Source organism: Tolypothrix tenuis PCC 7101, from assembly GCF_963874875.1.
Lineage (GTDB): Bacteria > Cyanobacteriota > Cyanobacteriia > Cyanobacteriales > Nostocaceae > Aulosira > Aulosira tenue.
Window position 1 is genome coordinate 2,514,006 of sequence record NZ_CAWNJS010000001.1, and the last position, 115,343, is coordinate 2,629,348.

General features: G+C 40.2%; 94 protein-coding genes and 1 pseudogene (1 of these 95 only partly in view). 54 read left to right on the forward strand and 41 right to left on the reverse strand.

All coding sequences use genetic code 11. The features are described from left to right. Together AACU25_RS10370 and AACU25_RS10375 are read left to right on the forward strand one after the other, a co-directional pair. Positions 1 to 112, forward strand: partial view of a type II toxin-antitoxin system HicB family antitoxin gene (locus AACU25_RS10370; protein WP_096575287.1) — the 3' end only. 119 nt of this gene lie to the left of the window's left edge; the window shows 112 of its 231 coding nt (coding positions 120-231); its start codon lies off the left edge, out of view; its stop codon occupies positions 110 to 112. A gap of 192 nt (positions 113 to 304) precedes the next feature. Further along, positions 305 to 1,486, forward strand: coding sequence for a glycosyltransferase (locus tag AACU25_RS10375; protein WP_096575289.1), 1,182 nt, complete (start codon positions 305 to 307; stop codon positions 1,484 to 1,486). Here AACU25_RS10375 and AACU25_RS10380 read toward each other — a convergent pair. Beyond that, a complete protein-coding gene (locus AACU25_RS10380; protein ID WP_096575291.1) occupies positions 1,447 to 2,637 on the reverse strand; it encodes a glycosyltransferase family 4 protein in 1,191 nt (396 codons plus the stop codon). The two genes, AACU25_RS10375 and AACU25_RS10380, sit on opposite strands and share 40 nt — an antisense overlap. 168 nt (positions 2,638 to 2,805) lie before the next feature. On the opposite strand from AACU25_RS10380, the gene AACU25_RS10385 reads away from it, so the two are divergent. From AACU25_RS10385 to AACU25_RS10410, 6 genes are all read left to right on the forward strand, one after another. Continuing rightward, positions 2,806 to 3,708, forward strand: coding sequence for a hypothetical protein (locus tag AACU25_RS10385; protein WP_096575293.1), 903 nt, complete (start codon positions 2,806 to 2,808; stop codon positions 3,706 to 3,708). Between the two features lie 8 nt (positions 3,709 to 3,716). Further along, complete coding sequence (locus AACU25_RS10390; RefSeq protein WP_096575295.1) at positions 3,717 to 4,388, forward strand: hypothetical protein; 672 nt, start codon at positions 3,717 to 3,719, stop codon at positions 4,386 to 4,388. Between the two features lie 3 nt (positions 4,389 to 4,391). After that, positions 4,392 to 5,000 (forward strand): FHA domain-containing protein, encoded by a 609-nt coding sequence (locus AACU25_RS10395; RefSeq protein ID WP_096575297.1) that lies wholly within the window; start codon positions 4,392 to 4,394, stop codon positions 4,998 to 5,000. A gap of 946 nt (positions 5,001 to 5,946) precedes the next feature. Next, entirely contained in the window at positions 5,947 to 6,963 is a 1,017-nt protein-coding gene (locus AACU25_RS10400; RefSeq protein ID WP_096575299.1) for a glycosyltransferase, read from the forward strand. 310 nt (positions 6,964 to 7,273) lie between these two features. Next, on the forward strand, positions 7,274 to 8,476 hold the full coding sequence (locus AACU25_RS10405) for an FtsW/RodA/SpoVE family cell cycle protein (RefSeq protein WP_096575301.1): 1,203 nt from the start codon (positions 7,274 to 7,276) through the stop codon (positions 8,474 to 8,476). A 1,230-nt stretch (positions 8,477 to 9,706) separates the two neighbouring features. Further along, the gene (locus tag AACU25_RS10410) at positions 9,707 to 9,898 is read left to right on the forward strand and encodes a hypothetical protein (protein WP_096575305.1); all 192 of its coding nucleotides are present in this window, start codon (positions 9,707 to 9,709) and stop codon (positions 9,896 to 9,898) included. A gap of 381 nt (positions 9,899 to 10,279) precedes the next feature. On the opposite strand, the gene AACU25_RS10415 is transcribed toward AACU25_RS10410, so the two are convergent. Further along, complete coding sequence (locus AACU25_RS10415; RefSeq protein ID WP_096575307.1) at positions 10,280 to 10,723, reverse strand: GNAT family N-acetyltransferase; 444 nt, start codon at positions 10,721 to 10,723, stop codon at positions 10,280 to 10,282. A gap of 303 nt (positions 10,724 to 11,026) precedes the next feature. Then, on the reverse strand, positions 11,027 to 14,011 hold the full coding sequence (gene pruA / locus AACU25_RS10420) for an L-glutamate gamma-semialdehyde dehydrogenase (protein WP_096575311.1): 2,985 nt from the start codon (positions 14,009 to 14,011) through the stop codon (positions 11,027 to 11,029). Positions 14,012 to 14,491: 480 nt separating this feature from the next. Here pruA and AACU25_RS10425 point away from each other — a divergent pair, with 480 nt between their 5' ends. Both AACU25_RS10425 and fabG read left to right on the forward strand, forming a co-directional pair. Continuing rightward, positions 14,492 to 15,166, forward strand: coding sequence for an HD domain-containing protein (locus AACU25_RS10425; protein ID WP_096575313.1), 675 nt, complete (start codon positions 14,492 to 14,494; stop codon positions 15,164 to 15,166). A 241-nt stretch (positions 15,167 to 15,407) separates the two neighbouring features. Further along, entirely contained in the window at positions 15,408 to 16,175 is a 768-nt protein-coding gene (fabG, locus tag AACU25_RS10430) for a 3-oxoacyl-[acyl-carrier-protein] reductase (RefSeq protein ID WP_096575315.1), read from the forward strand. Positions 16,176 to 16,390: 215 nt separating this feature from the next. On the opposite strand, the gene AACU25_RS10435 is transcribed toward fabG, so the two are convergent. Beyond that, a complete protein-coding gene (locus AACU25_RS10435; protein WP_096575317.1) occupies positions 16,391 to 17,488 on the reverse strand; it encodes a M4 family metallopeptidase in 1,098 nt (365 codons plus the stop codon). Between the two features lie 117 nt (positions 17,489 to 17,605). Then, the gene (locus tag AACU25_RS10440; protein WP_045871447.1) at positions 17,606 to 18,697 is read right to left on the reverse strand and encodes an MraY family glycosyltransferase; all 1,092 of its coding nucleotides are present in this window, start codon (positions 18,695 to 18,697) and stop codon (positions 17,606 to 17,608) included. 327 nt (positions 18,698 to 19,024) lie between these two features. On the opposite strand from AACU25_RS10440, the gene groL reads away from it, so the two are divergent. The 5 genes from groL (at position 19,025) to AACU25_RS10465 (ending at position 23,877) form a co-directional block, all read left to right on the forward strand. Continuing rightward, positions 19,025 to 20,701 (forward strand): chaperonin GroEL, encoded by a 1,677-nt coding sequence (gene groL, locus AACU25_RS10445; protein WP_096575319.1) that lies wholly within the window; start codon positions 19,025 to 19,027, stop codon positions 20,699 to 20,701. 373 nt (positions 20,702 to 21,074) lie between these two features. Further along, on the forward strand, positions 21,075 to 22,166 hold the full coding sequence (aroB, locus tag AACU25_RS10450; RefSeq protein ID WP_096575321.1) for a 3-dehydroquinate synthase: 1,092 nt from the start codon (positions 21,075 to 21,077) through the stop codon (positions 22,164 to 22,166). Between the two features lie 279 nt (positions 22,167 to 22,445). After that, entirely contained in the window at positions 22,446 to 23,021 is a 576-nt protein-coding gene (locus AACU25_RS10455; RefSeq protein WP_096575323.1) for a Uma2 family endonuclease, read from the forward strand. Positions 23,022 to 23,211: 190 nt separating this feature from the next. Then, the gene (locus AACU25_RS10460; RefSeq protein WP_321206740.1) at positions 23,212 to 23,343 is read left to right on the forward strand and encodes a hypothetical protein; all 132 of its coding nucleotides are present in this window, start codon (positions 23,212 to 23,214) and stop codon (positions 23,341 to 23,343) included. A gap of 150 nt (positions 23,344 to 23,493) precedes the next feature. After that, on the forward strand, positions 23,494 to 23,877 hold the full coding sequence (locus tag AACU25_RS10465) for a Crp/Fnr family transcriptional regulator (protein ID WP_096575325.1): 384 nt from the start codon (positions 23,494 to 23,496) through the stop codon (positions 23,875 to 23,877). Positions 23,878 to 24,078: 201 nt separating this feature from the next. Here AACU25_RS10465 and AACU25_RS10470 read toward each other — a convergent pair whose 3' ends face one another. Beyond that, the gene (locus tag AACU25_RS10470; RefSeq protein ID WP_096575327.1) at positions 24,079 to 24,981 is read right to left on the reverse strand and encodes a class I SAM-dependent methyltransferase; all 903 of its coding nucleotides are present in this window, start codon (positions 24,979 to 24,981) and stop codon (positions 24,079 to 24,081) included. A 311-nt stretch (positions 24,982 to 25,292) separates the two neighbouring features. On the opposite strand from AACU25_RS10470, the gene AACU25_RS10475 reads away from it, so the two are divergent. Beyond that, on the forward strand, positions 25,293 to 26,804 hold the full coding sequence (locus AACU25_RS10475; RefSeq protein WP_096575329.1) for a hydroxysqualene dehydroxylase: 1,512 nt from the start codon (positions 25,293 to 25,295) through the stop codon (positions 26,802 to 26,804). A gap of 144 nt (positions 26,805 to 26,948) precedes the next feature. Here AACU25_RS10475 and AACU25_RS10480 read toward each other — a convergent pair whose 3' ends face one another. The 3 genes from AACU25_RS10480 to AACU25_RS10490 form a co-directional block, all read right to left on the reverse strand. Continuing rightward, a complete protein-coding gene (locus tag AACU25_RS10480) occupies positions 26,949 to 28,277 on the reverse strand; it encodes a hybrid sensor histidine kinase/response regulator (protein WP_096575331.1) in 1,329 nt (442 codons plus the stop codon). Between the two features lie 62 nt (positions 28,278 to 28,339). Then, positions 28,340 to 30,580 carry a PAS domain-containing hybrid sensor histidine kinase/response regulator gene (locus tag AACU25_RS10485; protein WP_096575333.1) on the reverse strand — a complete coding sequence of 747 codons (2,241 nt, stop codon included), beginning with the start codon at positions 30,578 to 30,580 and terminating at the stop codon, positions 28,340 to 28,342. Positions 30,581 to 31,230: 650 nt separating this feature from the next. After that, the gene (locus AACU25_RS10490) at positions 31,231 to 31,677 is read right to left on the reverse strand and encodes a hypothetical protein (protein WP_096575337.1); all 447 of its coding nucleotides are present in this window, start codon (positions 31,675 to 31,677) and stop codon (positions 31,231 to 31,233) included. Positions 31,678 to 32,590: 913 nt separating this feature from the next. On the opposite strand from AACU25_RS10490, the gene AACU25_RS10495 reads away from it, so the two are divergent. The 4 genes from AACU25_RS10495 (at position 32,591) to AACU25_RS10510 (ending at position 37,628) form a co-directional block, all read left to right on the forward strand. After that, positions 32,591 to 33,976, forward strand: coding sequence for an alkaline phosphatase PhoX (locus AACU25_RS10495; protein ID WP_096575339.1), 1,386 nt, complete (start codon positions 32,591 to 32,593; stop codon positions 33,974 to 33,976). Positions 33,977 to 34,813: 837 nt separating this feature from the next. Continuing rightward, on the forward strand, positions 34,814 to 36,403 hold the full coding sequence (locus tag AACU25_RS10500; protein WP_096575341.1) for a TrbI/VirB10 family protein: 1,590 nt from the start codon (positions 34,814 to 34,816) through the stop codon (positions 36,401 to 36,403). Positions 36,404 to 36,680: 277 nt separating this feature from the next. Then, positions 36,681 to 36,968 (forward strand): hypothetical protein, encoded by a 288-nt coding sequence (locus AACU25_RS10505; RefSeq protein ID WP_096575343.1) that lies wholly within the window; start codon positions 36,681 to 36,683, stop codon positions 36,966 to 36,968. A 240-nt stretch (positions 36,969 to 37,208) separates the two neighbouring features. Then, positions 37,209 to 37,628 (forward strand): helix-turn-helix domain-containing protein, encoded by a 420-nt coding sequence (locus tag AACU25_RS10510; protein WP_045871434.1) that lies wholly within the window; start codon positions 37,209 to 37,211, stop codon positions 37,626 to 37,628. Between the two features lie 261 nt (positions 37,629 to 37,889). On the opposite strand, the gene AACU25_RS10515 is transcribed toward AACU25_RS10510, so the two are convergent. The 4 genes from AACU25_RS10515 to AACU25_RS10530 all read right to left on the reverse strand — a co-directional run bounded on the left by AACU25_RS10515 (position 37,890) and on the right by AACU25_RS10530 (position 41,229). Next, positions 37,890 to 38,645 carry a phycobilisome rod-core linker polypeptide gene (locus tag AACU25_RS10515; RefSeq protein WP_096575345.1) on the reverse strand — a complete coding sequence of 252 codons (756 nt, stop codon included), beginning with the start codon at positions 38,643 to 38,645 and terminating at the stop codon, positions 37,890 to 37,892. A gap of 287 nt (positions 38,646 to 38,932) precedes the next feature. After that, positions 38,933 to 39,214 carry a phycobilisome linker polypeptide gene (locus tag AACU25_RS10520; protein WP_096575347.1) on the reverse strand — a complete coding sequence of 94 codons (282 nt, stop codon included), beginning with the start codon at positions 39,212 to 39,214 and terminating at the stop codon, positions 38,933 to 38,935. Positions 39,215 to 39,551: 337 nt separating this feature from the next. Then, a complete protein-coding gene (locus AACU25_RS10525) occupies positions 39,552 to 40,319 on the reverse strand; it encodes an armadillo-type fold-containing protein (RefSeq protein ID WP_096575349.1) in 768 nt (255 codons plus the stop codon). 328 nt (positions 40,320 to 40,647) lie between these two features. Then, positions 40,648 to 41,229: a hypothetical protein gene (locus tag AACU25_RS10530; RefSeq protein ID WP_096575351.1), complete on the reverse strand. Its 582-nt coding sequence runs from the start codon at positions 41,227 to 41,229 to the stop codon at positions 40,648 to 40,650. Positions 41,230 to 41,801: 572 nt separating this feature from the next. Here AACU25_RS10530 and AACU25_RS10535 point away from each other — a divergent pair. The 3 genes from AACU25_RS10535 to AACU25_RS10545 all read left to right on the forward strand — a co-directional run bounded on the left by AACU25_RS10535 (position 41,802) and on the right by AACU25_RS10545 (position 45,461). Then, entirely contained in the window at positions 41,802 to 42,698 is an 897-nt protein-coding gene (locus AACU25_RS10535) for an alpha/beta fold hydrolase (RefSeq protein ID WP_096575353.1), read from the forward strand. 878 nt (positions 42,699 to 43,576) lie between these two features. Further along, positions 43,577 to 44,551 (forward strand): GTPase Era, encoded by a 975-nt coding sequence (gene era / locus AACU25_RS10540; RefSeq protein ID WP_096575355.1) that lies wholly within the window; start codon positions 43,577 to 43,579, stop codon positions 44,549 to 44,551. Positions 44,552 to 44,783: 232 nt separating this feature from the next. Then, positions 44,784 to 45,461: a response regulator gene (locus tag AACU25_RS10545; protein ID WP_096575357.1), complete on the forward strand. Its 678-nt coding sequence runs from the start codon at positions 44,784 to 44,786 to the stop codon at positions 45,459 to 45,461. Here the strand turns inward: AACU25_RS10545 and AACU25_RS10550 are convergent. Continuing rightward, positions 45,458 to 46,081 carry a hypothetical protein gene (locus AACU25_RS10550; protein ID WP_096575359.1) on the reverse strand — a complete coding sequence of 208 codons (624 nt, stop codon included), beginning with the start codon at positions 46,079 to 46,081 and terminating at the stop codon, positions 45,458 to 45,460. The genes AACU25_RS10545 and AACU25_RS10550 overlap by 4 nt on opposite strands. Positions 46,082 to 46,233: 152 nt before the next feature. Between AACU25_RS10550 and psbP the strand changes: the two genes are divergently transcribed. Together psbP and AACU25_RS10560 are read left to right on the forward strand one after the other, a co-directional pair. Further along, positions 46,234 to 46,779: a photosystem II reaction center PsbP gene (gene psbP, locus AACU25_RS10555; protein ID WP_096575361.1), complete on the forward strand. Its 546-nt coding sequence runs from the start codon at positions 46,234 to 46,236 to the stop codon at positions 46,777 to 46,779. 112 nt (positions 46,780 to 46,891) lie between these two features. Then, entirely contained in the window at positions 46,892 to 47,488 is a 597-nt protein-coding gene (locus AACU25_RS10560) for a Maf family protein (RefSeq protein ID WP_096575363.1), read from the forward strand. A 275-nt stretch (positions 47,489 to 47,763) separates the two neighbouring features. Here AACU25_RS10560 and AACU25_RS10565 read toward each other — a convergent pair whose 3' ends face one another. Next, positions 47,764 to 48,672 (reverse strand): S66 peptidase family protein, encoded by a 909-nt coding sequence (locus AACU25_RS10565; protein WP_096575365.1) that lies wholly within the window; start codon positions 48,670 to 48,672, stop codon positions 47,764 to 47,766. A 63-nt stretch (positions 48,673 to 48,735) separates the two neighbouring features. Between AACU25_RS10565 and AACU25_RS10570 the strand changes: the two genes are divergently transcribed. Continuing rightward, entirely contained in the window at positions 48,736 to 49,227 is a 492-nt protein-coding gene (locus AACU25_RS10570) for a DUF2141 domain-containing protein (RefSeq protein ID WP_479688184.1), read from the forward strand. Between the two features lie 148 nt (positions 49,228 to 49,375). On the opposite strand, the gene AACU25_RS10575 is transcribed toward AACU25_RS10570, so the two are convergent. The 8 genes and pseudogenes from AACU25_RS10575 to AACU25_RS10610 form a co-directional block, all read right to left on the reverse strand. Beyond that, positions 49,376 to 50,404 (reverse strand): peptidoglycan-binding protein, encoded by a 1,029-nt coding sequence (locus AACU25_RS10575; RefSeq protein ID WP_321206738.1) that lies wholly within the window; start codon positions 50,402 to 50,404, stop codon positions 49,376 to 49,378. A gap of 434 nt (positions 50,405 to 50,838) precedes the next feature. Next, positions 50,839 to 52,533 (reverse strand): sensor histidine kinase, encoded by a 1,695-nt coding sequence (locus AACU25_RS10580; protein ID WP_096575373.1) that lies wholly within the window; start codon positions 52,531 to 52,533, stop codon positions 50,839 to 50,841. 231 nt (positions 52,534 to 52,764) lie between these two features. After that, positions 52,765 to 52,935, reverse strand: a pseudogene (locus AACU25_RS10585) (ATPase); the annotation flags it as partial. An 86-nt stretch (positions 52,936 to 53,021) separates the two neighbouring features. After that, a complete protein-coding gene (locus AACU25_RS10590) occupies positions 53,022 to 54,227 on the reverse strand; it encodes an McrC family protein (RefSeq protein ID WP_096575375.1) in 1,206 nt (401 codons plus the stop codon). Next, positions 54,218 to 55,810, reverse strand: coding sequence for an McrB family protein (locus tag AACU25_RS10595; protein WP_096575377.1), 1,593 nt, complete (start codon positions 55,808 to 55,810; stop codon positions 54,218 to 54,220). The genes AACU25_RS10590 and AACU25_RS10595 overlap by 10 nt, the downstream gene beginning before the upstream one ends. 99 nt (positions 55,811 to 55,909) lie before the next feature. Then, on the reverse strand, positions 55,910 to 56,869 hold the full coding sequence (locus AACU25_RS10600; protein WP_096575379.1) for an N-acetylglucosamine kinase: 960 nt from the start codon (positions 56,867 to 56,869) through the stop codon (positions 55,910 to 55,912). Positions 56,870 to 57,045: 176 nt separating this feature from the next. Further along, positions 57,046 to 58,314, reverse strand: a complete 1,269-nt coding sequence (locus AACU25_RS10605) for an MFS transporter (RefSeq protein WP_096575381.1) — start codon at positions 58,312 to 58,314, stop codon at positions 57,046 to 57,048. Positions 58,315 to 58,356: 42 nt separating this feature from the next. Next, on the reverse strand, positions 58,357 to 58,782 hold the full coding sequence (locus AACU25_RS10610) for a GxxExxY protein (RefSeq protein ID WP_096575383.1): 426 nt from the start codon (positions 58,780 to 58,782) through the stop codon (positions 58,357 to 58,359). Between the two features lie 62 nt (positions 58,783 to 58,844). Here AACU25_RS10610 and AACU25_RS10615 point away from each other — a divergent pair, with 62 nt between their 5' ends. Further along, positions 58,845 to 61,853, forward strand: a complete 3,009-nt coding sequence (locus AACU25_RS10615) for a valine--tRNA ligase (protein WP_096575385.1) — start codon at positions 58,845 to 58,847, stop codon at positions 61,851 to 61,853. A 130-nt stretch (positions 61,854 to 61,983) separates the two neighbouring features. Continuing rightward, positions 61,984 to 62,427, forward strand: a complete 444-nt coding sequence (locus tag AACU25_RS10620) for a hypothetical protein (RefSeq protein ID WP_096575387.1) — start codon at positions 61,984 to 61,986, stop codon at positions 62,425 to 62,427. Between the two features lie 318 nt (positions 62,428 to 62,745). Here the strand turns inward: AACU25_RS10620 and AACU25_RS10625 are convergent, their stop codons facing one another. Next, entirely contained in the window at positions 62,746 to 64,644 is a 1,899-nt protein-coding gene (locus AACU25_RS10625) for an iron uptake porin (RefSeq protein ID WP_096575389.1), read from the reverse strand. 548 nt (positions 64,645 to 65,192) lie between these two features. On the opposite strand from AACU25_RS10625, the gene AACU25_RS10630 reads away from it, so the two are divergent. The 5 genes from AACU25_RS10630 to AACU25_RS10650 all read left to right on the forward strand — a co-directional run bounded on the left by AACU25_RS10630 (position 65,193) and on the right by AACU25_RS10650 (position 73,287). After that, a complete protein-coding gene (locus AACU25_RS10630; RefSeq protein ID WP_096575391.1) occupies positions 65,193 to 65,747 on the forward strand; it encodes a 1,2-dihydroxy-3-keto-5-methylthiopentene dioxygenase in 555 nt (184 codons plus the stop codon). A 143-nt stretch (positions 65,748 to 65,890) separates the two neighbouring features. Continuing rightward, a complete protein-coding gene (locus AACU25_RS10635) occupies positions 65,891 to 66,988 on the forward strand; it encodes a nucleotidyltransferase domain-containing protein (RefSeq protein ID WP_096575393.1) in 1,098 nt (365 codons plus the stop codon). Between the two features lie 578 nt (positions 66,989 to 67,566). After that, positions 67,567 to 69,036 carry a pentapeptide repeat-containing protein gene (locus AACU25_RS10640; protein WP_096575395.1) on the forward strand — a complete coding sequence of 490 codons (1,470 nt, stop codon included), beginning with the start codon at positions 67,567 to 67,569 and terminating at the stop codon, positions 69,034 to 69,036. Between the two features lie 336 nt (positions 69,037 to 69,372). Then, positions 69,373 to 70,722 (forward strand): pentapeptide repeat-containing protein, encoded by a 1,350-nt coding sequence (locus AACU25_RS10645; RefSeq protein ID WP_096583652.1) that lies wholly within the window; start codon positions 69,373 to 69,375, stop codon positions 70,720 to 70,722. A gap of 1,026 nt (positions 70,723 to 71,748) precedes the next feature. Next, positions 71,749 to 73,287, forward strand: coding sequence for a GUN4 domain-containing protein (locus AACU25_RS10650; protein WP_096575399.1), 1,539 nt, complete (start codon positions 71,749 to 71,751; stop codon positions 73,285 to 73,287). A gap of 96 nt (positions 73,288 to 73,383) precedes the next feature. Here AACU25_RS10650 and AACU25_RS10655 read toward each other — a convergent pair whose 3' ends face one another. The 5 genes from AACU25_RS10655 to AACU25_RS10675 form a co-directional block, all read right to left on the reverse strand. Then, a complete protein-coding gene (locus AACU25_RS10655; protein ID WP_096575401.1) occupies positions 73,384 to 73,905 on the reverse strand; it encodes a hypothetical protein in 522 nt (173 codons plus the stop codon). A 372-nt stretch (positions 73,906 to 74,277) separates the two neighbouring features. Continuing rightward, positions 74,278 to 75,111 (reverse strand): CheR family methyltransferase, encoded by an 834-nt coding sequence (locus AACU25_RS10660; RefSeq protein WP_190445806.1) that lies wholly within the window; start codon positions 75,109 to 75,111, stop codon positions 74,278 to 74,280. Continuing rightward, positions 75,111 to 76,184, reverse strand: coding sequence for a protein-glutamate methylesterase/protein-glutamine glutaminase (locus AACU25_RS10665; protein ID WP_096575405.1), 1,074 nt, complete (start codon positions 76,182 to 76,184; stop codon positions 75,111 to 75,113). The genes AACU25_RS10660 and AACU25_RS10665 overlap by 1 nt, the downstream gene beginning before the upstream one ends. A 110-nt stretch (positions 76,185 to 76,294) precedes the next feature. Then, entirely contained in the window at positions 76,295 to 77,593 is a 1,299-nt protein-coding gene (locus AACU25_RS10670; RefSeq protein ID WP_096575407.1) for a methyl-accepting chemotaxis protein, read from the reverse strand. 13 nt (positions 77,594 to 77,606) lie between these two features. Continuing rightward, positions 77,607 to 78,050, reverse strand: coding sequence for a chemotaxis protein CheW (locus tag AACU25_RS10675; RefSeq protein ID WP_190445807.1), 444 nt, complete (start codon positions 78,048 to 78,050; stop codon positions 77,607 to 77,609). 207 nt (positions 78,051 to 78,257) lie between these two features. On the opposite strand from AACU25_RS10675, the gene AACU25_RS10680 reads away from it, so the two are divergent. Beyond that, positions 78,258 to 78,506 (forward strand): hypothetical protein, encoded by a 249-nt coding sequence (locus AACU25_RS10680; RefSeq protein ID WP_190445808.1) that lies wholly within the window; start codon positions 78,258 to 78,260, stop codon positions 78,504 to 78,506. Here AACU25_RS10680 and AACU25_RS10685 read toward each other — a convergent pair. Next, entirely contained in the window at positions 78,498 to 80,615 is a 2,118-nt protein-coding gene (locus AACU25_RS10685) for a chemotaxis protein CheA (RefSeq protein WP_096575411.1), read from the reverse strand. The genes AACU25_RS10680 and AACU25_RS10685 overlap by 9 nt on opposite strands. A gap of 575 nt (positions 80,616 to 81,190) precedes the next feature. Between AACU25_RS10685 and AACU25_RS10690 the strand changes: the two genes are divergently transcribed. From AACU25_RS10690 to AACU25_RS10700, 3 genes are read left to right on the forward strand one after another with little or no spacing between them, the layout of a single operon-like run. Continuing rightward, the gene (locus AACU25_RS10690) at positions 81,191 to 81,556 is read left to right on the forward strand and encodes a response regulator (RefSeq protein ID WP_045871672.1); all 366 of its coding nucleotides are present in this window, start codon (positions 81,191 to 81,193) and stop codon (positions 81,554 to 81,556) included. 7 nt (positions 81,557 to 81,563) lie between these two features. Further along, positions 81,564 to 82,169 carry a chemotaxis protein CheC gene (locus AACU25_RS10695; RefSeq protein ID WP_096575415.1) on the forward strand — a complete coding sequence of 202 codons (606 nt, stop codon included), beginning with the start codon at positions 81,564 to 81,566 and terminating at the stop codon, positions 82,167 to 82,169. A 56-nt stretch (positions 82,170 to 82,225) separates the two neighbouring features. Beyond that, positions 82,226 to 83,839 (forward strand): hybrid sensor histidine kinase/response regulator, encoded by a 1,614-nt coding sequence (locus AACU25_RS10700; protein ID WP_096575417.1) that lies wholly within the window; start codon positions 82,226 to 82,228, stop codon positions 83,837 to 83,839. A 234-nt stretch (positions 83,840 to 84,073) separates the two neighbouring features. On the opposite strand, the gene AACU25_RS10705 is transcribed toward AACU25_RS10700, so the two are convergent. Next, complete coding sequence (locus AACU25_RS10705) at positions 84,074 to 84,511, reverse strand: hypothetical protein (protein ID WP_096575419.1); 438 nt, start codon at positions 84,509 to 84,511, stop codon at positions 84,074 to 84,076. Positions 84,512 to 84,712: 201 nt separating this feature from the next. Then, positions 84,713 to 84,841: a hypothetical protein gene (locus tag AACU25_RS10710; protein ID WP_321206739.1), complete on the reverse strand. Its 129-nt coding sequence runs from the start codon at positions 84,839 to 84,841 to the stop codon at positions 84,713 to 84,715. 467 nt (positions 84,842 to 85,308) lie between these two features. On the opposite strand from AACU25_RS10710, the gene AACU25_RS10715 reads away from it, so the two are divergent. Then, positions 85,309 to 86,388, forward strand: a complete 1,080-nt coding sequence (locus AACU25_RS10715; RefSeq protein ID WP_096575421.1) for an ATP-dependent 6-phosphofructokinase — start codon at positions 85,309 to 85,311, stop codon at positions 86,386 to 86,388. A gap of 780 nt (positions 86,389 to 87,168) precedes the next feature. Here AACU25_RS10715 and AACU25_RS10720 read toward each other — a convergent pair. The 4 genes from AACU25_RS10720 to AACU25_RS10735 form a co-directional block, all read right to left on the reverse strand. Next, the gene (locus tag AACU25_RS10720) at positions 87,169 to 88,032 is read right to left on the reverse strand and encodes an SHOCT domain-containing protein (RefSeq protein ID WP_206758940.1); all 864 of its coding nucleotides are present in this window, start codon (positions 88,030 to 88,032) and stop codon (positions 87,169 to 87,171) included. Between the two features lie 313 nt (positions 88,033 to 88,345). Then, a complete protein-coding gene (mutL, locus tag AACU25_RS10725) occupies positions 88,346 to 90,055 on the reverse strand; it encodes a DNA mismatch repair endonuclease MutL (RefSeq protein ID WP_096575425.1) in 1,710 nt (569 codons plus the stop codon). A gap of 177 nt (positions 90,056 to 90,232) precedes the next feature. Beyond that, entirely contained in the window at positions 90,233 to 91,276 is a 1,044-nt protein-coding gene (locus tag AACU25_RS10730) for an adenosine deaminase (RefSeq protein WP_045871664.1), read from the reverse strand. A 264-nt stretch (positions 91,277 to 91,540) separates the two neighbouring features. Then, the gene (locus AACU25_RS10735; protein ID WP_190445705.1) at positions 91,541 to 94,072 is read right to left on the reverse strand and encodes a PAS domain S-box protein; all 2,532 of its coding nucleotides are present in this window, start codon (positions 94,070 to 94,072) and stop codon (positions 91,541 to 91,543) included. A gap of 804 nt (positions 94,073 to 94,876) precedes the next feature. Between AACU25_RS10735 and AACU25_RS10740 the strand changes: the two genes are divergently transcribed. The 7 genes from AACU25_RS10740 to AACU25_RS10770 all read left to right on the forward strand — a co-directional run bounded on the left by AACU25_RS10740 (position 94,877) and on the right by AACU25_RS10770 (position 100,642). Then, on the forward strand, positions 94,877 to 96,220 hold the full coding sequence (locus AACU25_RS10740; RefSeq protein ID WP_096575429.1) for an adenylosuccinate synthase: 1,344 nt from the start codon (positions 94,877 to 94,879) through the stop codon (positions 96,218 to 96,220). A 106-nt stretch (positions 96,221 to 96,326) separates the two neighbouring features. Beyond that, positions 96,327 to 96,626, forward strand: coding sequence for a 50S ribosomal protein L25 (gene rplY, locus AACU25_RS10745; RefSeq protein ID WP_096575431.1), 300 nt, complete (start codon positions 96,327 to 96,329; stop codon positions 96,624 to 96,626). 385 nt (positions 96,627 to 97,011) lie between these two features. Further along, on the forward strand, positions 97,012 to 98,553 hold the full coding sequence (locus AACU25_RS10750) for a bifunctional aminoglycoside phosphotransferase/ATP-binding protein (protein ID WP_096575433.1): 1,542 nt from the start codon (positions 97,012 to 97,014) through the stop codon (positions 98,551 to 98,553). A 16-nt stretch (positions 98,554 to 98,569) separates the two neighbouring features. Beyond that, positions 98,570 to 99,070 carry a hypothetical protein gene (locus tag AACU25_RS10755; RefSeq protein ID WP_096575435.1) on the forward strand — a complete coding sequence of 167 codons (501 nt, stop codon included), beginning with the start codon at positions 98,570 to 98,572 and terminating at the stop codon, positions 99,068 to 99,070. Between the two features lie 3 nt (positions 99,071 to 99,073). Beyond that, a complete protein-coding gene (locus AACU25_RS10760; protein ID WP_190445704.1) occupies positions 99,074 to 99,325 on the forward strand; it encodes a hypothetical protein in 252 nt (83 codons plus the stop codon). Between the two features lie 120 nt (positions 99,326 to 99,445). Further along, the gene (locus AACU25_RS10765; protein ID WP_096575437.1) at positions 99,446 to 100,237 is read left to right on the forward strand and encodes a YdcF family protein; all 792 of its coding nucleotides are present in this window, start codon (positions 99,446 to 99,448) and stop codon (positions 100,235 to 100,237) included. A gap of 183 nt (positions 100,238 to 100,420) precedes the next feature. Then, a complete protein-coding gene (locus AACU25_RS10770) occupies positions 100,421 to 100,642 on the forward strand; it encodes a hypothetical protein (protein WP_096575439.1) in 222 nt (73 codons plus the stop codon). A 5-nt stretch (positions 100,643 to 100,647) separates the two neighbouring features. On the opposite strand, the gene AACU25_RS10775 is transcribed toward AACU25_RS10770, so the two are convergent. Both AACU25_RS10775 and AACU25_RS10780 read right to left on the reverse strand, forming a co-directional pair. Further along, positions 100,648 to 100,920 carry a ferredoxin-thioredoxin reductase variable chain gene (locus AACU25_RS10775; protein WP_096575441.1) on the reverse strand — a complete coding sequence of 91 codons (273 nt, stop codon included), beginning with the start codon at positions 100,918 to 100,920 and terminating at the stop codon, positions 100,648 to 100,650. 670 nt (positions 100,921 to 101,590) lie between these two features. Continuing rightward, positions 101,591 to 103,504: a protein phosphatase 2C domain-containing protein gene (locus tag AACU25_RS10780; RefSeq protein ID WP_096575443.1), complete on the reverse strand. Its 1,914-nt coding sequence runs from the start codon at positions 103,502 to 103,504 to the stop codon at positions 101,591 to 101,593. Positions 103,505 to 103,738: 234 nt separating this feature from the next. Between AACU25_RS10780 and AACU25_RS10785 the strand changes: the two genes are divergently transcribed. Both AACU25_RS10785 and AACU25_RS10790 read left to right on the forward strand, forming a co-directional pair. Then, positions 103,739 to 104,173, forward strand: a complete 435-nt coding sequence (locus AACU25_RS10785; RefSeq protein ID WP_096575445.1) for an NfeD family protein — start codon at positions 103,739 to 103,741, stop codon at positions 104,171 to 104,173. 251 nt (positions 104,174 to 104,424) lie between these two features. Beyond that, positions 104,425 to 105,399 (forward strand): SPFH domain-containing protein, encoded by a 975-nt coding sequence (locus AACU25_RS10790; protein WP_096575447.1) that lies wholly within the window; start codon positions 104,425 to 104,427, stop codon positions 105,397 to 105,399. Between the two features lie 178 nt (positions 105,400 to 105,577). Here the strand turns inward: AACU25_RS10790 and AACU25_RS10795 are convergent, their stop codons facing one another. Continuing rightward, on the reverse strand, positions 105,578 to 107,410 hold the full coding sequence (locus AACU25_RS10795; protein WP_096575449.1) for a DUF5777 family beta-barrel protein: 1,833 nt from the start codon (positions 107,408 to 107,410) through the stop codon (positions 105,578 to 105,580). 362 nt (positions 107,411 to 107,772) lie between these two features. Then, entirely contained in the window at positions 107,773 to 108,177 is a 405-nt protein-coding gene (locus AACU25_RS10800; RefSeq protein WP_096575451.1) for a Fur family transcriptional regulator, read from the reverse strand. Positions 108,178 to 108,322: 145 nt separating this feature from the next. On the opposite strand from AACU25_RS10800, the gene purS reads away from it, so the two are divergent. From purS to AACU25_RS10835, 7 genes are all read left to right on the forward strand, one after another. Continuing rightward, positions 108,323 to 108,601, forward strand: coding sequence for a phosphoribosylformylglycinamidine synthase subunit PurS (purS, locus tag AACU25_RS10805; protein WP_045871650.1), 279 nt, complete (start codon positions 108,323 to 108,325; stop codon positions 108,599 to 108,601). Positions 108,602 to 108,732: 131 nt separating this feature from the next. Then, positions 108,733 to 109,410: a phosphoribosylformylglycinamidine synthase subunit PurQ gene (gene purQ / locus AACU25_RS10810; RefSeq protein WP_096575453.1), complete on the forward strand. Its 678-nt coding sequence runs from the start codon at positions 108,733 to 108,735 to the stop codon at positions 109,408 to 109,410. 324 nt (positions 109,411 to 109,734) lie between these two features. Beyond that, the gene (locus tag AACU25_RS10815; protein ID WP_096575455.1) at positions 109,735 to 110,106 is read left to right on the forward strand and encodes a hypothetical protein; all 372 of its coding nucleotides are present in this window, start codon (positions 109,735 to 109,737) and stop codon (positions 110,104 to 110,106) included. A 65-nt stretch (positions 110,107 to 110,171) separates the two neighbouring features. After that, the gene (locus AACU25_RS10820; RefSeq protein ID WP_096575457.1) at positions 110,172 to 110,426 is read left to right on the forward strand and encodes a TIGR02450 family Trp-rich protein; all 255 of its coding nucleotides are present in this window, start codon (positions 110,172 to 110,174) and stop codon (positions 110,424 to 110,426) included. Positions 110,427 to 111,203: 777 nt separating this feature from the next. Further along, the gene (gene bchL, locus AACU25_RS10825) at positions 111,204 to 112,070 is read left to right on the forward strand and encodes a ferredoxin:protochlorophyllide reductase (ATP-dependent) iron-sulfur ATP-binding protein (RefSeq protein WP_096575461.1); all 867 of its coding nucleotides are present in this window, start codon (positions 111,204 to 111,206) and stop codon (positions 112,068 to 112,070) included. A 31-nt stretch (positions 112,071 to 112,101) separates the two neighbouring features. Further along, on the forward strand, positions 112,102 to 112,800 hold the full coding sequence (locus AACU25_RS10830) for a DUF5331 domain-containing protein (protein ID WP_096575463.1): 699 nt from the start codon (positions 112,102 to 112,104) through the stop codon (positions 112,798 to 112,800). A gap of 155 nt (positions 112,801 to 112,955) precedes the next feature. Next, positions 112,956 to 114,359: a ferredoxin:protochlorophyllide reductase (ATP-dependent) subunit N gene (locus AACU25_RS10835; protein ID WP_045871644.1), complete on the forward strand. Its 1,404-nt coding sequence runs from the start codon at positions 112,956 to 112,958 to the stop codon at positions 114,357 to 114,359. A 186-nt stretch (positions 114,360 to 114,545) separates the two neighbouring features. Here the strand turns inward: AACU25_RS10835 and AACU25_RS10840 are convergent, their stop codons facing one another. Next, positions 114,546 to 114,782, reverse strand: coding sequence for a hypothetical protein (locus tag AACU25_RS10840; RefSeq protein WP_096575465.1), 237 nt, complete (start codon positions 114,780 to 114,782; stop codon positions 114,546 to 114,548). Between the last annotated feature and the right edge of the window lie 561 nt (positions 114,783 to 115,343).

Genomic DNA, 115,343 nt, shown 5'->3' on the forward strand with positions numbered 1-115,343 from the left:
AGCAAAAAATGGTCAGGAAGTAATTGAGACTTTTGTGGAAATGTTGAAAGAAGAAAACAAACCACTACCAGAACCGAGAATGCTTCCTAAAAAACCGTTGCAAGTTGCGTAAGTTAAGTGGGGGCTACGCATTTATTGTAGTTGGGAAAGTGCTTTAGCCCAGCTTAACGTTCGCGTAGCGTCTCGAAGAGAAGTTATCACCTTTCGGTAATTTTGAGGAATGCGATCGCAAAGTTAAACTTTACTCCTTTATTCCCATTGTGCAAGAGATAATTACACGGTGAAAATGAGCTAAAGAACAGTCATGACACGCCTACTTTTCATTACAGAAAGATTTGCGCCAGATTTGGGTGGTTTGGCTAGGAGTGCAACTCGGCTGGTGGGAACACTCTCGCAATTGGGGATGGAAATTGATGTTGTGACTTGGAGTCGTTATTTACAGCCAGGTGAAGTTTTACCACCGGAAACTAAAGAAGCAAATATTCGTGTTTATCGCATAGGATTATATCGTCATTGGGATATGACTATGCCTCATACATTGAATGTTTTGGAATGGTTACATTCTGTTCATAGTTATGATGCTGTATGGGGGCATTATTTGTTTCCTAGTGGTTTTTTGGCTACTTGGTTTGCTGGACTTGTGGGATTAGCCAGTACAGTTAGCGCCCGTGGTAATGATATCGACCGGGAAATGTTTCCGCCGGGAGATTTTGCTCGCTTGCAATGGACGCTACAACACGCCAAGGTGATTACGGCGGTAAGTGCTGATATGTCGCGCAAAATTCAGCTACTTAGTGGGCGGGATGATGTGTTGGTGTTGAAGAATGCGGTTGATACAGAAATATTTGCACCACAGAATAACCCCACCCCGCAAGCGAAGAGGGAAGGAATTACTAGGGAGTTTTTGGGAATTACTCCAGATGAGATGGTGTTGGGGTTTTGTGGGGAATTGCGGGAGAAAAAAGGGCAGCAGTTTTTATTGAATGCTTTAACGACAGTTCGACAAGTGCATCCCGCTTGTTTGTTAATTATTGGTGAGGTAAGGGCTTCTCAAGAATCTGTGTTGCAATTGTACAAAGCGCATCAGCCAGAAAATGCCCAAAGGATAATTGTCACAGGACATTTACCTCAGCCAGAAATTGTAGCCGAATACCTGCGGTTGTGCGATGTTTACCTACAGCCTTCATTGTGGGAAGGTATGCCAAATGCTTTATTAGAGACGATGGCTTGTGGTTGTTGTTGTATCGCTAGTGATGCGGGTGGGATACCGGAGGTAATTACACATAGTAAAAATGGCTTTTTACTGCCGCGATCGCATTTACACAAGCTGGGTGAGGCGGTGTTAGAATTTTTGGCAATGACAACTGAGGAAAAAACTCAAGTTAGCCAAGCTGCACGCGATCGCATTTTAATTGAACATTCCCTCGCTCAGGAAAAGTTGCAACTTCAAACTTTAATGGCGCGGTTGATTCCCAATTCTGTATAAGCATTAATTAAAGCTGCGCCAGCAATTTGCCAAGTATAATACTCTTCAATTCGCTGACGAGCATTTAACGCCAGTTTAGTTGCTAGTTCTGGCTGATTGTGCAAGCTGAACACAGCATCTTTAATCGACTTGGCAGAACCTGGCTTAACTAATAAAAAATGTACTCCGTCTTCGCCTAACTCCCTAACTACTGGTAAATCGCTAGCAATTACAGGTATTCCCGTCGCCATTCCTTCTAAAATCTTCAGGGGACAACAACCTTGGACTAAATTGCGATCGCTTGGCATCAGTGGTGCCAAAATTACATCACAGGTATGAATATGTGCCACTAATTGAGTTTGTGGCATTGGTTCTAAAATAGTGAGTTTATCTGCTATTCCTAACTTTAGCGCTAGCTGTTTTAAGGCTTTGAGTTGATAGTCTCTTGCTTGTCCAATAACTTTTAAATTAGCAGGAAAATCTCGATTGATTAATGCTAATGCTTCAACAGCTTGGTTTACGCCTTGCCAAGGCGAAAGTGTACCAAAATAGATAATTTGCAATTGGTCATTTGTTATTTGTTCTTTGTCGTTTGTAAATACTTTTAAATCTACGCCGTTAGGAATTACACGGATTTTCTCTTGAGAAATGCCACGATTTTGTAAATAGGCGCTGGTGACACTGCTGGGGGTAACAATTAAATCGGCTGCTTCTAGACAAATTTGCTCTTGAGAGTGCAATTTATGTAGCAGTTCTCTATCTTCAGCTACTGCAGGATAGCGATATTTTAACTCGATTGAAGGTAAACCGTTAACTTCAAAAATTAGGCGATCGCAATATTTCTGTTTGTTGCGGGCGATGGGAAAGCCTTCGTAAATTGAACGTATTTGTATGACTTCAAATCGCTTTCCTTGCAACCATGCTTTGAGTAATTGCCGAAAATATAAAACTCTATGAATTAAAGTCTCACCGATTGCTGGTAATGTTGTTTGTCTAACTTGCGGATAAATTTCCTGGGAATCTATACCTGTTGCTGTGGGAGCAACTGTTATTAACTGTACTGCATCAAAAGCTGCTGCTAAAGCAATAGAAAAAGCTTTTATATGAATGGCTGCGCCTTTAGGTGCAGGAACAGTATCAAAGGCAATATAAGCGATTTTTGATTCAGTCATTAATGTATATAAATTTCGTTGACACCTAATTTTGTGTTTGGTATACTGACAGCCACATTGTACATTTTGTTAATGATTTACTGCTGAGTTTCAAGAAAGATTTATTTAGTAAAGTTAATAAAAATTGATAATAATATTTTTAAATTGCATTGATGGAGTTTTAATAAAATGCCGATAGAATTTCTCAATTTTAGAAAAAATTTGATTTATTCTACCACAGCAAATCTTAGTACTATCATTGCTGATTTGCAAGAAATAGAAAGTATAGATCACCTGGCGGAGTTGCAGCAAAGTAAATATGCTAAACGGGCACTCTATTATTTTTACGGGATAATTGGCTGTGTTGTATTAGGGTTTATTCTGTTATTTGTAATTGCTAAAATACCAGTTTTTGTTTTTGCCTTATTTGCCTTATTTTTAGCCATAATTGTATTGACAGTTTTGACTATTTATGAATTAGTCAAAAGATTTAAACTAGGGAAATTAAATATTCTGAATTATCGCTATGAAGTAACCCAGCGAATTGTGCAAATGCTAGCACGGGATATGGATGCAGGTAGTGAGATGGAAATTAAACTATCTTTTAAACAGACAAAAAATAAGGAAAATATAGTAGAAACTATACCTCATCCAACTAAACGCGACTGGAAGATAGATAAATATCAAAATGAATGGTTGAGCTTAAAAGGACAATTATTAGATAAAACTCGTTTTTTATTAACTGCTAATCAGGTTTCTAAAACACAATATGGTTGGAAACGTGGTAGAAGTGGTAAGAGTAAATATAAAACAAAAACTAATGATGTCGGTTTAGATTTAATTTTAACTTTACACTATCCACAACGCCGTTATGGAGCGATTAAACTTTTACAAAGTGAAGTGAGCAAGGCGGTGAAGTTGCCTAATTTATCTCATCCAAGAAATGTCAAGCTCACAGATAAAGCTGTGCATTTGAGTGTGAGAATGGCTCCTCAAGTAGCAGATAATGAAAATGAAATATATCAAACCATTACTATGATGTTTCTCAGTCTTTATCAAGTATTAAATTTAGCAAAAGTACTTTCTAAGTAATCAAAATTATGAAAATAAGATTTTTGAGAATTTTCCTAGCATTATTTTTAATTACTACTATTGTTAGCTGTAGTAGTGGTAAATCTGGAAGCGATGTAGCTAATAATGGTAGTTTGCAAAATACACCAGTAGCTACTAATGTAGCTGCTAATCAGGGAAAAATTCAATTTAAAACTGAGGGTGGTTCGGAATTATTCGCGATGAAGCCGGAAGCAGATGGAGCTAAATTAGTAGATGGAAAAAATCAGGAGTTAGCGAGAATTAAAGCAGATAAATCGGGCAAAATCAAAATTAAGGATAGTAGCGAAAAAGTTTTAGGTTATATAGTGGCAGAAAAAGGTTATTGGAAGCTTAAAGATGCTAACCAAAGCCAAGATTTATATATTCTCAGAAGGCAGAATGATGGGGATTATAAATTAGAAGATGCTGCCAAAAAAGAAATTTATCGAATTAAAGCACGCAATGATGGTTTGGAAATAGAAACCCCAGATAAAAATTTAGTTTATCAAGTAAAAGTTAAAGAGGGGAAAACTTCTTTAAGAAAATCCTCATCCAAAACTATTTTCTCTACCAAATCTCAGTTATCACCGATTGCATTTACCTGCTTTGGCTTAGATGTACTTACCCGCGAACAGCAAGCTGGACTAGCTTATGCTGTGAATTTAACAGGAGGAAAATAAACCTTGCAGATACAGCTAAGTTGGATAGATCCTAATAGCGAAGAACGGCGAGAACCACTATTAGAAACTCCTGTAGCTATTGGGCGAACATTTGCAGAAATGCCACAACAAATTGAGGAACAAAGAGTTTCCAGAATCACCATTCAGGATGACTTAATTGCAGATTACCATGCTTTAATTGATTGGCAAAATCAAGAATTAACTATTACTGACCAAAATAGTAGCAATGGTATCAAAATTAATGGTGTCCAAGTAACAAGTGGGATTTTAACATCTGGCGATCGCATTACCATTGGCGCTTGTGAAATTGTGCTAACTTTTACAGCTACAGCCTGGGAGTGCGATCGCATGGTAGGCTTTTTGTTTAAACGTCGCTGTGGACGTACTGATAGAACAGGCTGTCCTGACTGTGAGCAATCTTACGAAGAAGATTACGCCTATTATTCAGAATACGGTAATTATCGCTCCGGCTGGGGTAGAGATTATTATGACGATCGCGATCGCTATTCCTATGATCCGGAGACTGGCGATGTAGACTTTACAGAAGCTGATGCTGTGAGTTTAGAAGCCCAAAGCGATGCTGAGTTTGAAACGGATATGGGAGCAAGTTGAGAATAGCTTTACTAAGTAAAGCTACCGAATAAATCAAAAGCCATATTGAAACGATGACGCTGTCTTCATTTTGGATTCTGCGTAGCGTTACTAGTGTTCAAGATTTTTACCTATCTGCTTTTATCTGCTTTCATCTGCTTTTATCCGTTGTTACATAATTTTATCTATTTAATCTAGACATTACATATAAAATTATCTATTATTCTAGGTATTCATCTGGTATTAAATTGCCCATCATCGTAATGATTTTCGCAAGAGAGGACTAAGCTATACAATTTAAAATGCCTAGAGTTTGCCCTTGGGTATTTTTCAGAGATTAGCCGTTACTCTTGTAAAGAATTACGCAAGTTCGACAAAATAAAGGTTTTAGCTTTGTACCTGTCTCCTAATTGAGGATTTGTTTTCTCTAAAAAATTGGGTAAAGAAGGAAACAATACAATAAACCTGAATAAATTCTTTTTGGCTGACTGTGAAGCAACAGTTTTGTTGTTGCTGAATCAGAGGATGATTTCGCTATAGTTTGAACGAATTATTAATAGTTTTAGGGCGCTAATTGATCCCGCATTTATGCAACGCTGTGTTTTGAAGTGGTATGGGAATATTGCGTTGCTGATTGATGATATAAATTTTGTTGTGTGCATAAAAACTGAGCAGTTGCTTGAGGAGTAGCAGCAAAATGCAACTTTGCTGTTCTGCGTTTGTCCTTACTCTATCTTACTACAAAACATAAATTAGATAGAGTAGGCTAACTGTTCTTGCGTATCCTTAACAGCGAGCAAATTACGCGATCGCATTAGGTCACGCAGGATCATATTCCCTCTCATAAAGTGAATACTGCCTAGTAAAATCAATATTGTATTTTGCGGAAAACTACAGTTTTTCTTGTAATTATGCAACATCAATAACTTGATATTTTTATTCCTAGTAGTTGTAAGGTAACTAAATCGTGGCGGAGACTTGGCTGATTTACGCCTTGGGCGGCGGTTGGGGACATTTAACTCGTGCTTTATCTTTGGGGAGAATAGCCTCTCGCCAAAGAAAAGTTAAAATTATCACCAACAGTCCCTACGCATACAAAATAGACCATGATGATTGTTTTGTATACTTAATTCCTGAAAATGTCAATTTTTCGGAAACTTGTTTGCAAGTCAGAAAAATATTATGCAACTGTCACTACGATTGTTTGATTGTCGATACTTTTCCTAGAGGTTTGGGTGCAGAGTTAGCAGATATATTACCTAAACTGGATTATATTCCCCGGGTTTTAATTCATCGGGATATTAATTCTCGCTATGTATCTGCTAAAAAATTAAAGTCGTTTGTCAAAGAAAATTTTAATCGCGTGATAGTCCCTGGTGAAGGCAAAGATTTACCATTTTGTGATTTACCGATGGTAGACCATACAGCACCGTGGTTAATTCGCAACCATTGGGAGTTACCAGATAAAGCTACCACGCGATCGCATATTCTCAGAGTTAGTCCATCTAAAAAAACTATCCTGGTTTGTGCATCTGGTAAAGCATCAGAGTTGACTTTATTTGGCGAATTAACACTCTGGCTAAAGCGAAATTTTCCTGATTGTGCAGTCAGAATTTTAGCTGCTACTTGTCCTAAAGAATGCCCAAAAGAGTTGTGGGTGTCTCACCATCCCGGAATTGAATGTATCGCCGCCGCAGATGTTGTCATTGGAGGCGCAGGTTACAACACGGTTTACGAATGTGCTGCTGTCAGAGTACCTTTAGTAGCAATACCATTAGAGCGACTATACGATCGCCAAGAAAAAAGAGCTTACAAAAGCTATTGGGTGCAAAATTATCAGGATGCGACATTTGACGAACAACTGCTAAACATCTATGCGATGGTTAGAAGAATACTAGACGAAGCAATACCAGCAAACAGCTTCCCAATACCCTCTTATATCAACGGTGCAATGGAAGCAGTACGTCAAATTGAGCAAGTTTAACTTAATTTGTCATTTGGTAATTGGTAATTGGTAATTGGTAATTGGTAATTGGTAATTGGTAATTGGTAATTGGTAATTGGTAATTGGTAATTGGTAATAGTAATTTCTCTCTCATCTCCTTCATCCCCAATCCCCAATCCCTAATCCCCAGTCCCCAATCCCCAGTCCCCAATCCCCAACCCCCAAATCCCCCCTAAGACAGTAGTAATTAAAAATAGAGTGCGTATTATACACACTGATAATCACTTCCCTCTTCCCAATCTCAAATCTCGAATCTAAAATCTAAAAATTCTTAATACCTGTATCCATTGTGAATTTACGCCGCTTAATACCAATTTTTGATGATACCGTCTCCAGTTGGGCTTTAGAAGCACGGCTGTTGCGGTGGTTAACACTGATTTGGCTGTGTGTCGGTTTGATAATGCTATTTTCTGCATCTTATACTGTAGCCGCCGCCCGCCAGAATGATGGACTGTATTACTTTAAGCGTCAACTTCTGTGGGTGCTAGTTTCTTTAATTTTATTCAACTTTATTGTCCATCTCCCCTTAAAGAAATTTGTAGGGGTAGCCCATTGGTTTTTGATATTATTTTTAGGCTTAATTTTTGTTACCCTTGTACCTGGACTTGGTAAAAAGGCCTTTGACGCAGCGCGCTGGATAGCTATAGGCCCAATTCCTATTCAACCATCAGAGCTCATTAAACCATTTTTAGTACTACAAAGCGCCCGATTATTTGGACAATGGGAAAAAATCAGTTGGCGAGTTCGTTTCACTTGGTTAGCAATTTTTGGTTTGGTACTTTTGGGAATTCTCGCCCAGCCTAACCTCAGTACAACCGCACTCTGCGGTATCACTATCTGGTTAATTGCCTTAGCCGCTGGTTTACCTTACAAATATCTAGGGGGAACAGCAGTTGGTGGGGTGTTGTTAGCGTTACTCAGTATTAGTATCAAGGAATATCAGCGTAAGCGGGTGATGTCATTTATGAATCCTTGGGCTGATGCTACAGGCGACGGCTACCAGCTTGTGCAAAGCTTACTTGCAGTAGGTTCTGGGAAAACTTGGGGCGCTGGATTTGGGCTTTCTCAACAAAAATTGTTTTATCTGCCAATTCAGGACACTGATTTTATTTTCGCAGTGTATGCTGAAGAATTTGGCTTTATTGGCAGTATGGTGTTGTTGGTGTTGTTAGCTTTATTTGCTACCTTGGGATTAAGAGTAGCGCTAAAAGCCAAAAATCCTATATCTCGACTAGTAGCGATGGGTGTAACCATTGTCATGGTAGGACAATCACTGCTACATATAGGCGTAACTACAGGTGCGTTACCTACTACTGGCTTACCTTTACCGATGTTTAGTTATGGCGGTAATTCGATGATTGCAAGTATGATTGCAGCTGCGTTACTGATTCGTGTAGCTAGAGAAAGTAGCGAAGCAGAAGTAGTACCATTACACACAACTCCGTCCCAATCTACACGTCAGCGTCGGCTTTTTAAGAAAACCAAAGTTTAAGTAGGCGCGCACTTTTCACCATAGGTGTCAACTTAAAGTTAAACCCTCATCAGGACTTGATTTTGCACCAAATCGCCTACCATCAAGATCCGCGTTACCCCACCCCAGTTTTGTCTAAAGCCAAAACTTCCCCTCCCCTTGCCAAGGGGAGGGGATTAAGGGGTGGGGTGAAAGGCTTGTGGGATAAGCATTTGAGCTTAAGTTGACACTTATGACCCGCAATAATTGTCGGTTAAGGGGAAAAAGGGGAAAGGGAAAAGGGAAAGAAAACACCTTTAACCTTTTCCCCAAAACAAATTTTGGGTTGAAAACGCTTAACCGAGTAGTCTTGTTAGCAACCGCAACACCGAAAAAGCGTAGCTGCAAGGCTTGTCGTCAGACATCGCACTTTTCACCAACCACATTGTACGGGCACGGCACCGATAATCTATCGATTTTAGCGAAATCCTGTGGATGCCGTGCCCCTACCGCTCATATATTGATGTAATTTCCCCATCAAATCCACAAATGCGTAGCCGCAAGGCTTGTCGTCAGACATCGCACTTTTTATAATTTCAAATTTGTATCGTGTTGGAGTACTTCAAAGTCGTGTTGGAGTACTTCAGAGTCGTGTTGGAGTACTTCAAAGTCGTGTTGAAGTACTTCAAAGTCGTGTTGAGGTACTTCAAAGTCGTGTTGAAGTACTTCAAAGTCGTGTTGAGGTACTTCAAAGTCGTGTTGAAGTACTTCAAAGTCGTGTTGAGGTACTTCAAAGTCGTGTTGAGGTACTTCAAAGTCGTGTTGAAGTACTTCAAAGTCGTGTTGAGGTACTTCAAAGTCGTGTTGAAGTACTTCAAAGTCGTGTTGAGGAGTTTCTCAGGCTTAACCCAAATTACAGTGAATGCGATCGCACTTCCTAAAAAGGCTAAAAAGAATCATAACTACAGCAAATAGTTATTACACTTTCAATACTGCTCGGTTAAGGATTTTCAACTCGGAATTTGGTTTGGGGAAAAGGTGAAAGGGTAAGGGTTAAAGGTTTTTTCTCGCCCCTTTTACCCTTCCCCTTTTCCCCTTAACCGACAAGTATTGATTACACTTTGACTCATTGCTGAAAATTTTCCGTCTTCTATTCCCCATGCATAAAGGGAATTAGCCAACGAAAATTTATATATACAGTGGGTAGTGCAATTTACCAATTTGTTCGCTATCTTCAAATATAGAGTAGATTTCAATATTAATTGATATACAATGAATGACTCAATATTTGTTATATTTCTTGGCTTTGGTTTTCTCTGGCTGGTAATGGGAGTTGTAGGTTGGATTGCTTTTCTCAAATCTGAAGGTGAAGAGATTAAGTTTGGTAAGTGGGGACTATTAGTTGCTATTCCAATTTTGATACCGATAATTATTACCTTAATTATTGGCGCACTCTACCAATAATTGCAGCATTAATTATTAACTATCGTTTAAAAATATGGTGTGTTATTGCGGAGTCCAATACACCATTAAGTCGATTAATGTTTATGCTAGGTATTCTACTACTGTGGAAGTAATATGTCATTGCGAGCGGAAATAAGTGGAGCGCAGCAATTACAGTCCTCTGCGATTGCTTCTCTGGGAGACGTTATACCAATTCAAATAATGTTTGCGACAGATAAATTCTTTGTAGGGAACATCTACAATCTTTTGGTATATCAAATATCTTACAGATGCCGTGCCCTTAACCATGTGTCGCGTTCTTTTTTCAAAATGGTATTACGCGTTAAGCGTTGGCGAAATGCAATTTGAATATTATGAATTGATCATCCAAATATCATCATCTTATAATAATTTTTTCTTCATTTTGATATGAGCAATATCTGCTTCTATAAAGATTTCTCCTTCTGGTAGAAAACCTAAATTATCATATAAACCTTTGATATATTTTTGAGCATGAACTATAACTTCTGGAATATGCTGATGAGCAATAATTTCTATTGCTTTTTCCATAAGTTGTTTACCAATACCTTTACCTCTAGCTTTGCTTAAAACAGCAAGTCTTTCTATTTTGGCGATTTTATGATCTAAATATCTAATTCTGGTAGTACCGACAGCTTCTTGATTTAAATAAGCAATTAAATGGTCACATATTTCATCTTTACCATCAAACTCTAAAGCAGCTTCTACCCCTTGTTCTTCCTGAAACACAGCGATTCTAATTGCTTTAATTGCTGCAAATTCATCAGGAGACTCAACAATTTTAATAATTAAATCTTGGCTTCCCATCTCTCTGTGTTCTCTACGCCTCTGCGATTCGATGAAAAATATTGAAAGCGACGAAAAACTCCATCTCCTTGTGGGTAGACGAGGTTGTTCTCCTCGTAGCTTGGATAATACCATTTTGAAAAAAGAACGCGACAGATGGGTGAGGGCACGGCACCTGTAAGATATTTGATATACCAAAAGATGGTGGATGCCGTGCCCCTACATGGAATTTATCTGTCGCAAACATTATTTGAATTGGTATAAATTCTTCTCCATGCCCCATGCCCAAAAACTCCATCCACAAGGGATGGAGTTTTTTATAATTTAATCTGCGCCTTCAATTGGTGCAAAACCTTGGCGTTGAATATTTTCTGTGATGGTACGCGGTTCTAGGAACTGTAGCAGATAATCAGGGCCACCTGCTTTGGAACCAACGCCAGAAAGATTGAAACCACCAAAAGGTTGACGGGCTACGATCGCACCTGTAATTGTACGGTTAATATACAAATTTCCGACTTCAAATTCTTGTTGTGCTTGCTGAATGTGGGATGGGGTACGCGAATAAAGTCCTCCAGTTAAAGCATAGTTAGTACCGTTAGCAACGGCTAATGCTTCCTGAAAGTCTTTGACTTTAATTACCGCTAGCACAGGGCCAAAAATTTCTTGTTGGGCAATTATCGCATTCGGTGGCACTTCGCTAAAAATCACCGGGCCGATAAAATATCCCTGTTGTGGTGCGGGTAACTCTAGTGCAACTAAGGCTTCTGTTTTACCTTTTTCAATATACTCGCGAATGCGATCGCGGGCGTTGGCATCAATTACCGGGCCGACTTGGGTGCTTGGTAATTCGGTTTCCCCAATGTTCAAGGATTTTGTGGCTTCTACTAACCGTTCCACAAAGGTATCGTAAATCGATTGCAGCACAATTACCCGAGAACAAGCAGAACATTTTTGTCCGCTATAACCAAATGCTGATTGCACTACACCCACAACAGCTTGGTCTAAATCAGCACTCTCATCTACAATGATAGCATTCTTCCCACCCATCTCTGCAATTACCCGCTTCATGTGTTTTTGACCGGGTTTGAGGGTAGCTGCTTCTGCGTAAATTCTACAGCCAACTTCTTGAGAGCCAGTAAAAGCAATCACATGAGTATCAGGATGATTTACCAAATAAGCACCAACTTGGGAACCTTTACCGGGTACATATTGATAGACACCTTGGGGAATCCCCGCTTCTACCAAAATTTCTGTAAGTTTGGCGGTAATTACAGAAGATGTTTCCGCAGGTTTGAGCAGAGTACAGTTACCAGCAACTAACGCTGCTACAGTCATACCACAAGCGATCGCCAAAGGGAAATTCCAAGGCGAAATCACCACAGCAATTCCCCGTGGCTGGTAAATATAACGGTTCGTTTCTCCAGAGACATCATAGTTTACGCCTTTATCCAAGCGTTCCATTTCATCGGCGTAGTAGAGACAGAAATCTATCGCCTCGGAAACTTCTGCGTCTGCTTCCTTAACTGGCTTCCCAACTTCCAAAACTATCCAAGCTGAAAGTTCCGCGCGGCGTTGTGACATCAAATCCCCAGCTTTCCGCAAAATATCAGCGCGTTGTTTTGCTGGTGTTTTCCGCCAAGCTGGAAAAGCCGCCTTCGCTGCTTTCATCGCCTGTTCAGCTTGTTCCACACTGATGAGTCCGACTTTCCCCACCACCTGACTAAAATTAGAAGGATTGAGAGAATCAATCACCTCTGGAGTATTCACATACTCCCCATTAATCAAAGGTAAATAAGTCCTCCCCAATTGCTGATGAACTATTTGGAAAGCCTCCGCCGACTTCCTCCTCTCTTCCTCCTCCGCATAATCAGTATCCGCCACACCCACAAAACCCCCATTTTCCTCTCTGCGCCTCTGCGTCTCTGCGTGAGCTAAATCCACCTTCGGAGGTGCTATCAACTCCTCAACTGGCCTATTCTCCAAATTTTGCCGTAAAAAAGAACTATTCGCCGTATTTTCCAGCAACCGCCGAATTAAATAAGCCATTCCCGGCAATAATTCACCATAGGGACAATAAACTCTGACTCGGTAACCCTTATCAACCAAAGCCTTCGCCAGCTTATCCCCCATACCGTAGAGAACCTGCATTTCAAAACTACGGCGAGGAACCTTTAAAGTTTCAGCAATCGCTATTGCCCTAGCTTGCGATCGCACATTATGGCTACCAATGGCAGCATATACATATTGATGATTCTCTAGCAATAGCTGAGTGATGGTTTCAAAGTTCGCATCGCTGGCGGCTTTGTCATTATAAACAGGTTGAGGCCAATGTTTTTGCGCTGCTTTGATAGTTTCCTGATCCCAATATGCGCCTTTAACTAAACGGATAGTTAAGGGATAACCACGCTGTTTCAACCAAGCAATCACATCTCTAGCATCTTGCTCACTGTCACGCAGATATGCTTGGATGGTGATACCAATATCTGTACGTTGACGAAACTCTTCTTCCATTAATAATTTTTTCAGGATGTGAAGAGTTATATCTTTATAGGCATACTGTTCCATATCAAAATGCACAGCCGCCCCTAATTCTTTAGCATGACGTAAAAGAGTACGAATGCGATCGCTAACTCTCGCCTCACTACCTTCAGCATCTAAGGGGTCAAATTGCGAATAAAACGCCGTTAACTTCACAGAAACTTGGACTTTTGCTAGCTGTTCGCCATCTGCTTCATCAATAGCCGCTATTGCTTTCCAATTCTTTGATGCAGCTACCAATTGCTGTATTAATTCCGAATAGCGTTCTAAGTAAGATTGTGCTTCTGTTTCTGTAATTACTGCTTCACCTAGTAAGTCGATGGTGAAAGCCATTTTATCTTTACGTAGGCGTTCAACTGTTCTGATGACTTGTGTAATATTTTCCCCAGAAATATATTTATGAGCAAGAGTTTCAACTGCTGTCGCTACTGTTGTGGCTGCTACTTGTCCCGGCATAGAATCAGGGTTAGCAAAATTCAGCATTCCCTTTAACGCCGCAGGTAATTCTACAGATTCATCTCCTAAATATTCTTGTAAATGGGCAGCAATTTCCGGCCTGCTGCGTAAAGCTGGTAATGTATCGATAAAGCGAAATAATTGCACCCGTAAACCTGGATTGCTCATCGCCCAAGCTAGTAATTTATCATCCCAACGCATTTGATCGCGTAAAGATGCCAAAAACGAGCGATTTTCTTGGGTTACTTCTAGAAGTTGTTTAGCAATTTCTTGGGTTTTAGCTTCGTAGGTGCTGGTTTGTACTTGTAATACCACTGATAATAACTCCTAATTCCAGGTAATACCAATTTTGGATTTTGGATTGAAAACCTTGAAAACAAGGCTGTGACAGGATTTTCAAGCAATACTACATATCCCAAGTTGGTATAAGGCTTGCATTTACAAGCCTCTGTATTCTATTTTGACTCCTCAATTTTGCTGTCACCATATTTCCCTAGTGCAAAATTCACTTCCAGTTTCGGAAATCAAATCTACCTACGAAATACAATTTGTAGTGGAACAGTACTTACGCACAGGTTACAGAAAATCAAACCGCAGAGGAATACTTGTCGGTTAAGGGGAAAAAGGGGAATGGGGGAAGGGAAAGAAAAAACCTTTAACCTTTTCCCCAAAATCAATTTTGAGTTCAAAACGCTTAACTGAGTAGTATTGGTACACAGAGGAATAAGAGTTTGAGTAGTTATTGGCGTAAGTAATATAGAAAATTCAGTTTAATAAATTAACTCATAACTTCAAATGTCCAACATCAGATATAAAGATATATCTCAAGAAAAATTGCTCGATATTTTATTATATCGCTGGCAAAATACAATCCAACTCTTTAAGGTTAATCCAATAGATACAAATATTATTTTTAATAACATAATTGCGGGTTATTCGAGTCCTGGGCGTTATTACCATACACTAGAACATATTCTTCACGTTCTAATTACCATTGATAAATTACAAGCCTACGTTCAAGATATTCACTCTGTACAAATTGCCGCTTGGTTTCACGATATAGTTTATGATACTCAGGCGAAAGATAATGAAGAAAAAAGTGCAGAATATGCGAGTGAATTATTATATAAATTAGGTTTTGCAGCGAATAATATTGCTCACATTACCGACTTAATTATCAATACAAAGTCACATCAAGCTGCTGCAGATGATTTTGATAGCCAAGTTTTACTTGATGCCGATTTAGCAATTTTAGCGGCTGACCCTGTTCAATATCAAGAATACGCTCAGGCGATTCGCCAAGAATATGCTTGGGTTCCACAAGACCAATATATTGCCGGACGTAAGCAAGTTTTAGAGAAATTTTTGCAGCGTGATCGCATTTATTTTACGCCTTTAATGTTTGAGGTCGCTGAACAATCTGCTAGAGCTAATATCACAGCCGAAATTCAAACTTTGAGTCAACAATAAAAGACAAATTAAATATCCAGTAGGGTGTGTTATGGCTTTAGCCTAACGCACCGTTGCTATCCCAACAATTAAGCAAAATAATCATATTAAATTCATTTTAATAATATTTGCAGATGCCGCTACCCATCTATGGCATTCTATTTTTAAATTAATAATCTTGAATTGAATTTCTAACTCTTCGCTGTTCTTGAAGGTACAAATCACCATAAGATAATTAGCGCGGTGATTCAAAAAACATTACATGGAACTTTTGCCAGAGAACTTACAAAAATTACGTGGACAGGTTGCAATTATTACAGGCGCATCACGAGGAATAGGAAGAGCGATCGCACTAGAATTAGCTAGCTACGGAGCCAATGTAGTTGTTAATTATGCCAGTTCTAGTGGTGCTGCTGACAGCTTAGTTGCGGAAATTACGGCAGCAGGTGGCGAAGCTTTAGCGCTGCAAGCTGATGTTTCTAAACTCGATCAAGTAGAGGCGCTGTTCAACACCGTCATCGATAAATTTAAGCGGATTGATATTCTGGTCAACAACGCAGGTATTACTCGCGACACCTTACTTTTGCGAATGAAGCCCGAAGATTGGCAAGCAGTGATTGACCTCAATCTTACTGGTGTTTTCTTATGCACACGCGCTGCTAGTAAAGTTATGCTCAAGCAACGTTCTGGACGCATTATTAATATTGCCTCCGTTGCTGGGCAAATGGGTAACCCAGGTCAAGCAAACTACAGCGCCGCCAAAGCTGGTGTGATTGGCTTTACCAAAACTGTGGCTAAAGAACTGGCTTCTCGCGGGATCACCGTTAACGCCGTCGCCCCTGGTTTTATTTCCACCGACATGACCAGCAATCTCAGCAATACTGAAGAAATTCTCAAATTCATTCCTCTCGGTCGCTACGGTCAACCAGAAGAAATTGCTGGGATGGTGCGCTTCCTCGCTGCTGATACCGCCGCCGCCTATATTACTGGCCAAGTGTTCAATGTCGATGGTGGCATGGTAATGGCTTAAGGAGTGCTGAATAGACCTCTTGCATGAATCTTTGCCCTCACCCTAAATCCCTCTCCCATGCTTGGGAGAGGGACTTTGATATCGCCTCCCCTTCTCCCAATTTCGGGAGCAGGGGCTCTTGGATGAGGGTAAGTTTTGTATTCGTGCAAGAAGTCTAATGTTGAGTGTAGAGTGCGGAAGGCTCAGTACTCTACACTCAACATTCAATGCAAAACTTATAATCCCAGCAGTGCTGGTTCTACGCCTACTTGTTTCCAAGCATGACGAACAGCGTTTTGTTCTTTACTTCCATGACCATATAATTCCCCAGCTACAGAGATTGTATGGTGTGCGGCTTTCGCAAAATTAGAACGGGGGCGTAATCTATCTCTTAAGGTGATATACCAGATTTTTCCAGCTTTTTCCCAAGCGTAACCACCGATTTCTACTGCTGCTAAATAAAAAGCATGGTTGGGAATACCAGAGTTGATATGCACACCCCCATTATCTTCGTTTCCTTTATATAAATCTTTGACATGGGCGGGTTGGGGGTCTTTACCCAACACAGGATCGTCGTAAGCAGTTCCCGGCGCTTTCATAGAGCGAATACCTACGCCTTTCACCCCAGGCATAAATAAACCAGCGCCAATGATCCAATCGGCTTGATCTGCTGTGTGGTTGAGTACCCGTTGTTTAACCAAGGAACCAAAGACATCAGACATAGACTCATTTAATGCCCCTGGTTGATTTTGATAGATTAAAGCAGCTTCGTATTGGGTGATACCGTGGGTGAGCTCATGGGCAATGACATCAATTGATTTGGTGAAGCGAGTAAAAATTTGCCCATCGCCATCACCATAAACCATTTGGTTGCCATCCCAAAAGGCGTTGTCATAATTTTGGCTGTAATGAACTGTAGAGTCTAAACGCAAACCGCGATCGTCAATAGAATTTCGCTTGTAGATTTCCTTGTAAAAATCAAATGTAGCACCAGCAGCATCATAAGCTTCATTTACCGCTGGGTCTTGAGTAGCAGGATCGCCCTCACCACGTACTAGTTTGCCAGGCAGCTCTATACCATTCTTGGCATCATAAATCGTGCGACGCTTCTCTCCAGTTGATTTGGCCGAAGGAATCAGGCTTAAGACATCACGTTGTCCGCGAATTCGGGCGGAACGGGTTAAGCTTTGAAATGCCCAGTCGCTCTGTTGAGTATCACCACGTTTGGCTATCTCCTTCAACATATGTGGTGGGACAACAAAGCAAATCGGACAAAATTGGTTATTAGCGTGACAAACCTGAGATTTAGCCGCTCTTTTACTTTGACGATGCATAGTTTTACTCCTGAATCACAGAAGTAGCGATCGCATTTCCATTCAATTTGCGATCGCCACTGTCCTTAGATCCCGACTAATTTGCTCAAATTTCGAGGTTTTGTCACAAAAATTCACTCATGAAATCGCTTCCACCCTCTTCATTCGTCCCCAGATAGTAAAGCCAATCAGGAGGATGACACTCAAGGTTGTAGCTAGCATTTGCACCAAGGATAAATGCTGCATTCTCATCGCCAACAAATTAAAAACTAAGCTAATCGACCACAGAGTAAACGCAGCACGGCGTTGAGAGAATCCCCAAGCTAGCAAGCGGTGGTGGAGATGGTCTTTTCCTGGTGTACTCATGGGGTTTTTACCCGCCATCAGTCTTCGCACAATTACTTGTGTTGTATCCAGTACTGGAAGTAGCAAAAATAATACTGTTGGTACAAGTGCAAATACGGTAGTTACTTGCAATTTTCCTAAAATACTAGTCGCCGCTAGTACATAGCCAAAAAAGTAGGCTCCAGCATCACCCATAATAATTCTGGAGGGGTGGAAGTTATGGCGCAAAAAGCCCAAAGCTGCACCTCCCAAAGCTGCTAGTACTAAGGTTGCGGCTGCTTTTTGAGAAATTTGGGCAGAAACCGCCAATAGACTCATCGCAGTGATAAAACTCACCCCTCCAGCTAAACCATCCATACCATCCATCAAGTTGATAGCATTGGTAATACCTACTACCCAAAATACTGTCAGCGATAATGAAAGCAGATAATCAATTGGTGTGCCAAAAGTAACCTCAATTCTAATACCGTTAGCAACTAGTAACAGTGCCGTAAGAATTTGAGTAAACATCCGCACAGAGGGAGGTAAGCCAAATTGGTCATCAATAAAACCAACCAGAACTAATATTGTCCCTCCCAAGAGAATGGTTAAAACCTGAGCTAATACACCTTGCAATTCAATCGGTCGTAAAAGAGTAGCTAATACCAGTGCCGCAATTACACCTGTGTAAATAGCCAATCCCCCAGCATTTGGCAAAGGTTCTCTATTCAATCGCCGTGCGTTTGGTTGATCGGCCCAACCTACCCGCAAAGCAAATTTACGTACTGTCGGCATTAAGCGCCAGGTTACTAACCAAGCCAAAATAAACGTAAACATTACAGCCAACCAGCCGGTGCCGCTTGGTTCGGCAATACCCAGGGATTTCAGGGAGTTATATAGATTCATCTCCCAATCCAACCATTACTGCTAATATTCAACATAAGCATCAACTGTATCTTAATCAATAAAAGTTAAGGTTAAGGTCATTTGTCATTTGTCATTTGTCATTTGTCATTTGTCATTGGGTAATGGGTAATAGGTAATAGGTAATAGGTAATTGGTAATTGGTATTTCTCCTTGTCCCTTCATCACCCTTTTTCCCCATCCCCAGTCTCTAATCCCCAGTCCCTAATCCCCAGTACCCAGTCCCCAATCCCCAATCTTCGTTTTAGTATTAGCACTCTGGCGCTGTGAGTGCTAAATTGTCTAATGGAAGCGCTTGAGAAATAAAACATGGCGAAGATTATTGCATTTGATGAGGAATCGCGGCGGGCCCTAGAACGGGGTGTGAACGCTCTTGCTGATGCTGTAAAAATCACCCTAGGGCCAAAAGGCCGGAACGTTCTTTTAGAAAAAAAATTTGGTGCCCCCCAAATTGTCAACGATGGTATCACTGTTGCCAAAGAAATTGAATTAGAAGATCCATTAGAAAATACAGGTGCGAGACTCATCCAAGAAGTAGCATCGAAAACAAAAGATGTTGCTGGTGATGGTACCACTACAGCCACGGTTTTAGCACAAGCTTTAATCCGCGAAGGTTTAAAGAACGTTGCTGCTGGTAGCAACCCCATCACTCTAAAGCGGGGGATGGATAAGACTGTAGAAGCTTTAGTTGCAGAAATCGCCAAAATAGCCAAGCCAGTAGAAGGAAGTGCGATCGCTCAAGTTGCCACAGTTTCAGCAGGCAATGATGAAGAAGTCGGCAGTATGCTGGCTGAAGCAATGGATAAGGTCACCAAAGATGGTGTAATTACTGTTGAAGAATCTAAGTCCCTGACAACTGAACTAGAAGTAGTGGAGGGGATGCAAATTGACCGGGGTTACATTTCTCCTTACTTTATCACCAACAACGAGCGGCAGACCGTAGAATTTGAAAACGCTCGCATCCTGATTACTGACAAGAAAATTAACAGCATTCAGGATTTAGTACCTATCCTCGAAAAAGTTGCGCGTTTGGGTCAATCTTTGCTGATTATTGCAGAAGATGTCGAAGGCGATGCTTTGGCAACTTTGGTTGTGAATAAAGCACGAGGCGTACTTTCCGTAGCTGCAATCAAAGCCCCTGGATTTGGCGATCGCCGCAAAGCTTTGTTACAAGATATTGCGATTCTCACCGATGGGCAGATGATTTCGGAAGAAATCGGCTTGAGCTTGGATACCGCAGCTATCGAAGCCCTAGGAACTGCCCGCAAAATTACCATTGACAAAGAAAACACCACAATTGTCGCTGGTAGTACCACCAAACCAGAAATACAAAAGCGGATTGGTCAAATCCGTAAACAATTAGAAGAAACAGATTCCGAATACGATAAGGAAAAACTGCAAGAACGCATTGCCAAGCTAGCTGGTGGTGTGGCAGTAATCAAAGTTGGTGCAGCCACCGAAACCGAACTCAAAGACCGCAAATTGCGAATTGAAGATGCTCTCAATGCTACCAAAGCGGCTGTAGAAGAAGGTATTGTTCCTGGTGGTGGTACAACCCTAATTCACTTAGCTACAAAAGTAGAAGCTATCAAAAACAGCCTCGAAGATAACGAAGAAAAAATTGGGGCTGACATCATTGGACGCGCACTAGAAGCACCATTGCGCCAAATCGCCGATAACGCTGGTGTTGAAGGTTCCGTAATCGTTTCCAGAGTCAAGGAAACTGATATCAATGTTGGCTACAATGCTGCTACTGGCGAATTTGAAGACTTAATTTCTGCTGGTATTATCGACCCCGCCAAAGTCGTGCGTTCAGCTTTACAAAATGCTGCTTCCATTGCTGGTTTAGTACTAACCACCGAAGCCCTCGTTGTTGAAAAGCCTGAAAAGAAAGCTGCTGCTCCCGCTGATGGCGGCATGGGTGGCATGGGTGGCATGGGCGGTATGGGTGGCATGGGTGGTATGGGCGGCATGGGCATGTTCTAGAACCCTCCACCCCATCAGTGCTGAGTACTGAGTAAAAAATACAAAGTTAGTTAGTATGAACAGTTTGTCTTTGCACAAACTGTTTTTTATTTGTCATTTGTCATTTGTCATTTGGTAATTGGTAATTGGTAATTGGTAATTGGTAATTGGTAATTTATTCTCCCCCTGCTCCCCTTCGGGTTCTCCAGTCGCTCATGGGGGAAACCCCCTTGGCGCTAGCCTCTCCCCTTGGGAGAAGACCGCGCTGGTTCACCTGCTCCCTGCCCCCAGCCTTCTCATCTCCCTCATCCCCAATGCCCCATGCCCCATGCCCCATGCCCTAATCCCCACATTGCGGTAAAATACAGCCCACGGCGTGTTTTGGGGCTGGGCAATGACTTCTGTAATTAATGTGAATTTACCGGAGCAATCCTATGAGATTGCGATCGCACCTGGTAGTTTGGATCAACTGGGTGAAAAAATGACAGGTTTGCAGCTAGGTAAAAAGGTACTAGTTGTTTCTAATCCGACAATTTTTAAGCATTATGGCGAAAGAGCTATCAATTCCTTAAAAACAGCAGGATTTGAAGTAGCTAGCTGTATCTTACCAGCAGGGGAACGCTTCAAAAACCTGAATTCTATTCAAAAAATCTACGATGCAGCTTTAGAAAACCGCCTCGAACGTTCCGCTACAATTGTGGCGTTGGGTGGTGGTGTAATTGGTGATATGGCTGGTTTTGCTGCCGCTACTTGGTTGCGTGGGATTAGTGTCGTGCAAGTGCCTACCACATTGTTAGCAATGGTAGATTCGGCAATTGGGGGCAAAACAGGCGTAAATCATCCCCAAGGCAAAAACTTGATAGGGGCATTTCATCAGCCACGCTTAGTTTTAATTGATCCAGAAGTTTTGAAAACCCTGCCTGTGCGCGAATTTCGGGCAGGAATGGCAGAAGTCATCAAGTATGGTGTAATTTGGGATGCGGAATTATTTGCCCAAATGGAAGCGAGTAAACACCTGAATCAACTCCGCTACATTAAACCGGAACTCATAGAAACCATATTAATTAGGTCTTGCCAAGCTAAAGCTGATGTCGTCAGCAAAGATGAGAAAGAAGCCGGATTAAGAGCAATTCTTAATTATGGTCACACCATCGGTCATGCAGTAGAAAGCTTGACTGGTTATCGCCTAGTTAATCACGGTGAAGCTGTGGGTATTGGTATGGTAGCAGCTGGGCAAATTGCTGTGGAACTAGGAATGTGGCAAAAAGAAGAGACAGAACGTCAAAACGCCTTAATTCAAAAAGCAGGTTTACCGACGCAGTTACCATCCGGGGTAGATATTGCAGCCATTATTGACGCACTGCAACTAGATAAAAAAGTCAAAGCAGGGAAAGTCAGGTTTGTTTTACCAACACAGATGGGTGTAGTGACAGTTACCGATGAAGTACCAGCAGACACGATTCGCCAAGTTTTACAAGCGATGTAATCAATTCATCAGGTGATACGCTCCTAGATCAAATATTCTGGCGTTAGGGGTGTCAAGGGTCAAGAGTTCAAGCGAGCCTTTGACTCTTGACTCTTGACTTTTGACTTTTGAACACCTGAGTGCGAAATATACAATTTAAATGCGTAACAGCTTTATAACTTTTGTATCGCAGTCTTTCCAGCCCGCTAAAGTTGCCTTTCACGCACAACTAAGCAAATTGTTCATCTAGAATCTAAAATTCCAAATCTAAAATTGATTGTATAGTCGCTGATTTGCGCCATGATACTCCAAGCCCACAATCAATTGACCTTGCAAGAGTTTCTCAATCTTCCCCCAGGTGAGGGAGATGTCACCTACGAACTTGTTGATGGTCAAGCAATTCCTAAGATGTCACCAAAAAAATTTCATTCTAAATTGACTCGTGCCTTTCTAAATTTAATTGAAGAATTATCTCAAGGCAAAGGAGAAGTTTGTCCAGAATTAGCTATAGCATTAACCCGTCATGGAAAAGATTGGGTTCCGACACCGGATCTTTTGTATATCTCTAATGAACGTTTACCAGCAGATTGGGAAGAAGAAGGAACTTGTTCTGTTCCTCCAGACTTAGTGATTGAGATTATCTCTCCAGGGCAAACCTTTGGACAAATGATAGCTAAAGCTAAAGATTATTTAGATGCTAATGTGTTGCGAGTATGGGTAGTAGATAGTAAAGCCAGAAGCATCACTGTTTTTTACCCAGATGCACCACCAAAAACTTTTATGGGAGATGAATTACTCACAGATCCCTTATTTGAAAGCTGGGAGTTTACTGTTGAGCAAGTATTTCAAATGGCAAAAATTCCCTTAAATAGTTAAACATTGGTTATTAAAGACGTTCATCAGTCACTACGAGTAATTATGCAATTAAATCTGCATTGCATTAGTTTACTCAAATGAAAAATAACAAAGTTCAATTGCTTTTCCCTTTCCCCAAACAACATGACTGAGATTCTGTCATAATCACTGAAATAGACCGTTTCATCGGGCTGATATTGGGGAATTTGCCATGAAATTGGATTTAACAAGGTTTTTTCAGGCTTGTAACCCTAGCAAGACGCAGCAGATTAGCAAACCAGAGGATCGGCAATATTATATTGATTTTTCTCCAGTCCGGGGTGTGGCTAACACACTTGTATAAATGCTTTTCATGCGTTACGGCTTACACCTAATGCACGCTACATTACTAATATTTTTTTAGAAATTAAATAGGATTCCTACTATACATTTGTCACAGACAGAATTACAATGCCACACATAGGCGTAGGAACGGAGCATTAGGAGTTTTTTCATGTTAAGTCCTGTACAAACAATCAGCATCTTCCAGAAACAACCAGATCCTCAAGTATTTTCAACAGGACAAGTTATCTTTGAAGAAGGACAGCCGGGTGATTTTATGTATGGCATCATCCAAGGAGAGGTTCAAATATTCATCAATAATAAGCTTATAGAAACAATTCATCCAGGAGAAGTTTTTGGTATAGGCGTACTTGTAGGCATAAAAAATAGAACTTATACAGCTATTGCCAAAACAGATGTTCAGCTTGCTTTTCTCAATGAACAAAGATTTATTTTTGCAGTTCAAGAAACTCCAGTATTTGCGCTGCAAGTTATAAAAAATTACTCGGAACGTCTCACTCGTTTAGAGCATCGCTTCTCCACAATCGCAATTTAAGAATTGCTCTAAAGAATCTCTACTTAGAATAACAGCTTAATGCATAACTAGCAGGAAGGTAACAATTCAAAAATCAAAATTATTATCAATAGTTTGTTACCTTGTTTTTTGGACTTTGACATTTGCTCATAAAATTTAAATAAAAAAGGAAACCATTGTTAACCAGTGGTTTCCCAATAATGCAAAATATTTGATTTACTACTATGCTAGCGGATTGCTATAAGTGCTAAAACCATAAGCTAAAGTTTCTTTCCAAGCATCTGAAGGTTTTAAGTTTCTATTAAATGCTTTTGCAAATGGTAATGGAATACCTTTGATAGTTTCTGGTAAAATTGCATATTCTGTTGTAGGTTCCACTGTATATTGCGGACACTTTGCTTTTATACCCGCATCATTCAACATTTCTGCTATTTCTTTAGCTGAATATTGCTTGAGATAGATAGGATTCCTGCTAAATATGTTGAGATTTCTAATGAAATTATGGATAATATGGGACGGACAAGCTTTGTTATGAAAGGAATGATTAAATACAAAACTGCCACCTGGCTTCAAAATACGGAATATTTCAGCTAATAAGTTTCTTAATTGTGCATCAGGAATGTGCATAAAGACACAATTAGAAATTACTAAATCCACAGAATTATCTTCTAATGGTAAGATTTCTGCTGAGTTACAAATGATATTAAATTCCGCACCTGGGAAAAAATCGTATTCTTGCTTTACTTTAATTAATCTCCTGAGTAAAGATTCGGAAATATCAATAGCATAATATTTTTCACATCTCAAATTTTTATCTTTTGAAAGGTGTAATGGAGCGCGTCCGTAACCACAACCAATTTCTAGAATAGAACCAACAGATTTATTTTCAGGAAATTTATTCCATGTGCCGCCTGGTTTACCACCTAGCAAAGTGTAATCTTGTTTAATTGCAGATGTTTCGGGAAGCTGCTCAATTTTTTGAGAACCATAATAAGTCTTACCAATTGCATCCCATTTTTGTTTATGTTCAGTGCTATTTAACTGTTCATAATTTTTCGGAAAATAAATACCATCTCGTAACTGAAAGTCGCTCAGGCTATTTCTAGATTTTTCTAACTGAGTCATAATAAGATTCTTAATCAATAGCTAGCTATTTTTTCTGTTATACTCTTAACCAACTATTAAGTGCAAGTGCTGTTATATCTACCTTAATTCATTTAAACCACATAAAATAATTATCAAAATAATCTCTAATTTAATAATTCATTAAAATCGCGGTTGTTTATTATAAAAACCGTGCTAATAATCTAATTATTTTGCCTAGGAGAGGCTAATATAATTAGCATTTGTCAGTAATTTTACGATCAAATGTAAGCATTGGTTTATAAATACTTTAAATTTAATTATAGATAGCAATAATCGGAGACTGGGTGGAAATGACAGCAGAGTCACAACAAAAACGGGTAGTTGTTGTAGGTGCAGGTTGGGCTGGTTTAGGGGCTACCTATCATCTGGCAAAACAAGGATATGATGTGACGCTTCTAGAAGCCGGGCCTTATCCTGGGGGATTGGTTGCTGGTTGGAAAACAGCAGCCGGACGTTCTGTGGAAGCAGGTATACATGGCTTTTGGTATCCTTACAGAAATATTTTTGCACTCATTAATGAGTTAGGAATTAATCCTTTTACAACTTGGACTCGTTCTGCTCAATATTCTCCTGCAGGATTAGAAGTAGAATCACCAATTTTTCAAGACTTACCAAGGTTACCCACTCCTTTAGGAACTTTTCTGTACACTAAATTTCAACGTTTACCATTAATTGACCGTTTGAGTGCGTTACCTTTACTTTATGCTGTCGTTGATTTTGATAATTCTCCTGATGCTTGGCGGCGTTATGATTTTGTGACAGCGCGGGAATTATTCAAAGATTTTGGGGTTTCGGCGCGACTTTATAAAGAAGCTTTTGAACCTATGTTATTGGTAGGTTTATTTGCCCCTGGCGAACAATGTTCAGCCGCAGCTACATTAGGAATGTTGTACTTTTTTATTTTGGCGCATCAAGCTGATTTTGATGTTGTTTGGTGCCGAGGGACTGTTGGCGAAAAAATATTTAATCCTTGGGTAAACTGTATTGAAAAAACAGGCGCAAAAGTATTATCTCAAAAACGAGTCACAGATGTAATTGTAGATAGTAATAATCGAGCTACTGGTGTAGTTTGCGGTAATGAAGTTTTTGAGGCTGATGCTGTAATTTTTGCTGTTGGTATCACTGGGATGAAGAAAATAGTTGCTAATAGCAGCAGCTTACAAAATCGCGAAGAATTTCGTAATTTAAATAATTTAGGGGCAATTGATGTTTTAGCAACTCGTTTATGGTTTGACCGCAAAATTGATATTCCTCGCCCTTCTAATGCTTGTTTTGGGTTTGATGCAACTACAGGATGGACATTTTTTGATTTAAACGCCATCCATGATGAATACAAAAATGAACCAGGAACAGTAATTGAAGCTGATTTTTATCATGCAAATCAATTCCTCAATTTAACTGATGAGGAAATTGTGCTTATCGTTCAGCGTTATTTAACAACTTGTATCCCAGCCTTTCGAGAGGCAAAAGTGATTGATAGAAGTGTAATTCGCCTAGCCAATGCGGTGACTCATTTTGCACCAGGGAGTTATCGCTATATGTTACCAGCTACAACTAGTTTTACTAATGTGTTTATGAGTGGTGATTGGATTGTCACTCCTCATGGTTCATGGTCGCAGGAAAAAGCCTATGTCACTGGTTTAGCTGCCGCAAATTCGGTAATTTCTTATTTAGGAGCAGGTCAACCAGCTAAGATTTTACCAGTAGAAGCAGATGAACCCCACATCCAAGCAGCGCGATCGCTCAATCAAACAGTCCGTCAATTGAGCAAATCTATCCTACCTGACTTTTGGTTGCCTTAGCTGGTTGGGGATTGGGGACTGGGGACTGGGGATTAGGGATTAGGGACTGGGGAATGGGAAAAAGCAGGGGGGAAATAACCAACACCAATTACCAATTACCAATTACCAATTACCAATTACCAATTACCCAATGACAAATGACAGTTAAGCCACTCGACTAACTTTTTGATTAATGGGAATTTGAATGATAAATTCTGTTCCCTGTCCAGGTGTAGATTTACAAGAGAGACAGCCACCATGTTTTTCGACAATAATCTGGTGGCTGATTGATAAGCCTAATCCAGTGCCTTTACCAGAAGATTTGGTGGTAAAAAATGGTTCAAATAGCTTTTCCTGGACTTCTTGATTTATACCAGGGCCGTTATCTGCAATGTGGATAGCTACTTGATTCTTGTCAATCATAGTAGTACGAATTTCTATGCGGCTTGGTTGCTGCTTAATTGCTTCCCATGAACGCTGCTGATTATATTCATCTAAAGCATCAATAGCATTTGCAATAATATTCATAAATACTTGATTCAGTTGCCCAGCATAACAATCAATTAGTGGCAACTGGCTGTAATCTCTGATTACTTCAATACCAGGATATTCTGGTTTGGACTTTAAGCGATGATTTAAAATTATCAGTGTGCTATCAATGCCCTCATGAATATTTACAGCATTCATGTTTGCTTCATCGACACGCGAAAAAATCCGCATAGACTGTACAATATCACGAATACGTCTAGCACCAATATTCATTGATTTGAGCAGCTTTAATAAATCTTCCCGAATAAAAGTTATATCCACTTCATCAAGCTCTGTTTGAATACGGGGTGTAGGATGAGGATATTCTTCTTGATAAAGATGTAAAAGATTTAGGACTTCTTGAGTATATTCATTAGCATGAAGAAGATTGCCATATATGAAATTTACTGGGTTATTAATTTCATGGGCGATGCCAGCAACCATCTGTCCTAGGCTAGATAGCTTTTCACTTTGAATTAACTTCAGTTGCATTTCTTGTAAATCTTGATATGCTTGGCTGATTTCTCCAACTTTTTGCTCTAATAAAGCGTTTTTATGCTCTAATTTTACTGATAAATCATGTAATTTGAGGTGCAATTTAACCCTTGATAAAACTTCTTGCTGATTGAAGGGTTTGGTAATATAATCTACAGCCCCAACTTCAAAACCTTTGACTTTGTTAGCTGTATCCGAGAATGCAGTCATAAAGATAACTGGAATATCTTTAGTGACAGGATTGGCTTTTAAGTGATTACAGGTTTCAAAGCCATCCATATCTGGCATCATGATGTCCAGCAAAATCAAATCTGGTATAACATATTTAATCCTTTCTAAGGCTATTTTGCCAGATTTTGCTACGCATACTTCTAAGCCAACTTGATCTAGGGCATCAGATAGGACACCTAAATTGGCAGAATTATCATCAACAATTAGAACTGTCGCCGTTTGTTCAGTTACCAGAGTCATACAACCTCTAGGACGTGTGGGAACCCAGAAAAGACACAATTAATTATGTCTTTTGGTGTTTGTCAAAGCTTTGACTTATAAGATTGAATGAGTGCCAAGATATCTTGGTCTTGATATCCTGTTGCTAGTTCGTGCAGCTTTTTCGCAAAGGGGATATATTTTTTATCCATCTGTTCGATTAATGCTGCTTGTTTAATAATTCCCTTAAAGTTACCTTTCATTACCAACTTGCACAGAGTTTCTAGTTCGGCTATGGGTGGAGCAATTAGCTCAGTACAATCTACCTCTAGCTGATGTACATTCTTCTGCTCTTCATAAAGCCACTCTAGATGCAGATGTTGCTGCAATTTTTGTAAGAGAGTCGTTGCCTGTATTGGTTTCGGTAGAAAATCGTTTCCGCCTACTTCTATGCTGCGATGTTGATCGCTTTCAAACACACTTGCTGATGACACAATAATCACAATGTCTTTGAATGTTTCAGACTTACGGATGCGCTGGATCAAAGTAAATCCATCGATTTCTGGCATTAATAAGTCAGTCAGGACAATATCTGGTTGAAATTCCCAAACTTTCAGCCAACCTTCTTGTCCATTGACGGCTTCCGCTACCTCAAAACCAATGGGGCTGAGTAAATTCGCAATTACTGAGCGATTTGCCCATTTATCATCCACAATCAAAATTTTAGGACGGCAGTTTTTAATACCAATAATTTGTCCCTTATCATCAATTTGAGATGTTTTTACCCACTCATCAGCTTCAGGTAAGTTGACATCAAACCAGAAAATACTCCCTACATTGATTTGACTTTCAACCTCAATAGTGCTTCCCATTAATTCGACAATTTTTTGGCTGATTGCCAATCCCAAACCAGTACCCTCTGTTTGCCGTCGATGATTGCCTACTTGTTCAAAGGGTTGAAAAATCACTTGGAGTTTTTCTTGGGGAATACCTATACCGCTATCACGGACTTGAAAGCGAATTTTGCCTGCTGAAGCATAGCTCACGGTCAAAGTTACGCTACCTGTATCGGTAAATTTAATAGCATTGCTGAGAAGATTAATTAACACTTGCCGTAAACGTTTTTCATCAGCATGAATGCCAATAGGTAATTCCGCAGCTAATTGATATTGAAAATTAAGATTTTTGAGTTCGGCGCGAATACGGCACATTTCTGCTACGCCTTGCAAAAATGCTGGTAAGTGGAAATCCGTAGGTGTAAGTTCCAGTTTTTGTGCTTCGATTTTTGACAAATCCAAAATGTCATTAATTAAAGTCAGCAAATGTGAACCACATTGGTAAATGACATCAATACGCGATCGCTCTTTTTCATCTAAGTGTTGGGAACGTTGCAGAATTTGGGCATAGCCTAAAATACCGTTGAGGGGAGTCCGCAATTCATGGCTCATATTGGCGAGGAATTCGCTTTTGGCATAACTCGCTGCTTCTGCGGCTTCTTTAGCTTTGGCTAGGGCGATTTCTGATTGTTTGCGCTCAGTAATATTTCTTGTTATGGCAATAATTCCTTGAATTGTGCCTTTAGCATCAAGCCAAGGAGCCTTGGTGGTAAGATAAATGCCCTGAAAGTTATCAGCAGACATTTCTTCTTCGTAAGTCTCTGTTATTCCTGTTGCCAAAATCTGGCGGTCTTTGGCCATGATTTCTTTGGCTGCATCAGGCGGTAATACTGCTGTATCGTCTTTGCCAATAATCTCGTTGATGGGCTTACCAAATAATTTAGCTAAATTGGAGTTGAGAGCAACATGACGACCTTGGCAATCTTTTACCACAATCAAGTCTGGTGTACTTTCCAAAATAGAATGCAATAGCGTATTCCTAGCGCGGAGGTCTGCTTCAGCTTGTTTGCGCTGTGTAATATTCTCACTAAATATTATCAGCCCACCAATTTCACCACTAGCCTCATGCCAAGGACGTATCAACCAGCGTACCCACTCAATAGAACCATCTGCACGTAAATATTGGTCTTCATCTCGTTGTGCGATCGCCCCCGCTAAACATTGTTGATGAATCTGCTTCCATGCTTCGGGGATATCAGGAAATACATCGTAATGACAGCGTCCAATTATGTCATCAGTGATGTGATAGCTTTCTAGCCATTTGCGATTCACCGTCAAATAGCGCATTTCCCGATTTAGTATGACCATCCCCACAGGACTATAATCAATAGCCTGCTGCAAATATGTTGTGTTCACAGATGAAGCGATGTCTGTCGGATTACACCCAATCATATTAATGTTCGCTCCCAAAATTGTCTGGGGGTTATCAGATGAGAATTGTTGGTTCATGGTGAATCCTGACGTTCTGCAGTATAGAGCTTCTATGCGATCGCGCTGAGGATTGCACACCTGAAGTTTTGAACTTAAACCCTAGTTTGGGTGTTCTTCAAATAGAGTTTGCTATCAACTCGCAAAGATAAATCTATTTCCATTGAATCTAAATATACCGATGGTCGGGAACCGAGTAAAAACGGAAATAGTCAGATCTGTCACTCTCATAGATAACTATAAAACACCGAAATTCAGGACTTGCCTAAGATTTAATCACTGTAAATTTACGGCTATCAGTACATTCTCATGTCAGTCTTATCCGTAAAATTTTGTATTCAATATCTAGTAATACTATAAAATTATACCTATTTTTATCTAGAATTCATCCCCAGGTAGGATGACACAGAAAAGGTATTGATACCTGTTCATGATTTCTCGTTTTCTGCTGCAGTCAATCCTTAATCACAAGCTTTACTTTTTCTCTTCGGAGTTTGCAGATCATTGATTTTTGGTCAATCTGCAAAGAGTAAAAATGCTGACAAAAACTCAGCAGTGTATCCCACCCTTGAAGACGTAGGATACACTGCTGTCCACAAACTTGGGGCATAGAGAATAAGGCATTGGTAGCTTTTTCCATACCCAAGTTCCTATTTTTTAAGGCAGGAATCTTAAAGTTGTCTAACTCTTTGCCTTGTATATCGCCCATCCAAACCTAGTTTGATCCAACTCAGACATTCGTATTCTGAATTGAATAATTTTGGTGCTGCAATATTATTCAATAACTCTGGTGGGTAGTGGTCGTAAAAATATTTACCCTCCTGTTGGGAGACAATAATTAAATTGTGATGGTATATGTAGCGAGATTTAAAACTATCACCGCTACTGATAAACTCTGACTGTTTATCAATATGTTCTTTGGCAATATCAATGATATTACTGATACTACTGCCATAAATTCCCGATGGATTCTCTGTTTTGTGAAATTGGCTATTATTACCAATCTCTGCCAATAGTTTATAGGAATAAATTTCGTAATTATCGGCTTTGCCAAAAACAAACGGAATGATGAGATATCCTTTATATGACACTGAGCTTTCATAAAGAAGACGACTCATCTCAACCTCCTTTGGTATAAGTGCTTCCTGATAACTTGCCTCCATTACATCCCTACTAACAGTCGGTATATTACTGTTAATCAGCAGACTAATCTTTATAATTGATTTGTTGTTTTGCCAAGGGGGTTATCACCCCTTTTTTATAAAATTAGATGTGATAGAGGCTGCCAGAAAATTATTGCAAACTCAATTATCGCTTTTTTTGAAATGCATAATTATGAAATATATTGCAAAAGTCAAAAAATCATGAATATCATCCTTTAGATAGATATAGGATCTCAAGTTATATTGGATTTTTTAATGCTATGTATATATTTATTCTCTGATTTTCAGTCTTACAACCTCTGTTACCTATATAGATAAGTAATTTCTGCTAATTCAATAGGATTTATATATACCTTTTTAAAGGTGAAAGTTCAGCAGATTTTTGATTATTAGAGCTAAAAATTAAACATTATTGTAGCTATAGCACTTAAAGCTAACAATTGATTACTGATCATGATATCTGCGTTGAACTAAGCTAATCAGTATTTAAGCTATTACGCATTTAAAGCGTTCCCGCAGGGTCGGGAGGGAACCTCCCTTGAGTGAACTGGCGTTCCCAAGTCCAAGCTAGCCTTTGAAATAGGAACGCTACAGAGTCTTGACAGCCTTGCTCGGTAGTTAAGAACAATGAGTGACACAATGTCATTGCGAATACAGCGTCATAGCTTCTCTAGGAGAGGCTGCGCCAACGTTTAGCCCGCATCGCCTCCGACCAGAGAAGGCTTGATACTGCGATCGCCATGAATGTAAATATTTTTGCTCATCTACCTACCTGTATCTTCATACCCAATCTTAACCAAGCCTTATTTATTTATTAAAAAACAATTTTTATTTTTTAAACCACTGGTATATTGCTGAAGCGTTTCTCATGAACTTATCAAGACGTAATTTTTTTAAGGTGGCTGGTGCAAGTGCTGTTGGTGTGACGATGCTTTCTCCTTTAGAAGCCTTGTATGCAGGAGCAGCCAAAGGTAAAGTTGCTAACGGAATTGGCTATGGCCCCCTAGAGGCAAAGCTACCTGAAAATGCAGATGAACTAGTTGATGTTGTGTTTGGTGGAATTAACTTAGGTAAGCAACCACTGTTAGAACTTCCTCCTGGTTTTCAATACACTGCAATATCCTATACAGGCCAGCTCATGGATGATGGGGCATTGGTAGCAAGTAATCATGATGGAATGGCTGCTTTTGATGGCCGTAAAAACACCACAATTCTGATCCGAAATCATGAGGTCAGCGCTAATGGTTCTAATCCGATCATCGGATTGCCACGATATGACCAAATTGGAGGGGGAACAACGACTATTATTGTTGGGCCTGATCGACGGGTGAAGAAGCAATTTGTTTCTCTATCAGGAACTATTCGTAATTGTGCTGGTGGGCCAACTCCTTGGGATTCTTGGATTAGTTGTGAAGAGAATCTGACTCTTCCTACACCTGGTGGAGCTAGCAAAAAGCATGGCTATAACTTTGAGGTTCCAGCAACAGAGAATATTCAGATTGCCGATCCGATTCCCCTCGTAGCAATGGGCCGTTTTAATCACGAAGCTGTTGCTGTTGATCCGAAGACTGGATGGATTTATCAAACAGAAGATGATGGAAGTAGTTGTTTTTATCGATTCCGTCCTCATGTCCGTCCTACTAGATATGGTGATCTGCAAAAGCGTGGTGCGGGAGTACTAGAGGCGCTAGTAGTTAAAGGAAAACCTAGACTTAATACCAGCAAAGAGTTCCCTGTCACTCAATCAAAATCAGTTGAAGTTGAGTGGGTAACGATAGATAATGTTGACCCTAATGACAATTCTTTTGCTAGTTCCGTGCGGGGTCAAGGACAAGCTAAGGGTGCAGCCATTTTCTCACGCGGTGAAGGCGCTTGGTATGGTGATGGCAATATCTACTTTACCTGTACCAATGGTGGGGCTGTAGGACAAGGGCAGGTTTTTGCTTATAATCCCAGAAAAAACACTCTTACCCTAGTTGTTGAGTCTCCCGCAGAGAACATACTGAATTTCCCTGATAACATTACCGTGGCTCCATTTGGGGATCTCTTTTTATGTGAAGACGGTAGCAATACTGAATACGTCATCGGCGTTAACCAAAAGGGCGAATTGTATCGCTTTGCCGCAAATGCTATTAACGGTAGTGAATTTGCTGGGGCTTGCTTCTCACCTGATGGCCGTACAATGTTTGTCAATATCCAAGATCCTGGAATTACCTGTGCAATTTGGGGCCCTTGGGCGAGAAAACGAGCGTAAAGTATTTATCATTACTTTAAATTGAGGAATTTTTATTAAGGGTATAAAGCTTATTTTCTATAAGCTGAATAAAGCTAGACTTTTATTTTTGGTTGCTTTCAAAAATAAAATGATGGCAGTTAGTTTATCCTAAAAAACACGCTTTGTTGAAGCAGTAAATAGCTTCATACAAAAAATTAGGGTAAGACTAAAATTTCCTGCCCATCTCCCCGATTTTTATAAAAAATCTGGGAGCTAAATTCTCCTACAGCATGGATGATGAGTTAGGCGCTGGTTTTCAATATAATTTGTCATTAAAGAACTATCCTAGCGCCTAACGCATCCTAAAATAATTATATTTTTACTTGATAAATCATCTCCTAATTATTTCATTTTTATCTGAATAAAAGTTTTTATTTTGATTTTATATAAATTCAAGCTTAATATTCCTAGCTATAGATTGCAACAAGACGCAACAATTGCTGAAATTTTATTAACTCATTTTAATCAAAATTTGTTATAATTAGGTTTAATACTATTAATTTTAGCCAACAACCTCAGTAAATATTTAGATTACAGAGCATTTTTTAGCCTCATAAGGTAGCTGAATATCAGCCTAAAGTGCAGATAATGACAAATTGATTTATTTTTAGCTGCTCTAATAGACTTGGTGAGCGAATTATATCTAAAAAAGCAATTTCCCTGAGAGTATATAAATATTTAACAACTTCACTATCAGCTATCTGATTGTAGAACAATTAGTAGCTGCTCTATTGGTTAAAGCTAAATTAAAAGTAATTAAATTTTGAATTTCCAAGCTAATAATCTCTTGAAAATTTAAATTCCCCCATTCATAACATGACTCAGCATTTAATTTCTTCCAATACTTCCTCACAAAATTTAGATAATCTCAAATCTCATAACTACCCATTAGCAGTAGAATCTGATGATTGGGAATTACAGATGGCTCAATTAGTTGGTTTGGAAGTAGAGTCAATATCTGCTGAGTCAGAGGAATTATTAGAATCATCGGCTAACTTACAGCCATTACCATCTCAACCAACAGAAGAGAAAACTGAGCAATCAATATCATCAAATCCCTTTGCTAAATTAGGTGTAGTCGGTAGCGGTACTTTATTGATAGTTTTATTTGCGGGTGGGTTTTTATCACAATTAATGAGTAGTAATCAAAGCCCAAAAAAGAAAATTGTTTTGCAAGAAGTTCAACCATCAGTACAACCAGAATCTAGAGAAGAAAGTTTAGCAGCAACAGTAGAGACTCTGAAAACAAAATTAGCTTTAACTGAACAAGCTGTAGCTGTGAAATCAGCACAACAACAGTTAAGAAGTGGCAGAATGAGAGTAGTTGCACCAAATTCACAGCCAGATACTTCTCAATCTGGACGAATGGTGGTAACAAGAATACCGACACCGATATCTACAGTTTACGTACCCAGGACAGTTACAGTTGAGCGCATGGTTAGATACCCTAATTCTCAACAACCTGTTGCTCAATCTTCATTATTACCCCAAGCGTTCATTAGCCAACCACCAACTCAACCATTAGTACCACCATCAGTAAATGTAACTCCCATCCCTACACCAAACCCACTTCAAGATTGGGAAAAGATGGCAAAGTTAGGTAGCTATGGACAGATTGCTGCTGCTAATAAATCTCATCAAAATGTCAGGACTGTAGAAGAAAATCATCATCAAGAAGAACAACAAACAAGTAATAATCAGCCTGAAAAAACACCGAATCAGCCACCTTCTATAGCAGGTCAAGGATTACAAAAAAATCCAAAATCTTTAGCCATTGGTAGTCATGCTAAAGCTGTGTTGGCAACAGCTATATTTGGAGAAACGACTAAATCAAAAGATAGCGATGATGACAATATCTTTGTAGTCAGGTTAAAGGAACCGTTAAAAGCTGCAGATGGCGCGATCGCAATTCCCGCAAATACAGAATTATTAACTGAAATCAACTCTATTTCTGAGCAAGGTTTGATTCAGCTAAACGTAGTGAAAATTATTCAGAAAAATCAAGGGCAAATCACAGAAAGAAGTTTATCAGAAAATGCACTGGTCATTCGTGCTCCCCAAGGTAAACCCTTAATCGCCAATCGATTTCCTAATAGAGGTTCATCGATTGCTAGTATGGATCTAGGGTTATTTGTGTTAGGTGGTCTTGGTAAAGCCGCAGAGTTAGCTAACCGTACGGAATCTCAAGTTGTAACTACAACTGCTGGGGGTACTATCGTTAGCAATAGTAATCCTCAACGCAACATCTTAGCCGGAGTGTTAGAAGGTGGGATAAATACTGTAGTTCCGCAAATTGTTCAACGTAATCAGCAAGCAATTTCTCAAATGAGCCAAAGAACTAACGTTTGGTTTTTACCTGCGGGTACAGCAATTGAAATCTATGTTAATCAAGCAATACAATTTTAGTTATAATAACAATTCCACAATAAATTACTAAAATTTCATTGGCAAATTTACATCTGTTTTAGCTGAGGTAAATTTGCATTTTTGATTGAGCAGTCAAAAATTTTATGGCGATCGCACTATTCCCTCAAAATTAGGATAAGCAATAATTAGTCAATAAAAATATTACATATTTGTAAATTACGCAATTGCATTGAGTCCGAAAGCTAAAAAGCAGACCCAACCAATTGATAATCTTTAAACTGATGTATCATAAAAAATACATTTACAAAAATCAACAATGGTAGAACGCCCAATTAAGAAATCAGAACGTCAGTCCCAAGCAAATGCTGATAGTAATTCTGAAAATTTGGATTCTGTAACCCCAAGAGAGTCTAATCCGAAAAAATCAAAACCAAGCGGGAATCGCTCATCTGGTAAAGGCAAAAAAGGATCTTTTAAAGATGAAATTAAGCCGCCGGTCAATCCTGCTCTAGTGCGTGGCCCTAAACCAGTTCAACCTAAAATTGAGGTCAAAACTGACTCTGAAACAGAATCAGAACCTATTTCTGAAGAGCCTCAAGATTAACATATTAGTCATTACAGGTTAAATACTTAATACGTTAATTGCAAGGGAAGCCAGCTTGTTAGGCGGGTTTCCCAACTAAAAATATAATATTGCTTTCTTGGCAGGCAGAGTACAGACGCGATTAATCGCGCCTCAACAAGCACAGAAGAGAAAGAAAGATTATGGTTTGTATGCCATATCATGCTTAATCCTTGGGAGTCCGCTATATTGTATATATTTGGATTTTCTTGACACCGAACAATGCCAGCAAGGTTGCAAATAAAAGCTGAAGATTGCTCCCCCTTAGGACGATTCATTCTCCAATATTTGGAAGAACAGGGTATCAGTATGAACCGTCTGGCGGATTTGTCTGGTGTTCCTCAACCAAGACTCAGAGGTGCTTGCTTTAAGGGAACTTGTCCTACGCCAGAAACTTTGAGGAAACTTGCGAGAGTGATGGGGAAACATCACTTGGAGCTTTATACACTTGCATACGAGGCGAGAATTGAGAAGCTACCGGAAGATGCAGATGATACTTCCCTCGATATCTTAATGCGAGATTTATTTGAGACTGCTAGAGAGTTGCGGTTAGCGGTTCCTAAAGTCCGTCCTTCTAAAGCTAAAATCCGCAAAGCCCTACTAGAGTTAGGATTTAGTGAAGAGAATGATGAATGTGCTTAGGGTAATTTCAAAATTCTCAATTCCAGCAGATATATAAAATTTAGCTGTTCTTGATTTGAGAATGGCTGGCAAAATTATCAGCTATTGTCTCTATTGCCTATTGCTCATTCCCTACGCGAACGAATATTTAGCGACTAATGCACGAATTGCGATAGTTTATTTGATTAAAGCTAAAGCAGCGTATGTCATATTTCTATAAAATACGACAGCTGTATTTTTATATAAATACAACATACGCTTTGATTAAGTTGTTATTTCAACTTATTTACGGCGATAGGGAACGGCTTTCTCAATATCAATGTTCTGTACTGAGAGTTGCTGAGGTGCATTACCTCTAGCGTTGATGCTTTTCGCCATATCAAGGAAGAGAGCGGGGTTACCAGCTGTAGGCTTCTTCTCTTGGGGGGTAAAGCCACGAACGGTAGTTTGCCAAATGATTTGGGGGAAGCCCAACTTAGCACGATGGTATGAATCGTAGCGAGGAGACTTGATGTTGAAAGGTGTTTCACCAGCTACACGACCAGGTAGTACCCGACGACGTTGGTAAGGTACGGTGTCGTAGCCAAAGGCTTGGAGGTACTCATCAGAATTTAGTAGATCGTCAACAAAGCCTTTAATACCCTTTGTCGCTACTACAATTGACCAAGCAATCTTCTCGCGCTCGTTGTATACATCGCGTCCAAGAACGCGCTGTACTGTCTGTTCAACAAAACGATAGTTGCTGTTCAGATCGTAGAAACTACGTTTGTAAGTATTAGAGAGCAACAAGCCGCGAATGAAGTCACGCACTGTGATCTGACCGTTGCGGAGTTGGGACTCTAGGAAACGCTCGCGATCGGAAGCAAATGCATGGAAGAAAATCTGACGATAAGCTGCTTCAATCAGAACATCTAAATCTGTTGCGGAAAGTATGTTGTCAGTAGAGAAAGTCCTTGGTTGCTCATCTCCAGGAATTTCAAGACTTGCTACCCGCTGGTTTTGAGAAATAGGGGTATATTCTAAAAGAGGAATTGCCACGAATACAAAATCTCCCTTTCCTTAATGAAATCTTACAAAGTTATCATAATCATAAAGGAGAAGAGGGAGAATTATTCGATTTGGTTTGATAAACATTACATAACTTAATTGATTGCTTCAGTAATGCTGAAACCCCTTGTACAAGGGCTTTAGAGATTCAAACAATGGATATTAGCAAGTGCCAGACTACCGAGAATATGGGGAAAGTAATGGTTTTCAAACCTACCACAATCAGCCTGCAGTCAGAAAATTATGAGAAAAACTGATGCAACATTTCTTTGCAATTCTTAGCGTCTACCACCACCGCGGTGAGGTACTGCACTAGGTTGAGCGATCGCTACATTTAAAGGCTCAATGTTGACAATCTTACCACCTAGACGGCTAATCCGTTTCATTTCTTGATTCATGCGATTGTAGGGGACATTGATAAACACGCTGCCACTATGCCGAATGTCGTATTGATTGTTGTCGCTTTCGGAGGTTTGCCGCAAACCTACTACTTCGTAACGAAATACTCGGCTATTGGATGAAGGGTTGCTACCAGCATCAAGTTCAGTTTGACCTAACATGAGTTTTACGCTCTCCTATATATTGAGTTGTTTGGCATACTACTTACTGATAAGTAAAAGGTCAAAAGAAATACTAGCAAATGGATACTATATGTTGATATCAGCCAGAAATGATTGATTTTCACCATCTCATATCTGACTATCAAGTCAGTAGACTGTCATTAAAATGACTCCAGGATATTTTAACCAAGAATATAAAAATTGCCATCCTTTAATTTGGGGATGGGTAATTGGTAATGGCTTAAAGTGATTTTTGGGCTTTTGAACGCCAGGTCACTCAACGGAAACCTCCCTACCCTGTGGAAAGGCTTTCAGCAAATATTTCCATCTCCAACCCCTACTCAACTTTCAATTGACTGTTAACTTTTGCAGATACAGGGATAAACAGGGGTGTTTTGCTAGATGGCGTTTCGGAGTTATCTAAGGTTTGCAAACTTGTAAAAGCTGCGTCACGAATGATAGATTCTTCTTCTTTTGTGAGTAACAATTGCAAACATTCGACAACATTTTGTTGCACGGAAGCATCAACTCGCTTGCGTGTGATTAATTTGGTGAGTTGCCTAATCGCATTTAAGCGCTTGAGTGGGTCTGGTTCTGTTAAGTTGTTCAAGAGGCGATCAAGATAGTCTTCGTCTGTAGTGCCATAAAAATTGACGATTTGGCAGACTAATAAAATTAGGGTTAATACTGTTCCTATACCTTGGGTAATCACTCCCGCAGCTATCCAAGGACTATGGGAGTCAAACCAAATTGTAGCTGCTATGTAAGTGCTAAATGTGGCGATTCCACCACTACTGACTGCCAAGAGTAAGCGACGGTTGGGGCCGTTGAAAAACCTCTGCATTTGTGACCAGCGTTGTTGCCAGTCCCACTTTTGCATGGAGTAGACTGATAACATGATCCCAATGCCAATGCTCAAGGCTAACAGCAGCTTCCAGTTCCACAACAGCATTGCAACGACGATTGTCAGGAATCCTAGAATGCCTCCAGGCCCAGAGAAACGCTGAAAATTTCGCTGCTTTGTGGCTCCTGTCTTGAGATCTGGAAGCGACCAGTGGGAAAGCTGGTTGATCAATTGCTGCCACGAAGACGAAGCCTGTGCCACGGTGTTTACCTACTAAAATTACAAGATTGTTTAGTTTATAAGTTTTACCCCATATCAGGGAAGGATGCAGACACCCAAGCTGTTTACGGCATAGCTATTAGTTAAGTTTATAGTTTGATAAACTCCAATGCTGATGCCAGAAGCGTGGGTTTCCCCAAGTTCAGGGCTGACCAAAAACTCAAATAAAGGGTGAGATTTTATACTCCGCCCTTAATGTTCGGTAATTTTCCATTTACCTGGGGCTGAATTGAGAATCAATAATACCCTATTAAGAATACCTGAACTTCGGTAAAACAGAGTGATTTAGTTATGGAGTTTTGAGACTTTTTTAAGCACAAAAACGAAAGTTATCTAGGGTGAATAAGCCATTAAAAACGCTGAATGTCACCGAATAAATCTCATTTGCGGCTACGGATAATTGGGCGTTGGGGGTAATCGCGGAGTCAGAATTAGCTAGGTTCGACACTGGTAGTACTGTTTGGGCGATAAGTTGGCGATCGCGTCCGTAAGCTGAAAGTACTAGCCGTTGTGAACTGGTTACCAAGGCGCTGACTTGGTTCACAGGACGTAAAAAAGTTACTTCTAACAATTCAGTTTGGGGCGATCCCATCAATACTATCGAGCCTGAGTGGGTGGGGAAGGCTGGATTTGATGGTTGAATTGCTAGACATTCATGAAAAATTACGCCTAAGGACTCGTACTGGCGCTCTACTGCTTCAAAACATTTTAAGTCTTCAAAGTTTAAACAGATACAGTTATGTGAGTTTTCCTGCGTAGTATCAGCTAGTGCTTCTACTTGACCCTGCCACTCGGAAGCTATCACTTGGTTTTGGAGATGAAAGTTCTCCAGGTTCAATCCAGTGCCTTTAAACCTTGGTATTGTATCTGATTGAATAGCCTCCTTGACCATGACTCCCCGCTTTACATTTACTTATAGAAAATTAATTTAGTAATTTCATCAACATCTATTGTTTCTAAGTACAAAACTAGAATTAATAGTGGTTTTTGATCGGCGTTTTGATGATCATCTTGACGCTCTGATCTATCCGTAATCTTTCTGATAGATTACCATACAAAATTCTCACGAGAATTCCGATCTCAGTTATCTTAGCTACTGACTCAAATCCTTGCATGGCAGTAAATACAAGGAAAAATCATGCAATACTTGTGTAAAAAAAACACAATATCTTTACAGACAATACAGCAATTTTACATCTACTTAATCTGACGTTAGTATGAAGTCTCAGAATAGTAGATTCACTGATAATAGTAGGGAGTTTACAGCCAACAGATAAAACGAAGTTGTGCTCTGAGATAAACGCTAGGGGATAGAGGAATCAAAGAGCAATGAACACAAGAATTTAAATTCATCACATTATTGATTTTTAGCTCCTAACTCTGAACACAACTTAGTATAAATACTCTATAGAGACCTGGCTGTCATCTAAACCAAGCAAACACAACATTGAATAAAATATACTTATGTTTCAACCACTAGGATTTGAGCAACGTTCAATTATTACCTCACTCGGTAGGATAGTGTACTATACAAACACTGGTTCTCTCTGGCAGGATGATTTGACGGCAAAAGATGAAAAAGAAACTTTGTTGTTTCTTCATGGCTTTGGTGGTGGATCTTCTGCTTATGAGTGGTCAAAAGTATATCCGGCGTTTGCGAGTGAGTACCGAGTAATCGCACCAGACTTACTCGGTTGGGGTAGATCTGAGCATTTAGCGCGTAATTATCAGATTGGAGATTATTTGAACACAATTGCGGAGTTTATCCAGCAGACTTGTACGGAACCTGTGACTGCGATCGCATCTTCTCTCACCGCCGCGATGACAATTCGAGTTGCGATCGCTCATCCTGATTTATTCAAGTCGCTGATTCTCACAACTCCCGCCGGACTGGGTGATTTTGGCGAAGACTACTCTCGTAGTTTCTTTGCTCAGTTAGTTAGTATTCCTGTTTTTGACCGCTTGCTGTACAGTACAGGAGTAGCTACTAGCAACGGTATTCGCAGTTTTTTAGAGCAAAGACAATTTGCACAACCTAACCGGGTATATCAAGAAATAGTTGATGCTTATTTGCAATCTGCACAGCAACCCAATGCTGAATATGCAGCACTATCTTTTGTTCGTGGCGATTTGTGCTTTGATTTATCGCTGTTTATTCAGCAGCTAACCACACCGACAGCGATTATTTGGGGACAAAAATCACAATTTACTGGGCCAGAAATTGGTCATCGCCTTGCTGAGATGAATCCCCAAGCTATCAAATTTTTTCAACCACTAGAAGATGTGGGGTTAACACCACAGCTAGAACTACCAGCAGTAACTATTGGGTTAATTCGCCGCTTTTTAGCTTTATTGAATTAATCAAAGTCAACAGCCAATTAGAAAGAAGCTGATGATTTAGTAACTCTTACTAAATCTCAACTTCATATCAATAAAGAGGTCGTCCGACACAATTATCTAACTACGATTAAAGAAAAATTTGCCAAAACTTTATAAAAAATTAATTCTTTCTTTAAAATGATGTGCTTGTAAATTGTCATCAGTAGCTAATAAAACATTGCAAGCAAGACTATAGGCTGAAGGTATAAAATTTTGGGTTTTACTACAAAAAGTAAATTATCAAAACAACTTATTAATTTTTGGATAATTATCTATTGGCATCATTGATTCTAAAACTAGGATAGTTCTATGATTAAAAGCTGAAATTCATTGATTACTATGTAATTAGGAAGTGCTAAAAAATCAATTCTTGAGAATATTAGTCAGCAATTGCATATCAACTAATTACCATAAGTAGCTAAGTTATCTAGGTTACTAACTCAGTTAAAAAATCGGATATTTTTATTGATTGGAAGTCTCTGAGGTTGGCTACCCTAAAATCAAAAATATCAGCCATATTTGGTTTTCGGAAGGTGAAAACCTCAGGCGATCGCACTTCTTTGACCTATAGGAGTAGAAGCAGGAATACTATGTTGCTAAACTCCCAAGAATCACCATTTTTAGGTGTTATAGTCAAAAAAACAGGTAATTGCAGCACAGTGTTATCATTAAATCAATACCCTAAAAGAAAGAGAGTTTATCTAACTAGCTGTGATGCCATCTCCTGATTTTAGTGTGCGAACACAATATATTTAGTAGTAGATTAAACTTAAGCAAAGGCAATCACCAAAATGTGCCAGGGTGATCTTTATGTTTGTTATGTATCTCGCTGAAAAGACAATCTATCCCAACAATCAACTATGACGGTGGAGCTAAAGGTGACTAGTATTGATAATCACATCTTCTCTTTTTCAGGAGAAGTATCGATTCCACAAGCTCCTCCTGAATTTAAATCGGGATTCATCGGCATTATCGGTCGCCCTAATGTCGGTAAATCTACTTTGATGAATCAGTTAGTAGGGCAAAAAGTTGCCATTACATCTCCAGTAGCACAAACCACAAGAAATCGGTTAAGAGGTATTTTAACCACCCCAGAAGCACAGCTAATTTTTGTAGACACACCAGGGATTCATAAACCCCATCATCAATTGGGGGAAGTGCTGGTGAAAAATGCCAAAATAGCAATTGAGTCTGTGGATGTAGTGCTATTTGTAGTAGATGCATCTGTGGCTTGTGGCGCAGGCGATCGCTTTATTGCGGAGTTATTGAGTCGCAGTCAAACCCCAGTAATTTTAGGTTTGAATAAAATCGACCAACAAGCCACAGATTCCCAGTTGATAGATGATAGTTATACACACTTGGCTGAGTCGTATAAATGGCAAACAGTGAAATTTTCTGCCAAGACTAGCGAGGGATTGCCACAACTGCAAAACTTATTAATCGAACACTTAGAGACAGGGCCATATTACTATCCCCCTGACTTGGTAACTGACCAACCAGAACGCTTTATTATGGGCGAATTAATCCGCGAGCAAATTTTATTATTAACTCGTGAGGAAGTTCCCCATTCAGTAGCGATCGCTATTGACCTGGTAGAAGAAACTCCCAGCATTACCCGTGTACTCGCCACCATCAATGTTGAAAGGGATTCTCAAAAAGGGATTCTGATTGGCAAAGGAGGATCGATGCTCAAATCTATTGGTAGTGCAGCTCGCGAACAAATTCAAAAATTAATTGCTGGGAAAGTTTACCTAGAACTGTTCGTCAAAGTGCAACCCAAATGGCGGCAGTCTCGCGTTAGTTTAGCAGAGTTAGGATATCGCGTGGAAGAGTAATAGACTTGCTTTTCGGCAGGGAGCAGGGAGCAGGGAGCAGGGGAGAAGAAACAAATACTCATTCCCCATTACCCCTTATCCCCATTCTCCCTTTCCCCTCTTTTAATCGATAAGTGGTAAAACAAATTTGAAAAATGATTGTGAACGATGGGTTCACACAAAAAAATCTGAAATTTAAAATCTAAAATCCAAAATCCAAAATCCAAAATCCAAAATGGTATGAGCGATCGCAATGTCTCCTGATAATGGCTATTTCTTAAATCTACCAACCGATGCTCCACCATTGCGGGTGTTGATTGTGGAAGATGATCCGATGATGCAACTGGGATTAGAACAATCATTGATGGTTCATCCCCAATTGGAGATAGTTGGACAAGCGGAAGATGGCTATTTAGGTGTACAAACAGCACTTAAACTCAAACCAGATTTGGTAGTCATGGATATTGGGTTACCGCGATTAGATGGGATTGCGGCGACACAGCAAATCAAAGCAGCATTACCGGATATTCATGTAGTCATGCTGACATCCCATCAAACAGAGACAGAAATTATTGCAGCGCTGTCTAGTGGTGCCGATGCTTATTGTATCAAAGGTGCCAGTGTAGAAAGATTATTGAGTGCGATCGCAGCTGCTGTTGATGGCGCAACCTATCTCGATCCCCAAATTGCGCGGCGAGTCATTGAACATCTTCGTCCCCCCACAGTTAAGGGAAACGCCGCTAACTTATCTGGAAGAGAGTTAGAAGTATTAAAACTGATGGTAGAAGGATTGAGTAACCCAGAAATTGCCGAAAAACTCTATCTTAGTCCCAATACCGTCAAAACTCACGTCCGGGGGATTATGAATAAATTAGCAGTAGACGATCGCGTACAAGCTGCAGTTGTCGCGCTGCGTTCCGGCTTAGTTTAGGGGGATATAACTTCTAGCCAATGAGGGTAAGCGTAAGAATTAGCGATGGCTAAGGGAAAATTGCGATCGGTATGAAATACCCATTTAGCTGTAGCTTGCAGATTTTCCCTAATACAGCTATCTTCGCCAAAAGCTTCAAAAGCAATACTCCACCAAGCATTTTCTGCAACTACCAAATTAGTAATTTCTACACTACAACCATTATTCAGACGTTCTTTAGCGGTAACAGGTTGGATAGCATAATCAGCAAAGACTTGAAAAAGTTGGGAATAACGCACTTTCTTGACACTCACCCATACCGGGTTACCTAACACCATTGCTGGTTGAAAACTTTCCGCATTCGTGTCTTCACACAGCCATTTACCCCATTTTTCAGCCTTACCTGTAATTAAATCGCCAAAAGACATCACGCCAAGTTCTGCTTGTCGCCATTTCACCTCCAGCCTTCCCTGACGCAACTTAATTCCCAAATAATCACATCCCGGTGAATAGAGATAGACATCTTCCCTTGCTTCTGGTGGCTGTGATGGATTCACCAAACAATGCTGTTGAAACCACATCTGCATATTTTCTGGAAGTTTACCAGGATAAAACCAGCGCAATTCATTACTGATCAACATAGATTATTTAATCTCAGAATGAATAAAGTATAAAAGCAGACGTTAGAAGCAACTTCACTAGATTGTGTATTGCCCTAAGAGTCCCTGTTGATGGGACAATGAGAAATTGTGCTTGGCTTATTTTGCTGCCAGACCAAAGGAATTTATAAAAAATGTGGAAACGAATTGCATTCATTTTGCTATTGGTATTATCCTTCAGCCTGAGTAGTCCTGATGTAGCTGCGGCTGCGGGAGTCAAAAGCTTTGTAAATACTTCTAATGGCTATGAGTTCTCATATCCTAACGGCTGGGTGCAAGTTAAAGTAGCCAACGGCCCTGATGTGGTATTTCATGATTTGATTGAATTCAGTGAAAATGTCTCAGTAGTAATAAGTCCTGTTCCTGACGGCAAATCTTTAGTAGAACTAGGAACACCCACAGAAGTAGGATATAAATTGGGTAAAGCTGTTCTTGCACCTCCTGACTCTGGCCGTACTGCGGAATTAGTCAATGCTTTCCAAAAAGAATCTGATGGCAAGACATATTACATTTTAGAATATGAGGTGAAATTGCCCAATCAACAAAAACGGCATAACATTGCGAGTGTCGCCGTCAGCCGTGGTAAGGTTTTCACTTTTAACGCCTCGATTCCTGAACAACGCTGGCCAAAACTCAAATCAGCTATCGAAAATGTGGTCAATTCTTTCTTAGTTTATTAAGCTGTTACGCATTTATATATTTCGCCATAAGTTGAGAGTCCAGAGTTAAATACCTTGGACTTTGGACTCTTGATTTTGGAAAACTCTAATATTCATAATTCATTAAGTCTCTATGACAATTCCGCAATTTGTTCTGGCTTCTGCTTCACCAGCGCGACGGCGTTTGCTGCAAACTGTTGGGATTGAACCCATAGTTTACCCTAGCGACTTTGATGAATCGCAAATCCAGTTAAACGATCCCAATCAATTGGTACAAACTCTGTCTCTGCGGAAGGCGGAAACCGTAGTTCCGCAGTTTGAATCAGCTTTGATTATGGGTTGTGATTCAGTATTGGCTTTGCATGGAGAGATTCATGGTAAACCAGCCAATATTGACGAAGCGATCGCACGCTGGAAAATTATGCAAGGTAGCTTTGGCGATTTATATACTGGCCATACCTTAATTGATTTAACTCAAAACCGCACCGTCGTTAAATGCCAAGTAACTAGAGTTTACTTTGGTAAAATGAGCGATCGCGATATTCAAGCTTATGTGGCTACAGAGGAACCGCTCAAATGTGCTGGTGCTTTTGCAATAGAAGGTTTTGGTAGCTTCTTTGTAGAAAAAATTGAAGGTTGTCACAGCAACGTTATCGGCCTGAGTTTACCTTTACTGCGCCATATGCTAGCCGAACTGGGATACAACGTTGTTGATTTTTGGTCAGCGTGAAAAAACCCTTATCTGCCACAATGCAGCAAGGGGATTAAAGAGTAATTGAAGTGGTGAACGCTAATCTTTAGGTAAAGCCAATGATAACGGTACCATTGGCTTTTTTTAAATAACCGAAACATTAGAGGGTAGAAGCGCTGACAACTGTTGTTAGGGTAGCATTAAAAAATACTCTCTGCTCAGGGTAATAACACTGATTTCGGATTTCATACAATCATCAAATATTAAAACCAGAATCTATCTCGCTCCCTATTTCTCAGTCAACAAGTCCATAGTTAATTGTTAATAGCTAATATTCCCTGGTCAGCATCTAAAGTTACCAAGGCACCTACTGGCAAAGCTGCATTACAAATATCGTGACCAAAGGGTAAGTCAGCCACAATTGGAATCCCCAAATCACCTAAGCGATCGCGCAGTACTTCCTCAACGCTAAAACTCGGTACATTTGCTGGCGGTTCACAACCTGTAAAATTACCTAAGGCAATTCCCTTAACTTTTGATAAAGCACCGCTTAACCGCCACTGCGTCAACATCCGGTCAATACGATAAGGTGCTTCCGAAACATCCTCAAATCCCAAAATCACACCATCGAAATCTGGCTTGAAAGGAGTAGCAAAAAGATGAGTTGCCACCGTAAGATTACCAGGTAGTAAAATCCCCGTAGCTATACCACCACCCCAACCATTACCCTTGAGCGCTTCCAGAGGACGACCTTCCACCAAATTGAAAAACCGCTCAATTGACCAATCTGGCTCTTTAGCGAGAGTTGTTAATACAGGGCCGTGAACGCTAGAAACCCCTTCGTTGTAAAGACTCCATAACAGCGCGGTAATATCGGAAAAGCCAATTAACCACTTAGGATTTTGCACAGGCGACAATTTAGCTTGCCAATGCCAATCTTCTAAAACTCGGGTGCTACCGAAACCGCCTCTAGCGCAGAGAATACCCCGACAATGGGGATCTTCCCATGCATCTGCCAGTTGAGTGCGACGCTGATCGTCTTTTCCTGCTAAATAACCCCATTTATCGCCGATTGTTGCGGGTACTTCCACTTTATAGCCACGCGATCGCCAAATTTCGATACTCTGGTTGAACGCCTCAAATTCTCGCAAAGCACCACTAGGAGCAATAACACGCAGTAAATCACCTGGTTTGAGAGGCGGGGGTAAAATTTTTGCTTGCATAAATAACTTATTTACTAGTAATAAAAATTACTAACTTTGTAGAGATAACAATGTAATCTAAAGATGAGACTTTTATTTGTTTTCGCCAGAAATAATTTTATGCTCAAAGGAATGAAAGTGAGTATGCTGCTCTTAGCAGTAGTGGGAAATTTAGCTTGGTCTTTCAGCGCCAGAGCCAATTTCAATGGCAATTTAACAGTAGAAATTGATGGCTTAAAAAATAAACAAGGGCAAGTTTGTGCCAGTATTTTTGCCAATAGTCAAGGATTTCCCAATAAAGGCGATCGCGTTATCCAAAAGCAGTGTACCAATATTACTGACATTCCTGTAAAGCTCACTTTTGAGAACCTCAAAGCAGGTAGTTACGCCGTTGCTGTCATGCACGATCAAAATAAAGACTTAGTTCTCAATCGCAACAGCTTGGGAATGCCAACCGAAGGCTTTGGATTTTCCAAAAATCCAGAAATCCGCACCAGTGCGCCTAAATTTGGCGATGCAGCAATTGTTTTAGCAGGCCCCAACACCGAAATCAAAATAAATTTGAAATATTTCTAGGTGGGGTAATGGGTAATGGGTAATTGGTAATTGGTAATTGGTAATTGGTAATTGGTAATTGGTGTTTGTTATTTTTCCCCCTGCTCCCTGCTCCCCTGCTTTTTCCCAGTCCCCAATCCCCAGTCCCCAGTCCCCAGTCCCCAATCCCTTAACCATCCTTCCCCCTCTGTTCTGGTAAACTCTCTTGCTCTGACAAAACACGGATACGATTCAGTTGGTTCAGTGCATACCTAGCTGTTGACTGGACTTCTGGATCGGCATCTTCTAGCGCATGGCGGAGGATGGGGGTAATTTGAGACATCATGTCATACACGCGAGTTAAGTCACGGATGGCATTTTGCCTGACTTGGGGATTTTGATTTTGCATTGAGATTGCTAAAGCACGGTTGATAGGTTTGAAGGTGCGAATAGCTATTTCCCCTAAAGCTGACAAAATTAAGCTGTGTTGTTGGGAATCTGCATCAATGATCAAATCTACTAATGGCTCAATTGCTCGTGAATCTCCCTGCTGACCTAAATCCCAAATCGCCTTGTGTCTTTTTGCGGGATCAGCGCTGTATAGGTCGTTCATCAATTCGTCAACTATACTAAATTTCGCTAAACGAGAAGTTGTTTCTGCTGGCAACAATTTAGGTGTGGATGTTGTTGCAGATGGCGAATTAGACGCAGATACGGGATTGTTGGTTGATTCTGGTAACTGTGGTATGTTGATGTTTCTGTCTGCTTCAGTTTTGATTTCGCTATTTGCAGCTTGAGATTGTTGCATTTTTTTGACTTGATGCAACCATTTCAGACAGTAAATCACTGCTACAAGATTTCCTAAAGTTCCCAGTCCTAATACTGACCACCAAATCAGATTTTTTTTACTAGGCGGAGGTTCAACACGGGGTTTGGAAGTAGGTACAGGAGCGGTAATTATTGGTTGTTTAGCAGCAATAGCTGCTTGCAGCTTTTTCCAAGTTGTACTGCCAACAATACCGTCTGCTAGCAAACCCTGTGCTGTTTGAAATTGAGATACAGCGATTTTTGTAGGTTCTGTGAACTGCCCATCAACCGCACCATTGTAATATCCCAATTCTTTCAATTGGGTTTGTAAAGTCTGCACATCCGGGCCTGTACTACCGGGTTTGAGCATTGGTGGGTCAAGTTTTGGGGTACTGGTTTGTGCCAGTATCAATATTTTTGGGTTTAACTCAGGTATCGCAGGCTTCGCGGGACTCTGGTACAAACCCAGGCATATACAAAAGGTAAATATAGAGATTGAGGGGTAGCATAGCCTCATATTACTAATTTTAGGCAATAGGTGCTTTTAATTTATTCGATACCACCATAACTTCAACTAGTCTAAAAGTTAACTCTTCCCGACAGAAATAATTACTTCCCCATCCTCAGCCTCACAGCAGACGACAGGAATCGCCCAGCGCCACAATTTAAAACTTGTAGTATTTATTCACAAATCTCTTTTAAATCAGTATCTATCCCAGTGACATCAGACATTTCTCGGCTGATACTTGGGTTATTAGATACCTGATTATAGGTTTCCAGGTTCGTCATCTGGGCAGCTATTTAGGGATGGGTGATTCGCAGCTAGCGTGTCATCTATCCCTTTTACTAATTTTGGATTTTGGATGATAGTGATACAGCTTCACGAACTTTTTGTTGAATGGGAATTTGAATTACGAACTCAGTTCCTTGACCAATGGTAGAAAAACACTGCAGCTTACCGCCGTGTTTTTCCGTGATGATTTGATAACTAATAGACATTCCCATACCTGTTCCTTTACCAACAGGTTTGGTTGTAAAGAATGGATCGAAGATACGTTGTTGAATATGTTCGGCAATACCAACACCATTGTCAGCGATCGCAATTTCTACCCATTGAGCATTGATGGTTGATGTACGAATCTTAATTTGGCTGGGTTGAGCTTGAATCTCTGCCGCTGTTCGCTTAACATTATTTTCTTCTAGTGCATCAATGGCATTAGACAGAATATTCATAAAAACCTGATTCAGTTGCCCAGCATAACACTCGACTGGGGGCAAGCTGCCATAATCCTTAATTATTTCTATTGCCGGATAATTTGATTGGGCTTTCAGGCGATGTTGCAAAATCAGCAGCGTACTGTCGATGCCTTCGTGAACATCCACCGTCTTAAAATCGGCTTCATCCATACGTGAGAAATTACGCAGCGATAACACAATTCGCCGAATGCGATCGGTTCCTAGCTGCATAGAATCAAGCAGCTTAATCAAATCTTTCTGCAAAAAGTCTAGGTCAATGTCTTCTGCTTCCGCTTGAATTTCTGGTGGAGCCTTGGGATAAAACTTCTGGTAAAGTCTGATGAAGGTGAGAAGATTGTGGGAATACTCATGCAAATGAGCGAGGTTACCGTGGATAAAATTAACTGGGTTATTAATTTCGTGAGCAACCCCAGCTACAAGTTCTCCCAAACTCGACATTTTTTCACTTTGTACTAATTGCAACTGAGCTTTCTGGAGATTATCTAGGGTCAGTTGTAACTCCTGGGTTTGCTGCTGTAAGAGAGTTTTGGCTTGCTGTAGTTCTGTAATAGACTTTTCTTTCTCTAGGGCATCTGATTTCATTTTTTGGGCTAGTTTATGCCCATATAATGTAATGCCACCAACTATGAAAAACATAGCAGCTGCGATCGCCACCTCATAATGTCGAAATACACTAGCGGCTATTTGTTGTTGTTGTAAAAGTTGTTGCTGAATCTGGCTCACATTCCCGCGAAATGTCGCCAGCGCCTTATTAACTTGGTGATATTTACGATCCATTGTTGCCATACGTTTACCAGCCATTTCCGGCTGATTCTGGCGAAAATAAGAAAAAATCAGTTTCGCCTCCGCAACCATTTCTGTTGTTGCTGTTTGCACTGCATCCAACTCTTGGAGCAAATGTGTAGACTGTGCTGGCTCTACCTGCGTTTGTAGCTCTTGTCTAACTAAGTTAAACTTTCTGTGAAAGATATCCTGGGCAGATTCCAACCTCCTTGACTCCAGATTGACATCCTGAGAATCGAAAACATCATTGCCAGGAGCATTAACCTCAGCTAAAAGTTGACCCAGTTCAGAATAGGTTTCCAGTCGCGCCGCCCATTCATGATTAACCTCAATGGACTGAGTGTAAATGTCCATAATCTTGTGGTTGAGGTACAGACTGCTGGAGATAGTGAGTAAATCAAAGGTTGCTAAAGCGTAGTAAACATACTGCCACTTGGCGATTGATAACCATTGAACAAAAGTCGGAAACCTTTTTTGCAGAAATATTGCGAATCTTTGCATGGAGATTGTCAGCGCACCTGGTTAGTGAAGAGTAGTCATGAGTGATTGCACAAAATTATTCACACATCAGTTTCTATCTGCATCAGAATTTCATGTCTGAATTTTGCGTAATAATTTGTAATAACTGGTCTTTGACTACTTATAGTTCAGTCTTCCCCAACGAAACCTGATATGAACACGAGTGCGATCGCAATTGTCATTTCATTATCTGTTCTTTGCAGTTAGTTAAAATTACTTCCCTGCTAATCTCTGCAACGCCAATAAACCAGCACCATAAGCAGGTTCATGCTTCGGAAAAATCACTTTTACCTTTGGAAACTGCTGCACAAGAGATGCTGTATACTTCTCATGCATCTTGGATTTACCTTGCCACACACTTCCGGTAGTCACTACTTCTAAAATTGGGCGATCGCAAAATGAATTATTGAATCATTTAAGTGTGTAATTTTTAGAGTAGTTCTAGTATTGTAGTAAAGCTTTATAACAATTTACTTTCCAATTGTAGAGAATAATTTCTTTAATAAAGCTTGCCCCGCACGCTCAAGGTTATCATCTAAGGAAAAAGTGAGACTGCGGACATTAATATTATGACTTTGAATATTTAGTGCGTGTTTCAAATCTACTGGATATACCAAGAAAGCCTGTTTAGAATTTGTTGTGTTAGCGTAGCTAATCATTTGATGAATATCGCTATTTGCAGCTTTTTCCGGAGATTTATATTTAGTATCTAAAACTGCTAATGCTTTGCCAGTAGAAGAATCACAAAGTAAGATATCTAAAATAAATTGCCGATTTTGTCCAACTTCTATTTGATGCTGCTGTTTAAAAATATAGCCTGGTGGTGCATTTTTTTTCAGCCATTCGGCAACGAAAAGTTCGTATAAACGTGCCATATAAACGAGGAAAGGCAAAGTTTGATGATTTCCCATTTCATGACTTGGACTACTGTTGTCTAAAAAGAATCGGCAGAGAATATGTAATATTTGATAGTCTTCATTAAGGCGATTGTACTGTCTAGCAATACAATCTTCTGCACGATAAGGTTTTGGTGTTACTAATCCTTGCAGAGCATGATAAGCTTTTCTTACTATTGGTGATACTCTATCTGAACAAAAACCACTGTGACCAATAATATAAAGTGTCCAAGCGAGAATTTGGTTTTCTGCAATATCAGCAGTATGTTCTTCATAGTGACATTTGAGTTTAACATCCCAAGGCTTGTGAATTAACTGTTGCATATTCAGCCGCCCTCTTACATAGGCAAGCTGCTCTGTTTTAGGCAAGTAAGTACGATATAATCCCTTACGACATCGTTCTATAATTTTCTGTGCTAGTAAATGAGCCAGATAATTATAAAATTCTTGCAGAGATTCACAATTCATCAGCCCATCAAGAAAACGAAAATTATTAAATTTATAGGCATATTCCAGCATCCCGAAGAGGTTTTTGATAGGAACTTTGGGATTAATTTTTAAACCAAACTCAGGATTGACAGGAATATAACCAACCCATCCTTTAGATTTTAGCCGCCACTGATTTCTTGTTTTGTAGCTAGGAAATTCTATCTCTATTTGCGTTTGATATTTATCATATAATTCTTGTCCTACTGACTCTGGTATGTCTTGATGCGTAAATAGCTTATCTTGATATTCGGTTATTTCAATGATTTTGTGTTTTACTGGGTTTATATCCATAAATTTTGCTTTATATTATCCCAGCGAAAATTTTCTACCTTCTCTGGTTGGTTAAAGAAGTATTCTTCTAAATAAGGTTCAATTTCCATACACCAGATGTCTTCAATATCTTCCCGTAGGTTATCTGTTAAAAAGAAGGAAATACCAATTTCGTAATTTTTATCGGCAATAGCTTGATTTAATTGCTGAAGAACCTTAATTAATCCCTCTACTACAAGACCATTTTTTTGGTGATAACGTTGCAATACATCATAATTGGGGTGCAGTTCAATGAATGCAAAACGACGACGCATTGCATGATCTATAAGGGCGATAGACCTATCTGCTGTATTCATTGTGCCAATAATGCGGACATTTTTTGGTATGCGTAAAGTGTTCCCACCAGCTAAGGGAATTTCTTGATCGCGATACTCTAGCAAATACATTAATTCTCCAAAAACTTGAGCTAAATTTGCACGGTTTATCTCGTCTATTATCAAAACGCAAGTGTCTTGACAAGACTCGGCTTGTTTACAGAATTCTAAAAAGCATCCACGGACAAGCGGATATGTTAGTTTTCCATTTTCACTTTGGGGACGGATACCTTGAATAAAGTCTTCATAAGTGTATGCTGGGTGAAATTGCACAAGTTCTAAAAAACCATCACCACCACCTATTAAATGTCTTGCAAGATGTTTAGCTATAAATGTTTTACCTGTTCCAGGTGAACCGTATAAAATTACTTGTCTTTTTCGATTTATTGCACGTAACCAGCGTTGTATCTCTGTTTCCTTGACACTTATTTTTTCAGAAAATTGTTTCAGATTATATCTCGGTTTTAAGTCATATACTGAAAAATATTTAACTAATTCCTGCGCTGCTTGTCTAATTTCATATAATTGCTCAAATTCGTCATCATTATTATTTTCATCGTCTAGACATTCTAGATTTAGAAATTCTTCGTATACATTTGTTTCTAAAATTACAGTTTTATATATGAGAATTTCATAATCTTTATTGTCACAATCATATATTTCAGCTAATTTGAGTATGTTTTCAGAAAATTTATATTCAATAATTTTTTCGGCTTCTATTTTTTGCCATTTATATTCATCTTCATATTTTTCAAGTTTTTGCTGTCTAATTTTAGGTGGAGATGTAAATAGTATTGTATCATCAATCCTTCCTGTTAATAACTCCATGACTTCTTCTAAAGCCATATTGATAAAATAAAAAAGTAAATTATCTGATTCAAGATCTAGATTTAGTGGTGTTAAGTTTTTATCTATATATTCAATTACGTATTCTTGATGGCTAGGATTTATTTTAATATTTTCCAACCAATCTATTAAATAAACTTCAACATAATCTTTCCAGCAATAACCATTAAATAATTCTAAAAAAAAACTGACAACAGCACAAAACCTTATAAATACTTGTAAAAATTCTGGTCTATTTGAATAGGTTGCAAGTCCAGCTTCGATTATTATTTCCCATGATTCCCAAATTAGTTCTAAAACTTCCCATTGTTGGTTTGACTTTCCAGTAGTAATTCGGACTGTATAAGCTACATCAGCCCAAGTAATAATATTTCGTTTAATCATATCGAAGATGATATAAAAAACTCAGTTTATATTTAAACAAGTTAAGACTTGCTCTTCATTTAAAGTTCCCTTTATCAGCGCAATAATTACCACTCTCACCTAGCTTAACTTCTGCAACGCTAATAAACCAGCACCATAAGCAGGTTCATGCTTGGGAAAAATCACTTTTACATCCGGAAACTGCTGCACAAGAGATGCTGTATACTTCTCATGCATCTTGGATTTACCTTGCCACACACTTCCGGTAGTCACTAATTCTAAAGTTGGGCGATCGCTAAAAATTTGCTCAATTACTGTGGAAGTAGCTTTGACAAAATATTGCACCGCATCATCAATAATTTGATTTGCTACTTTGTCGCCTAAAGCTGCTGCTAAATCTACAATTTCTGCTAAAGCCGCTATTTCTGTAACTCCCCATCCCCGACGATAAATTAATTCTACTAAAGCTTCTAAATTAGACAATTCTAAATACGCTTTAAAAATATCTACCAAACTCGTTGGCATTCCAGTACCATCATAAGCTTTTAACACTGCCTGGACACCTGCGATCGCAATTTTATAAGCGCTACCTTCATCGCCTAAAATATAGCCCCAGCCACCAACGCGCTTGGTAACTCCCTGATGATTACGTCCAAACACTATTGAACCTGTACCAGCGGCTGCAACAATTCCTACATGATTACCAATTCCTCCTACCATAGCAATTAAAGCATCATGACAAATCACAATATCAGATGCAGATAATGCCCATTTAATTGGCAGTAATTCACTATTTTGTAATTGTTGTACTAAACCTTTGACTACTTCAATATCTTCTGCACGTCCTATCCCAGCTAAACCTAAACAAATAGCCGTAATTTTAATTGGCTTAGTAATATTTACGGCTTGATCTGTCGCCGCCATAATTGCAAATTCAATTGATTGTCGCGCCGCGTCTACACCTATACTTTGATAATTAGATGCGCCAGCTTTTCCACGGCTGATAACTTGGCGCGTTTCGTCCATTAATACGCAAACAGTCTTACTACCACCGCCATCAATTCCTAAAACATAATTCATGGATAAATTCAAAACTCGCTATTTTATACATTAATATATGTAGGGATTGGCAAGTAATCAAATATCAAAATTGTCAAAATAATGGTGGGTGAAGAGTAATTCAAAAGCAGCACTACTTAGAATTTTGCTGCATCTAACCCACCAAAATAAGTAGAGAATTTATTTTTGACTAATTTCTAAATAGCAGGTGGCTTAACTGGTTCTTGCAACGGAATGAAAAAGATAGTCAACATCCCTGGAATAGTTAGCAAACAAACCAATACGAAAAATAAGGGATATCCTACCGCTTGTTGAATTGTACCGCTAATTGCTCCTGGCAACATCAAACCTAAAGCCATCAGTCCAGTAGATATGGCGTAATGAGAGGTTTTATATTCACCTTGGCAAATATACATCAAATACACGCTAAAAGCCGTAAAACCAAGCCCATAGCCAAATTGTTCTAAAGAAACTAGGGGATAAACTAATGTTAGAGATGGTTTAGCATAGGCAAGATAAACATAAAATATGTCCGGTAAATTCAAAGCTAAAGCCATAGGTAACAAGCATTTTTTCAAGCCATAGCGGGAAATTATCAATCCGCCTAAAATGCCACCAATAATTAAAGAAAGTACACCAAAAGTTCCGTAAATTAAGCCAAATTGTTCTGTTGAAACACCTAATCCGCCCTTGTCTAGTTTGTCTAAGAGAAATAATGAAGCTACCTTCAATAGCATGGCTTCACCTAATCGGTAAAGCAAAATAAATGCTAAAATTGCGCCTATTTTTTCTTGTCGGAAATAGCTTTGAATAATATCTACAAAAGGAATTTTTTCGCCTTGGGCTTGTGTTTGCCGAGGAGTATCTGATTCCGGTAACGGTAAAACGAAGCGATGAAAAATAAATAGAATCGCAAAAATAACGGCGGAAAATCCTAGCGATATAGTCCAGCTTAAAGGAATATTGTTAAGTGTGGTTTCTAATCGTCCAGCTAATACTACTAACAAGCCGCTACCAAATAATACAGCGATACGATAGAAAAGCGAACGAATACCAACAAAGAAAGCTTGTTGTTCGGGATTTAATGCCAACATATAAAAGCCATCGGTGGCGATATCATAAGTGGCAGAAATAAATGCTCCGACAGTTAATGCTGCTAGAGAGATAAAAAAGAAGTTTGGGAGTTGTAAAGATAAAGCTACTAAGCTCAAGCAACAGAACATAGCAAATTGAGTGACTAATATCCATGTTCTTTTTGTGGCGTAAATATCTACAACTGGCCCCCAAAACATTTTAATCACCCAGGGGAGGTAGAGAAAACTTGTCCAAGCGGTGATTTGGTCGTTGTCGATTCCAAGTTTTTTGTAGAAGATGACGGAAACGCTGCTGATGATGACGTTGGGGACACCCTCAGCGAAGTAGAGGGTGGGGATGTATGTCCAGGGGGAAGGAGAACGAGTTTTCATGGAATTAACGAACCGCAGAGACGCGGAGGACACAGAGAGGAGTTAAGAAGATAGAATAATGCGTCTGATGCCTTTTGTGAGGAGAGGAACGTTAAAGTTTATTAGGAGAGCAAGGGGATAGTTAGTAATTTTCAGGTATGAGAGGACTTGTGCTTCATGGATTGGGGCTAGATTCTGTACAGCTTTCAATTCCAAAATTAAACAGTTAGCAATCAAAAAATCTAATCTTCCTTTACCGACTTCATATCCTTTGTAATTGACTGTGACCCACTTCTCACATTCATGAGGTATCCCACGGCTCAAAAATTCTACCATCAATGCTTCCTGATACACCTCCTCCAGAAACCCTGGCCCCAATACCCGATGTACCTCAATCGCCGCCCCAATTACTTCACCAGTCAGCCAATTCATCCTTTTTCCTAACTCTCTTCCCTCTGTGTTCTCTGCGCCTCTGCGGTTTATCTCCATAACTCCCCCTCCAACCCTGTGGCAAAATTTATTAGAGTCCTTCCAAACTTAGTTTTCCCCGCATGACCGCAACTATACCTAATCTCCCTAGTCTCTACGAACCATTCTCCACAGAAGCCAAATGGCAAAAATTCTGGGAAGAAAACCAAGTTTATAAAGCCGACCCCAATCATGGCGGCGAACCTTACTGTGTTGTCATCCCGCCACCAAACGTCACCGGTAGCTTGCACATGGGTCACGCTTTTGAAAGCGCGTTGATTGATGTGCTAGTGCGCTACCACCGAATGCGGGGGCGGAATACTCTGTGGCTACCCGGAACCGACCACGCCAGCATTGCTGTTCACACTATGCTAGAAAAGCAACTCAAGAAAGAAGGTAAAACTCGCTATGAGTTGGGGCGTGAACAATTCCTAGAACGCGCTAAACAGTGGAAAGCGGAATCTGGCGGCTTTATTGTCAATCAGCTACGCCGCCTGGGTGTTTCGGTGGACTGGACGCGGGAAAGATTTACCCTAGATGAGGGTTTATCACAAGCTGTAATTGAAGCATTTACTCGCCTGTATGCGGAAGGCTTAATTTATCGCGGTGAGTATTTAGTTAACTGGTGTCCTGCTACTCAGTCGGCGGTGTCTGATGTAGAAGTAGAAAACCAAGAGGTGAATGGTAACCTTTGGCACTTCCGTTATCCCCTCACTGATGGTTCTGGTTATGTGGAAGTAGCAACAACCCGCCCAGAAACGATGCTGGGTGATACAGGTGTAGCTGTTAACCCTAGTGATGAGAGATACAAACATTTAATTGGTAAGACAATCACTCTGCCAATTATGCAGAGGGAAATCCCAATTATTGGTGATGAATTTGTAGACCCAACTTTCGGTACTGGTTGCGTGAAGGTGACTCCCGCCCATGACCCCAATGATTTTGAAATGGGTAAGCGTCACAATTTGCCGTTTATTAACATCCTCAATAAAGATGGTACTCTTAACGCTAATGCTGGGGAATTTCAAGGACAAGACCGCTTTGTAGCTAGAAAGAATGTGGTTGCACGCCTTGAGGCAGATGGGTTTTTAGTCAAAGTTGAAGATTATAAGCATACCGTTCCTTATAGCGATCGCGGCAAAGTTCCCATTGAACCCCTGTTATCTACTCAGTGGTTTGTGAAAATTCGCCCCTTAGCAGACCAGGCGCTAGAATTCCTCGACCAGCAAAATTCGCCGGAGTTTGTCCCCCAACGCTGGACTAAGGTTTATCGTGATTGGCTAGTTAAACTCAAAGATTGGTGTATCTCTCGTCAATTGTGGTGGGGTCATCAAATCCCCGCTTGGTATGCTGTTAGTGAAACAAACGGACAAATCGCTGATAACACCCCCTTTGTAGTCGCCAAATCAGCCGAGGAAGCTTGGGAAAAAGCTAAATCACAATTTGGTGAAAATGTCCAGCTTAAACAAGACCCAGATGTGTTAGATACCTGGTTTTCTTCAGGATTATGGCCATTTTCTACTTTAGGCTGGCCGCAAGAAACTCAGGATTTAGCAACTTACTACCCCACCACTACCTTAGTTACAGGCTTTGACATTATCTTTTTCTGGGTAGCCAGAATGACGATGATGGCGGGTCATTTTACTGGAAAAATGCCATTTAATGACGTTTACATCCACGGCTTAGTGCTGGATGAAAAAGGTCAGAAAATGTCAAAAACCAAAGGTAATGGGATTGATCCGCTATTATTAATCGATAAATATGGCACTGATGCCCTGCGTTATACCCTAGTTAAGGAAGTAGTAGGCGCAGGCCAAGATATCCGCTTGGAATATGACCGCAAAAAGGATGAGTCGCCATCGGTAGAAGCTTCCCGCAACTTTGCGAATAAGTTGTGGAACGCCGCCCGGTTTGTGATGATGAATTTGGATGGACAAACCCCAAATCAATTAGGTCAACCCATCGCCGCCGAATTAAGCGATCGCTGGATTCTTTCGCGCTACCATCAAGTTATTAAACAGACTATTAATTACATTGATAATTATGGTTTAGGTGAAGCTGCAAAAGGATTATATGAATTTATTTGGGGAGACTTCTGTGACTGGTATATTGAACTGGTGAAGTCTCGTCTCCAACAAAATGCTGATCCAGCATCGCGGCGAGTAGCACAACAAATTCTGGCTCATATCCTAGAAGGAATTTTAAAACTACTCCATCCTTTTATGCCCCATATTACTGAGGAGATTTGGCAAACTCTCACTCAACAACCAGCAGATTCTCGACAAACATTATCTTTACAACCCTATCCTCAACCGGATAGTAACCTGATTAATCCCGATATTGAGACAGAATTTGAACTGTTAATTGAGACTATCCGCACTATTAGGAATTTACGTGCCGAGGCGGATATTAAACCTGGGGCAAAAGTGACGGCTAATTTGCAAAGTGAAAACGCCAGAGAACGGCAAATTATTAACTCTGGACAAGTTTACATTAAAGATTTGGCCAAGGTTGAGACTTTAACTATTAATGACAAGGAAAATAAACAAGCAGTTGTAGAAAAAACACCTTTAAAAGGTTTAAAAACCATCGGCTTGATTATTGTGGCAATTGTCTTTATTAGGTTGGCTTATTCTGTTGGTTATGCAATTGATCGAGTTCCTTTATTTGGAACTTTCTTTGAAATAGTTGGTTTTGTTTACTCAACTTGGTTTATTAGCCGCTATTTATTGGTGGCTGAGGCGAGACAAAAGTTCTGGGAGAAGTTTTTCCCACCAGCCACAGACAATCAGCATTCACCAGCAACAGAATTGCAGCCAGAAGCATCAGAAAACGCTATTGCTGGCGTTGTGGGGACAGTGCAAGTAGTCATTCCGCTCAAGGGTGTGGTAGATATTGAGGTGCTACGAGCCAAGCTCGAGAAAAGCCTCAACAAAGTAGAAGCAGAAGCTCAATCTCTCAGAGGAAGGTTAAGTAACGCTAAATTTGTTGATAAAGCACCTAAAGATGTAGTACAAGGTGCACGAGATGCTTTAGCGGAGGCTGAGAAACAAGGGGAAATTTTACGAGATCGCCTGCGTAGTTTAGCATAACTGCAATAAAGTAATGGGTAATTTTTTTCAACTTACCCATTACTATTGAAAAAACCCCAGAAAATCAAAAATCAAAAATCAAAAATCAAAAATTAATTTTGAATTTTTGAATTGGAGCCAAGCGACAGTCATGCGATATCTAGCCCAGGTAAACAAAAACGAATTTTTAGAACAGTATCAGTTGCGCTTATTGGCCCGTCAAGAAGCCGAAAATCTATGGGCACTTATCCCTGAAGAGGCGGTGATTCTTTTAGGAAAGGGAAACGCCATGAGCGAGAAATTGCTGGTGTTGGTGGAACTTTCATCTACAGGCGATATTGAAAGATTAGAAGATGCCACTAGCTGGGTACTATATTTGGTACAAGCTTACCTTTCTACTGGTGTGACTCCAGATTTTTTACAACAGGAAACCGAACGCGCAGAACATTGGCGACAAGCCCTAACCTTGCAAAATCAAGATTTAGCCCGTCGTTCCTTGGAATTGGAAGCCCGCCGCGAACAAATTCAAGCTTTAGAAGAAAGTATTAAAAAAGACAGGAATGGCTCTCATAAAGAAGAGCAGGGTGATTCCTAGATTACCTAAATTAATCACAAGAATGAAAGAGCGCTCGTACTTTAATTAAGTTGCGATTTGTGAAATATTTTTTAACTTAATTACTATGCATTCAAGCATAACTTAACCAATAAACAAATACTTCACAAAGCTTCAGCAAATGTAATTTGATGGCTTGAGGAAAATCCGAAAAATCAATTATCCAATTTCACCAAATCAAAAGCACTTTCACCTTGCCCCTACTCCTCTACCATCAAAATTGATGGGAGGTTTTTTATTTAAAATTCCCCTATAGAGAACCTGTTAAAAACCTCTACTTGTTAGCCACTCAGCTTGTCTTTAAAACGTAAAAGTAGTACGCAGTACACCTACAGTTGTCGTTTCATTTCTACTGTTACCCTCTGGATTAAATAAAACAAACGCACCAGGGGTAATGCTAATATTGTCACTAACTTTAAAGCGATAATACGCTTCTAAATGGTAAGGCGTAGCCCGATTTTCGCCTGCTGGGGTAAGTACAGCAGCACCACTAGCATCAGCACGAAAAAGCGGCTGACCAAAAATAATACCCGCAGTATTTCCAGCATTGAATAAGTCTCTAAAATGAACTCCTACCATCCAGCTGGTAAAAGTAGTAGCAGCATTGACATTATTAGATGAATCATCAACAAATAGTGCTGCACCATAGCCAGAGAAGGCTATTTTGGGAGAAAATTGCCATGTTACCGTACCCCCTACAGAGTTGAGTGTGACTGGTGTTCCCGCCGCCACACCAGCTAAAGCGCCAATGTCACCACTAATTAATCCGGTACCTAAAATATTGATTTCGTGGTAGCTGTGAGAGTAGTTCAAGCCAATGTCTATACTACGGCTAGGCTTGAAAGTTAACTGTGCAGCTATGACATTACTACCACTAAACAAACCAGACCCTAAAGGCGTAGTAGAAACTCCTGGGAGCGCTTCAGCAGCAGATTTTGCAGGTAAGTTGGCGTTGACGCTACCGTATAAAGCTCTGAAATCCAGATTTGGGGAAATATTAAAAATAAATCCCGCCGCCGATGCTAAACCAGAACCCGAAGTTCCACCAGAGACACGTAACACTGGATTTAGGCTAGCAAACCGAGAAATTGACTCTTGTCCCTCACCATAAAAAGGCGTAATAGTGGGAAAAGCATCAGATGTTTCCGCCGCAGTTCCCGCAAATAAAGTTAATTTATTGCTGACGGGAAAAATATACAGCAATTTATAAAGCTGTAAACTGTTCGCACTAACACTCGACAAGTCCTTAACGTTCAGCCCAGGAAACTGCGGTTCAAAACTGGTACGCGCACTACTAGAACTCAATATCGGTGAAGCTAATCCCAAGCTGTTTTGCAAACTACCTTCACCAGTAGCGCCACCTAAAAAATTATGCGCTTGCAAACCTGTAATTAATAAATCTTTACCTGTAAAGCTAGTAGTCAGATTTAACCGCACCCTGTTGACTAACATGATATTCGGGTCACTTGTACCAGGAGCGCCACCGCTAGCTCCCACAGCAGCGATAATCGCCTCACCATTGAGTTTGGTGGTAGTAGAAAACTGATTGGCTTCCAGTTCTGCTGTGCGCGCTTCTAGAGAATCAACTCGACCCCGCAATGTTGCCAATTCTGCAGAAAATTGCTCTTGCAGCTTTTGCAAGGTGGCTAAATCTTCTTTTTTGACCAAATCAGTAGTTGCAGTAGCGATTAGTTCATTGACTCGTTCTAAACAAGCATTTAAGCCAGCTGCAAATTCATAGCGAGTCATGGCTCGATTACCGCGATAGGTGCTATTGGGATAACCAGCAATACAACCATAACGCTCAACCAAAGATTGTAGTGCTTGAAATGCCCAATCAGTTGGTTGCACATCAGAGAGTTGGGATACAGATGTTACTTGATCCAGCGCCTTTGATGGTTGAGATGAATTTTGCGATTGTGCGGTGATTGATGGTGAAGAATTAGCAGCAGAATTATTATCTAAATCTTCATTGGTTTGGTCTTGATTAGTAGCATCAGCTATTATCAATTTACTAGCAACATTATTGGCTGCATTACTATCATGAACATCAATTTCTTGATAGCTACTACCATCCGCTTCCGGGGATAAATTTGTATCTGTGCGCTCTACAATACTCAGCGCTTTGACGGGTAATAAACCGCATAATACCCATAGCAGACCTGCTCCACCAGCAGAAGCTAGTAGATATCTTTTCATGATAAGCTCCCAATATATATGAAGTATGAAAAATTTAATCGCGATGTTGTAATGCCATTGATAAGTAAATCTAAATTAACAAATACGGTTTGCTAAATCTAAATTTTTTCAGTTCAAATTTTCACTGAATTGACTTACCAAAGCAGAAGTTTAATCGCAAGTATTAAATTATAGTAAATCCTATTTTCTGAAATAATTAGCAGTCAATACTATTGATAATTTCAATAATTACTATTGATGGAATAATATTACAAAAGTGTAGTTCTGTGGTAATGCTTGAGGATTTCAATAGTTGATTTGGGTTGATACTAAACCGTTTAGCTAAGAGTAAAGCAACTCTGGCAAGACTTATGTTTGTTAATATTTATACTTAAAGACTTAAATAGTACTGATATTTTCAACACTAAATTATTCATCTATCCAGTCCCATATCTCTCAGTGATGATGTGAGGAAACTCGGACAAACAACTCCGGTTTATCCATCGGCATAGTGGCTAATTAAGAAAAAATTAAGTATACTTTTCTTAACGGTTATGAGTGTTTCTGTTATGGCTACTCTATTGCTTGATGACGGTACAATCGAGAGTGATTTAGATGAGATAGTCCGTGAACTTGCTCCACTGGGCATTCACTTGAAACACTACGATCCGGGTACATCGCTACTTTTTCCCCATTTAATCGAGCAAGATACTATTACTGAATCGGAGAAGCGCTACATTTTAGAACTTCATAATAGTGTCTTTGAGTTTCTCCAGCAGGAAAATGGCTATCTCTGGTGTGATTTGCTGAATGTGCATCCAGGTTCGCCTCATTTGGAGACACTAATTGCAACTTACAACCGTTATCACACCCATACAGCGACTGAACCCATCTATGTTTTGGCGGGAGAGATGATTTTTGGTTTTGTCACACCAGATGGTAAACAGATACAGCTTTTAATTGAGTCTCAAGATTATCTTGTAATTCCGGCTGGTGTTGAGCATTGGTGTAGCCCAAATGCTACTTTGAATTTTAAAGCAATACGCTATTTTACAACCGCAGAAGGTTGGTTACCTAATTACACTGGTACTCAGTTAAGCGATTCGATGAACAAGCCGCGCTAAATTATTTGTTACAAATTTAACTTACTTTCAGTAAGTAGATGCGATTAAACTGAACTATGCAAGGTTTTTAAGGGACAAGGGAAACAGCTTTATCCTTTTGTCCTGCTTAAGATAGTGATGTTGAGTCGCTGCGATCGCATTTAATGAAAAGAATAGTAGTTGAACAAAGAAGCATTCTAATTGGCTTGGCTGGTAGCCACGGCTATGGATTGAATCGTCCTGATTCTGACTTTGATTATCGGGGTATATTTATCGCGCCTAAAAGGTATTATCTGGGATTCGATCGCATAGAACAAAAAGAAAATGGTTGGGATGAACCGGGAATATTTTCTTTTTTGGACAATAATAAAGATACTGTGATTTACGAATTACGTAAAATCCTGCAGTTATTAGCTGGAGCTAATCCCAATGTTTTAGAATTGCTGTGGTTAGGTAACTATCCTGTACTAACTCCAGTTGGCGAACATTTAATTAAACACAAACAACTATTTTTATCTAAAAAAGTAAAACATACATATTCTGGTTACGCTTTTGCTCAAATTAAAAAGATGGAAACTCATCGCAAGTGGTTATTAAATCCGCCACAAAAGAAACCACTACCATCTGATTTTGGCATAGAAGACGAATTACCGTTAGTTAAAGATGATTTAAATGCTTTTTTGGAATATCTTTATTTATTAATTCGGGGAAGAATTGAATTTTTAGAAGAAGCTGAACAGTTATACCAACTGCTGACAGCAGATATTGATTTTAAAGGAATGCTGAAACAGTATACTTTACCCGATGAAACTCTAGAATATACTCAAAAGCTCACCAATAGCCGTAAAGATTTTATTCGCTTGCTGCAAAAAAGCCAAAATTATCAAATTGCTTTACGGGAATGGAAAGCCTACTTATCATGGCAAGAAAATAGAAATCCCGCTAGAGCCGAAATGGAAAGAAAGTCTGGTTTCGACTTGAAGCATGGTATGCACTGCATTAGATTGCTACGCAGTGGCTTAGAAATTTTACAGCAAGGAGAAATAATTGTAGATAGAAGAATAGCTGGTGATGTTGATGATTTAAAAGCGATTCTTCAGGGTGAGTATTCTTATGAGCAGGTAATGAAAATGGCGGAGGAATTAGTATCGAAAATGGAAACTGCTTATACCCAATCAACACTGCGTCATAAACCTGATTTGGAAAGAATTAATGGATTATGTATGGAATTAGTAGAAATGCAAGGATGGGGTGAAGAGTAATAAACTTGCAACTAAAAATATAGTATCTCTTTTTTTGGCAGAGGGGCAGGGTGCAGGGTGTAGGGGGGATATATAGTTCATGTAGGATGTGTTACGCTATCGCTAACGCATCCATACCAAAGCTAAATACGATAATTTGTTTTGTGGAAATAGCTTCTACCAAATCAAATAATTTTTGCAACAGGTAAATGCTTTGTGAGGGCACGGCATCCAAAATATTTTGGTATATTCAATTATCTTACTGGTGCCTTGCCCCTACTCATCTGTCGCGTTTTTTCAAAATGGTATTAATAGATTTTAGGTTTTGGATTTTGAATTATTTAATTGTAGATTAATTCACCTATTTTTTAGACATAAAATATTAACTAAGTGACGTAGGGATGATTACCAAGCACAAAATTGTTGTGCACCCACTATATAACTTATTTACTTAAAAATTTTGTGTTCGCGTAGGCTGAAGTCGTCTCAATCTTTATGTATCGATGAAAAACTACGCTTTTACAAGTATACTGTAATTAGATGTTATATTATCCTCGGACTATAAGTAATAATCCAGAGTAGTGAGGAATATTTCTGCGATGTCTGCTAACAAGACAGGCGTAATCTTGAATTGGTTGATAGTTATAACAGTTATATTTGCTCTCTTATTGAGTTTAATTATCTTTGCATTGTCCCAAATTCGAGGATTGTCTGTTCAACAACAAATAGAATACACAATTCAAGCATTAGCTACTACTGCAATTATTTTCCTAGGATTAGGATTAATCGTTAATGCTTATTATGGCGCAAAGCGTGCCCAGGCTTTACAAAAAAGTGCGATCGCAGCCGAAAAAAGCGTTGAACTTGGCATTCAAAATGCCAAACTCAGTCAAGATAGGCTGATTGCAGAACGCTTTATGACAGCTATTGCACAGTTGGGACATCAAAAAACGGAAACTCGTACAGGTGCAATTTATGCTTTAGAAAGAGTCGCGCAGGAATTTCCCACAGAACATTGGACAATTATGGAAATCCTCACGGCTTTTATTCGCGAGAATGCTCCCATTGGTGAAGGAGAGCAATTAAGAGAAGAAGATACAGCCGTCTTAAATTATGAGCAGCAAAAGCGAGAAAATAATCGTACACAGCAATCTGTATCTAACTATCATGATGAGTCACCAAAAATTCGCACAGATATTCAAGTAGCATTGACAGTCATTGGTAGACGTAATTATTTAGAAGATAAAGTTAATCAAACACTAGATTTACGCAACACAGATATTAGACGCGCAGACTTACTAGGAGCAAATTTAGAACGGGTAGATTTGCGAGGAGCTAATTTATCTAGTGCAGATTTGCGGGGAGCTAATTTAGCTAATGCTAATTTGAGTAGTGCAAAACTCTTAAAATCGATTCTTTATGAAGCTAATTTATTCAAAGCTAACCTGCGTGGAGCTAACCTTTCTTGGGTAAACTTGAATCGCGCTAACTTGGCTGGAGCTAATCTCCGTGGTGCTAACCTGACAGGTGCAAGTCTACGCGCAGCTAATTTGCAAGGAGCTAACCTTTATAAAGCTAATTTACAACAAGCAACCTTAAAAGTCGCTAACCTGGCTGGAGCTAAGTTATTTTTAGCTAACTTGCAGGGAGCAAAACTCGGAAAAGCTAACCTGCAATTAACAGGTTTAATTGGAGCGAATCTGCATGGCGCAAATTTGAATGGAGCTAATCTTTGTGGTGCTAACCTGAATGCAGCTAAACTCCAGCAGACAGAGATATTTTTTGCCAATCTGTCAGAAGCTAGTTTAGCGGAAGCTGACTTGTATCAAGCGAATTTGATAGGCGCTAACCTTGCTAAAGCAATGCTCTATGAAGCCAACCTCCACAGCGCCAACCTCATGGGAGCTAACTTTTTAGACACCAATCTCTGTGATGTCAAACTAGAAGGCGCAATTTTGACAGGTGCAAAAAACTTAGAATTACAACAAATTACACTGGCAGTAGGCGATCGCACAACCCGCCTCCCAGATTATGTGGAAACTCCAACCCATTGGCGACAATCTGGCTAATTTAACATATCATCTATTGCTTATCTGGGTGCATCTGGCTATTTAAGATTAACAACAGCAGTTTTTACTGCACCAAATTACAACAGTTTTTAATACATTTAATCAATCAATTTAGGGGTTTTAAACTCAATATTCGGGAAGGTTTGGCTTATGCTTCCCTGTTCTCAATTACCTGTTCCCAACCTGAATCACATCGTCAGTAAATATATAGAGATTTCTTTGATCCCCAATTGATTGACTAATTAAGTCAGTGTTTTTACTGTATTAAAAGGTAATAACAAATAATAGTATGGATAAACTAAATTCCACAAGGAGTCAAAGATGAAGACTAATGAGATGTCTTTGATCAAGACTAATGAACTCACTAGTTTGGTGCTATCTATCACACTTATATTTATTCTCTCATTAATTTTAATTCTTCTATTCTTTTTTAGTCTTCATGGGTTGCCAACTGAGGAAAAAATCACAGCAGTAACTAAGGTGATGGCAATCATTGCTATATTTGCTTGGGCAATGGCTATTACCATTAATGCTTACAATACCTCAAGGTTATCTCTGGGAATTGATCAGAGTACATTAGGACAACTACTTTCAAGAGTAATGGCGTGGGAGAAAAAGGTAGAAATGGGTATTAATTACACCCAATCAAATGTTCAAGAGTTGGATACAGAAAGATTTTATCAAGCAATTAAACATTTAGGTAATGAAAAAATAGAAACTAGATTTGCTGCAATATATGAGCTAGAAAGAATTGCTCGCGATTTCCCTAAAAATCATTGGACAATTATGGAAATCCTCGCTGCTTTTATTCGCGAAAATGCTCCAGCGCGCCGAGATAGTGAAAATAATTTACCAGAAAAACTGCCTACAGATATTCAAACAGCACTTACCGTTATTGGTAGGCGGAATGCACAATACGATTTAGCGAATAAAAAACTCGATTTACGCGATATCGATATTAGTAACGCTGACTTAATGGAAGCGAATCTTTCTGGAGTCATCTTAATTGGATCGAATTTGCAATGGGTGAACTTTATCGGAGCAAATTTATCTGGAGCTAACTTAACAGAAGCGAATCTCTGCGGTGCGGTGCTGTATGAAGCCAATTTACATAAGGCCATACTTCCAGAAGCAAATCTCCAAGAAGCTGTACTGAGAAAAGTCAATTTAGCCAAAGCAATTCTTTATGAAGCTGATTTGCAAGGAGCCATGCTATATGATGCTAATTTGCAAGACGCGGTTCTGTATAACTCTAATTTAGAAGAAGCTATTCTTTGCGACACAAATTTAGCAGGAGCAAATTTAGAAGGATGCAACCTATTAGGAGCCAACCTAATTGGTAGTAACTTACAAGGTGCAAAATTAATTGGTGCCAACCTAGAAGGCGTACTATTAAGTACAGCGAATTTAGAAGAAGCCAACCTTTATGAGGCGAATTTAGAAGAAGCAAACTTCTATGAAGCTAACCTCAAATACGCCACACTCACTGGAGCTAATCTGAATCAAGCAATATTTCAAAAAGCTAAGATATTTGGCTGTGACTTAAGCAAATGTGAAAATCTGGAATCACAGCAACTAGAATTAGCACTAGGCGATCGCACAACTATTTTGCCAGACAATTTAGAAATTCCTGCACATTGGTGTCAAAATTTAGTTGACTGTTCAGTATCTGATTCTGAAACTTGAAGCCTAAGATAAAACTCATACAGATACTAGCGATTGGCTGACTTTTAAAATAACGGATTATGTTGTTCATCCCAACATTTTTGATAACGCCATATTCTCTCGCTATTTTCACATTGCAGCTGATTGTCGATATTGGGAATGGAAGTTGGGTAAATTTTGTTAAAAATTGAATTTACATCTAGATGGCAAAGTAATAATACACTAGTAGAATAACCACAACTTACAAGAATGACAGCAAATATAATTGCTAAGATAGTTCTGGGTAAATTTTGATTATAAAATTTACCTTTTTTAGTATCTTGTGGCTCATACATCTTTTTTTAAGTTTCTAACAGTAGTAGATGACTGGTTGATAAAAAATAATTTAGACTAATTCATCTCAAAGCCGATTTGCTGTGGCTATTGTCCCACGTATTTACCGATCAGTATGATGAAATCATCTTTATATTCATTAAGACTAAATTAATTACAGCAGATCGATAGAGATTTCCAAGTAAAAAATGTTTCATCCCTACGAAAAGCTGCCTTTAGTTTGCGTCCCCACAGGGGTAAATTATTTAGGCATAGGTGCTGAAGCAATAACTCTACGCAGTCAGAAAAATTATAGATATATTGCTGTGTAAATGGCTATTTTTGGCAAAAAGTAGCTATTTAAAATTATTTTTAGACTTTTTATACCAGTTTTAGAAATCGTAGTTAATATGGATAAGATTTATGTCTCCTTGAGAGCCTATCCGTGTTTCCTACCTTGATCTGTGTTTGGTGGCTTCTCGAATAATTTATTTTTTGCTACTCCCTTAGTCCGGAAATACCTGACAAAGAGCCGTAGAAAGAGCTGTTTGTCTTGATATATGTAGCACGAAATACAAAGTATTCCTAATCTCAGCCCTAAGATTTATGGAACCTAGATTATCAATCTAGGATTTTGAATGACTGGTGGGGGTTCAAGCACTCTCAGGATTTTTCCTGAAGTACGAGGTTAGGAGCAATCAAACTCTACTTGCAGTGGCAACAATATAAAGTGAGATGGTAAAAAACTGGGCGTTGGTTATTGGTATTAATCATTACGACTGCTTGCAACCCCTCAAATATGCGAAGCGGGATGCAGAGTTGCTACAGAATTTGCTCCACAATGAAGCAGGTTTCGAGCGGGTTTTCTTATTCTCGGATGACTCACTTAGTATTGGCGGGGAACTAACTCGTCCCGATCGCGCTAATTTATTACGATGCTTACAGCAGTTATTTGAGCGTCCCTTCCTACAGCCAGAAGATAATTTCTGGTTTTTCTTTAACGGTCATGGGATGAACTATGGTGAGCAAGATTACCTCTTAGCTGCTGATGGGAATCCAGAAGACATCGAAAATACAGGAATTTCCCTGAGTTATCTGACTGAATGCCTCCGCAATTCCGGCTCAGATAATATTGTTTTGATGTTGGATGCTAATCACCATCAGCATCAAGGACATGGCTTAGGAATTGGGCAACAAACACAAAATTTGGCACGGCAAACCGGGGTCATCAGCATCTTATCATGTACTGCTCATCAATCTTCTGCTGAAATCGATGCCTTGCAACAAGGTGCTTTTACCCATGCACTCCTAGAAGGTTTAGGAAGTCAGGGACAATGCGCCACTGTAAAACGGTTACACCAATATCTCAGTTTCCGAGTTCCAGAACTGTTAGCGCATTACAAGTATCCTCTGCAAACACCTGTGATGAGTGCAGAACCAATTGCTAAGTCACAGCGAGTTGTGATTCAAAAATACGCAAATTTACATGATATTGCCAAAAATCAGAGAAATGGCCTGCCCAGAGAAGTAAACTCTCATAGGGAATTTGTACAATTAGAAGAGTTATGGTTACGGACAAATACAGTAACTCCTAGTGTAGAAAAGCATAAAGTTAAAGACATCTCAAGAATTGCTCAATATGCAGGTAGCGGTGAGAACTTTACTGCTAATCCGGTTGTTTGCGCTTCTTCTGTGCAAGTGATGTCTGACGACAAGATGCACAGTACCCACACTCAAGCGCATACATCAACGCTAACTATCTCACAACCAGCAATTGATGACCTCGCTTCCGAACGAGGAATAGATTACCAGCGATTATCAGAATTATTAGCAGATGGTGATTGGAAAGCTGCAGATCGGGAAACTTTCAATCTAATGCTGAAAGTAGCGGCGCGAGAGGAAGCCGGTTGGTTAGATATTCCAGCAATCAATAAATTCCCCTATACCGACCTTTGCACAATTGACAGACTTTGGGTCAAATATAGCAAAGGTCGTTTTGGTTTTACTGTGCAAAAGCAGATTTGGGAAAGCGTAGGTGGTGAGGCTGATGCTGATTATCAAACATGGTGCAAATTTGGCGATCGCATCGGTTGGCGTGACAATGATGCTTGGCTATTTTACTCTGACCTAAATTTTGTGGATGATGCACCAATAGGACATTTTCCAGCTGCGGCGACTGTTGATTTATTAACTGTCCGCCAAGGTTGGGTAGTGGGTTTATTTGGTTGTTTGGTAGGGTTTTCGGCTCTTTCTTCACGATTAGCCCAGTATTAGTAATGCAACAAAGGGGAAAGGGGAAAAGGTTTTTAGCCTTTCCCCTTTTCTTTGTCTGAAATGAGGAATTTTAGTTTGGCAAACATCTGTTAGTTTCTATAATGAACGTCGCCAGCCTAATTGATTTTGAGAAGATAGTTTGATGTTGCATAAAGGCTGACTATTATTGTAGTTACAAGTATAAGTTGCTAAAAGTTCTTGCTGATAATTAAAGACTCGCAGATTATAATTATCATTCCTTGCGGCAGTACCTAAACGATTTACAAAGTCGTAGCGTTCTAGATAATCTAATAAACTCCAAATTTGTTGATTCACAATTAAATCTACTCGTGCTGCTTCTTTTTGAGAAGCTGGATATGCTATCCAGTTATCTAAAAGCTTGTTTTCAGCGCTTTCTTTGGCCCACCATAATTTAGGAATGGTGAGATTTCCTTGGCTAACGGTATTCCCGGTAATTACAGGCCCTTTTGGTTCTGTTAATAAGCTTAGTTCTAATGGTGCATTAGAAGGTTGCGGTTCGGTGATAGTTTCCGCTTGTAAAGGTCGAATGGCTAAAAGCGAAATAGTGGCTAGGCTAATAGTTAGTAATAGTGGGAGTGATATGTGGTGAGGAGGCATATTGTTTTATGGATAGCTATTATTAATTTAGATTATAAGTTAATACAAGATAAGATTATTAGTGATTGATTTTTCACTGTATTCAAGAAGCCAGCAGAATTGGGGGATTCTCCCCCAAACCCCCTCCAAAAAGATTGTTCGGTTTTTTATTGAGTAAATAGTTTTTGATTTTGTTGTCAATTAATTTTCTTAATTAAACTGAACTGTATTGGATTATAAGTAGCCATCATGAAGTGGGTACATCAGAACAGATGAAAAATTTATTAATCCCCCTTGCTCCCTGCTCCCTGCTCCCCTGCTTTTTAAAGTCAGGTCGGTGCAAAGAAAGATAACTAGTCATTTGTCATTTGTCATTTGTCATTGGTAAGGGTTTTATTGTTGTAATCGATAACAAATACCTTTATTAAATTGCACACGCTCAAATGACGCATCTAGGTTAATGGTGGTTTCCGCGTTACCTAGAAATAAATAACCATCTACACTTAATTGCTGTTTAATTTTGTTGAGTAAAGCTTTTTTAGTGGGGATATCAAAGTAAATTAAAACATTGCGTAAAAATATTACATCAGATTTGGGAAGGGATGGCCAGGTTTTGACAAGGTTGATTTGCTGAAATTCCACCATCTTGATGAGATTATCCAGAATTTGCCATTCATTATCGACTTTGTGAAAATAGCGATCGCACAAATTTTTTGGTAGTCCTCGCTGAATTTCTAGTTGGTTATAACGTCCTTGGCACGCTTTGGTTAAGGCTTTGCTGGAAAAGTCGCTAGCAATTAGCTTTACAGACCAATTGGCTAACATGGGAAAATGTTCGCGCATCAACATGGCAATGCTATAAGGTTCCTGTCCGTGAGAACAGGCTGCACACCAAATATTTAGCGATCGCGCGATCGCTCTTTTTTTGATTAACTCTGGTAAAACAAATTTTTGCAGCGCTTCAAAAGGGTAAATATCACGGAAAAAAGATGTTTCATTAGTCACTAAAGCTTCTATTACCTGGGTGTGAATATGATTAAAAGGTTGGTTACGCAGGTAATTGACTAAATCAGCAATTTTTGTAAATCCTAGAGAGGTGGTAATTGGCTGTAAATATAGCTCTGCTAAATAAGTTTTATCAGCAGATAACACAACTGCCGAATGACGATAAACTAAGTCTCGGAGAAAATCAAAATCAGTAGCGCTTACACCCATCGTCTGTTTCATTACAGACCTAAAATCGGAACTTGATTGTAACGAACTCGGCGCATAATTTCACCTGGCATTTGGTCGAGGGGTACAATTTGATCGGCTAACCCAGCATTGACAACGAAACCTGGCATTCCCCACACTACGCTAGTAGCTTTGTCCTGCGCTAAGATTTGACCGCCGACTTCGCGAATGCGCTGACAACCTTGTAATCCATCTTGCCCCATGCCTGTCAGTATAACGGCAAGCGATCGCCCTCTGTAGACTTCTGCAACCGAGCGTAATAAAACATCTACAGCAGGACGACAGGAATTTTCTGGTGGGTCTTTATGAGTATCAATTCTCACCATATTGCCATGTCGTTGTACTACCATGTGGAAATCTCCAGGTGCAATCCACGCTTTTCCAGGTTCTAAGACTGCGCCGGGAATCGCTTCATCTACGGCGATTTGACATTTAGAAGCTAATCTTTCAGCTAACAGTTTGGTAAACATCGGCGGCATATGTTGCACAATCAGGATGGGGACTGCTAAATTCCCAGGAAGTTCAGGAAGTATTTGCGCCAAAGCATTTGGCCCTCCTGTAGACACCCCAATTGCAATGACATCTACTTGCTCTATTTTCGGACGCTGGGGAGGAACATCTGCATGGTTAACTGTGATTGCTGGGGGAACTACACTAATTCCGGCACCAAAGAGCTTAATTTTAGGAATTAATTCCTCGCGGATATGTTGGGTAGTTGCCTCCATGCTTCCTAAGTTACTGGGTTTGGTAGCATAATCAGAAGCACCCAAAGACAGAGCTTCCAGAGTTGCAGTTGCTCCTATGCGTGTAGAAGTGCTGAACATGATTACAGGTAACTGCGGATAACTTTGGCGAATCGCCGCCAGAGTTTCCAAACCATTCAAATCTGGCATTTCCACATCCAAAATAATCACATCAGGATTCACATAGGGAATCTTGGCGAGTGCAATACGTCCATTAGCCGCCACATCCACCACCTCTAACTCAGCATCGTGCGACAGAATCTTACTAACGCGACTCCGTACAACAACAGCATCATCAACTACGAGCACCCGGATTTTGGGCATAAGGTTGGGGATTGGGGATTGGGGACTGGGGATTGGGGGGATGAGGAGGATGAGGAAGCAGGGGAGAAATTCCCATTACCTATTACCCATTACCCATTACCAAATGACAATTAATATTGAAACTGACTAACAACTTTTTGCAAATCTATTGCCATTCGGGATAGTTCTGTGGCGGCTTGTGAGGTGTTGCTGGCTCCTATGGTGGTGGTTTGGGCGTTGAGGGCGACGATGCCGATGTTTTTGGCAATTCCAGAGGTTCCTGTGGCTGCTTCGGAAATGTTGCGGGCGATTTCGTTGGTGGTTGCGGTTTGTTCTTCTACGGCACTGGCGATCGCACTTTGTAAGTCGTTAATCTGATTAATGATGTCGGTAATTTGGGTAATGGCGTTGACTGCGCCTTTGGTATCTGTTTGAATTGCTTCAATGCGCTGGCTAATATCTTCGGTGGCGTTGGCTGTTTGTTTGGCTAGTTCTTTCACCTCGTTTGCCACTACCGCAAATCCTCTCCCAGCATCTCCGGCTCTCGCTGCTTCAATCGTAGCATTTAAGGCCAGCAAGTTTGTTTGTTGAGCAATGGAGGTAATAACTTTGATGACTTTGCCAATTTCCACGCTGCTTTGACCAAGTTTACCAATGGTTTCGTTAGTGCGATCGGCTGTTTTGACAGCTTCTATTGCTACTTTTGCACCTTGGGAAACTGTCTTGGCAATTTCGCGAATACTAGCATTCATCTCTTCTACCGCCGTCACCACTGTGCTGGTATTTTGATTTACCTGTTCGGCGGAGACGGAGGCGGAAGTGGCTTGTTCTGAGGTTTGTTCGGCATTTGCAGTCATTTCTTGACTGACGGCGGTTAATTCTTCTGCGGAGGATGCAACGGCTGTGGCTACTTCTGCCATTTGTTGAATTGAAGATTTCAGGCTACCAATCATTTGATTGGTATTATCGGTAAGCTGTTTAAAGTCACCAGCATTACGTACCTTGATTTGTTTGGATAAATCGCCACCAGTAACAGCGAGAGTTACATCATTAATACTGGTAATCTGCTGTTTGAGGTTAATTGACATTTGGTTTAAATTATCAATTACTTCTTGCCAAGCACCTGTTACACCAGGAACCTCAGCTTGGGAACCGAGTTTACCTTTTTTGCCAATCTCGGATGCGAAGCGATTCACTTCCTTGCTAAAAGCTTGGTTGATACTCACCAATTCATTAAAAACTGTGGCGATTTCGGCTAATCCATTGTTCTCTACTGGTAAGCGTACGGAAAAATCACCATTTTTGGCGGCTAACAATGCATTGAGTAAAGGCTGCAGTTGCGGATCTGTGGGAGTGCGATCGCTCTCAACTGCATCTATAGTATTTTCTGAGGGAGTTTTGGCTGTTTTCCCACTCCGACTTGTAGCCATTGCAAATTGCTCCTCAATTGGCAGCTAAAATTTTTTTAGTATCCAGAACTAGCAGCAAACCCCCTGCGTATGGATAAGCTCCAGCTAGCATCTGATGCATTCTACCTTTTAAAGTTGCTGGTGGGGGTTGAAATGTATTTTGTGTGAATTCTAAAACATCACCGACATCATCGACGAGGAGGCTAACTACTTCATCGTGAGTCGAGACAACTATATTAAATCCTTGGGCTTCATCTAATGGGGTTGTGGTGCGGATGGCGGATTTACCCATTTCTAAACGTTGCTGTAAATCAATGACTGTGAGAATTTGTCCCCGCAAATTAATTAAGCCACAAATGTCTGGAGGAGCCAAGGGTACAGGTGTCATTACTTGGGGACGAATCACTTCTTGAACGTGCTGTACGTCAATCCCAAAAAAAATGCCGTTGAGGAAAAAGGTACATAGTTGTTCAGTCATGATGGTTAGGGTGGAGAAGAAAGCAATACTACAAGGGATAGCGTTTTGAACCCAAAATTGGTTTTGGGGAAAAGGTTAAAGGTTAAGGGTTAAAGGTTTTTTCATTCTCTTTTCCCCTTCCCCCTTCCCCTTTTTTCCCTTCCCCATTACTAAAGGTTAAGGGTTAAAGGTTTTTTCATTCTCTTTTCCCCTTCCCCCGCGCTTACGGTGTACACACAAGTTGCTGCATCAGCATTGTTAATGTATCGGCTGACATTGCTAATGTATCGACTGACATCGTTAATGTATCGACTGACATTGTTAATGTATCGGCTAACATTGTTAATGTATCGGTTCACATTGTTAATGTATCGCTTGACATTGTTAATGTATCGGTTCACATTGTTAATGTATCGCTTGACATTGTTAATGTATCGGTTCACATTGTTAATGTATCGCTTGACATTGTTAATTTAATTGCAATAAATAAGGATTTGTCTTCCGAATTATCCCTTCTATATCCAGAATTTCTGTAATTTTACCTTGAATGACAGTAGAGAATAAAATACCTTCTCTACTGGGTATACCTTTAATTGTCAGCGGTTCTTCTACAGTATCAAGAATTTGCTCAACCACTAGCGCCACACTCACTGCTGGATAGGGAGAGACAATAATAATTGATAATGTCTCGGTTTCTGTTGCTAAATCATCAAAGGTGCGCTCGCTAAATATAGTATGCAAATCAATTAGCGGCAAAATTTGCTTGTCATATCGCACAACCAACTGATTAGCCACTGACTCAACCGCAGTTGCAGGAATCTCCGCCAGTCGAGATGCGATCGCTAAAGGAATACCCATGCGTGCGTCTTGGGGGCCTGTAAACAGTAAAATATTTTGGCGATCGCTTTCTGGAATACTGACATCTGTAGCATTCGCCAACTGCTGATATGTGGCGCTGACACCAGCTTGCTTGGCTAAACCGACGACATCAATAATTAATCCGACTGTTCCATCTCCTAAAATGGTGGCTCCGGCAAATAAGGAGATATGCTTTAATTGTTTGCCTAAGGGTTTGACGACGATTTCTTGAATATCTTCAATGCTATCTACTACCAAGCCGAAGCGGTAGTTATCAGCTTGGATAATCAATATACTCAGCAATTCGCTGTTAGTGGCACTAACTTGTAATATTTGATTGAGGTAAATTAACGGTACAAGTTCACCCCGCAAGCGATACACAGGAACATCATAAAATATTTCAATATTGTTTAATCCTTGCTCCATTTCTAGGCGAACTAATTCTTGGAGATTTCCTTGAGGAATGGCATAAAAATCGCCGCCACTGCTAATAATTAACGCGGAAATAATCGCCAATGTCAGGGGAATTTTTAATTTAAATGTGGTTCCCTGTCCTAACTGGCTATCAATTTCAATGCTACCGTTAATTTTTTCGATATTGTCTTTGACGATATCCATTCCTACCCCTCTTCCTGAGAGGTTGGTGATTTGTTCAGCAGTGGAGAAACCACGTAAAAAAATTAAGTTCATCGCTTCTGAGTCAGTCATCGCTGCTGCTTGGGTGGCGCTGACTAATCCCAGTTGTTGCGATCGCGCTTTGAGGCGTTCGGGGTTGAGTCCCCTACCATCATCACCAATTTCTAGATTGACTTTACCGCTTTCGTAAGCAGCTTTGAGAAATAATCTCCCAGCAGCAGGTTTACCCTTAGCTATACGTTCTGCGGGGAACTCAATCCCATGATCGATACAGTTGCGGATTAAATGGGTTAAAGGATCTTTGATGGCTTCAATAATACTTTTATCTAATTCTGTATCTATCCCCACCATTTCCACTGCAACTTGTTTACCAGAAGCGATCGCTAAATCGCGAACTACCCGGGGGAATTTTTGCCAGATACTATTAATTGGTTGGAGACGAGTTTTCATTACCTGTTCTTGCAACTCGCCTGTAATTCCGTTTAAGCGTTGGCAAGCCGCAATCAAGTTGTTATCTTTTAGCTTGGTAGATAGTCTCATCACTTGGTTACGCGCTAACACTAGTTCGCCTACCAAATTCATTACCTGATCTAACAACCCGACATTAACGCGGATATGAGATTCTGAGGTTGTCAGGGTTGAGTCTTCTAAATCGCTATACAGGGATTCCACAGTCTGCGGTGCTGGGGTTGCTGCTAGCTGAGTCTGTTGTAATGCGTTTATTTTCTCAATCAGTTCTGCATAATCGCGATCGCCTTCTTTTCTTGTCGTTGCAATCATAGACAACATCTGTCTGATACTGTCGATTGTTTGCAGTAACGTACTGACGATTTGAGGAGTAATTGCTAAAGTGCGATCGCGCAGACTCGACAACAAACTTTCCGCCGCATGAGCCAGCGCTTCTAACTTGGGAAACGGTAAAAAGCCACAATTACCTTTAAGGGTATGGAGTGAGCGATAAATCCTGACTAACGATTCACCATTTCCAGACTCTTTCTCTAGCTCAATAATGTCACGTTCAATTTGATCGAGATTCTCGTAGCTTTCAACGAGAAATGCTTCTATGTCATCATCTATCTCTGTTAACTCCATTGTGTTAATAGATTGCCAATTCTTTATTTTAATACTAATAAGCTGCCAAAATCAATATATATCTCTCTCATGAGAGATGTTTATCGCCATAAATGCTGAAAATATAATGCTAAACTTAAAAACGAAAGCAAAGAAATGCAATGTCACCTTTGCTCTACAAATCCAAATCTTAAAAAGGGTAAGCATCAACCTAGACAAAGTTAAAAGTATCAGCGATCCAATTCTCAAGTTTTCTCATTTCAGCAACCTTGGAGTTAGCTTAATTATATCAATAAAGTGTGTTTGTGAATGCATCTTCATGCCACAAATGTGATACCAATCTTGGTAATCACAAATATCACATACAAGAATTTTATCGGGAGTGCGAAAAGCACAAATGGTAATAAATTAACTGTGCAAGATATCAGGTTTTAATTATAGAAAATTATCAACATCATATTTTTGCTGATAATCGAGTAAAAATTGCTGTATTAACTAAAGATAAATTTTGAGAAATCAGCTGATTTTTTACGGATAATGCAATAAGAGACTAATTTCGCAATTTCAGGAAGTCGCAGGTCAAAAGGGTAAAGCTGATGGCTTTGGTTTTAATTATCGATGATGCAGCCTTTTCTCGCAGAATGATTCGCAAGTTTCTGCAAGTAGATGGTTATGAAATCCTCGAAGCTAGTAATGGGCGCGAGGGGTTAGAAATGGTGCATAAGCATCAGCCAAACTGTGTGTTAGCTGATATTTTAATGCCGGAAATGAATGGGTTTGAATTTTTGCAAGCTCTCCAAGATGAACAATTAAAAATTCCTACTATTATCATCTCAGCAGATATTCAAGATGGCTCCCGCAATCAAAGTTATCAGTTAGGCGCAGTTAACTTTATTAACAAACCGCCGAAAGAAAGTGAATTGCGCGCAGCAGTTCAGCAAGTTCTCAATACCAAGGAATAAAGCCAAGATGAATGTGACAGCAGAACAATTAGATGCCCTCCAAGAATTAATTAATATTGGAGTTGGTAGGGCAGCAAGTTTACTCAATGAAATGGTAAACTCTCACATTCGTCTAGAAATTCCGTTTGTAAAGGTATTAACAGCTGCGGATGCCTATGAAGAATTAGCTGTACGATTTCATGATGATAGTTTAGCAGCTGTGAGACTCGGCTTTACAGGCCCCTTTTATGGTACAGCTGGCTTGATTTTCCCCACTGATAGCGCCTCATCATTAGTAGCAGTTTTGACTGGTGAAAACCCAGATTCAACTGACTTAGATGCAGTTAAAATTGGCACATTAAGCGAAATTGGTAATATTGTAATTAATGGGGTAATGGGTTCAATAGGTAATGTGTTGAGACAGCACATGAGTTACACAATACCTGTGTATTTAGAAGATAAAATTGAAAATTTATTAGCATCTGCCAATGTGAGCGAGTCAAAAATTTTGCTAGCACAAGCCAGATTTACGATTGAACAATTAGAACTGATCGGAGATATCATTTTAATATTTGAATTAGATACATTCGATACTTTAATTCAAATAATTAATCAGGAGATGGGAGTATCATGAAGCGCAAAAATATTACAAAAGATAGTATAAATTTTTTAATTTAGTCTGATGATTATATGAATAGAATCGAACAAGCTCAAGAAAAATTCGCCCTTCTAGATAAAATTACTTTAGGAGCTTTTGTTCTACAGTCAGACTACAGTGTTTTATTCTGGAATTGCAGTTTAGAAGAATGGACACAAATTCCCCGCAGTCGGATTTTAGGTAATTCAATTCTGGAATATTTTTCCCATCTTAATCAACCGCGCTACATTCATCGCTTAGAGCAAATTTTTCAAGGTGGCCCGCCGACAATATTTTCTTCGCAATTACATCAATATATTATTCCTGTACCGTTACCCCAAGAAAAATATCGCATTCAGCACACCACAGTAACTGCTGTACAAGCTGATGGTGATGAGTTTTATGCATTATTTTCCATTCAAGATGTTACCGAACTAACTTTCCGTGTTCAAGAATATAGAAACGTGCGCGATCAAGCATTAGCAGAAGCAGAAGCGCGCCAGCGATCGCAAGAAGCCGCCGAAGCCGCCAACCGCATCAAAGATGAATTTCTGGCTATTGTCTCTCATGAATTGCGATCGCCACTCAACCCGATTTTGGGGTGGGCGAAGTTACTCAAAAAACGTAATTTAAATGAAATAACTACCCTGCGCGCTGTAGAAACTATCGAACGCAACGCCGAATTACAAGCGCAGTTAATTGATGATTTGTTAGATATCTCGCGTATCCTACGAGGTAAACTCGGCTTAAATTTAGAAACAGTGAATCTAGGTGCCACAATTGAAGCAGCTTTAGAGACAGTCAGATTAGCAGCAGAAGCCAAATCTATTCAAATTCATCTCAATTTAGATTGCAAAGTAGCACAGGTAAAAGGTGATAGTAGCCGCTTGCAACAAGTAGTGTGGAATTTGCTTTCTAACGCTATCAAATTCACCCCAACTGGCGGAAAAATAGAAGTTAAATTACAACAAATAGATTCGCAAGTAGAAATTCAAGTCAGCGATACAGGTAAAGGTATTAGTCCCGATTTTCTACCCCATGTATTTGAATATTTCCGCCAAGCCGATAGTACAATCACCCGCAGATCGGGGGGATTAGGATTAGGTTTAGCAATTGTTCGTCAACTTGTAGAATTACATGGTGGTAGAGTTTGGGCAGAAAGCCTCGGAGAAGACAAAGGCGCGACATTTACAGTTTCTCTACCCGCCTTGCCAAAAACCCTAAGATTATCAGCCAGAGATAGCGATTTATCCCAAGATTCCTATTCCTTATCTGTACCTTATGCTCCATTAGAGGGAATCAAGGTATTAGTTGTAGACGATGATGTGGATACAAGAGAATTTCTCGCCTTTTTATTAGAACAGCATGGTGCAATCGTCACCAGCGCCGCCTCAGCCAACGAAGCACTAATTGCGATCGCCCAAGCAAAACCCGATTTATTATTAAGCGACTTAGGTATGCCAGAAGTTGATGGCTACGCCTTAATCCGTAAAATCCGCAGTATGCCAGCCCAGCCAGGAAAAGAAATTCCCGCGATCGCCCTCACCGCCTACGCCGCAGAAACCACACAACAACAGGTATTTGCGGCTGGATTTCAACTGCATATCGCTAAACCCGCCGATCCGTCAAAATTAATCACTGCGATCGTTGCGCTGGTGAAGCGGTGATAGGGATTGGGGATTGGGGAACTCGGGGCCCCCTCTGGGGATAAGGGGTAATGGGGACTGGGGATTGGGGACTGAGGAGAATGAATAATGACTCTTGTACAGACGCGATTCATCGCGTCTTTTGCGACTCAGCACTCAGCATAAATAGCCTTGAAACTCTTACCAATTACCAATTACCAATTACCAATTACCAATTACAGCCCTTGTCAGTTATTTTTAATTGCCACACTCTACTTAAAATTGCGTCACAGTTACACTCAAACCAGAATCAAGTTTAGGCACTTTTAAATATTCTATGGGTTCGCTGCTATGGCGAGGTGTGGGATTATTATTTGGCTGCTGACATTTTGCAAATGCTGCTGCTGGATCTTTCAAGAAATCTAAAGGATTGACTTTTTGACATCCTTGCTCTTCAATTCGAGTAATTCTATTATTAGTTGGAAGTAAACTATTATTTGGCTGAATAATCACATTCTGCCATTTATTATTAATTGTTGCCGCTTCTGTAATTAGATTCACTGCTTGATTTGGTACATCTGTCACGGGTTCTACAACAGTAAAATTCTCCGGTTCAGCCATTGTTGGCATTAAATTTTCTTGTTGAGCATAGGCATTTTTAGTTCCTGCGATCGCACCCATCAAAACTAAGAAAATTAAGAGAACATATTTCATAGGTAGATGCCTCAACATTTAATATTACTTTAGAATCTGTGCTTGCTGTATTAATAGTAACAAGTATAGTTATAACAAAATAACATTAAAAATAAGATAAAGATTTTCTTTTATGTAGGCAATTTATGAAAAACTCCACCCACAAGGGGATGGAGTTTTTGGGCATTGGGCATAGGGCATGGGAAAGAAAATACCAATGCCCTATGCCCTATGCCCCAAGCGGCGGAGAGAACAACCTCGTCCACCCACAAGGGGATGGAGTTTCCCGCCGCTTTCAATGAATAACTCTTTTTTATCGAACTGCGATCGCGTTAGCTGAACCTCTTGCAAAGAAGCTTTTCGTAGATAAAAATGCAAAGGGAAGAGTAGGAAGAAGATAAAGGGGATAAATAACCTCTATTTAGGACAATTCAGTATTTAATACCGTAATCTTAAATAATCATCAAATATACATAGTGACACATCTTTACTCCCTACGATGATCTGTATTTCTGTAAATATCTTAAGAAGAATCAAGGAAAATATAAAAAAGTAAAAAATCAAAAATTATCTCATACAAAGCTTTACATATTTTGCTGAATTTTCCTTAACTAATTGCAATTTAAAATAATCTGATTTTTGTGTTACCAGATAGTTTAATCTACTAAATATGGGTAAGTTGATAAGAAGATTTGTAAGAGTAGAAGTAGATGCATTATGCAATAAGCAAATGCACCTAAAATTGGTAAATTTTAATTTCCTTAACCTTGAAATATTCTTGCCGGCTTACTGATTTCTTGTTGGAAAAACAAAAAAATATGGGGAAATCTAAGCGGATTGGCATTCTTACCAGTGGCGGAGATTGTTCTGGTTTGAATGCAGTGATCAGATCTGTAGTTCATTGTGCTTCGGGAAAAGGTTGGGAAGTATTGGGAATTCGCCAAGCAACTGTAGGATTGATGGCGCGTCCACCCGAATATACAAAACTAGAAATTGACCAAGTTGACCCACTGTTAACTGCTGGTGGCACAATGTTAGGAACCACAAATAAAGGCGATCCATTTGCATTTCCGATGCCTGATGGTAGTTTATGCGATCGCTCCCAAGACATCATTGCAGGTTACCATCAACTTGGTTTAGATGCTTTGATTGGTATTGGTGGTGATGGTAGTTTGGCTATTTTGCGGCGTTTGGCGCAACAAGGCGGCATTAATCTAGTCGGGATTCCCAAAACCATTGATAATGATATTGGCATTACTGAACACGCAGTAGGTTTTGATACAGCAGTAAATATTGCCACAGAAGCACTGGATCGCTTACATTTCACCGCCGCGTCTCACAGTCGAGTGATAATTTTAGAAGTGATGGGACGTGATGCTGGACACATTGCTATTGCTGCGGGAATTGCTGGGGGAGCCGATGTAATTTTAATTCCCGAAATTCCCTACGACATGGATCAGATTTGCTACAAAATTAAACACCGCCAAGAACAAGGCAAAAACTACTGTTTAATTATTGTTTCCGAAGCAGTTCGGACTCAAGATGGTGAATGTGTAAGACTGACCAATCGTGCCGGAGAATCTCGCTATGGTGGTATTGGTCAATACTTAGCCGATCAAATTAGCGATCGCATTGGTGCAGAAACACGCGTTACAGTTTTAGGACATCTTCAACGAGGCGGAACAGCATCTCCACTAGATCGTTTAGTAGCAGCAGCTTTTGGCGTAGCTGCGGTCAATCTCATTGATGAAGGTAAATACGATCACATGGTTGCCTGGCAAAATCGCCAAGTTTTTACTATACCAATTGCGGAAGCGATCGCTCAATATCGCGCCGTCAATCCAGAAGATACTCTAGTGAAAACCGCACGTGGTTTAGGTATTTATTTGGGAGATTAAACCCAGTATCAAGTAAATATTAAGTAGTAGTCTACCAATGTTATTTTGACAGGTGGGGGAAAGGGTAAGGGGAAAAGGGTAAAGGTTTTAAACCCTTCCCCTTTGCCATTTTCCCAATCTATACCTGTCAATATTTGTGTATTGAACTAGTACAACAAGGCAAAAGTAAAAAGGCAAAAGTAAAAAGAAAGAATGATGATTTTGTAAGCTTTTCGCTTGTTTTAAATGGGTGGCTTATTTCCGCTGTATTGTACTAGTAGGATGGAATGGTACTTATACCATTTTGAAAAAAGAACGCGACAGATGGTTAGGGGCACGGCACCAGTAAGATATTTGATATGCCAAAAGATTTCGGATGCCGTGCCCTTACAAACAATTTATCTGTCGCAAACATTATTTAAATTGGTATTACCCCTGTTTTGTCACTCTGGGAAAATAAAAATCAAAGCCAAAATTTGAACTGTAGATAGAATGGGCATTTGAGCGTTTATTTTCTAACACAATGGCTAAAATCATGTTTTTTTGGTAAAAGTCTTATGCTGTAAGCATTCCAGATTATTCTCTCCCGAAAGTGATAAAAGAGGGATTACTTAAGCAAAATTTGCTGCCCAGATCCCCGACTTTTTCAAAAAGTCGGGGATCTAAATCTCGCTAAAGTAAGTGATATTCTAGGGTAGGTTTTGTTACGGCTGTGCAATAATTTTAGAATTTAAGAGAGTGTGAGAATTAGCCGTAACGCACCATCTTTCTCTTTATAAATCATCTCTTTCCAGTAAATTGTTAGGTAATTAGCGCTAACTTTTTATTTTCAAACTCCTCATTGGTAATAATTCCTGCATCTCTAGCATTTTCAAGTTGCTTAATTTTACTGCTCAGTTCAGATTTCTGTTTAATTGCTAACTTCTTACTCTCATATTCTTCTTGGGTTAAAATTCCAGAAGCCAAAGCAGCATTGAGTTTAGAAATTTGAACTTCCACTTCTGAGTGAGAAGACTCACGGATTAATTCAGCTTTCTTCATCTCAAACTCACCCTGAGTTAAAATTCCAGCATCAAGAAGATTCTTCAACTTCATTAGCTTCTCTTCTGTGTCTGCACTTTGATTAGAAGCTCGCATTAGTCCTTCAATTTCTAACCTTTTCGTGTTGTATGCAATTTCATCAATGAAGCCTTGATCATAAGCATCTCTGAGATGCTTGAGTTTCACTTCTAAAGCACTTTGAGATTCGTTAAAAGCTACCTCTACAGAAGATTTAGCTTTTTCACCAAACATAACTTTATGATCGATGAAGCTCCATAAATCGCTCTCAATCTTCTTTGACCAACCTGCTGCAACACCGCTGATGAGTAAAGTAGCGCCACCTGTTAAAACTGCTGCAACGCCTCCAGCAGCAAGGTTTGATGCCCATTCTCCTGTGCTAAGATCCACAGAGAAATCATTTGGCTGTCCTTGAATCAAGACATTGAATGCTCTAGAAGCACCAACTACCTTACGCCATGCCTCCGTTTTAGCGGCTTGCAAAAGCCAAGTTCTGTCAGATTTATTAGTCTGTGTCTGATAACCTTGCTCACTGAACCAAGTTTCAATATCTTTTAATAAAACTTCTAGATCCCGATTATTGTCGCGGTAATTTTTTTTAGTCATATTTCGCCCTTGTAAATCTTGATGTATAAGCAGGTTTCTCATACCAATTCAAATAATCTTTGCGATAGATAAATATTTCTAAAGACACAATATTGTTGTGTCCTTAGCTATTTGTCATATCTTGTTCAAATTGGTATCAAGGTTGCCTATTTTAGAGTTCCCAGGATTTAATCTGCACTAACAATAAAGTGCATAATTCCGATTGCTTACACGCTCAAGCTTTACTGCTAAATTTACTTACTATAAAAAATTCCGCGAAATCAACGACGACAATAAACTAACTTAACTTATCAAATAACTCTCATCATCAAACTTAAATTCCGTGACTCTTACCAATTACCCAGTTACGCCGGAAAAAGCGCGCTAAAGCAGATTCTTCTAATGATAAATAGATAGGTCTTCCGTGGGGACAGGTGCGAGGATTGCGAGTGCGTTGCCATTGATCTAAAAGTGTTTGCATCTCTGGCAAACTCATCGGTGTACCATTGCGTATAGCACTGCGACAAGCCACAGCAACTTGCGCGGCTTGTAAATCTCCACCTAAACTCAGTTCTAAAATTGCATCGGCACAATCTTCTCGTTGTTGTAACATTGCGGGGATATTGCGAACCGCCCAAAGTTGTTCGCCAAATGTTTCTATATCTAAACCAATGCGTTGTAATTGTGCTACTTGTTTTGGCGTTAGTTGATAGAGAATAATTGCTGGTTCAATGGGTATCATTTGCCAGTTATCGCATAATTGCTCATACAAAACTCGCTCATGGGCAATATGCTGTTCTACTAACCAAACTCCCTCAGAATGTTCTACGACAATATAAGTATTACTAACTTGAGCAACAGCTTTTAAAGAGTAAGGATTGTTGAGTGCTGATTGCTGATTATTGTCTTCTTTGGGATTTTTCGGATTAAAATTATAGCCACCTTTAGCTTCTGCAGCTTTGAGTAATTTACTCACACGGGTAATATGAACGGCTTCTTTAATATTGGCAGAACTGAGGCGTAATGCTTGCTCAATTCCTTGAGTAACTTGTTCTTGCCAATAACCGATTTCATTAAGATAAATTTCTGTTTTCGCTGGGTTACGATTCCAGTTAATTTGGTCTGGAGAAATATCAAGATGTAAGAAACAAACTGGATAGCGATCGCGTGGTAATGTGCGATGGAATGCTGCCAAAATTGTTTGCTCGAGTTCTGCTGACTTTACCATCCGTCCGTTAATGGCTACACGTACCCAATCTGGACGATGACGATGACAGCGATCAGGTAATCCTACCACTAATGTGAGTTCTGAGTTCTGAGTGCTGAGTGCTGAGTTTTCTGAGTTACTTGGATGGGGTATTGCTAGTTTGACTTCTTGGAAGTCGGCTTCTTTAACTTGCTGTATAAACTGCGGTAGTAATTTTTTGCTGGTGCTAGCCGGATAAATCGTAAACCAATCACGGTCATTTTGTTGCACTTGCCAGGTAACTTGGGGATGACACAAAGCAATTTGTTGAATTGTAGTTTGCACGGCTTTCATTTGCTGTGCAACTACTGGTAACCCCTGACGGCGCGCTATACAATTGGCGAATAAATTCGAGACATTCACTACTGTACCAGGTGCGATCGCCGCAACTTCTACTTGCTCAACTTTCCCGCCATCACTATAAACAACTCGCCATCCCCAATTCTCACCAGCCGGACGACTCAAAATTTCTAAGTTTGACAAATTTGTCAAACTGTGCAGTGCTTCTCCCCGAAATCCTAAACTGCTAATTTTCCATAAATCAGCACAAGTGTAAATTTTACTAGTGCTGTGGGTTGCTGCAGCTTTTTGCAAATCATCTAAGTTCATTCCGCAACCGTTATCGGCTACGCGCACTCGCCATTGCTGCGGCCACAGAGATACAACAATTCTCGTCGCGCCAGCATCCAAGGAATTTTCTACCAATTCCCGCACGACAGAAGCTAAAGAGTCGATCACCTCTCCAGCTGTAATTAGATATACGACTTCTGTAGGTAAAGCGTGAATAGTAGATGTCATAAATTACAGTGTAGGCGAAAAGCCAACACTGAATACAATAAGCAATTTTGTTTACCGTTCCCCAAAATTTTTACTAATTGTAAAGCAATTTCTCTCGTATCAAGGCAGTCAATAAATTTTGGATTTTGAATCTTTAATCCAAAATCCAAAATCCAAAATCTAAAATTGCCTGCAGAATTAATCTCTCATTGCCAAAACTTTCGGGGGTTCTGGTTTCAGCAATTCATTTAACAACGATGCAGGACGTTCACCATGAGGCCAAGCAAAAGCATGACGGAAAGCTGCATCCTGACAAGCTTGCAATTGTTTAAAGTTAATAATGTCGTATGTCAAAAGATTTTCATACTCAAATGGCAGACGTACATTATGTAAACCAGCGTTATCAGTACAAATTGCAATATCTACCCCAGCGTCAAAACATCGGTCAAAAACTAACTTTAGTTGACGGATATCTTGTAAAGTGCCAGTTTTAATGTAAGTTGTAGGGCAAACTTCCAAACACTGTCCTCTTTGCGCCAACTCTGGGAGTAACTCAGGATACAACAGAGGAATTTGAATACCATGCCCAATCCGCTTCAGATAGGGCAAAAGTTCGGTGTAACAACCTGCAGTAGTTTCGTAAAGATGTCCTGTGGTGTTAATACCTAAAGAACAGGCATAATCATACAGATTCAGCCATTCTTCTAAACGTTCAGCATAGTGGCTATCACCGCCGGCGATATCTACCGCACAAACATACTGTTTACTTTGTGCCGCCAAATCAACAATTGCCTTATTCACCTCATAAGGTAAACGCGAGTGCATACAAAGAATTTGGCTAGTTACAATTGGATACTCTTCCAACTGACTTGCTTTACCCACAACCTCGACAATTTCCGCCATCTTGTCAATTCTTTCGGATTGACTTAAATGTTCAGGTGTCCGTAAATAAGGGGTGTAACGCAGTTCCAAATAAGCCAAATTCTCAAATATATAAGCACCCCGTAACAATCGGTAGATAAAGTAAGGTAACGTTTCTACAGTCTGTACACTTTCTACCAGGGTGTGTAATTCTAAATACTCGTCTAAGGTATTACGAGGTTTGGTATAAAACTCTTCAAATTCTGGATAGTTCGCAAAGCGGGAAATTAACTCAGACGTATGTCTCTCGAAATATCGCCATAACACACGAGGTACAACCGAACCGCCCAGATGCCGATGCAATTCAGCGTATAAAGCCATATTGGTGTTTTCCGGAGAAATTTTACTAATCTTAACAAGAACTTCGTGAAAAAAAATCTATACCTTTAGGGAGATTGTATAAAGTTTTGGGGATGGGGAATTGATAATCGGTAATGGGTAATGGGTAATGGGTAATTGGTAATTGGTAATAGGTGTTTGTTATTTCTCCCTCATCTCTCACCCTGCGGGTTCGCCGTTAGGCGTTCTCGTTCGCATAGCGTCTCCAGTAGCCGCTACACGTCTACATCTCCCATTAGGCACTCACTACTCACAACTCAGGACTTTTATTCTAGCGATTGTTTGTAATAACTCGTTGCTAGTACAGGGTTTAGATAAAAATGCACTGACACCCATATCCGTAACTTCCTTGATGTTCTGAGGGGATAATAGTCCACTCAAAGCAATAATTTTGACATGAGGATTAATTGTTTGTAATTTGCGAATTGCGATCGCACCATCCATTAATGGCATCATCATATCCAGCAACACTACACTGATTTGCTGTTGATGTTGGGCATAAATTGCTACGGCTTCAACGCCATTGCTAGCAGTTAATACCTGATAATTATGTTTTTCTAAAGATGATTTGGTAATTTCTAGAATTGCGGCTTCGTCATCCACTAGCAAAATTAATTCGCCATTTCCTTTTGGTGCTGCAATTTCGGGAGTGTGCAGAGGTTGAGTGCGATCGCTCAATGCTGGTAAATATACTGTAAACTTTGTGCCTTGGTTAACTTCACTATTGACATTTACAAAACCATCGTGGTTTTTAATAATACCTATAGCTGTAGAAAGTCCTACTCCTGTACCTTTACCCACCTCTTTTGTAGTGAAAAAAGGTTCAAAAATTCGCTCTTGAATTTCTGGTGGTATTCCTGTACCCGTATCGCTAACAGAAATAGCAATATAAGGGCCTACTTGAGCGTCAATATTAATTTGGGTTGATTTCTCATCAATCACCACATTTTCTGCACTAATTTTCAAGATACCACCCTCAACCATAGCATCACGGGCATTTACTACCAAATTCATTAGTACTTGATGTAGTTCGGTCGTATTACCAGACACATACCAAAGATTTGCTGGTAAATCTACTTGACAAGTAATCGATTTAGGAAATGTTTGTTGGACAATTTGCTCAATTTCCTGTATCAAAAGTCTAACTTGCACAATTGTCTTTTTACCTTCAATACCTCGGGCAAAAGACAACACTTGCTTGAGCAAATTAGCTCCACGTTTAACATTACTTTCTAGGGTTTGCAGAATGCGTTGACTTTGTTGGTCTGGTAATTTCATCCGCAATAGCTCAACTGACATTAACACGGGAGCTAGAACATTGTTAAGGTCATGGGCAATCCCACCAGCTAGGGTACCAATACTTTCTAACCGTTGCGATCGCAAAAGCTGTGCTTCTAGTTGTTTCTTTTGAGTAATTTCTGTACTGACACTCAAAATTGATTTTGGTTGATTCTGGCTATCCCGCATGAGTGTCCAGCGGCTTTCGACGATAATTTCTTTCCTATCCTTGGTTATTTGCTGCAATTCGCCGCGCCATTCACCTATACGCAAGACTGTTAAAAACGCATCTTGCAGTTGTGGTGAACTATCTTTGTATAACAAATCAACTACATTCTTACCCAAAGCTTCCTCAGCCTTCCAGCCATAAACGCCTTGAGCACCTTGGTTCCAAAATAATATTTGATTGTGGATATTTCTAACTACAATTGCATCAGTTGCCACATCTAAAAGTGCAGCTTGTTCGCGAATTTTCTGTTCTGCTTGTTGGCGCTTGGTAATATCTCTCGTTACCGCTAAATGCAAAAATGTACCATCAGCTTCGTTATGTAGTGGTACAGCATGAGTTTCCAACCAACGACGAGTACCTTTACTGCCGACAATCTCATATTCTAAAGTCCCTTTATAGCCTTGACAAACGCGTTCATGTAGAGATACAAAGGCTTCTCGGTATTCTGGTAAAATAGTCGCAGTCACTGGTTGCCCAATCAAAGTTTCTGCATTTTCTAGCTCCAACATTGCCAAACCAGAGGCATTAATTTCTAATAAAGTACCATCCCTAGCAATTAACTTCAGACATTCCGGTTCCGCATCAATAATTGCGCGCAACCTATTCTCACTTTGACGTAAATTTAATTCTGTCTGCTGAAGTCGCTTGATGTAACGCCATAACAAGTCATATAACAAAGCAACTAACAAAAAATCGATGACAGCAGCTAATAAAAATGTTGCCATTGACTTACGAGAAGTCGCTTGTAACTGCTGATTATGCTGTTGTAATATTTTTTGCTCGCCTGCTAAAGATTCCTGAATAAATTTTGGGATATCATTACTCAGCATTTGCTGTTGATGAGACAACAGTAATTGTCTTACAGCATCAAATCCTTGCTTTTGCAAAACAACAACTTCTGCTTGCAAGATGTTGAGTCTGTCAGTTATTCTTTGTTCTAGTACAGCAACCCACTGATGATTTTGCTGTGATTGAGTGAGCTGTTTGAGAATTTGGATATTACTATCAATTTGTTGACTTGCTTGCAAATAGGTTGCTAAGTTATTTGTGTTTATAGTTATTAAGTAGTTACGCTGTGCTGTTTCAGCATTGTTTAGCGTTGTCAGTAGCGTTTGAACTTGAGTAATAATTTCTTGGGCTGATGTTACTAATTGCCGATTATGTACCAGTTGCATCGTTGTGCTATGGGAAACTACAGCATTCGTAAACAAAACCGCTAAGACTAGAATAAATAATGCTCTCAGCTTTTGGATGACAGACCATTTCATCATGCGATCGCCTTCAATGCTGGTGATATTCCCAATGCGGTAAATTAAAAATTAAATACCTAAGATAAGTCAAGAATCTTGATACCACTTTGAATACAGCACAATTTATAGTATTTACACTGAAATGTATCCCATAGCGCACAGTGGTATGAATTATGCCTTATCAGCAATTTTAGGTGATTGCTGAGACAGAAAAACCGCTATAAAAGTAACTTTATTAGCGGTTTTCAGTTAAATGAAATCTAATTTTTGGATTTTTCTAGGATTGAAAATTGGTGGCAAGTTTTTTGTAGAAATGATTGATAATTAATATAATTATTCGTGGATATTAGTATTAAAAACTATAATACAAAATTTATTTTTGATCCGCAAGTTGTTTCAGCTAGATACATAGAGGCTGTTAATAGCATAACTACTGACTACTTGAATGCTTTTCTACAGCATAACTATTGATAATTGGTGAATATTCGCGGGTTATATAGCCTAAAATTATTAAACAATCCGTAGATATCAGGTTTGAGGCATGATTAATAGTTGCTAGAAATATTGAAATATATTGATTAGTTTCCAAAATCAAACATTAATTCCATAATTTATTGTTTGAGATGCTCACAACTTTTCACGCCTAAGCATTAAATAACTTCATGAGTAAGTATGTACTCATTACCTATTTTTTAGATGAATTAGGTTACGGTTTGCTAGGTAATGAATTTGTTTTATTGAGAATTTTGCAATTTTCTTGACATAAGTTACATAATATGTAAATAATAATTGTTTGTGGAAACTTTAGCTCTATAAAATAAAAGCTTGGCTAACGTTATTGTCATAGGTGCCCAGTGGGGCGATGAAGGAAAAGGTAAAATAACTGACTTACTCAGCCGCTCCGCAGATGTAGTTGTCCGTTACCAAGGGGGTGTCAATGCTGGACACACAATTGTAGTTAAAGATCAAACCTTTAAGTTACATTTGATTCCCTCTGGTATTTTGTATCCAGATACCGAATGCATTATCGGCTGTGGTACAGTTATCGATCCCAAAGTTTTAATAGCAGAACTAGATCAATTAGAAAGTTTAAATGTTTCTACTAATAATCTGCTAATTTCCGAGACTGCCCACGTAACTATGCCTTACCATCGATTAATCGATCAGGCATCAGAAGAACGTCGGGGAAGCCACAAAATCGGCACTACAGGCAGGGGTATTGGCCCCACCTATGCTGATAAATCTGAGCGCACAGGTATCCGAGTTTTAGACTTGATGGACCCTGAAGGATTGCGCGATCAGTTAGAGTGGACGATTAATTATAAAAATGCAATTTTAGAAAAGCTTTACAACCTACCTCCCCTTGACCCAGAAGAGGTAATTCAAGAGTATTTGGGTTATGCAGAACGCTTGCGGCCTTACGTCGTAGATAGTTCGCTGAAAATATATGATGCGATTCTCAAGCGGCGAAATATCTTGTTTGAAGGCGCACAAGGGACGCTACTAGACCTAGATCATGGCACTTATCCCTACGTCACATCATCTAACCCTGTAGCTGGGGGGGCTTGCGTTGGCACAGGCTTAGGCCCGACAATGATTGACCGGGTAATTGGGGTGTCGAAAGCTTACACAACGCGCGTTGGTGAAGGGCCTTTCCCAACCGAACTACAAGGTGAATTGGGAGAATTGTTGTGCGATCGCGGTGCTGAATTTGGTACAACTACTGGTAGGAAGCGTCGCTGCGGCTGGTTTGATGCTGTAATCGGTCGGTATGCCGTGCGGATTAACGGTATGGACTGTATAGCAATCACCAAACTAGATGTTCTCGACGAACTAGAGGAAATCAACGTTTGTGTCGCCTACGAAATTGATGGCGAACGCTGCGAACACTTCCCCACCAGTGCGCGTCAATTTGCTCGCTGTCGTCCCATCTACAAAACCTTACCAGGTTGGAAAGTTTCGACAAGTAACTGCCGTACCCTGGAAGATTTGCCCAAGCAAGCCCTAGACTACCTAAAATTCTTAGCAGAATTGATGGAAGTCCCGATCGCGATCGTTTCCTTAGGAGCTAGCCGCGATCAAACCATAATTGTAGAAGACCCCATCCACGGGCCCAAGCGCGCTTTGTTGCAGCCTGACGGCACACCCGTCTCTTTACTCAGCGCATAGCTTTGAGTCAACAGTCAACAGTCAACAGTCCAGAGTTTTTTGACCCTTGACCTTTGACCCTTGACCTTTGACCTTTGACCTTGACAAATTACCACTAACAACTTGTATGAGCCTCACAGTCGAATCTAAAACCAGACCAGAAGGTAGCAAGCCCAAAGCTTTGCGTCGTTCTGGATTAATTCCCGCTAATTTATACGGTCACAAAGGTGCCGAATCAATTTCTTTAGTAGTTGAAGCAAAAACTGTTGAGCGCTTGCTTAAGCACGCTATTGTCAACAAAACAGAAGTTGAACTCACAATTCCCGAGCTTGAGTGGAGTGGTAAAACTATAGTTCGGGAAGTTCAAACCCATCCCGCAAAAGGTACAACCTACCACGTCAGCTTTTTTGCCACTCCTCAAAGCTAATTGCGGAAGATATTTCATCTTTTTTGCTACCTAAATTTTGTGATAATTGCTGATAATACCAGGGGTAACACCCTGGTTTTTTGTTAAGCTATCAGCGGCGCTAGAAGGATGAAGTATGAAAAACCACACATAAAAAGGGCTGGTTTTTAGTCATTTGTCATTTGTCAAGAGTCAAAAGTCAAAAGTCAAAAGTCAAAAGTCAAAAGTCAAAAGTCAAAAGTCAAAAGTCAAAAGTCAAAAGTCAACGGTCAAAAATTCATCTTGTCCCCATTACCCAGTCCCCATTACCCAGTCCCCATTACCCAGTCCCCATTACCCATTACCCATTCCCCAGTCCCCAGTCCCCAGTCCCCAATCCCTCCCCATTCCCCATTCCCCAACAAATATGACAGAAGCAACTCTTCCCGCCTTAATTCAGCAAATGTTGCAGCCAGGATTTTATCCTCATGCAGTTTCAGAACCTATTCAACTGATTCAAACTCATGTTTCCTATGTGCTGCTAACTGGTGATTATGTGTATAAATTGAAAAAGCCTGTGAATTTTGGCTTTTTAAACTACTCTACCTTAGAAAAGCGACACCATTTTTGCCAAGAAGAATTGCGGTTAAATCAGCGCGGTGCAGGTGAATTGTATTTAGAAGTGTTACCTCTAACTTTAGAAGGCGAGCAATACCATCTGGGAGGAACAGGTGAGGCTGTAGAATACACGCTGAAGATGCGCCAGTTTCCCCAAGAGGCGTTGTTTAGCAGCCTATTTGAGCAAGGTAAGTTAAATGAAACACACCTAGAAGAATTGGGACGGATAGTAGCGCAATACCACGGCAAAACTGAGACAAATGATTATATTCGCAGTTTCGGTGAAGTCCCCCAAGTCCGGGAGGCTTTTGATGAAAACTACGAACAAACAGCGAAATATATCGGTGGGCCTCAAACTCAGGTGCAGTTTGACGAAACTAAAGCATACACTGAGCGTTTTTTTGCAGAACGCGGAGAATTATTTGCCAGCAGAATTAAAAATAACTATATTCGCGAATGTCATGGCGATTTACACCTGAGAAATATCGCTCTATGGCATGATCAAATCCTGCTGTTTGACTGTATTGAATTTAATGAACCCTTCCGCTTTGTAGATGTCATGTTTGATATTGCTTATGCGGTTATGGATTTAGAAGCACAGCAGCGCAAAGACCTGAGTAATGCTTATTTAAATACTTATGTAGAACAAACTGGCGATTGGGAAGGCTTACAGATTTTACCCATATATTTAATTCGTCAGTCTTATGTAAGAGCAAAAGTCACTTCATTTTTGTTAGACGATCCGGCTGTACCAGATGCGGTAAAAGAACAGGCGACAAAAACCGCAGCCACATATTATCAACTAGCTTGGGAATATACTAAACCCAAACAAGGGCAACTTTTCCTGATGTCGGGTTTGTCTGGTTCTGGTAAGAGTACCACAGCGCGGTCTTTAGCTCGTGAAATCGGCGCAATTCACCTGCGTTCAGATGCGGTGCGAAAACACTTAGCGGGAATTCCCCTGATGGAACGAGGCGGGGATGAAATTTACACCCCCGAAATGACTCAGAAAACTTATGCACGGCTGTTGGAATTAGGGACTATACTTGCTAATCAAGGTTTTTCCGTAATTTTGGATGCCAAATATGATCAACAACAGTTACGCCACGAAGCAATTACCCAAGCCGAAAAACACCAAATCCCTCTCCAAATTATTCAATGCACAGCGCCTCTAGAAGTTGTGCAAGAACGTCTGCTGAAGCGTACTGGGGATATTGCAGATGCTACCGCCGATTTACTAGCATCTCAAATTAAGCAATTTGAAGAATTTACTGAGACCGAAAAACCCTACCTTAAGATTTTGGATACAACTCAGCCACAACAGGCACAATTAAAAGAAATTATTCACTAATAGCCTGGTTTATCTCATGGCACAGAAAAAAGACTTCATGAATATGTCGCCAAACTTCCTATCGCAACTGATATTTGGCTTAATTTTAACCCTGATATTAACAATGACAGGGTCTTCGCTATCCCTCAGTATCTTTTTAGGAATCATTGGCGGTTTCACCTTAGGTTGGATCACCGCAGCCGGCAAGAACAATGCTCAACCCCAGTCTGTAGACTCTTCCGAGGGGATTGATGCAGCGCTGAAATATTGGTTATTGTTCTTAGCTGGCTTTAGCTGGTTAGGATATCCAGCACCGATGAGTATATTATTAGGGGCATTAGGTGCTTTAGGTGGCGGCTGGATGATTGCTTGGTGGGGAAGTAAAGAAGAAACTAGAACTCAGTTACCCCTTGAACCTACAGAAGAAATTGAGGACGAGCAACCCAGTCCTAGAAGCAATGTTCGGCGCACTAGAAAAATAGCTCGACGTTTTCGCCGTACACCTGGAGGTATCAATTTAAAGTTTTGGGAACGGTAGAATTTGGTAATTGGTCAAGGGTTAAACAATTTGGGATTTTGGATTTTGCGGAAAGTTGAGCCAGTGCGTTGGACGGGTTCCCCGGCTTGTTCGCGTAGCGTCTCCCAAGGGGAGAAGCAACTGGCGTTGCGTGGGCGGGTTCTCCGACTTGAGCAAACTTTCCTTGGCGTAGCCTCTCCCTTTGGGAGAAGACGGATTTTAGATTTTAGATTCACGCTCTCCCATCAGGAGATACAGCTTGGGATTTTAGATTGACGATTTGAGATTTGTTCTGCCCACAGATACTTGTAAAACAATCCAAAATCCCAAATTTAAAATCTAAAATTGGCACGTTCAAAGGTCATTTTTTCCCATTACCAATTCCCAATCCCCAATATGTTCTTATATCTCTCCAAGTTGCTACCGCTATTTTTTTATCCATTGGGATTAGCTTGTATTAGCTTGGTAGTAGCATTGATAACACTATGGAAACGACCCCGCACGGCCGCGATCGCAATTACTTTATCGCTATTTTTATTGCTATTTTGCAGCAATGCTTGGATCTCTCATTTACTAGTGCGATCGCTCGAATGGCAAAATACTGCAACTGCCCAAATACCAAATGCGGAAGCTATTGTGGTTTTGGGTGGTGCTACTAAATCGGCTTTTTGGCCTCGTCCAGGTGCTGATTTAAATGAACAGGGCGATCGCGTGATTTATGCGGCTCAACTATATCGTCAACAAAAAGCCCCGATCATTATCCTTAGCGGCGGTAGAATTGACTGGCGTGGTAGCGGTACTTCTGAATCGGCAGATATGGCAAATATTCTCACAGCTCTTGGGATACCTGCTACTGCCCTTGTGCAAGAACCAGAATCGCTAAATACTTACCAAAATGCTGTAAATGTCAAGAAAATTTTGCAATCGCGTAACATCAAGCAAGTATTATTAGTCACTTCGGCAATGCATATGCCGCGATCGCTCAAAATTTTTCAGCGTCAAGGAATTGATGCGATTCCAGCACCTACTGATTTTCTAGTCAGTGCAGGCGAAATGCAAGAACTGGGTAATAGCCCTAAAGCTGCTATTTTGAATTTACTACCTGATAGTAGTAACTTAAACGAATTTACAAGCGCTCTAAAAGAATATGTTGGGCTGTTTATATATAGCTTGCGGGGTTGGCTCTAGACAGTGCTGAGTGCCAGCAGTTCAATCTTCAATCGCTATAATTTCAATAGTCACAAAGCTTTGATTTTTAGATCGGATTCAAAGGTTATATATAGTTCCTAGGTGAAGATTCTCACTTTTGACCTTTGACCCTTGACTCTTGACTTTTATTAAATTTCTCAGGAATCAGCACTCCCTGATATTATGTCTAAAAATTTACCTTATATTATTCCTGCGACTCCCAGCGAAGTTGATGAAACCTTTGCTGCTTATCAAACAACTCACCAGTTTTACCATGAAGTGAGGGAGCGCTCAGAGTTTCGGCGGCATTGTGAGTGGTATCATACGACAGCAATGCAACACCGTCAAGAACTAGAAAAAATGCGCGGCGAACTGAATATATTCCGATGGTTTCGCCGCTCTTGAAGGATTTATATGATTTCTAATTCACTCTCACGTAAGTGAGCTTTAAATCTTTTACTAAACTGGACTAAGATTGGCAGATTAGCACTTACAGGTCTACCTTGCCATTGGGTGACAATAGATACAATTTCACCGTCTGAGCCTTTAAGGTCAAAACCCTGAGCGCGATGTTCAGGATGGTGGTAAACTACTACCGATTCTTTAACACGAACGCGATCGCCAACTTTCATAGCAACATTTACACCTAGCTTTTCCTGTTCCACAAGTATCTCCACAGCCATCCCTTACTGAATTAGCTTTTTTGAAAAATAGACTGCTGGCAACAGTCACACTTTTGATCACATCTGTACAGACTGGCTGTTGAATGCCTCCGTAACTGCTATACGAACAAAGCCTGCCCATGCAGGCTTTGTTGTCGATCAATGAGCAACATTAGACTCACCTAATGCTTTAGCAACAGGTCTGATCCTTTGATTTTGAGTTAGCTTTTCATCCTAATCACTTGTTACAAACCCTGCCAAAGAGTCTGCCAAAAACGAGATTTACCCAAGAGACTATTTGATGATGACAAAAGTCTACACCATGATTGCCTGCTCAGTGAACTTGTTCACTTCTAGGGGTGTCTCAGAAGCGTTTTTTTGAGGATGATCTGCATCACGGGTAAGCAAAACCCGTTTTAGCTGTTATTTTGCGCTTTAACGCCAAGTCTCATTCTACAACAAGTTGGCATTGTGAATTGGATTGGGGCATTGGGTATTGGGGACTGGGGACTGGTGACTGGGGATTGAGGGACTGGGGATTGGGGACTGGGGAGATGAGGGAGATGAGGAAGATGAGGGAGAAATAACAAACACCAATGACCAATGACAAAGCGCAAAGTCTGGGCGGAGGTTTCCTCCGATCAGAACTTTGTAAGAGAGGACAAATGACAAATGACCAATGATCAAACCCCTATTTAGGACATACCTGCTGTACGCTTGGAGGAAGTTGGCGACAGATTTGTTGGAATGTTTGTGGCTGGAATTGGGATAAGAGGAATAAGCCGATGGTTGTTCCACCCAGAAGCAACAATAATAATCCGCCAACTAATAGCGCAGGTTTGCCTCGGCTGGGTTTTTCTGCTGGGGTTGAGGTAGCTTCTTCGGCGGTGATATCCAAATCTACTAGGACTGGTGAACTTTCTGGAATCGCTGCTTCGGATGGCTCTGCTTCGATGATTTCTACTTGTGGTTGTTTGTAAGTTAAAGAAATTAAGTATTCTCGGGAAATGCCGTATAAGGTCATCACTACAGATGCATTGTCATGACCATTTTTCTGGTTAGCTAAGTTAATCCAGCGTTGGAGAGCATCTTCAAGAGCTAGTTTTCCAGTTAACACTGGAACTGCATATTGTTGCCAGGATTGTTCTACCCAGTTATTGTCACTTAAACCATCGGAACATAACAACAAGATGCCATCTTCTTCCAAAATGAAGCGCCTGATTTCAACCCGAAGAGATTCGGCATCTCTGGCTCCTAAAGCCTGGGTAAGAGCCGTTGCATCTGGTCTCATTAATGCTTGACGATAGAAATTACGAGCAAAGCGGACTTCCCTCGCTGCGACATCATCGTCTACGGTCAAGAGTTGGCAATAATTACGGGTAATCCAATATGCACGGCTATCGCCAACACTAGCTAGGTAAAGTTCATGGGCATTTTTAGATTCCTTACCAGAGGTAGTCTGTACTCGCTGTGGCACTTGCAATGCCATTACGAGGGTGGTAGCCATGCGTTCCCTACCTTGGCGGTTTTGCTCATCGTTACGGGCACAAATAACGTTATTTACTATCCGTAAGCAAGCTTCTAGTTGTTCTGCAAATAAATCAGGTTTGACAATTTGGCCTTCTTGTGAAGCATCTGCTAATAGGGCACGGATTTGCAATTTTAGGGATTGTACTGCTAGTTGACTAGCTACCTCACCACCTTGATGACCGCCAATACCATCGCAAACAATTGATAATTGTGGTACGAGGAATTCTTCTAAATCGTTAACATTAGCAGGGTAGCAAGCATCTTCATTTGTGATCATTTGCATCCCAGCATCGGTTGCACCTAAAACTTCCACGTTCAATGGTAAGTCTGCTGCGGCTGATAGTAATAAGGTATTGAGTTGATTAGTAATTTCTGCCAAATCAGCTTCCTGTATACACATCTGCTTGACGATGTTCTGCAACTTTCCGGCTACGGCTGGTTTTGCAGATGCTACCAAAGATTGCCAAAATCGACCTAAATCTTGCAAACTCACTAAATTTTCTTGTGTTTGGTGAAGTTCTAACAGGCGGACGCACCAACCTTGTACTCGCAGGTTGTTTAACATCAGTAAACTGTTGGCAACTTCTAATTCTGATAATGGTTTCCAAAGTTGGAGAATTTGCCATAGCCAGTAAACTTGTCTGACTGCTGTTGCTTGTTCCCATGCATCTGCGATCGCAGGATAGACAGTGGCATTTTCTGCGATCGGTACATTTTCCAGTAACAGGATATGATCTCCACCGCCCTCAAATTCTGGAATATATCCATAGGCTTGGGGGATATGCAATCGCTCATAATATAACCGCAAATAAGCCAGCACTTCATTTGGCAATTCTTCTGGGATATCTGGTAGTAGCCCCGGTTGCGTATCTAACCAAACTTGATGCGTAATAACCTCATACCTATTTGCCACCGTTGTTCCCGGTGGTATTGTTACTGCTTTTGAGCCAGTCGCCCAAAGATAGCGATGAACTAAGGGAGTCTGACAATTAGCGCAAACACGACTCTCTAAAGAATTAATAGGGTTAGTACAGTCTGGATTGATGCAATAAATGACCCGTTGAGTAGAAATCATAATGGTATAAATTTAGGAAAAAATTAACTCATGAATTTCGATTACATATTGCTGTCAAATACTTGAGGGCTAGAATAGACTGGATTCTTGTACCTCTGGCTACATGTTGTTACGGAAATTAATCAAAATTGATGGTTAAAATACCATATTTTGTGTTCTGTAAACAGCCAGCCTCTAGGTGGATCTAAATAGGAGAAATACATTTACGCAAATTTAACTTCTTAGGATGGCGCTATGCCAAGTTATACCGTAATCTGGCTCTTGGCAGGAGCGGTTTTATGTTTAATGGAACTGTTCTTGCCGTCTGCTTTTGTCGCTTTCATGATGGGAATTAGCGCTTTTGTCGTGGCGCTACTGTCTCAATTCATTCTGCCGACTGTATGGCTGCAAGTTGTAGCTTGGCTGTTGATTTCCACATTGCTAGTTGTGGGTTCCCGCAAGTTTTTACAACCGCGACGACGTAAATCAAACATCCAAGATGCAATTACAGCTGAAACTCTAACAGAAATTCCGGCAGGAAAAATAGGCCGGGTACTATATGAAGGAAATTCTTGGCAAGCAAGATGTGACGATGACAAACTCAGCGTTGCGCCTCATCAAAGAGTTTATATTGTCCGCAGAGAAGGCACCACATTGATTGTGATGCCGGAACATTTGTTGCATTCGTAGTTGGGCATTGGGCATGGGGCATTGGGCATTGGTAATTGGTAATTGGTAATTGGTAATTGGTAATTGGTAATTGGTAATTGGTAATTGGTAATTGGTAATTAGAATTTCTTCCCTTGTCTCCAGTCCCCAGTCCCCAGTCCCCAGTCCCCAGTCCCCATTACCCCTTATCCCCAGAGGGGGCCCCGAGTTCCCCAATCCCCAGTCCCCAGTCCCCAGTCCCCAATCCCTACAGAAAAATTAGGAGAATTATTATGGAACAGTTCTTTTTACTAATATTTTTGGCACTTGGAGGTTCTGCTTTAGCAGGTTCCGTCAAAGTTATTAATCAAGGTGATGAAGCCTTAGTGGAAAAATTGGGTAGCTACAACAAAAAACTAGGCCCAGGGCTAAACTTTGTGACTCCTTTCCTCGATAAAATTGTCTACAAGCAAACTATCCGCGAAAAAGTCTTAGATATTCCGCCACAACAATGTATTACCCGTGACAACGTTTCCATCACAGTTGATGCCGTAGTTTATTGGCGCATCATGGATATGGAAAGGGCTTATTACAAAGTAGAAAATCTCCAGTCAGCGATGGTGAATTTGGTGTTAACTCAAATTCGTTCGGAAATGGGACAACTGGAGTTAGATGAAACCTTTACCGCCCGTTCTCAAATTAATGAACTTCTCTTGCGGGATTTGGATATTGCGACTGATCCCTGGGGTGTGAAAGTAACGCGGGTAGAACTGCGAGATATTATCCCCTCGAAGGCGGTGCAGGAATCGATGGAATTACAAATGTCGGCAGAACGGCGCAAACGTGCATCGATTTTAACATCAGAAGGCGATCGCGAATCTGCTGTTAATAGCGCTAGAGGTAAAGCCGATGCCCAAATTCTAGACGCAGAAGCCCGGCAAAAAGCTGTAATTTTACAAGCAGAAGCTGAACAAAAAGCGATCGTTCTTAGGGCGCAAGCGGAACGTCAGCAGCAAGTCCTCAAAGCCCAAGCGATCGCTGAATCCGCAGAAATTATTGCCCAAAAAATTAAAAACAACCCCGATGTTCAAAAATCTTTGGAAGTTTTATTTGCTTTGGGTTATCTAGATATGGGCGCGACAATTGGTAAAAGCGATAGCAGCAAGGTTATGTTTATCGACCCACGCAGTATTCCCGCTACTTTAGAGGGTATAAAGTCCATTATTGGTGATGGGCAGGAGTTACCGGGGATGAATCATCGGGGGTGAGGATTGAGGGAGGCAAGGGGGCAGGGAGCAGGTGAGCCAGCGCGGTCTTCTCCCAAGGGGAGAGGCTAGCGCCAAGGGGGTTTCCCCCATGAGCGACTGGCGAATCCAAAGGAGAGCAGGGGAGAAAAGCAATTACCCAATGCCCCATGCCCAATGCCCCATGACCAATGCCCAAATTTCAAATTCCCCAAATGAGGCTAAAACCAAAATTTGTACCGTCGGGTTCTGCGTTTAAAGTGCCTAAGCCACTTTGTCCAATGGCGTTAGTGGCAAAAATATCTAATCCGAAGCGAGAACTGGGTAAGAGGCGCAAGCCTGTAGCCCAAGTACTTCTTTCGCCATCTAAAATCGGGGTAAATTCGCCAATGAATTGCAGCCAATCTGCGATCGCCTGATTAATTCCTATCCCTATCCCTATACGCCTAGTCGATCCAAAAAATGCTCCCTTGGGATTAATAGAGATAGCCGTTTGAGAATTGAACTGATAGGTGATCGGCAACTCTGCGTACAAAGTGCCGTTGATACCACCTTCTTGTAACGCTGTTTCACTAATTCCTGCTAGCTTAGTACTGAGGGTGACACCATCCCCTCGTGCTTGGTCGAAAAACTTGAGTTTTATAGCACCGCCAATTTTGATTCCCGGCCCAGAGATATCATCTTCGGAAAAGCGATCGCTTGAAGCAAATTGATCGACACTCAGCTCTAACTGTGAATCTTCCGTTAAGCCATAGGCTAGGGCAAAACTAGAACTACCATGTGTACCTAACCCTCCCCGAAATTGGTAATTGCCAGTTGATAAAGTACTCGCCGTTGAAAGTGTCAATCCATCAAATAGTAATGTGCGATCGCGGTAGGCAAGTGTGGTGCGGGGAATATTACTAAAATTAGCTGCATACCCTTGCCCCAAATCAATAACGTGCTTGAAGCGAACGCCCAATAATAAATCATCGCCATCAGGAATAAAGCCTAACAAGCCTGTGGTAGGTGTAGCACCATAACTATTGGTAGCATAAACCTCTGCCCCGATTTTGGGGTTAAGGGTATAGTCTATACCCACAGTCCAAAGTAATTTACGCGTGATAGAGCGGTCTTTGGCAATGAAAGTATTGCCTCCTGGCCCCAAAGGAGTTTGTATATTTGCAAACAAGTTAACTCTTCTAGAAGTTTGCCAGGTAAACCCTGTGCCAATATTGAAAAAAGTGCCAAAAAAATCTCCCCCAGCAACTTTATCTGGAAAGAAAACGACTCCTGGGGTGAAATGTAGTTGTAGATTTGGAGATGCTTTGTAGGTAATTGGCAACTGCAAAGCACCAACTGGCTTGACATTAAAAAATGGTTGGTTGGGGCTATTCTTAAAAATTCCGGTATCTGAAGATATATGTAATAACTGAAACGCGCCTGCAATCCCAACAGCCCAAGAATTCTGGTTGAGAATTTTATACTTTAGCTTAGTGCCATAACTAATAGTTGCGAAAAAAGGACATTCGCTTCTGACTGGGCATTTTAAATAATCATCAAAAATATCGCCGGTAAAACCTATCTGAAAATTATCTGTGATTCCCCAGTCGAGATTCAACTGATAGGTTTGCAAACCTGTACCGGAAACAGAACCATCTGTAGGCAGAACTTGCAAAAAACCAGCTTCCAACTGCACTGCACCCTTTGGTAATTGATTGGCTGTTTCCAAGTTATGCAATTGAGTGGGCGGTGCTTGTAATGGAGAAAGCTGTACCTCTGCCTGCACATTCTGAGTTGAATTGTCACTCATGAGCCACAAAAAATTTGCGTCTCCCTGTTTTTGCAATTTCTCTGCTGGAATATCTGGAAAAGCGATTAGCGGTGCTTGTCCTTGCAAATCTTTGGCTTCAGTACTAACAGGCGATCGCATTTGCGGAACTTCTTCTGTGGCTGCTTCTCGAGAATAGCTAGAGGTTACCCCCTCAGATGCATAACTGAGACTTGGATTAGCCAGAAACAGCAAACCACAGGAAAGGATTTTGATTTTATGCATATTTTTTCTGGGGCGATCGCTCTATTTCCAGATAAGAAACAGTATAAAAAAAATTCCATTTCCTTGAGAGCGACATGAAAATCACTGCCAGAGAGGTTTTCCGTTCTCAGTGTATTACTAAATGCCTACCCAATTTCACATTTGTATAGGATGAGATGGATGAGGCAAGGGAGCAGGGAGCAGGTGAGCCAGCGCGGTCTTCTCCCAAGGGGAGAGGCTAACGCCAAGGGGGTTTCCCCCATGAGCGACTGGCGAATCCGTTCGACGAAGTCGTTCCCGACGGGTAGGAGAGCAGGGGAGAATTAATTAATGGCAAACCCCAATCACCCATTACCCATTACCTATTACCAATTACCCATTCCCTACTCACTAACCTCAGCCGCTTGGTTACTGTGACATTGAGTACATAACCCAAAAAACTCGAGAGTGTGGTAAAAAATTTTAAATTTATGCTTTTCTTGCAACTTCTCTTCTAAGTCATGCACTGGGCATTGATTAATGGGAATAGAAACACCACATTGCAGACAAGTGAGGTGATGTTTATCTTGTTGCGCTAGGCTATAGAGGGCTTCACCATTTGCTAGAGTTCTGATTTGTACCAGACCTTCCATTTTTAAGGCTTCTAAAGAGCGGTAAACAGTTGCTAGTCCCATACTCTGATTACGATTACGTAATTCTACGTAAATATCCTGCGCGGAAATACCTTGTTTAATGTTTTTCAACAGGTTCAAAATTTTATCCTGACTGCGGGTGCGTATGGCTCTCATAGACAATTATTTGAATTTGCCGCTGTGGTTGAAGCCTTCATACTGGCTAACTGATAAATTAACTGTAGTCGCTTCCTAATCTTATTTTCACTCAGTTGGAACAGAAAGTTATAGTATAGCGATCGCAGCATTCAGCGTTAAGCCCGTGCAAAGTAAGTATTTAGCTAAAATTTTCGTGACACTTCGTCCCTCGGTTTTAGACCCAGCTGGTGTGGCTGTACAATCTGGCCTCAAACAAATGGGATACGACAACGTAGAACAGGTGCGGATTGGTAAGTATATTGAATTAACCATCACCTCAACCCAAGAGGCTAAAGCCCGCCAAGAACTCAATAACATCTGTGACCAAATGCTAGCAAATCCGGTAATTGAAAATTACCGCTTTGAATTAATCGAAGTCGAAACACAGACGGGAGTGTTTTAGCAATTGGGGTTTGGTAATAGGTAATAGGTAATTGGTAATCGGAGACAAGGAAGAAATAATCAAAATCCTTGACTGTTGACTTTTGTACAGACGCGATTAATCGCGTCTCTCCAACTCTTGACTTTTAACAAATGACAAAATTTGGTGTTGTTGTTTTTCCGGGTTCTAATTGCGATCGCGATGTTGCTTATGTCACCAGAGACTTGCTACAGCAACCGACTCGCATGGTTTGGCATCAAGAGACGGATATTGCTGATTTGGATGTGATAGTCATCCCTGGTGGCTTTAGTTACGGGGATTACTTGCGTTGTGGTGCGATCGCTCGTTTTTCGCCTGTAATGCAGCAGGTGGTTGAACATGCCCAAAAGGGTAAATATGTCTTAGGTATTTGCAACGGGTTTCAAGTATTAACTGAAGCAGGATTGCTGCCAGGTATATTAACCAGAAATCAGGATTTGCATTTTATCTGCGATCGCCTTCCTCTCAAAGTTGAGCGCACCAATTTGCCTTGGACGCAGGGTTACACAACTGATGAGATTATCACTGTGCCTGTTGCTCACGGAGAGGGCAGATTCTACGCTGATGCAGCCACCCTCGCAGAATTGGAAGATAACGGGCAAGTTGTTTTCCGCTACGCAGGTGAGAATCCCAACGGTTCATTAAATAACATTGCTGGGATTTGTAACCGCCAAGGCAACGTTTTAGGGATGATGCCACACCCTGAACGAGCCTCCGATCCAGTGTTAGGTGGTAATGATGGTTTACGGATGTTTCAAGGCTTACTGGATAAAGTAGCTGCGATCGCCTAAATTCAGTAGGGTCATCACAATATTTATGACCTCAAAATCATCTCTACCCAACAAAATTACAATCTGCTACTAAATCTTGTGGGGTGGGCATCTTGCCCGCCTCATTATGTAATACCAATTTAAAAAAGTGACAGATCATGTAGGATGCGTTAGCGATAGCGTAACGCATCCGTGCCACATCTGAGATTTTTTCAGAAATAAAATCGGATTACTATATAACCGTATTATTGCTGAAATTAGAATTAATAAAAATACTATTTATTCCTTTATCTTACTCAGAAATCAGCAATTAGACTATCCCAGGTCGCATAATTAATATTGAAGATGATTGATCCCTACAACTTTGAAGATGAAAACTTTGATTATGATCCAGAGGATTTATTTCCCCAAAAACGCATTAGCCAAATGACAGAAGGCGAAAAGCTACACCGTTTTAAACGTTTTTTCGACAGTAGCAGCCGTGCTATTTTACAAGATTGTCTGTTTCGCATTCTCAATCATGAAGATGGTACTGGCACTTTGCAAATTCTTTGCCCCAACGAAGTTATGCAGCAACGCCTCAGCAAGAAAAAACGTAAAATCACTAATAATATCAACACTTGCTGGAACCATATTAAATGGTTTGCCTTATGTGTTGAGCAAAACTGTGAAATACATTGTCAAACTTTTGACTTAAATGGCGATTTAGTCAGATGAAGGCTAAAGGCTGAAGTGTGAAGTATAAATTGAACAAACAGAAAACAACAAACAATAAATAAAAAATGCCTAAAAAACAGAAATTTCCTTACCTTTTGGGTTCTAAATGGACAGCCCAGCAAAAAGTAGATGGTTGGCGACATTTCCAAGTGGTTAATCGCAAAAATCAGGGTAAATGGGTTTATGCAGAATTGGTTTCTGCTTGCGACCCAAATGTCCGTTTTTGGATGAATGCGAAATTATTACAAGATAACTCTCAGTGGCAACCTGGCTGGCAACCTTTAAAAGAAATCAACCAAATTGAAAGCGAGGTGTCTTGAATAGGGGTTTGGTAATGGGTAATGGGTAATTGGTAATTGGTGTTTGTCATTAATTATTTCTCCCCCTGCTCCCTGCCCCGTTGCTTTTCCCAGTCCCCAGCCCCCAATCCCTCGATAATTTAAAAATTTAATAATTTGTTGCATATTAAAAATCACTTGCATCAACAATGGCTGCGAACACATCTAATGAAGTGAAAGGTTGCAGCTATAAAAGCAAGATTTTCTTAAATATCGCAGAATTTCAGCCTCAGGTCGCCCTTCGGGTTCACTGACCGCACAAGCTAACCCACAGCTAGGAAGCTAATTTCTGGACTTTAGCCAGCAGTTTCTAGCCTGTGGGCGTTTTTATTGAGGTATGGAGAGTTATTTGGTATTCCATCCTTCCAAGACTGAATCTCTGTATTCCCCAGTGGAATTAAGTATTTATGCCTCTCATCCACTGACAATAGCATAAGCAAAATCAATGGAAGCCATAGATATTAGTTGATTTATAGCGTTTGTCTTTTGTTACTAATTTTATAAAAATAAAATATAAATAATTAATTTTGATATAAAAACTACTTTTTAAAGCTTTTAATAGAATTTATAAATAAAATTTATTTTAATTCATTTTAAATATCTATATAGCTTCTATTTTCATATTCTCAGCCCCTTTATTTTCCTTGTAGTTTGGACAATAATGAAAGCACAAGACCTCACGCATCGCCATTTCAGGCTAGGTGAAGGCAAATGTTTCAGCCAAGAGTTTGAAAATAAACTATTAAGAGGCAAACAAACGTGAAACTAGCAGTTTATGGAAAAGGTGGAATCGGCAAATCCACAACTAGCTGTAACATCTCAGTCGCCCTAGCAAAACGCGGCAAGAAAGTACTACAAATTGGCTGCGACCCTAAACACGATAGTACTTTTACACTCACCGGATTTTTGATTCCGACGATTATTGATACTCTGCAAGAAAAAGACTATCACTACGAAGATGTCTGGCCGGAAGATGTAATCTACAAAGGCTACGGTGGCGTTGATTGCGTGGAAGCAGGTGGCCCGCCAGCAGGCGCTGGATGTGGTGGTTATGTTGTCGGTGAGACCGTGAAATTACTGAAAGAACTCAACGCGTTTGATGAGTATGACGTAATTTTATTTGATGTACTTGGTGACGTTGTGTGCGGCGGTTTTGCAGCGCCACTCAACTATGCAGATTACTGCATGATTGTTACCGATAACGGCTTTGATGCTTTGTTCGCCGCCAATCGGATTGCTGCTTCCGTGAGAGAGAAAGCTAGAACTCACCCACTCCGTTTAGCTGGTTTAATTGGGAATCGCACTTCCAAGCGCGATTTGATTGAAAAATATGTAGAAGCAGTACCAATGCCAGTGTTGGAAGTTCTACCTTTAATAGAAGATATTCGAGTTTCTCGGGTTAAGGGTAAAACTTTGTTTGAAATGGCAGAATCTGACCCTTCTTTGAACTACGTTTGCGACTACTACCTCAACATTGCCGACCAAATTCTCGCACGTCCAGAAGGGGTAGTACCAAATGATGCCCAAGACCGTGAATTGTTCTCTTTATTATCCGATTTTTATCTAAATCCGAATAAACCCCAGGTGCGTAATCCGGAAGAGGAATTAGACTTGATGATTGTATAAATCATCAAAATTCCAGGATGGGGAAAATAGTATGGCTTTTTTTCATAGCTTTACAGATTCATTAAAGCAAAAATGGTTGGAGTTTTTCCAGGCTAATCGTGACTGGATTACTCTACATATGGAAGTGGAATCAGTGTACACACCCGATGGAGGGAAGCGACCACCTTCTTACCTCATCCTGGGAGTTGCCAACGCGTTAGAACCAAAACTAGCGCAGTTAATGCTACCCTTTTCCAAACTTAATCCTGACGCTGATACTTTAATTGAAGTATTGGATTTGCATTTTGACCCAGACATAGCTCTTGGTAATCGCGTAAATCCTAGAGATTTAGATAATTATCACTACCAAGCTGCTGCTGTTGCTGAAGAAAGCGCCCATCATCATACAGAGAACAATCCTCAAAGCAATGGCTTTGCTAATGTAGCGGTTGCTCAAGAATTTACGATTGTGAGTGGGCTAAACGGGAATAACTCACAACAAGCTGCTGATGAAGATGAATTTGGTGATATTTCCTTCGAGACAACATCATCAGAAATCAAGCTGGATGACCAAATACTGGAAGATTTAGAGTCACCAGATGAAAACGCCTTCAGTGACGTGTTATCAGATGTTTGGGGTGACGAAACATCGCTACACAAGGGTGATGCAAGTAATGACTTTTTAGGGGAAGAACTGCCAGCTGGCGTTTTCGATGATTCAGAAATTGCCCGTCTCTTCCCCAACGCTTAATTTTTTAGCGTTCCTGTTGAATTTAGGGTTTGCTGGCTGGTGCTATGTACCACATATCACAGGAGTTTGGGGGAAGAAATGTTTCTTTCCCCACATACCTGCCCTATGTTCGCCTGCCTTGTTCGCTTTAAATATCAAGGGGAGAAATAACCAAAATGACTGTCGCTCAACAACCAGAAGCTTTAAACTTTGAGTGTGAAACTGGGAATTACCACACCTTTTGCCCTATTAGCTGCGTGGCGTGGTTATACCAAAAAATTGAAGATAGTTTCTTTTTGGTGATTGGAACCAAGACTTGTGGGTACTTCCTACAAAATGCGATGGGGGTAATGATTTTTGCTGAACCCCGTTATGCAATGGCAGAGTTGGAAGAGGGAGATATTTCGGCACAACTGAATGATTATGAAGAGTTAAAACGGTTGTGCTTACAAATTAAACGCGATCGCAATCCTAGTGTAATCGTTTGGATTGGTACTTGCACCACCGAAATCATCAAAATGGACTTGGAAGGCTTGGCTCCCAAGCTGGAAGGTGAAATTGGGATTCCCATCGTCGTTGCTCGCGCCAACGGTCTAGATTACGCCTTTACCCAAGGGGAAGATACTGTCTTAGCTGCAATGGCTAATCGATGCCCCGATAAGGCCCCTGTGGCGGAAACAGATAAAAACGAACGCAACGCTATTTCTAAACTGCTCAACTTTGGTAAGAAAAAAGAAGAAGTAGTCCAAGAAGAATCCCAATATGTAGACCATCCTCCCTTGGTTCTCTTCGGCTCCCTTCCCGACCCTGTGGTAACGCAGCTCACCTTAGAATTGAAGAAGCAAGGCATCAAAGTCTCCGGCTGGCTACCTGCGAAGCGCTTCACTGAACTGCCAGTACTGGAAGAAGGCTATTACGTCGCTGGTGTCAATCCCTTCCTCAGCCGAACTGCTACTACCTTAATGCGTCGTCGCAAATGCAAACTCATCGGCGCACCTTTCCCCATCGGCCCCGATGGTACCCGCGCTTGGGTTGAGAAGATTTGCTCTGTGTTCGGTATTACTCCCACAGGCTTGGATGAACGGGAAGCACAAATTTGGGCTGGTTTGGAAGAATACGTGAAACTAATTCGCGGCAAATCAGTATTCTTCATGGGCGATAACTTACTGGAAGTTTCCTTAGCGCGGTTCCTGGTGCGCTGTGGGATGACAGTTTCCGAAATTGGGATTCCTTACATGGATAAGCGCTATCAAGCTGCTGAATTGACCCTACTGGAAAATACTTGTAAAGAAATGGGTGTACCCCTGCCGAAGATTGTTGAAAAGCCAGATAATTACAACCAAGTTCAGCGTATTTATGAATTGAAGCCAGACTTAGTCATTACTGGTATGGCTCATGCTAATCCGCTTGAAGCCAGGGGTATTAACACCAAGTGGTCTGTAGAATTTACTTTTGCTCAAATTCACGGCTTTGGTAATGCGCGTGACATTTTAGAATTAGTAACTCGTCCCTTACGTCGCAATAACAGTTTGAAAGATTTAGGTTGGGATAAGTTGGTTAAGGAAGAAGCCAAAATTTAGAATTTCAATTTTAATCAACAATACTGAGTTACAAGTGCTGAGTCCTGAATCTTTTCTACTTCACCCAGTCCTCCGCACTTAAGACTCAGAACTTAAAAGGTAACACTATCTATTTAAGGGTGAACGTAAAGTTCGCCTTTTTTCTTGAAAATGTTGGCTATATTTTCATCCTTAACACTTTATCCTTCAGATCACAGCTTCATCGCGTTTACAATCCACAACAATCTCAAAGGTAGTGTTTGGTATTACTTGGCGTAAGTGTCGCAAATAGCCATCAGCATCAGAACGGCTGCGGAATCGAGCCACAATTACTGGGTCTGTATTGGGAACAATACGAGTAATGGCCCAAGTATTAAGGCGTTGTCTATAGCCTTTAACTTGATTTTCTGTTGTGGAAGCTGGATATTCGGTATTTTGTGGCATGATCTAAATTATCCTTCGGGAGCTAAGTCAAGGGCGTTAGTAAGTCTCTTGGCGGGGATGGACTAACGCCTTTTTAATTATCGATGCACCCTTAGTAATACATTATTTTTGTGTTGTCAACACCTGGTACTAAGCAGTGCAAGTAAATAATTTCCTATTTTGAGTATGAAATTTTACTCCTATAATTAGATGCTCTACTAAACTTGCTATTTTCACTGCAATTAGGAGCTGGTGTACTTAGTTCTAAGATTACTCTATTTAGGACATTATCAAAAAAAAATAAATTTTTTTCTGTGCAAGTTTTGAGTAAAAAATTATTTTGCCAGCACAACGATTAACTGAACTAGGTTTGTTAAGATTTAGCACTAACTAAATCGATTTGTTGCTCGACTTACAACCTAGACAGTTTTGGCATAAATTTCAGGGTTGACAATTTAGTACAGAACAATTGAATATATACTGGGCACATTGTGCAATTTTTATCTGTGGGGTATGACCCCCTTAATCCACTTGTAATTAAAAAATATTCCCGTAAATAAATTCAAAAATGGTGCGTTAACA

Excerpts from the sequence above, each read along its gene's own strand:
- AACU25_RS10375 (WP_096575289.1), top strand. The coding sequence starts at position 305 with ATGACACGCCTACTTTTCATTACAGAAAGATTTGCGCCAGATTTGGGT.
- AACU25_RS10380 (WP_096575291.1), bottom strand. The coding sequence starts at position 2,637 with ATGACTGAATCAAAAATCGCTTATATTGCCTTTGATACTGTTCCTGCA.
- AACU25_RS10385 (WP_096575293.1), top strand. The coding sequence starts at position 2,806 with ATGCCGATAGAATTTCTCAATTTTAGAAAAAATTTGATTTATTCTACC.
- AACU25_RS10390 (WP_096575295.1), top strand. The coding sequence starts at position 3,717 with ATGAAAATAAGATTTTTGAGAATTTTCCTAGCATTATTTTTAATTACT.
- AACU25_RS10410 (WP_096575305.1), top strand. The coding sequence starts at position 9,707 with ATGAATGACTCAATATTTGTTATATTTCTTGGCTTTGGTTTTCTCTGG.
- AACU25_RS10415 (WP_096575307.1), bottom strand. The coding sequence starts at position 10,723 with ATGGGAAGCCAAGATTTAATTATTAAAATTGTTGAGTCTCCTGATGAA.
- AACU25_RS10425 (WP_096575313.1), top strand. The coding sequence starts at position 14,492 with ATGTCCAACATCAGATATAAAGATATATCTCAAGAAAAATTGCTCGAT.
- fabG (WP_096575315.1), top strand. The coding sequence starts at position 15,408 with ATGGAACTTTTGCCAGAGAACTTACAAAAATTACGTGGACAGGTTGCA.
- AACU25_RS10435 (WP_096575317.1), bottom strand. The coding sequence starts at position 17,488 with ATGCATCGTCAAAGTAAAAGAGCGGCTAAATCTCAGGTTTGTCACGCT.
- AACU25_RS10440 (WP_045871447.1), bottom strand. The coding sequence starts at position 18,697 with ATGAATCTATATAACTCCCTGAAATCCCTGGGTATTGCCGAACCAAGC.
- groL (WP_096575319.1), top strand. The coding sequence starts at position 19,025 with ATGGCGAAGATTATTGCATTTGATGAGGAATCGCGGCGGGCCCTAGAA.
- aroB (WP_096575321.1), top strand. The coding sequence starts at position 21,075 with ATGACTTCTGTAATTAATGTGAATTTACCGGAGCAATCCTATGAGATT.
- AACU25_RS10455 (WP_096575323.1), top strand. The coding sequence starts at position 22,446 with ATGATACTCCAAGCCCACAATCAATTGACCTTGCAAGAGTTTCTCAAT.
- AACU25_RS10460 (WP_321206740.1), top strand. The coding sequence starts at position 23,212 with ATGAAATTGGATTTAACAAGGTTTTTTCAGGCTTGTAACCCTAGCAAG.
- AACU25_RS10465 (WP_096575325.1), top strand. The coding sequence starts at position 23,494 with ATGTTAAGTCCTGTACAAACAATCAGCATCTTCCAGAAACAACCAGAT.
- AACU25_RS10470 (WP_096575327.1), bottom strand. The coding sequence starts at position 24,981 with ATGACTCAGTTAGAAAAATCTAGAAATAGCCTGAGCGACTTTCAGTTA.
- AACU25_RS10475 (WP_096575329.1), top strand. The coding sequence starts at position 25,293 with ATGACAGCAGAGTCACAACAAAAACGGGTAGTTGTTGTAGGTGCAGGT.
- AACU25_RS10480 (WP_096575331.1), bottom strand. The coding sequence starts at position 28,277 with ATGACTCTGGTAACTGAACAAACGGCGACAGTTCTAATTGTTGATGAT.
- AACU25_RS10485 (WP_096575333.1), bottom strand. The coding sequence starts at position 30,580 with ATGAACCAACAATTCTCATCTGATAACCCCCAGACAATTTTGGGAGCG.
- AACU25_RS10490 (WP_096575337.1), bottom strand. The coding sequence starts at position 31,677 with ATGAGTCGTCTTCTTTATGAAAGCTCAGTGTCATATAAAGGATATCTC.
- AACU25_RS10495 (WP_096575339.1), top strand. The coding sequence starts at position 32,591 with ATGAACTTATCAAGACGTAATTTTTTTAAGGTGGCTGGTGCAAGTGCT.
- AACU25_RS10500 (WP_096575341.1), top strand. The coding sequence starts at position 34,814 with ATGACTCAGCATTTAATTTCTTCCAATACTTCCTCACAAAATTTAGAT.
- AACU25_RS10505 (WP_096575343.1), top strand. The coding sequence starts at position 36,681 with ATGGTAGAACGCCCAATTAAGAAATCAGAACGTCAGTCCCAAGCAAAT.
- AACU25_RS10510 (WP_045871434.1), top strand. The coding sequence starts at position 37,209 with ATGCCAGCAAGGTTGCAAATAAAAGCTGAAGATTGCTCCCCCTTAGGA.
- AACU25_RS10520 (WP_096575347.1), bottom strand. The coding sequence starts at position 39,214 with ATGTTAGGTCAAACTGAACTTGATGCTGGTAGCAACCCTTCATCCAAT.
- AACU25_RS10530 (WP_096575351.1), bottom strand. The coding sequence starts at position 41,229 with ATGGTCAAGGAGGCTATTCAATCAGATACAATACCAAGGTTTAAAGGC.
- AACU25_RS10535 (WP_096575353.1), top strand. The coding sequence starts at position 41,802 with ATGTTTCAACCACTAGGATTTGAGCAACGTTCAATTATTACCTCACTC.
- era (WP_096575355.1), top strand. The coding sequence starts at position 43,577 with ATGACGGTGGAGCTAAAGGTGACTAGTATTGATAATCACATCTTCTCT.
- AACU25_RS10545 (WP_096575357.1), top strand. The coding sequence starts at position 44,784 with ATGTCTCCTGATAATGGCTATTTCTTAAATCTACCAACCGATGCTCCA.
- AACU25_RS10550 (WP_096575359.1), bottom strand. The coding sequence starts at position 46,081 with ATGTTGATCAGTAATGAATTGCGCTGGTTTTATCCTGGTAAACTTCCA.
- psbP (WP_096575361.1), top strand. The coding sequence starts at position 46,234 with ATGTGGAAACGAATTGCATTCATTTTGCTATTGGTATTATCCTTCAGC.
- AACU25_RS10560 (WP_096575363.1), top strand. The coding sequence starts at position 46,892 with ATGACAATTCCGCAATTTGTTCTGGCTTCTGCTTCACCAGCGCGACGG.
- AACU25_RS10565 (WP_096575365.1), bottom strand. The coding sequence starts at position 48,672 with ATGCAAGCAAAAATTTTACCCCCGCCTCTCAAACCAGGTGATTTACTG.
- AACU25_RS10570 (WP_479688184.1), top strand. The coding sequence starts at position 48,736 with ATGAGACTTTTATTTGTTTTCGCCAGAAATAATTTTATGCTCAAAGGA.
- AACU25_RS10580 (WP_096575373.1), bottom strand. The coding sequence starts at position 52,533 with ATGCAAAGATTCGCAATATTTCTGCAAAAAAGGTTTCCGACTTTTGTT.
- AACU25_RS10590 (WP_096575375.1), bottom strand. The coding sequence starts at position 54,227 with ATGGATATAAACCCAGTAAAACACAAAATCATTGAAATAACCGAATAT.
- AACU25_RS10595 (WP_096575377.1), bottom strand. The coding sequence starts at position 55,810 with ATGATTAAACGAAATATTATTACTTGGGCTGATGTAGCTTATACAGTC.
- AACU25_RS10600 (WP_096575379.1), bottom strand. The coding sequence starts at position 56,869 with ATGAATTATGTTTTAGGAATTGATGGCGGTGGTAGTAAGACTGTTTGC.
- AACU25_RS10605 (WP_096575381.1), bottom strand. The coding sequence starts at position 58,314 with ATGAAAACTCGTTCTCCTTCCCCCTGGACATACATCCCCACCCTCTAC.
- AACU25_RS10610 (WP_096575383.1), bottom strand. The coding sequence starts at position 58,782 with ATGGAGATAAACCGCAGAGGCGCAGAGAACACAGAGGGAAGAGAGTTA.
- AACU25_RS10615 (WP_096575385.1), top strand. The coding sequence starts at position 58,845 with ATGACCGCAACTATACCTAATCTCCCTAGTCTCTACGAACCATTCTCC.
- AACU25_RS10620 (WP_096575387.1), top strand. The coding sequence starts at position 61,984 with ATGCGATATCTAGCCCAGGTAAACAAAAACGAATTTTTAGAACAGTAT.
- AACU25_RS10625 (WP_096575389.1), bottom strand. The coding sequence starts at position 64,644 with ATGAAAAGATATCTACTAGCTTCTGCTGGTGGAGCAGGTCTGCTATGG.
- AACU25_RS10630 (WP_096575391.1), top strand. The coding sequence starts at position 65,193 with ATGGCTACTCTATTGCTTGATGACGGTACAATCGAGAGTGATTTAGAT.
- AACU25_RS10635 (WP_096575393.1), top strand. The coding sequence starts at position 65,891 with ATGAAAAGAATAGTAGTTGAACAAAGAAGCATTCTAATTGGCTTGGCT.
- AACU25_RS10640 (WP_096575395.1), top strand. The coding sequence starts at position 67,567 with ATGTCTGCTAACAAGACAGGCGTAATCTTGAATTGGTTGATAGTTATA.
- AACU25_RS10645 (WP_096583652.1), top strand. The coding sequence starts at position 69,373 with ATGTCTTTGATCAAGACTAATGAACTCACTAGTTTGGTGCTATCTATC.
- AACU25_RS10650 (WP_096575399.1), top strand. The coding sequence starts at position 71,749 with ATGGTAAAAAACTGGGCGTTGGTTATTGGTATTAATCATTACGACTGC.
- AACU25_RS10655 (WP_096575401.1), bottom strand. The coding sequence starts at position 73,905 with ATGCCTCCTCACCACATATCACTCCCACTATTACTAACTATTAGCCTA.
- AACU25_RS10660 (WP_190445806.1), bottom strand. The coding sequence starts at position 75,111 with ATGAAACAGACGATGGGTGTAAGCGCTACTGATTTTGATTTTCTCCGA.
- AACU25_RS10665 (WP_096575405.1), bottom strand. The coding sequence starts at position 76,184 with ATGCCCAAAATCCGGGTGCTCGTAGTTGATGATGCTGTTGTTGTACGG.
- AACU25_RS10670 (WP_096575407.1), bottom strand. The coding sequence starts at position 77,593 with ATGGCTACAAGTCGGAGTGGGAAAACAGCCAAAACTCCCTCAGAAAAT.
- AACU25_RS10675 (WP_190445807.1), bottom strand. The coding sequence starts at position 78,050 with ATGACTGAACAACTATGTACCTTTTTCCTCAACGGCATTTTTTTTGGG.
- AACU25_RS10685 (WP_096575411.1), bottom strand. The coding sequence starts at position 80,615 with ATGGAGTTAACAGAGATAGATGATGACATAGAAGCATTTCTCGTTGAA.
- AACU25_RS10690 (WP_045871672.1), top strand. The coding sequence starts at position 81,191 with ATGGCTTTGGTTTTAATTATCGATGATGCAGCCTTTTCTCGCAGAATG.
- AACU25_RS10695 (WP_096575415.1), top strand. The coding sequence starts at position 81,564 with ATGAATGTGACAGCAGAACAATTAGATGCCCTCCAAGAATTAATTAAT.
- AACU25_RS10700 (WP_096575417.1), top strand. The coding sequence starts at position 82,226 with ATGAATAGAATCGAACAAGCTCAAGAAAAATTCGCCCTTCTAGATAAA.
- AACU25_RS10705 (WP_096575419.1), bottom strand. The coding sequence starts at position 84,511 with ATGAAATATGTTCTCTTAATTTTCTTAGTTTTGATGGGTGCGATCGCA.
- AACU25_RS10715 (WP_096575421.1), top strand. The coding sequence starts at position 85,309 with ATGGGGAAATCTAAGCGGATTGGCATTCTTACCAGTGGCGGAGATTGT.
- AACU25_RS10720 (WP_206758940.1), bottom strand. The coding sequence starts at position 88,032 with ATGACTAAAAAAAATTACCGCGACAATAATCGGGATCTAGAAGTTTTA.
- mutL (WP_096575425.1), bottom strand. The coding sequence starts at position 90,055 with ATGACATCTACTATTCACGCTTTACCTACAGAAGTCGTATATCTAATT.
- AACU25_RS10730 (WP_045871664.1), bottom strand. The coding sequence starts at position 91,276 with ATGGCTTTATACGCTGAATTGCATCGGCATCTGGGCGGTTCGGTTGTA.
- AACU25_RS10735 (WP_190445705.1), bottom strand. The coding sequence starts at position 94,072 with ATGATGAAATGGTCTGTCATCCAAAAGCTGAGAGCATTATTTATTCTA.
- rplY (WP_096575431.1), top strand. The coding sequence starts at position 96,327 with ATGAGCCTCACAGTCGAATCTAAAACCAGACCAGAAGGTAGCAAGCCC.
- AACU25_RS10750 (WP_096575433.1), top strand. The coding sequence starts at position 97,012 with ATGACAGAAGCAACTCTTCCCGCCTTAATTCAGCAAATGTTGCAGCCA.
- AACU25_RS10755 (WP_096575435.1), top strand. The coding sequence starts at position 98,570 with ATGGCACAGAAAAAAGACTTCATGAATATGTCGCCAAACTTCCTATCG.
- AACU25_RS10765 (WP_096575437.1), top strand. The coding sequence starts at position 99,446 with ATGTTCTTATATCTCTCCAAGTTGCTACCGCTATTTTTTTATCCATTG.
- AACU25_RS10770 (WP_096575439.1), top strand. The coding sequence starts at position 100,421 with ATGTCTAAAAATTTACCTTATATTATTCCTGCGACTCCCAGCGAAGTT.
- AACU25_RS10775 (WP_096575441.1), bottom strand. The coding sequence starts at position 100,920 with ATGGCTGTGGAGATACTTGTGGAACAGGAAAAGCTAGGTGTAAATGTT.
- AACU25_RS10780 (WP_096575443.1), bottom strand. The coding sequence starts at position 103,504 with ATGATTTCTACTCAACGGGTCATTTATTGCATCAATCCAGACTGTACT.
- AACU25_RS10785 (WP_096575445.1), top strand. The coding sequence starts at position 103,739 with ATGCCAAGTTATACCGTAATCTGGCTCTTGGCAGGAGCGGTTTTATGT.
- AACU25_RS10790 (WP_096575447.1), top strand. The coding sequence starts at position 104,425 with ATGGAACAGTTCTTTTTACTAATATTTTTGGCACTTGGAGGTTCTGCT.
- AACU25_RS10795 (WP_096575449.1), bottom strand. The coding sequence starts at position 107,410 with ATGCATAAAATCAAAATCCTTTCCTGTGGTTTGCTGTTTCTGGCTAAT.
- AACU25_RS10800 (WP_096575451.1), bottom strand. The coding sequence starts at position 108,177 with ATGAGAGCCATACGCACCCGCAGTCAGGATAAAATTTTGAACCTGTTG.
- purQ (WP_096575453.1), top strand. The coding sequence starts at position 108,733 with ATGACAAAATTTGGTGTTGTTGTTTTTCCGGGTTCTAATTGCGATCGC.
- AACU25_RS10815 (WP_096575455.1), top strand. The coding sequence starts at position 109,735 with ATGATTGATCCCTACAACTTTGAAGATGAAAACTTTGATTATGATCCA.
- AACU25_RS10820 (WP_096575457.1), top strand. The coding sequence starts at position 110,172 with ATGCCTAAAAAACAGAAATTTCCTTACCTTTTGGGTTCTAAATGGACA.
- AACU25_RS10830 (WP_096575463.1), top strand. The coding sequence starts at position 112,102 with ATGGCTTTTTTTCATAGCTTTACAGATTCATTAAAGCAAAAATGGTTG.
- AACU25_RS10835 (WP_045871644.1), top strand. The coding sequence starts at position 112,956 with ATGACTGTCGCTCAACAACCAGAAGCTTTAAACTTTGAGTGTGAAACT.
- AACU25_RS10840 (WP_096575465.1), bottom strand. The coding sequence starts at position 114,782 with ATGCCACAAAATACCGAATATCCAGCTTCCACAACAGAAAATCAAGTT.